Origin of the sequence: Cyanobium usitatum str. Tous, from assembly GCF_003011885.1 — a bacterium.
Taxonomy (GTDB): Bacteria; Cyanobacteriota; Cyanobacteriia; order PCC-6307; family Cyanobiaceae; genus Cyanobium_A; species Cyanobium_A usitatum.
Genome location: NZ_PXXO01000001.1, coordinates 53,360 through 163,257 on the forward strand (window position 1 = coordinate 53,360; position 109,898 = coordinate 163,257).

Genomic DNA, 109,898 nt, shown 5'->3' on the forward strand with positions numbered 1-109,898 from the left:
CGATCTGGGCGCAGGCTTGCTGCCTCGCGCAGGTAGGGGTGCAGCGGGGTCTGCTGCGGTTGTAGCCAGGCATGGGCCAGCAGTCGGATGCAGCGAGGCAGATCGCCCGCTACTTCCATTTGCTGGCAATCGAGCAAAGCCACCTGGTCCCAGCCTGGCTGGCGCCTGGCGATGGCCGCCGGAAAACAGGCATCCAGATCCCGGGTTACGGAAAAGGTCACCGACAACAGCTGCTCTCCCTGGAGTCCATTGCGCTCCATAAGGGCATCCACAAGCTCCTTGACACAGGCCTGAATCGCCTCGGTGCTGTTCGCCTCGGCGGTGGTTGCCCCGCGTAGGGCCCGCAGCACAAAACCAGCATTCATGGCCTGTAGAGCCACAGGGGTTGACCGCTCCAGGCCAGTTCCAGGCTGAAGCTCTCGATCAGCTGGCGCAGTTGGCTGCGGCCTGGCAGTACACCGCCAAAGCGTTTAGGCGGGCTGCCAAAGGTGGTTGGGCGGGTTTTCTCAGGGTCGAGGCCAGCCAGCTCAGCGGCCAGTCGCCTGGCCGTCTCCTCATCACCGAGCACATCTACTAAACCCAGCTCCAGGGCTTGGGCGCCGCTGAACACCCGGCCATCGGCGAAGCCGCGCACCGTCTCTTGGTTAAGCCCCCTTCCCGTTGCTACGGCCTCCACAAACTGGTGGTAGCTCGAATCAATCAAGCTCTGCAGCAGCTTGCGTTCCCCTTCGCTGAGAGCGCGATCCGGCGAAAGAATGTCTTTGTAGAGGCCGCTCTTGACGGTTTCAAAGCTCACGCCCACCCTCTCCAGCAGTTTGGAGAGGTTGTTGCCCCGCAGAATCACGCCGATCGAGCCGGTGATAGTGCCTGGGTTGGACACAATTTTCTCGGCGGCAACTCCGATGTAGACCCCGCCTGAGGCGGAAATGTTGCCGAAGCTGGCCACCACCTTGCAGCCCTTTTCTCGCAGGCGCATTAGGGCGCTGTAGATCTCCTGGCTGTCGCCCACGGTGCCGCCGGGGCTATCAATGCGCAGCAGAAGAGCAGGGCACTCCCGTTGCTCCACCTGGCGCAGGGCCTTGAGCACCCGGCTGCGGGTCGGGCCGGCGATTGGTCCTTCGATGGCAATGCGCGCCAGGGTGCGACGGGTCTTGCGGCGCCAGGGCCAGGGCATTTGGGATAGGTGAAGTGGTTGGATCTTAAAAACAAAGCCTTCGCCGGCCAGGAAGCCCATGCCCCAGGCCCTGCGATGGCCCTTGATGTTGCTCCCTTTTGCGCTGTGGGGCACGGCGATGGCGGCGATGCGGCCCCTGCTGGAATCCGGCAGTCCCCTGCAGGTGGCAAGCCTGCGGCTGCTGCCAGCGGGGGTTCTGGTGCTGCTGGCCGCCCTGTTGCTGGGCCGCTCCCTGCGGGTGGCTGCCGTTGATTGGCCCTGGTTGCTGGCCTTTGCCCTGGTGGACGGCAGCATCTTCCAGGGGCTACTGGCCCGGGGCCTGGGCCAGACCGGAGCGGGCCTGGGTTCGGTACTCATTGATTCCCAGCCCCTGCTGGTGGCCCTGCTGGCCCGCAGTCTGTTTGGGGAGGCGATCAATCCGGTGGGCTGGGTGGGCCTGCTGCTGGGGTTGCTCGGCATCCTTTGCCTGGGTTTGCCGGCACCGGTGCTGCGCCACTGGTGGCTCGATGGTCCCGTCGCCCTTGGCGAACAGGCCTGGAGCCATGGGGAGCTGTGGATGCTGGCGGCGGCGGCGGCGATGGCCATCGGCACGGTGCTGAGTCGCTACGCCAGCCGCCAGAGCGATCCGGTGGCAATTACCGGCTGGCACCTTCTGCTTGGTGGCCTGCCGCTGCTGGGCGGGGTCGCCTGGGAGGGGGCCCTACTGCCCAGCTGGAGCCTGGGAGAATGGGGATTGATGGCTTACGCCACCGTGCTCGGCAGCGCCCTGGCCTACGGCCTCTTCTTCTGGTTTGCCAACAGTGGTGACCTCACGGGTTTCACCGCTCTCACCTTCTTAACTCCCGTCTTCGCCCTGCTCTGCGGGGTTTTGCTGCTTGATGAGCAGTTGCAGCCGCTGCAGTGGCTCGGGGCCCTGCTGGCCTTGGTGTCGGTGCTGTTGATCAACCGGCGCCAGCAGCTCTGGCGCGGCACCTCCCTGCTGGAGCAGCCGTGATGCGGATCCTGGTGGTGAGTACTCCGGTGGGAGCCCTGGGCAGTGGCCGCGGCGGCGGTGTGGAGCTGACGGCCTGTGCCCTGGTAGCGGGGTTGTTGGCGCGGGGCCACCGGGTGACGGTGCTGGCGGCCGAGGAGTCGGTGTTGCCCACCTCCTGCCTCGCCGCCGAACTTTGGACCTGTTGCGGCAGCTCCCAGACCAGCGCCCAGCACCAGCAGCGCAGTGCCGCGATCACGATGCCAGCCGACGGCCTGCTGCAGGCCTTCTGGCGGCGGGCGCTGTTGGAGGGGCCTGGGGCCGGCTTTGAGGCGGTGATCAACCTGGCCTACGACTGGCTGCCTCTCTGGTTGACCCCTCTAGCTCCCCTGCCCCTGTTTCACCTGGTGAGCATGGGTTCGGTGAGTGAGGCGATGGATTTGGCGATTGCCGAGCTGGCGGCTTGGGATCATCGGCGCCTCGCTTTTCATACCCGCGTGCAGGCGGAGGATTTTTGTTTGCCCCAGGCGCCGGTGGTGCTGGGCAATGGCTTTGACCTAGACGCCTACGGCTTCTGCGCCGAGCCTGAGCCGCTGCTCGGCTGGGCCGGCAGGGTGGCGCCGGAGAAGGGGCTGGAGGACGCGGCGGCGGCGGCGGCCCAGCTGGGGTTACCCCTAGCGGTGTGGGGTTTGGTGGAAGACCAGGCCTATGCAGCAGCTGTGGAGGCGTCGGTGCCGGCTGGCACCCTTCAGTGGCGTGGTTTCTTGCCCACCAATCAGCTGCAGCAGCAGCTCGGCCATTGCCAGGCCCTGCTGAATACCCCCAAGTGGAATGAGGCCTACGGCAACGTGGTGGTGGAGGCGCTGGCCTGCGGTGTGCCGGTGGTGGCCTATCGCCGCGGCGGCCCCGGCGAGTTGGTGCAGCACGGTCTCACTGGACTGCTGGTGGAGCCGGACGACGTGACGGCCCTGGCGGCGGCGGTGGCCCAGGTGGGCGCTATCGAGCGACGCGCCTGCCGGGCCTGGGTGGAGGCCAACGCCACGCGGGCGGTGCTGGCGGAGCGGGTGGAGGCGTGGTTGCTGGCGGGGCTGACCTGACCGAGATGGGGCATTCACGGCCATGCGGCAGGGGAACCGTTTGTGATCAGCTAGCCGCCGCCGAGATCGCCGAGCCCTGCTTGATGGCGGTTGGCAGGAACTGCCAGGTCCGGCTTGCCACCAGCGGTCGCACGTCGCTTCAGTACGTTGAATGCTTCGGCAAAACGCCCTCTGCCACAGCGCTTAACGCCAGATCTGCTAAGCGCTGAGCCGCCACCGGCCCCGCTGACCCGCCATCGCCTCGTCTTGCTCTGCACCCTGGCGATCGGCTTGCTGCTGTTCGTGTGGCAGCTCGGCAGCACGGGGTTAGTGGATGAAACACCGCCGCTGTTCGCCGCCTCGGCGCGGGCCATGGCTGAAACGGGCGACTGGCTGATTCCCCGCGTCAACGGCCTGCCCCGCTACGACAAGCCGCCGCTTGTGTATTGGTTGATGGGGGCCCTCTATGCCCTGCCGGGGCAGCAGGCCTGGAACCCCCTGGGCACCTGGGCGGCGCGGCTGCCCTCGGCCCTGGCCAGCGTGGCGCTGATGCTGGGCCTGGCCCACACCCTGCTGCGCTGGCCCCAGCGCTCCCGGGCCCCAGGGTCCACGGCGCTGGCGGCCGCCCTGGCCTACGGCCTTTCGCCCCTGGCGTTGGTGTGGGGCCGCATCGCCGTGAGTGATGCTCTACTGGCTGGGTGTCTGGGGTTCAGCCTGCTGCTGAGCTGGCGCTGCTATGCCGCAGGCGGGCGCCGCTGGTGGCAGGCCTGGCTGGTGCTGGGGCTGGCGGTGCTGGCCAAGGGGCCGGTGGCGGTGCTTTTGCTGGGGCTCACCCTTCTTTTATTTGGCTGGCTGCAGGCGGATCTGGGCGGGCTGTGGGCGCGGCTGCGGCCCCTGCCTGGGCTGGCACTCACCGCCCTGGTGGCGCTGCCCTGGTATGGCCTGGCGCTGCTGGTAGAGGGAGAGCCCTTCTGGCAGAGCTTTTTTGGTTATCACAATCTGCAGCGCTTCACCGCGGTGGTGAACAATCACCAGGCTCCCTGGTGGTTCTTCGTGCCCGTGCTGGTGATCGCCAGCTTGCCGGTCACGCCCTTGTTGCTGCTGGGGCTGGCCCAGGGCCTGGGGCGCCTGCGCTGGCGCTGGCTGCCGGCCGACCCGCTGGCGCCCGAGCTCTCCCTGCAGCGTTTCGCCGCCTGCTGGCTGCTGGCGGTGTTTCTGTTTTTCACTGCGGCCGCCACCAAGCTGCCCAGCTACTGGCTGCCGGCCACACCGGCGGCGGGCCTGCTGGTGGCCCTGGCTGCTCAGCGGTGCCGGCGCTGGGCCTGGGGGCTGAGCCTGCTGCTCACGGCGGTCCTGGCCGGGGGCTTCGCGGCAGGACCCCTTTGGCTGCCGCTGATTGAGGCCCCCGAGATGCCCAGCCTGGTGGCTGAGCTGTTGGCGGCGCCCTGGGTGCCCCTGGCCGCGGCCTTCTGGGCCCTAGCCCTGCTGCTGGGGGCCTGGGCGGGCTGGCGCAAGGACGCTCTTTCGGGCCTGCTGGCCCTGCAGCTGCCGCTGGCAGCGTTTGTGCCGGCGGTGTTGCTGCCGCTGGTGGAGTTGGGTGATCGGCTGCGGGCCGCCCCAGTGCGGGAGCTCGCGGCTGAGGCCCGCTCCGCCCGCCGGCCCAGCGAGCCGCTGGCGATGCTCGGCATGCTCAAACCCTCGCTGCACTACTACAGCCGCCGGGTGGTGATCTTCGAGGGTGATGAGCCCCAGCACCTGTTGAACCTGGCCGATCGCCTGCGGCATGAGAGCCGCCCAGGCCAACCCGCCAGCACGTCGGCGCAGCAGCCGAGTGTGTTGGTGGTGATTGATTCCGGCACCGCCGCCCAGCCCCACTGGCAGGGACTTAAACCCCAGCTATTGAGTCGCCGCGGTATCTATGCCCTCTGGCGCCTGGAGCGCAGTCGCCTGGAGCAGCGGGCGGCCCAGCTGCAGCGGCAGGGGGTGGCCGCCGACTGGCAGCTGCAGCGCCCCGAGCGCTACTGAGGCTGCGCGCCTTCTAAAGACTGGGTCAGCTGCTTTTGCCGGCAGAAACTGCAATGGCCCCAGCGGGCCATTTCACCGGCGGGGGCCGGGCTGGTGCAGCGGGGACAGCTAGCCATGCCGTGGACGTCCACCCGGCTGGGATGGACGCTCCACACCTCTTCCTCCTGCTGGCGGCCGGGGGCTACGGCGGCGCTGGGGTGGTGCTGCTCCAGGCGTATGTCTCGCACGGTGAAGCCGTTGGCGCGTAGGGCCCCCAGCAGTTGGTGGCGGTTGTATTGGAGCGCCTGCAGCCAGGGGCCAGGGGCGGCGCCCACGGTGAGCAGGCCGCTGTGCAGCCGCAGGGGCCGGCAGTGGGGTGCCAGCTGGGCGCCGGCGATGCGGGGCCAGGCCTGCCATAGGGCTGCCAGGTGTCCGCCCTGCTGCCAGCTTTGCTCCAATTCCCGCAGGCAGCTGGCCAGGGCGCTGGCGGGCTGCCGGGGTGGCGGCATCAGCAGGCTCAGATTGCCGAGTTGGCGGGTTTGCTGTCGGGGGGCCTTGGCCATGGCTTGACCCTATCGGCGGTGCGGCAATCCCGCTGGTGAATCAAGCCAAACCCTGGCTAACCTCAAGCCTTGCCCCTGCAGCCTCCGATGGGCTTCTTCGACCGCCTCAGCCGCCTGATCCGCGCCAACGCCAATGCGGCGGTAGGCGCGATGGAGGACCCTTCCAAGATTTTGGATCAATCGGTGGCCGACATGCAGTCGGACCTGATCAAGCTTCGCCAGGCGGTGGCTACTGCTATCGCTAGCCAAAAGCGCATCCAGAACCAGGCCGAGCAGGCCGATTCCCAGGCTAAAACGTGGTACGAGCGCGCTGAACTGGCCCTCAAGAAGGGTGAGGAAGACCTGGCCCGGGAAGCCCTAGGGCGCCGCAAAACCTGCCAAGACACCGCCACTGCCCTCAACACCCAGCTGCAGAGCCAGGCGGGTCAGGTGGACCAGCTCAAAAAGAGCTTGGTGTCACTTGAGAGCAGGATCGCCGAGGCCAAAACCAAAAAGGACATGCTCAAGGCCCGGGCCCAGGCGGCCCAGGCCCAGGAGCAGCTGCAGAGCGCCGTGGGCAGCCTCGGCACCAACAGCTCCATGGCCGCCTTTGAGCGCATGGAGGAAAAGGTGCAGACCCTGGAGGCTCGCAGCCAAGCCGCCGCTGAGCTGGCTGGAGCAGATCTGGAGAGTCAGTTTGCGGCCCTTGAAGGTGCCCCCGAGGTTGACGATGAATTGGCGGCTTTGAAAAATCGCCTCGCCGGTGGGACACCGGTATCCCTGCCCCTGGGAAGCTCAGCTGCTCCCCAGCTCGAGCCCGTAAAGGTGAGCGAGGTAGACCCGGAGCTCGAGGAGCTCAAGCGTTCGATCGACAAACTCTGAGCGGCTTGGCAGTTCGTCTCCGGCCGGCTGCCCCGCTTCATACAATCGCCGTACGCATACGTTTTTAAGGGCTGCTGTCGTGTCTGTCGCTCATCTCACCGATGCCAATTTCCAAGCTGAGGTGACCGATTGTTCTACCCCCGTGCTGGTGGATGTGTGGGCCGAATGGTGCGGTCCCTGCCGGCTGATGGCTCCAATGATGGAGTGGATGGCTGCTGAATATGCGGATCGCCTGGTGGTGGGCAAGCTCGAGGCAGACGCCAACCCAGTGATTCGCGATGGCTTGCAGATCCAGGGACTGCCCGCCCTGATCTTGTTCCGAGATGGCAAGGAACTGGCACGCCACGAGGGTGCCATGGCCAAACCGCAGCTTCAGGCTTTTGTGGATGCCCATATCTGAGCGCCTGTCGCGTCTTGGCAGCGGCGTTTTCGCTCGCAATGACCAGCGCAAATCGGCCTACGCATCTCGTGCCGCCAGCCGGGGTCTATCCCCACTCCTCGATCTCTCACTCGGCTCCACCGATCTGCAACCCCCCGAGGCGGCCATCGAGGCGATCGCTGCCCAGCTTGGTCAGCCCGCCAGCGCCTCCTACTGCCTTCACGCAGCGACCCTGCCCTTTCGCTTGGCAGTGGCCGATTGGGCCCAGCGTCGCTTTGGGGTGAAGGTGGATCCGGAGACGGAGGTGCTGTTGCTGGTGGGTTCCCAGGAGGGCACGGCCCACCTGCCCCTGGCGGTGCTCAACCCGGGTGATCGGGCCCTGCTGCTCGACCCCTGCTACCCCTCCCACCTGGGTGGCTTACACCTGGCTTCCGCTGAGCCGGTGTTGTTGCCGCTCGATCCCGAGGCGGGCTGGCGACCGGATTTTGATGCCCTCAGCGCAGAGCAGTGGGACGACTTGAAGTTGATGGTGCTCGGCTACCCCCACAACCCCACTGCCACTACGGGCCAGCAGCTCTGGCTGGATGAAGCGGCGGAAAGGGCCTTTCGCCATGGGCTTGTGCTGGCCCACGACAACCCTTACGTGGATCTGGCCCTCGATGGCGAGGCGCCGGCCCTGTTGCGAGCACCCCATTGGCGCGACTGCGGCATTGAGTTTTTCTCCTTTTCAAAGGGCTGGTGTTTGGGGGGCTACCGGCTGGCTTTCGCCATCGGTGCCGAGTGGTTGATCAGCGCCTTGCGCCAGCTCAAGGGGGTGGTGGATTTCAATCAGTCCCTGGCCCTGCAGGCCGGGGCGATTGCGGCGCTTGAGCAGGCTCCGAATTGGCCTGGTCAGTTGCGGCAGGAATACCGGCAGCGACGCGATCGCATGGCTGACGCCCTTGAAGCGGTGGGCTGGCCGGTGCGGCGGCCCTCAATGGCGCTTTATTTGTGGTTGGAGTTGCCGCCCCAGGCGCGCCAGCGCAGCTGGGGCAGCGAGGATTTTTGTGCAGCCCTGCTCGAGGCCACCGGTGTGGCCCTGACGCCTGGCAATGGCTTTGGCCCCGGAGGCGAGGGCTGGCTGCGCCTTGCCCTGGTGCATCCGGTAGCCGAGCTCGAGGCTGGTGCGGCCCGCATCGGTGCCTGGCTGGCCACCCTTTGAGCTGGCAGTTGCGCCGCCTGCCGGTGTGTGCGAGCACTGAAATCGAACTTGATCGCTGGCTGGAGCGGCGCCAGGCCGCAGGCTTGTCGCTGCAGAGGCTGGCGGTAACAGCTCGGCGCCAGCGTTTTGGCCACGGTCAGCAGGGGCGCCCCTGGTTGTCGCCGGCGGGCGGGATCTGGCTAAGTGCGGCCATTCCTTGGGCTGGGGCTTTGCCTGGAACGGCCTCCCTGGGCCTTGCGGTGGCGGTGGGGCTGGCCCAGCAGCTCGAGGCTCTGGGGCTTGTGGTGCAACTCAAGTGGCCCAACGATCTGCTCGTGGGGGATCGCAAAATTGCGGGGTTGCTGCCCCGGATGCGCTTGCGGGGCCAGCGGATCCGCGCTGCCCAGGTTGGGGTTGGACTCAATGGTTGCAACCGGGTGCCCCCTGGAGCCCTGTCGGTGGCAGAGGCCCTCGGCTGCCGGCAGGGCCACCCCCTGGCGCGGCCCGAGCGCTTGTTGCCCAGGGTGCTTGCCGGCCTGGAATGGGCTGCGGCCCATGCCCAGCAGCCTTGCCAGGTGCGCGCTGCCGCCGAGGCCCGGCTGTGGCGCCCTGGGGCGGGCTGGTTGCACGACGGTGAGCTTTGGCAGGTGCTGGGTCTGCATGCCGATGGCCGCCTGCGCCTCGGCCGGCAGGGGCGGGAGCTGGCCCTCCAGCGCCACTTCTGAGGCCGTTCCCTCGGCAAGGGCGCGGTTAGGCAGGATTTTTACAATGGCGCCTATGCGCCATCGCCAGCCACCGGGGCAACCCCCCCTCAATCCTGTTGCCCCAAGCCCCCTGCGCCGGGGCCGGGCCCTGGTGGCGATGCTGCCCCTTATGGCTGCCCCCCTGCTGGGAGTGGGCCTGGCCTGGGGGCAAAACCAGCTCAGTCCTGGCCTTGCCCCTTCGCCTGCTGCCGCTGGAGCCAACCCCCAGCCGGCAATCGAGATGCCGCCAGCGCCACCGCCCGTGCCCCTGGCCCAGCCGCTGCGTCCCGATCCGGCTGCCCTGCCGAGCCGGCCGCCGGCCCGTTTTGATGCCTCCCTCGATGAGCTGGTGCGTGATGGGGTGGTTAGTCCGGTGGAGCGGGCCCGGATTCGTTCGGGCTCCGGCACGACCCCCTTCAACGTGCCTGCCCACCAGCAGGCCTGCAGCAGCGGCGCTCTTTCCCAGCAGGAGTGCAGTAGTGGCTTGGTGGTGCGCTGGCGCGGCCGTACCAACAACGGCGCAAATGGCGGCGTAGCAGGCGCTGAATCTTTTGCCCGCTATGACGGCGAAGGTCGCGTACTGCCTCCGCTCACGGTGCCGGTTTCGGCCCTGCTGGCCGGCGCTGGCGGTAGCTTCCGCCTTGCTGATGTCTTTGGGGTCACGCCCCGCCCGGCTCCGATCGGTGGAAACGGCAACCGCAAGTTGCTGTTTCCTCTTATTGGTTCGGCGGTCACCAGCAGCAACTTCGGCTACCGGCTGCACCCGATCCTGGGCAGCTGGCTGATGCACGCGGGCCGCGATCTGGCGGCTCCAGAAGGCACGCCAGTGGTTTCAGCCCTGGGCGGCTTGGTGGTGAGCAGTGGCCTGGCGGGTGGCTATGGCCTGGCGGTTGAGGTCGAACACGACCGGCCGCGGCGCCGCACCCTCTACGGCCATCTAAGCGAGCTCTACGTCAAGGAGGGTGATCGGGTGCGCCAGGGCGAGGTAATCGGCCGGGTCGGCAGCACGGGCTTGAGCAGCGGACCCCATCTGCACTTCGAGCTGCGGCTGCCCGGCGACGGCGGCTGGGTGGCGGTTGATCCTGGTGATCTTGACCCGGGCAAGGGGGCCGCCGGCAGCGATGCCATCGCCCTGTTGATGGGGCAGCTATTGGAAAGATTGGAGCGGCCCCGCTCCCTTAGCTGAGGATCCGTCAGCCCAGAATCCGGCCGTCGCGGAAGTGCACGATTTTCTCGGCCCGGGCAGCCACGTCGTCTTCGTGGGTCACCATCACCACGGTCATGCCACCGCGATGCAGGGCATCGAAGATGTCGAGTACTTCGGCGGTGGTTTGGGAATCCAGGGCCCCGGTCGGCTCGTCGGCCAGCAGCAGGGCGGGCTGGTTGATGATCGCCCTGGCTATGGCTACCCGCTGCTGCTGGCCGCCCGAGAGCTGATTGGGCTTGTTATTTAGCCGCTGACCCAGCCCCACCCGCTCGAGGGCGGCCTGGGCCCGTTGGCGCCGCTCAGCCGCAGGCACCCCCGCGTAAACCATCGGCAGGATCACATTGTCGAGGGCGCTCAACTGGGGCAGCAGATGGAACTGCTGAAACACAAAGCCCAGGTCGCGGTTGCGCAAATCAGCGAGCTGGTCATCGCTGAGGTCTTCCACCGGGGTGTTGTTGAGCCGGTAGCTGCCACTGGACGGGCGGTCGAGGCAGCCGAGAATATTCATGGCCGTGCTTTTGCCGGAGCCGGACGCTCCCATCACGGCTAAGTAATCCCCTCTATTGACGGTGAGATTCACACCATCGAGAGCCTTAACGGCCATCTCGCCGCTGCCATAAACCTTGGCTACGCCCTGAAGTTGGGCAACTGGATCCCCCATCAAATCGCTGCCCTGTTCTTAATTAATGAACCGTGTTCAACCAATGGCCTGAACAAGCATCGGCGTGCCGGTAACTGCCTGGCTGGCCCAGGTGAACAGAGGGTTGGAGAGAATGCCACCCACGGCGGTGACAATCACGCAGCCCACCAGGGCGGTGCGCAGGGCGGGCAGGCCAGCCACAGACCAATTGATGGCAGGGTATGCCTTCACCACATCTGAGGCTTCCTGGGGCTCTTTTACCACCATCATCTTGATAACCGAGATGTAGTAGTAGATAGATACCACCGAGGTGACCAGACCCACCACTACCAGCAGGTATTGGTGATCGGCCCAGCCGGCAAAAAATAAATAAATCTTGCCGAAGAAGCCCAGCATCGGCGGTATCCCACCTAGGGAAAGCAGGCAGAGGCTTAAGCCCAGGGTGATCAGCGGATCCTTTTGATAAAGGCCGGCGTAATCAGCGATGCGGTCGGAGCCGGTGCGCAGCGAGAACAGGATGATGCAGGCGAAGGCGCCCAGATTCATGAACAGGTAGGCCGCCATGTAGAGCACCATCGCGGCGAAGCCGTCTTCGGTGCCGCACACCAGGCCGATCATCACGAAGCCAGCCTGGCCGATGGAGCTGTAGGCCAGCATCCGTTTCATCGAGGTTTGGGCCAGGGCCACCACGTTGCCCAGCACCATGCTGAGCACCGCAAGCACGGTGAAGAGCAGCTTCCACTGGGCATCAAAGCTCTCGAAGCAGCCCACCAGGATGCGCAGGGCCAGGGCAAAGCCGGCGGCCTTGGAGCCCACCGAAAGGAAAGCCACCACCGGCGTTGGCGAACCCTCGTAAACGTCGGGGGTCCACTGGTGGAAGGGCACCGCGGCGATCTTGAAGGCCACCGTGGCCAGCACGAAAACCAGGGCTAGAGCCGTAACGGGCGAGGCGCTGGTGCGCAGGGCCAGGGCTACGGCGTCGAGGCCGGTGGCGCCGCCGGTGAGGCCGTAAAGCAGGGAGGCGCCGTAGAGAAATACAGCCGCGGCGGCCGAACCCACCAGCAAATATTTCAGTGCTGCCTCGGAGCTGCGAGCATCGCGCTTCATGTATCCCGCCAGCAAGTAGCTAGATACAGACAGGGTTTCCAGCGACACGAAAATTGTCACCAGATCGGTGGCGCCACACAGGAACATGGCGCCGAGGGTGGCGGCCAGCAGGATGCCGGCGAATTCACCCACCGGCGTGCCGCTCTGCTCCACGTAGCGCCAGCTGAGCAGCAAGGAAATCAAGGTGGAGGCAGCCACCACGGCTCGGAAGGCAATCGCCAGGTTGTCCGCCAGGAAGGAGCCCACGAAGGCGGGCTGCAGGTCGGGGGTGTTCCACTGCAGGGCAAGCAGCACCAAGGCGCTGCCCAGGCCGGCATAACAAATCGGGGGCACCCAGCGGCTGGCCGCCTTCTCGCCAGCGAGATCCACCAGCAGGCAGGTGAGCAGCGCGATCAGCACCGCCGCCTCCGGGGCGATGGCGCCAGCGTTGAGCTGGAGATTTAATCCTCCCGTTCCGGCACCACTGCCGATCGCATCGGCCACGGAGGAGAGGGCGCCCAGCAGGAACATCAGCGAGGGGACCGCGAGGTGGGAGCTGTGATGTGGATGACTGTAGCTGCGCTTGGCTGTCAAATTGGGCGCTTGATGCGATAAAGAGGGAAGCGGTAAGGCGCTGGTCTGTGGGTCACACCCTGGTCATTGTTGAAAGTCCGACGAAGGCCCGCACCATCCGCGGCTTCCTTCCCAAGGACTTCAAGGTGGAAGCCTCGATGGGGCATGTCCGCGACTTGCCCAATAACGCCAGTGAGATTCCGGCGGCTCACAAAGGGGAGAAGTGGGCAAATCTTGGCGTCAACACCGCCGCCAACTTCGAGCCCCTCTACGTGGTGCCGAAGGACAAGAAAAAGGTGGTCAAGGAGCTAAAGGATGCCCTCAAGGGCGCCGACCAGCTGCTGCTGGCCACTGACGAAGATCGGGAGGGGGAATCGATCAGCTGGCACCTGCTGCAGCTGCTCAGCCCCAAGGTGCCGGTGAAGCGCATGGTGTTTCACGAGATCACCAAAGAGGCCATCAGTCGGGCTCTCGAGGACACCCGCGACCTCGATATGGAGCTGGTGCATGCCCAGGAAACCCGGCGCATTCTCGATCGGCTGGTGGGTTACACCCTTTCGCCGCTGCTGTGGAAAAAGGTGGCGTGGGGGCTGAGCGCCGGCCGGGTTCAGTCGGTGGCAGTGCGCCTGCTCGTGCAGCGCGAGCGGGCCCGCCGGGCTTTCCGCAGCGGCAGCTACTGGGACCTCAAGGCCCGGCTGGAGCAGGGCGAAGCTGGCTTTGAGGCCAAGCTCAGCCATCTCAAAGGGGAGCGGATCGCCGGAGGCTCCGACTTCGACGAGAGCACCGGCGCCCTTAAGGCCGGCAGCAAGGTGAGGCTGCTGAGCGAGGCGGAGGCCCGCCAGCTCCAGGTCCAGGTGCAGGCCAACCCATGGCAGGTGACCTCCGTAGAGGAGAAGCCCACGGTGCGAAAGCCCGTGCCGCCTTTCACCACCAGCACCCTCCAGCAGGAGTCCAACCGAAAGCTGCGGCTCTCGGCCCGGGAAACCATGCGCACGGCCCAGGGCCTCTACGAGCGCGGTTTCATCACCTACATGCGCACCGACTCGGTGCACCTCAGCGATCAGGCGATCAACGCCGCCCGCAGCTGCGTCAGCGAGAAGTACGGCAAGGACTACCTCAGCCCCAGCCCCCGCCAGTTTTCCACCAAGGCCCGCAACGCCCAGGAGGCCCACGAGGCGATTCGCCCAGCCGGTGAGGCGTTCCGCACCCCAAACGCCACAGGTCTAGATGGCAAGGATCTGGCCCTCTATGAGCTGATCTGGAAGCGCACCGTGGCCAGCCAGATGGCTGATGCCCGCCTCACCATGCTCGCCGTGGAACTGCAGGCCGATGGCGGCGCCCTGGGCCAAGCCCAGTTCCGGGCCTCGGGTAAGCGCATCGACTTCGCCGGTTTCTTTCGCGCCTACGTCGAGGGCAGCGACGATCCCGACGCGGCCCTTGAAGGTCAGGAGCTGTTGCTACCGGCCCTGAAGGTGGGCGACAGCCCCGCCTGCAAGGCGGTGGAGGCCCTCGGCCACCAAACCCAGCCCCCCGCTCGCTACAGCGAGGCGGCCCTGGTGAAGATGCTCGAGAAGGAGGGCATCGGTCGCCCCTCCACCTATGCCTCGATCATCGGCACGATCGTCGATCGCGGCTACGCCACCCTCGCCAACAACTCCCTCACCCCCAGCTTCACGGCTTTTGCCGTGACGGCCCTGCTGGAGGAGCACTTCCCGGATCTGGTGGACACCAGTTTCACGGCCCGGATGGAGAACACCCTCGATGAGATCTCCCACGGTCAGGTGCAGTGGCTGCCTTACCTGGAGAGCTTCTTTAAGGGCGAAAAGGGCCTGGAAACCCAGGTGCAGCAGCGGGAGGGCGATATCGACCCCGGTGTGTCCCGCACCGTTGAGCTGGAGGGCCTGCCCTGCGTGGTGCGCATCGGCCGCTTCGGCGCCTACCTGGAAACCAAGCGCGTAGCTGAAGACGGCACCGAGGAGCTGCTCAAGGCCACCCTGCCCCAGGAGATCACCCCTGCCGATCTCGATGCCGAAAAGGCGGAGCTGATCCTGAGGCAAAAGGCCGATGGGCCTGAGTCCCTTGGTGATGACCCGGAAAGCGGTGAGCAGGTGTACTTGCTGTTTGGCCAGTACGGGCCGTACGTGCAGCGGGGCCAGGTGAGTGACGAGAACCCCAAACCGAAGCGAGCTTCGCTGCCCAAAGGCGCCAAGCCCGAGGAACTGACCCTGGAGGATGCCATCGCCCTGTTGCGGCTACCCCGCCAACTCGGCGACCACCCGGAGGGCGGTCGGGTGGAGGCGGGTCTCGGTCGCTTTGGCCCCTACGTGGTGCACCACAAGGGCAAAGGCGAGAAGGACTACCGCTCCCTTAAGGCGGAGGACGACGTACTGGTGGTTGGCCTTGACCGAGCCTTGGAGCTGTTCGCCATGCCCAAGAAGGGCCGTGGCGGCCGCACGGCCCTCAAGGACATCGGTGTCCCCGAGGGCGCCGACGAGGCGATCCAACTGTTTGACGGTCCCTACGGCCTCTATGTCAAGCAGGGCAAGGTGAATGCTTCGCTGCCGGAGGGCACCACCGCCGATACCATCACCCTGGAGCAGGCGGTTGAGCTGCTGGCCGCTAAGGCCGCTACTGGCAAAGCTGCGGCCAGGAAGCCGGGAGCCAAAAAGCCAGCAGCCAAAAAACCGGCAGCTAAGGCTCCTGCGGCAAAGAAAGCTCCCGCCACCACCAAGACCGGCCGGCTGCGCGCCAGCGCGGTGCGGGTGATCAGGGCGGCGGACAGCTGATGGCAGGCGCCGGCCGCACCTATGGGTCGCTGCTATGCGCCCTAGCGCTGTCTGGCTGCAGTGGCACCCGCTTCGGCGACCAGCTGGCCCGCAGCTTTTCAGCGCCCCCGGCCCAGCCCGCTCAGCCGGTCTCTCCTGCCCCTAATCCAGCGACCGCCACTCCCGCCTCAAAAGCTGCTGCCCCCCCTACGGCTGCCCCCACTGCTGCCTCCCCCAAAAAGGTTGAGCCCAAGCCCGTGGAAGCCAAGGCGGCAGCCGTCAATCCCAGTAAGCCAGCCCCCTATCGCATCACGATCCAGCTGCCCTCCGCCGATCCCGCTGCCCCGGCGGAAGCGGTCACAGAAGCCTTGCGGGCGGCGGGGGTCAGTTTTGAGGTGGAGATGATTGAGCGGGTCGGAGCTGCTGCCACGCCGGCGGCTGCCCCCACGGTCACACCGGCGCCGGCACCGCGCTGATGTCGTCCCGGCGCCAACTCAACCGCGGCCAGGCCCGCCAGTTGATGGATACGGCCTATCTCGCCGCCGCCACCGCCCTGCTGTGGGTGGCGCTCTACTACCTGCCGGTGGGCAGCCCCCTTTTTCGGCTGGCCCTGCCCCTGCCCCTGGCCCTCTTGCAGTTGCGTCATGGCTGGCGCTGTGCCGTGGAGGGACTGGTTGTGACCGCCCTATTGCTGGTAGCCCTGATGGGTCCGATCCGGGGGCCGTTGGTGGTTTTCCCCTATGGCTTGCTGGCGCTGTGGCTGGGCTGGTGCTGGCGGGCCAGGGCCGGTTGGCGCTCCAGTTGGTGGCTGAGCTGGGGTGTTGGCAGCCTGATCAGTGCAGCTGGCTTCCTGGTGAGGGTGGCGGTGCTCTCCGTTTTGGTGGGCGAGAACCTTTGGGTGCTGATCACCACTGCGGCTGCTGGTTTATTGGAGAAGTTGGCTGGCTGGCTGGGAATGGCAGCATCGATCGAGCTGGCCCAGGTGCAGCTGGCTGCGCTGGCGTTGGTGTGGGTGCAGAACGTGATCGTGGTGCTGGCCCTGCATGCGGTTGCCTACTGGATCTTTCCGCGCCTGCATTCCCCCATCCCAGAGCCCCCAGATTCCCTTCGGGCCCTAGTGGCCCTTGACCCCCTCTGAGCGGCCTGATGGCCCCTGATCCCTGGACCCAGGCTCTGGAGCAGGGCTGGCGCCGCAGCCGCACTCTGCTGCTGCTCGCCGCCACCGATACGGCGGCGGTGCCTGGGATTTCCGCTGCCGGGGCCTCGCCCCAGGCCCGGCTGGGTACGGCGGCCGCCGATGCCGAATTGCTGCTGCTGGGCCCCGGTGGTCGCCGCTGCCATGCCCTGCCGCCCCTGCCGGCGGGGGTCAGCCCGGCCCTGATCAGCCATGTGGTGTTGAGTCAGCTGGGGCTGCTGGAGCGCACCCGGGTGCTCGATCTGGGCTGTGCGATCGCGGCGGCGGTGCCGCACCTGCGCCTGCCGGGGCTGGAGAGTGCCGGCCCGGCCCGCTGCCTCAGCACGGGCCAGGCCCTTGCCCCAGCCAGGGTGGCGGCCCTGGTGCAGCGCGGCAGTGCCTGGGGCAGGCGCTTGGATCCGGCCGAGCCGTTGCTGCTGGCCGAATGTGTGCCAGGAGGCACCACCACGGCCCTGGCGGTGCTCGAGGGCCTGGGGGTGGCAGCGGCGGGTCTAGTAAGCGGCAGCTTGCGCCAACCGGCCCATGGCCTGAAGGCGGCCCTCGTGGCTCAGGGTTTGGCTGCAGCGAGTTTTGAGGCGGCAGATCTGACGGGAGTTGCCCATCCCCTGAGCGTGTTGGCGGCGTTGGGGGATCCAATGCAGGCCTTCGCTGCTGGGCTGGTGGGGGCGGCGGCGGCCCGCGGTACGCCGGTGCTGCTGGCCGGTGGCAGCCAGATGGCGGCGGTGCTGGCCCTGGCCCTAGCCCTGGCTGAGCCAGGCCAGCGGCCAGCCCTGGCGGATCGCTTGGTGGTGGCCACCACCGCCTGGGTGGCCGAGGAAGCTGGCAGCAACCTGGCCCTGCTGCTGGAGCGCATAGGTGCTCGCTGGCAGGTGCGGCCGAGGCTGGAGGTGGCGGCCCTGCGCTTCCATGGCTGCAGCAGCGCCGCCCTACGCGACTACGAGCGCGGTTACGTCAAAGAGGGGGTGGGGGCCGGCGGCCTGGCCCTGCTCTGGCAGCTGGCGGGTCGGCAGCCAGGGGCCCTGGCTGAGGCCTGCGACGCAGCCTGCCGGCTGGAGCTCGGTGCCTAGGGTCGCTGCCATGGCATTCACTCCCGCTGTGCTCTCCCGTCGCCGGCTGCTGCAGCTAGGGGTGGGTGCTGGTGCTGGCCTGCTGGCCGCCTGCCGCTCCGCCGCTGGCCCCGAGCTGCTGCTGGCAGAAGCAGACCTGCCAGCCGCCTGGCTGAAGCAACTGCCCGCCCCCTGGCGGACACGCCAAGTAGCTGATGCCGCTGCTGTGCAAAAAGCCGTGCGTGAGCTAGGCCAAAGGCCGGCCCCTGGTTTGGTTGCGCTCAGTGACGGCTGGGCCAGTGGCCTGAGCCGGCAGCAACTTCAGTCCTTTGAGGCGCCGCGGCTCTGGGCTCGCCTGGCCGCCTTCAGTGCCCCGGTGGCCCGTCTTTATGCCCCGCGAGCTGCTGGGCAGCTGGCTTTCCCCTGGGCCTACAGCCCCTGGGTCATCGCCCTGCGCAGCCGCCCCGACCTGGCCGCCCGTCGCCAGGAGGGCTGGCAGTTGCTGCTTGATCCCAGCCTGCGCGGCCGGTTGGTGTTGCCCTCCAGCCCTCGCATCAGCCTGGAGATCATGGGCGGCGATTTTGAGCGGCTGGAGCGGTTGCGGGCCCAGGCCCTCGCCTACGACGACCGTGACGGCCTCAACCTGCTGCTCAGCGGTGATGCTGAGGCGGCGGTGCTGCCCCTGCAGCGCCTGATTCCCCTGCTACGCCGCGACCAGCGCCTGGCGGTGATCTGGCCCGACAGCGGCGCGCCCCTCAGCTGGCAACTGCTGCTGCGACCTGCCGTTGCTGCACAGTCAGCGCCACCACCCCTGGAGTGGCTCGGTGCAGTGCTAGAGCAGCCCCTACTGGAGCAACTGCTGGCCCGGGGCTTGGTGCCGCCCCTGCCCCAGGCCGATCTGGCGCCGGTGGCGCGGCGCTTTCCCGAGTCGATGGCGGCGTTGCTGCTGCCGGGAGATGCCCTCCTGGGCCGCTGCTGGAGCCTGCCGCCGCTCAGCCTGCCCGAGCAACTGGCCCAGCAAAACCTCTGGGATGCCGCCGCCCCCAGACCCTGATCCCAGGCACTTGGCTGTGGGGCTCTGTCGTCGCGGGGAACTGTCAGCTTTCTGTACAGCCTGTACAGATTGATGGACACCGCCCGCGTAACCCGTGATTCCACGGATTTCACCACTTACTCCCATGTCGACCTCCTTGCATCGCTGCTGTCGTGGCGGCGGCCATAGAGCAGCAGGCTCAGTGCAACCTTGTCCAGCTTCGAGACGTGATCTTGCTGCTGGAGGAGTACGGGGGAATGGTGTGAACGCAGCCATCCTGATTACGGCCCGGGCGCACCTGAATCAACACAGTTGAGGAATCTGTACAGCTTGTACAGGATTAGGAACCCATTGCAGCGATCGATCCCCAGCCAGGTCTATCTGTCAAGACAATGCCCCACCTAGCCCCACCCTCCTAGCCCTAGCCCCAAAGGCGGCGGCGGGGGGCGGCGCTCAGGCGCCGGTGGGTGTCGGCTAGCAGCTCGGGGATGGGTAGCTCGTGGGGGCAGCGGGGCAGGCAGGCCCCGCAGGCGCGGCAGGCCTCGGCGTTGAGCTCCTCCCACCAGTGGCCGGCACGGCCGATCAGGTTGTAGCGCTCCTGGGCAAAGGCCTCCATGCCGTGGCCCACGGCCAGGTTGCGCAGGCGCAGGAGTTCGGGGATCGGCACGCCGTTGGGGCAGGGCAAGCAGGCGCGGCACTGGCCGCAGCGCTCCGCCCCCAGGCGCTCGCGGCCGGCGACGTCCAGGCGCTGCAGGGCTGAGCGTTGCGCGGCACTCAGCCAGGGCGAGGGCCCGCCGATGGCAGCGGCCCAGGCCAGGTCTTCCGGCTGCTCAGCCCCCAGGCTCAAGGTGGAGATCCCCTGATCGAGCAGGAAGCGATAGGCCAGCTCCAGGGGGTGAAACGGGGCGCAGTCGGCAACCAGCTCGGCTGGTGGGTCGTAGAGGCGACCGCCCTTGTCGGCCGGGGAGATGGCAAGCACGCCGATTCCCTGGGCCAGGGCGGCGCGGGCGATGGGCAGCAGGGTCTGGTCAAAAAGGTGCACATGCAGGCTGCAGAACGTGAAGCTCCCCGAGCTCAGGGCGGCTTCGATCAGCTCGGGCGTGCCGTGGCTGCTGAAGCCCACCTGACCCACCAGTCCTTCATCTTTGGCCCAGGTCAGCAGGTCGGCGCCGGGCCCCTTAATCGCCCACTCCAGGTGCTCGGGGCGGTTGAGGCCATGCACGGCCAGGTTGGTGAGCTGGGCCACCCCAAGGCGCGCCAGGATTGAGCGCAGTTGCCCCTGGCCGGTGGACAGGTCGGGGCCGGGTAGCAGTTTGCTGGTGATGAGCCAGCCGTCTGAGGGTCCCAGGTTGTCCCATTGCAGGGCCGCCAGAGCCTGGCCCAGGAAGGTTTCGGCGGGCCCGTAGGCAGGGGCTGTTTCCAGGTGGTTGATGCCGGCGGCCAGGGCTGCCCTAAGCACCGCTTCCATCTGGGCGGGGCTGCCCAGGGCCCGCATCGTGCCCAAGCTGAAGGCCGACACCGCCGGACCAGCGCCGTAGGGGCGCCGCAGCCGGTTTTCAGGCTGTTGGTTCATCCCCAGGTTGGTCGGCTTTGGGGTGGGCCTGTTTGAGGTGGCGCACCAGGTCGGCAGGGCTGGTGCTGTCCAGGAAGCGGCGGAAATTGTCCTGCTCCTGGGCGTCGGCCTCCGCATCCACCGGGATGGAGGCATCAGCCACGACCTCTTCAAGCATCCAGATGCTGCTGCCGGTGCGCAGGGCTAGGGCGATGGCATCGCTAGGCCTGGCGTCTATCTCGATGCTTGAGGCAGCTGTTTGGTCGCCAGGAGCCCCAGCTTCCCCATCGCTAGCGGGGCTGAGTTTCAGCACGGCGCGGAAGGTGCTGTCTTCGATCGTGTGAATTACAACCCGGTCGAGCTGCAAACCCCCAGCGTCGATCAGGTCGGCCATCAGGTCGTGGCTGAGGGGGCGGGTCGGTGGTTCTTCGCTGAGTCCGGCCAAGATGTTTTGGGCTTGGGCCTGGTCGATCCAGATCGGCACCTGGCGCCGGCCCGATGGATCGCGTAGCAAAACGATCGGGCTGCGACTGGCCGCATCGAGTGCAATTCCGGCAACGCGCATTTCAACCATGGCTCAGCGCTGCCCTTTATCCGATTATGGCGAGGATTGTCGCACCGGGCTGGAAAGCAGATGTTTACCGGGCTGGTGCAGGCCACAGGCGTGATCCGCCGCTCTCCCCACGGGGTTCAACTGCAGTGGGCTGCTGCCCCTGGGGCTACTTGGACCCCTGCCAGCCTGGCCCTGGGCGACAGCGTGGCGGTGGATGGGGTTTGTCTCACCGTGGCTGGGCGACTGGCCGATGGCTTTCGCGCCGATGTCAGCGAGGAAACCTTGGGCCGCACCACCTTGGCCGCCAAGGCAGACCGGGGCGCCAGGGTGAATCTTGAGCCGGCCCTGCGCCTGGCCGACCGGCTTGGTGGCCACCTGGTGAGTGGCCATGTGGATGGGCTCGGGGTGGTGCGAGCCATCGCCCGCCAGGCCGCCTCCTGGCGCTTGGAGCTGGCCTGGCACAACCCCGCCTACGGCCGCTATGTCTGCGAAAAGGCCAGCGTGGCGGTGGATGGCATCAGCCTGACAGTGGCCGGCTGCGACCCCGATGGTGCCGGCTTCTGGATTGCCGTGATTCCCCACACCTGGGCCAGCACCACCCTGGCGCAGCTGGCGGTGGGGGATGGGGTCAACCTGGAGGCCGACCTACTGGCCAAATACACCGAGCGTTTGCTGGCTGCCACCGGTCCCAGCGGCGCGGCCGAGCCGATCAATGCCCCCTGGCTGGCTGATCACGGCTGGATCTGACGTCTGCGCTTTGCGTGACTACCGTCCAGGTGATGTTGCTGCCATAGCGATGGGCTCAGGTCTGTTTTCTGCCAAAGGCGAGGGATTGAAGGCCTTCACCCTGTTTGAGGGGGTGTTGATGCTGGTACTTGGGGTGCTGGCCCTGATCTTCCCGGTGCTGGCTTCCGCCTGGATCACCGTGATCGTGGCGGTGGGCTTTCTGGTGGGCGGCATCGTGGGTTGGGTAAGCAACCTGGCCCGCTCCAGCCAGTTGGGACGCTGGTATTGCTTTTCGCGGCTGGTGATTTCCACCCTCTTCATCGTGGTGGGCGCCTGGATGATTCAGCAGTTCCGCGGCGGTCCGCTCGAGGGCAGCCTGATGGTGGCCAGTCTGGCCTTTGCCATCGGCATCGTTTTCATCCTCGAAGGCGTGGTTTCGATGCTTGTGGCCCTCGGTCACACAAGGGTGAGTGGCTGGGGTTGGGGCTTGCTTAACGGCATCGTCACCCTGATCCTCGGCGTGCTGATCGTGACCATGCAGGCCTGGGGGCTGCTCTGGGTGATTGGGGTGCTGGTTGGAATCAGCTTCCTGTTCAGCGGTATTGACCTGCTCGCCTTCAGCGCCAGCTTCCACGGCGAAGACTGAGTAGGAGCGCCAGGGGAGAGGGGCCTAGGGATCTTGTGGTTCGAGGGGTAGCAGGCTGATCGAGCCGTTGTCTGGGTTGATCTCGATCCGAAATTCCTGGCCCGGCTCCAAACCCAGCTTGCGGGTGTAGGCGTGGCCGATCAGCAGGTTGCCGTTGCCATGCACCCGGGTGCGGAAATCAGCTTGTCGACCCTTGCCTTGGCCGCTGCTGGCGGTTCGGCTAACGCTGTTTGGTACCGGGTAGCCCTTGGCAGCCACCAAAGCTCGATAAAAACTTTTTTTCAGCACCCGTCCGCTCGGACCCACGTAGCCGCAGCCCCGGGCGATTTCGTCCTCTGGGCGGTTGCTCAGGGCGCGGGCCCGATCAAGAAGGGCTTTGCCTTCCAGCATGTCCGCGGGGCTGTCGCCGTTCCTGGCCGCCATGTGAAAGGCCTGCGCTGGGCAGATATATCAACTAATTGTGCCCGGTACGCAAGGAAATCGCCATCCGTGCCAGCGGTTGACGACTTGGAGCCTCAGAGCAGATACAGGATTCCGTAGAGCACAACCCAGATGCCATCAACGAAATGCCAATAGAGCTCAGCCGCTTCTAGGCCGAAGTGGTCACTGGCGCTGATGCGTCCCCCCTGGCGAGTTTGCAGAGCAACGATGGCGATACAGATCACGCCAAGAGTCACGTGTAGGCCGTGGAAGCCTGTTAAGGCGTAGAAGGTGCTGGCAAAAAGGTTGTCGGTGAGGCTGAAGGGCAGGTTGAAATACTCGACCATCTGACCCGCCAGGAAAATCGCGCCCAGGCCACCAGTGATTGCCAGCCAGAGGCGGCTGGCCCCCAGCTGTCCGGCCCGGCATTCCTTGCCGGCGCGGTGAAAGGTGAAGCTGCTGATGATCAAAACCACCGTGTTGATGGTGGGTAGCAGCAATTCGAGCTCATAGATCCCCCCTTCCGGCAGCGGATTCACGGCCCGGAAAGTGAGATAGGCGGCAAAAAAACCGGCGAAGGTCATGCCATCTGCCACTAAGAAGGTGGCCAGGCCAAATAGGCGGAAATCTCCGTGGCCCTCACCAGCTGGGCTGTGGCCAGCCTCAATGGTGACGGAATCCTGTAGGGGTGTGGTGCTGGTCACGCTTTTGTCTCCTGGTGCTGGCCGTAGCCGTAGGGCTCGGTAACTAGTGGTGCCTCGCCGTGCCAGTTTTCAACCGGTGGCGGCGAACTGGTGAGCCACTCAGATGTAAGGGCATTCCAAGGGTTGTCACCAGCCTCTTTGCCGTTTATGGCCGTAACCACGACGTTGATAAGCAGTGGCAGGGTGCTGATGGCCATCAACAGGGCGCCCACGCTGCTCACCTGGTTAAGGGTGGTGAAGGCGGGGTCGTATTCGGCAACCCGACGAGGCATGCCATTTAAGCCGAGCCAGTGCTGGGGGGCGAAGCAGAGATTGAAACCAACAAAAGTGAGCAGAAAGTGGAGCCTCCCCAGGTCCTCGTTGAGCAGGCGACCGGTGAACTTCGGATACCAGTGATACAAAGATCCGAAAATAACAAACACCGTGCCCCCGTAAACAATGTAGTGGAAGTGACCCACCACGAAATAGGTGTCGTGAACGTGAATATCAAAAGGCACTTGGGCCAGAGCTACGCCAGTGATGCCGCCGAATACAAAATTAACGATGAAGGCGCATGAGAACAACATCGCCGAATTAAGGGCAATCTTGCCGCCCCACAAAGTCGCCAACCAGTTGAAGAATTTGATGCCGGTTGGGACTGCGATAAAGGAGGTGGCAATCGTGAAAAACAGGCGCATCCAGGGGGGTGTGCCGCTGGTGAACATGTGGTGAGCCCAAACAATTAGGCCAAGGAAAACGATCGCCATGATCGAATACACCATCGTGGTGTAACCAAAAAGAGGTTTGCGGGCGTGGATAGGCAGTATTTCGCTGACGAGACCAAAGGCTGGCAGCACCATGATATATACAGCCGGGTGGGAATAAAACCAAAAAAGGTGTTGATAAACCACTACGTTTCCACCCATGGTTGGATTGAAAAATCCGGTGTGGGCAATGATGTCGAAACTGAGCAGAATTAAAGTCCCTGCCAGTACTGGCGTCGACAGCACAACTAAAACACTGGTGCCCAGCATCGCCCAGCAATACATGGGCAGCATCATCAGCTTCAGACCAGGACGCCGCAGCTTCAGAATGGTGGCAATGAAGTTGATGCCGCCAAAAATCGAACTGCCACCAAGCAGAAGTACGCTCAATATCCACACCACTTGGCCTGCCGCTGGGGTGGTGAGGCTTAGGGGTGGATAGGCGGTCCAGCCGGATTGGGCAGCCGCTCCAGCAATAAAATAACTACTTATAAGAAGAATGCCCGCAGGGGGTATCAGCCAGAAGGCCACGGCGTTGAGACGGGGGAAAGCCATGTCTCTGGCGCCCACATAAAAGGGAATCAGATAATTGCCGAAGGCGCCATTTACGACTGGCACGATCCAAAGAAAGATCATGACCGTGCCATGCAGGGTGAGCACCTCGTTGTAGGTCTCACGGCTGACGAAATCGGAGATTGGACTGATCAGTTCCGTGCGAATAACCCCAGCTAGGGCACCGCCGATCAAATAGAAGATGAAGCCACAAACCAAATATTGCAGCCCAATCACCTTGTGATCGAGGCTGAAACTGAAGTAGCGCAGCCAGCCCTGGGGTTGCAGGTTGCCGTCGAAATCGCTTGGGTTGGCGAGAGTCATGGCGGGTCCTCAGGTGGTGGTGCGGTTGGGGGTGTTCTGCTGCAACCAGTTGTCGTAGGCATCGGGCTCGTGCACTACCACGTTGGAGCGCATGCCGCCGTGGTATGGCCCGCAGAGCTCGGCGCAGATGATCGGATAGGTGCCAGCCCTAGTGGCGGTAAAGGAGAGCACGGTTGGCTGGCCTGGAATTACGTCCTGCTTGAGACGGAACTGGGGCACCCAGAAGGCATGGATTACGTCACGGGCTTCCATGCGCAACTCAACTTGTTGACCGGTGGGCACATGCAGTTCGCCGCTGGTTATATCTGAGCCTGGATAGTGAAAAATGAAGGCAAATTGCATAGCGGTTACCTCAACAGGTAAAACCGGACCAGCTGGTGCTGCGTCCATGCCGGCTACGCCAATACCACCCCAAACCCGGCCAGCCGTATCCCCTTCCTTAACACTTACTTGCTGCATGGCCCCGTGATCCATAGCCATGTGATCGTTGAGCGTGGCCATACCGCCCATCCGCTCATAAATGTCGTAGCTGTATAGACCGACAAACAAAACAACCACCGCGGGGATTGCTGTCCAAACAATCTCCAGGGGCAGATTTCCCTCTATTGCCAGCCCATCACTGAGATCGCCGCTGCGGCGCCTAAATCGAAACAGGCTGTAAACCAGCAGGATCACGATGCCGAGAAACAGCACTGTGCCAATGCTGAACAAAACCTTAAATAGATCGTCGTAGGTGGATGCATTGCTGCTGGCGCCGAGCGGCAGCATGTTGACGTTGTAGCCAACCCAAAGCCCTGTCAGCACAAGGGCTGTGGTGGCCGTGAGCACAGCTAGGACGGTGCGAATTGGCACGGTGCTGTTTGAGCTTCCAATCAGCCTATGGGCACTGGCTGCGATGTGTGGGGCGATCTTTGCCTTAGTTGGCAAATCAACGCTTCAGCCTCTGGCAAGCAGGGCTGATGTTTTCACTTCGTGATCTGGGCAATTAGGAGTCGCTCGTTTTGAACAATTTGGTTAGCTTTTCTGGACTTCGGGATGGTCGTTTCCGTGACGACAAATCTCCAATCACCTCTAACCCCAAGCGTTCGCAGCAGACCAGACCCTGCTCTGATCCAGAAGCTCGCCCTACTTGCTTCCCATCTAGTGGTGGCCTTGGTTGCCTTGGTTGGCATCGGCGGTGCCACCAGGGTGATGGAGGCTGGTCTGGCCTGTCCTGACTGGCCCCTTTGCTATGGCCGTCTCCTGCCAGGTCGTCAGATGAATCTGCAGGTGTTTCTGGAGTGGTTTCACCGCCTTGACGCTTTCGTGGTGGGAGTGGCCCTGCTGGTTCTTACGGCAGCGAGTTTTTTCTGGCGGCGACGGTTGCCCGCTTGGTTGCCCTGGCTGGCTGCTGGAACACTTTTTTTAGTGCTGGTTCAAGGCGGCCTGGGTGCTCTCACCGTCACCCAGCTTCTGGCGGCGCCATTGGTTACTGCCCATCTCGCAACGGCTTTATTGCTGGTTGCGCTCACAAGTGGCCTCTACCAGCGCCTGGCAATGGCGAATAGGGCTTCGATCAGCCCTCCCCTTTGGTGGCAACTGTTGGCGAGCTTGGCCCTGGTGCTGGTGTTCGCCCAGTGCCTGCTGGGTGGAACCATGGCCAGCCAATGGGCGCCAGATCAGTGTTTTAGTGCCGGCAATGGCTGCCGCTGGCTGCTTGCTCACCGCCAGCTCGCCATGCCAGCAAGCCTTGCCGTGCTGGCTTTAGCAGCAGCAACCCTGCTGTTGCCCCCAGGTCAGGGTCAACTGCCCGGCCTCGCCCAGGGAGCGGCCGTTTTGGTGCTGGCCCAGGTGAGCCTGGGCATTTGGACCTTGAAGCTCCAGCTGCAGGCGCCCCTGGTGACGATCGGCCACCAACTGCTGGCAGCCCTGCTGGTCGCTCTGCTGGCAGCGGTGCTTGCCCGCTCCCTTGGCAACTCAGGCCAGACCTTGCCCATGTCTCAAACGTCTTCCGAGGTGGCTCATGGTTAGTGCAACGATCACAGCTCCAATCGCCGTTGCCCCGGCGATTCGCCCCTCGGTGAAATTGCCGGCCTGGCTTGAAGTGGCCAAGCCCCGGCTCATACCGCTGCTCCTCGCCACCACCCTCGGTGGCATGGCACTCAGCAGTGGCGATGCACCCGCCGCCAGCACAATCATCTGCACCCTGGTGGGGGGCAGCCTGGCCTCGGCTGCAGCCGGAGTGCTCAATTGCCTTTGGGAACAGGATCTCGATGGGCGCATGCAGCGCACTAGCCGCCGGGCCCTGCCCTCTGGCCGTCTGGCCCAGCGCCAGGCCTTTGCCCTAGCCATTGGCCTCACCATCCTGTCGGTGGCAGTGCTGGTTGTGGGCGTTAATCCGCTCGCTGCCAGCCTTTCCCTGTTGGGGCTCTGCAGCTATGTGCTGCTCTACACAGCCCTGCTCAAGCCGCGCACCAGTCAGAACATCGTGGTCGGCGGGGTGGCCGGGGCTATTCCACCCTTGGTGGGAGCTGCCGCTGCCACCGGCTCCCTTGGCTGGGCTTCCTGGTGGTTGTTTTCCCTGGTGATGTTGTGGACGCCAGCCCACTTCTGGGCCCTTGCCCTGCTGCTCAAGGACGATTACCGCTCCGTGGGCATCCCGATGCTTCCGGTGGTCAAGGGAGTGGCGGTCACGACTCGGGCCATCAGCCATTACGCCTGGGCCACTGTTGGCTTGAGCCTGCTTGGGATCGTGGCGCTGCCAACGGGTGGCTTGCTTTACGGCTTGATGGTGCTGCCCTTCAACGCCCGCCTGCTGCAGCTGAGCTCCCAGCTACGCAGCCAGCCTGACGAACCCCAACGGGCCAAGGCCATGTTCCGCTGGTCGATTTTCTATTTATTCGGCATTTGTGCGTTGCTTTTGTTGGCCCGCCTACCGCAGGCAGCCCTGCTGGGCCCCCAACTGTTCAACGTCCCCTTTGCTGCCTTGCCTACATTGGTCGGCTGATTGGAGCGGCTTGAGTCGGTGATCGAACTGCAGCAGCTCTGCAAGCGCTACGGGGGCAAAAAGGCGGCAACTGCCGTCGTTGCCCTCGATAACCTTTCCCTGCAAGTGCCGGCCGGCAGCCTCTATGGCCTGCTTGGTCCTAACGGTGCCGGTAAGACGACCGCCTTGCGAATCCTTTGCACCCTGCTGGCCCCTGACAGCGGCAGCGTGCGGGTAGGCGGCGTTGATGCCCTGGCCGAGCCCCGGGCGGTGCGTCGCTTGTTGGGCTACGTGGCCCAGGAGGTGGCAATCGACAAGATCCTCACCGGCCGCGAACTGCTGCAGCTGCAGGGTGATCTTTATCACCTGGCCCCAGCTGCCCGGAACCGGCGCATGGATGAGCTGATCGAGCTGCTCGGCATGACCGACTGGATTGATCGGCGTTGCGGGAGCTACTCAGGCGGGATGCGTCGCCGGCTCGATCTGGCCGCTGGCCTGCTGCACAGTCCCCAAGTGCTGGTGCTCGATGAGCCCACCGTCGGCCTTGATATCGAGAGTCGTGCTGCGATCTGGTCCGTCTTGCGTCAGCTGCGCGAAGGCGGCACAACCGTGCTGCTTAGCAGCCACTACTTAGAGGAGGTTGATGCCCTGGCTGACCATCTGGCGATCATCGAGGCTGGCAAGGTCATCGCCGAGGGCGCTCCTGCTGTGCTCAAGGCCGCCTTGGGTGGCGATCGGGTGACCTTGAGGGTGCGTGAATTCAGTGATGCCGACGAAGCTGAGCGGGTGCGCAGCCTGTTGCACGATTGCGCCGGGGTACGCCAGGTGGTGGTGAATCGGGCCCAGGGCTACTCCCTGAATCTGGTGATTGAGCACGACGGCGTTGTCGAGCAGCTGCGCCGCCAATTGGCGGCAGCCGACCTGCCGGTTTTTGCCCTCGCCCAGAGCCGCCCCAGCCTCGATGATGTCTATCTCCAGGCCACCGGCCGCACCCTGATGGACGCGGAGCTTGCGGTAGCCGGCAGCCGTGATCCCAAGGCTGAACGCAAAGCGAGCATGTGATGACCACAACCCTTCCAGTCCCCCAACCCGAGGCATCCGCCTTGGCTGAGATCAGTCAAGAAACCCTGGCCCTCACCCGCCGTTTGTTCGTACAGCTGCAGCGCCGGCCTTCCACCTTGGTGGCGGGGGTGCTGCAGCCCCTGATCTGGCTGGTGTTGTTTGGCGCCCTGTTTGCCAAGGCTCCGGCGGGCCTGCTGCCTGGCGGCATCAGCTACGGCCGCTTCCTTGGAGCAGGTGTGATCGTGTTCACGGCCTTCAGTGCGGCCCTGAACGCTGGCCTGCCATTGATGTTTGACCGCGAATTTGGCTTCCTCAACCGGTTGCTGGTGGCGCCGCTGCGCTCGCGCAGCTCGATCGTGTTCGCCTCGGTGCTCTACATCACCACCCTGAGCTTGGTGCAGAGCCTGGCGATCATGGGCACTGCCGCATTGCTGGGTTACGGCTGGCCTGGTGGAGCTGGGCTGCTGCTGGTATTGGTCACCTTGCTGTTGTTGGTTTTTGCAGTCACGGCCTTGAGCTTGGGGCTTGCTTTTGCGCTGCCAGGTCACATCGAGCTGATTGCGGTGATCTTTGTGGCCAACCTGCCACTGCTGTTTGCCAGCACCGCTTTGGCTCCGTTGTCGTTCATGCCGGCCTGGCTGGGCTGGCTAGCGGCCCTTAATCCCCTTACCTTCGCGATAGAACCGATTCGTGCCGCCTATGCGGGACAGGTCTCTCTCACCGCAGTGGTGCTGGAGGCCCCCTACGGCCAGCTCAGCAGCGCCACCTGCCTAGGGGTGCTCGCCTTACTGGCCGCTGGGTTGTTCCTGCTGATTCGGCCGCTTTTGGATCGCAAGCTCACCTAGTAGGTCCTTTCGTGACGCAGCCCTCCAGATTCCCCCCGTCCGACCGTCCCGACTTAGGGGACCGTTTGCTGGCGGCGGTTGCAGAACGGGATCAGGCCATGGCCCAGCGTCTGGTGCAGCAGTGGGCGCACCGCAGGGGGCTAGCGGCCCTCGAATCCCTGATCTCCGGCCCACTTTGCGTGGGCCAAGGAGTAGGGGCGGCTGAGTGGCTGCGCTCCCAGGCTGGCCTGGTGTCCAACCCTGAGCTCGAGCTTGGGACTGGCATATCGATGGTGCAACCAGATCTTCAGCCCACCGTGCAACGGCCTGTGCTGGCCCTTGTGCAGGATGCCCTGGCTCCGGCAGCGCGCAATGCCGCTCCTGCGCCCTTTGCCCACGCTTCCCTGCGGGCCTGGCTGCCGGATGCTGAAGAGCTCGATGACTTTCACCTTCCCCTGGCCAGCTGAGTGAAGCCCTCCGGTTTGATTGTGTCGGTGCAGGCCCCCGAGGGATCTCCGATGCGCGATCCCGATGTGATCGCCGCCATGGCAGATGCCAGTTTGCGCAATGGCGCCTCTGGGGTGCGTCTGGAAAGCCCAGAGCACATCGGCGCTGTTCGTCAGCGCTGCCCAAAGGCCCTGATCGTGGGCCTATGGAAGCGCAGCTACCCAGACAGCTCGGTATACATCACCCCCGGGTGGGAGGAGATTCGTGCTGTTTGGGCTGCTGGTGCCGATGTGGTGGCGATTGATGCCACCGAGCGCTATCGCCCCGGGGGTGAAAATTTGGAGGGTCTGATCGCCCGCGCCCAGCGGGAGCTTGGTGCTGTGCTGATGGCGGACGTGGACAGCGTTGCCAATGGTCTGCGTGCCGCCGAGCTGGGTTGCAGCTGGGTCGGCACGACCCTTTATGGCTACACAGAATCAACCTCAGGCCAGAAGCCACCAGCCTGGGATCTATTGCCCCTGCTGCGGCAGCAATTACCCAACGAGGTGAGCCTGATCTGCGAGGGCGGCATATCAAGCCCCCAGCAGGCCCGCCAAGCCCTCGACCTCGGCGCAGATGCCGTGGTTGTGGGCACGGCAATCACCGGGGTCGATTTGCAGGTTGCTGCCTATGTACGGGATGTGCTGGCCGGCTGAGCAGCCTGGGATCACATCATCCCGGGCATGCCCATTCCACCCATACCGCCCATGCCACCCATACCGCCCATGTCGCCGCCGGGGGCTGCTTCGGGTTCGGGCTTATCGGCGATCACAACCTCGGTGGTGATCAGCATTGAGGCGATCGAGACCGCGTCTTGAAGGGCTAGGCGCACCACCTTGGCCGCATCGAGAATGCCAGCGGCCAGGAGGTCTTCGTAGACGCCGGTTAGGGCGTTGTAGCCCTTGCCCAGCCGCAGGATCTCAGCTGCCACCACGGCGCCATCGGCGCCCGAGTTGTGGGCGATCTGGCGCACGGGCTCGGCTAAGGCCCGCTTGACGATCTCGACGCCGGTGCGCTCATCGCCCTGGCAGCTAGCCGCCAGGCTGTTGAGCCCTTCGGCCAGCTCCAACAGGGTGCAGCCGCCACCAGCAATGATTCCCTCCTCCACCGCAGCGCGGGTGGCGTTGAGGGCGTCTTCGATGCGCAGCTTGCGGTTCTTGAGCTCGGTTTCGGTGGGAGCACCCACCTTGATCACGGCAACCCCTCCGGCCAGTTTGGCGATCCGCTCCTGGAGCTTTTCGCGGTCGTAATCGGAGTCGGTGTTGTCGAGCTCGCGCTTGATTGAGGCCACCCGATCAGCAACGACTGCCTGGTGCTCACCGCTGGCCACGATCGTGGTGCTGTCCTTGGTGATGGTGATGCGGCGGGCCTGACCGAGCTCGGCTAGGCCGGTCTTGTCCAGGGTCATGGCCTGGTCTTCGCTCACGACCGTGGCGCCGGTGAGTACGGCGATGTCGCCAAGCATGGCCTTGCGGCGATCCCCGAAGCCAGGGGCCCGCACTGCTGCAACCTGCAATACGCCGCGGTTTTTGTTAACCACCAGGGTGGCGAGAGCTTCGCCCTCCACCTCTTCCGCCAGGATCAGCAGGGGCCTGCCGCCCTTGGAAACCGCCTCCAGCACGGGCACCAGGTCAGTGATGGTGCTGATTTTGCGGTCGGTGATCAGGATCAGGGCATTTTCAAAGACGCATTCGCGCCTCTCCTGGTCGGTGACGAAGTAGGGGGAGCTGTAGCCACGGTCGAAGGCCATGCCCTCGGTGATCTCCAGTTCGGTGGCCAAGGAGGTGGACTCCTCAACGGTGATGACGCCGTCAGCGCTCACCTTGTCCATGGCCTCGGCGATCATCCGGCCGATCTCTTCGTCGTTGCCGGAGCTCACCTCGGCTACCTGGCGAATCGCTTCACCGGCGACGGGTTGGGCCCTCTCGGCGATGCCCGCCACGATCTGGGCTGTGGCCTGTTCCATGCCGCGGCGTAACACGACCGGGCTGGCGCCGGCCGCCACGTTTCTGAGGCCTTCGCGGACCAGTGCCTGGGCCAGCAGGGTGGCAGTGGTGGTGCCGTCGCCGGCGGTGTCCTTGGTCTTGCTGGCCACCTGCTGCATCAGCTTGGCGCCAACGTTTTCGAAGGGATCTTCGAGTTCGATCTCCCGGGCGATGGTGACGCCGTCATTAACGATCTCGGGCGCGCCGAATTTCTTTTCGAGCACCACGTTGCGGCCGCGGGGTCCGAGGGTGACCTTCACGGCGTTGGCCAGGGCGTTTACACCACGCTCAAGGGCGCCACGGGAGGCATCTGAAAAGCTGATCAGCTTGGCCATGAAAACGCTGGACACTCAGTGGAGCCAGGGTCCCACGGCGGACCGCAGCCAGGCCATCGGAGCGGGGTGGGGAAAGCCGAATCAAGCTGCTGCTTTGGGCTACTGATTCGCTCCAGGCTCGATAGGGTTCAGCAATGGAGGATTTGCTGCAAACAGCACTGGAGAGCGCGGACGAAGCCATTTCGCTGGATCCGGGCTCCACTGCTAACGCCATGGTGTTTGTGCTCGTGGCGGCGGCCGGAGTGTTGATGGCCTTGGTTTATGTGCCGGTGAGGCTGTTTTTGACAATCACCGCTCGCAGTCGCCGCCTGCGCCTGCTGCAGCGGATTCGCCGGCTGCGCGAGGAGTTGGCTCAGCCGCTCACAAGCTCTTGAACTGCCAAGTCTTGGACTATCAAGTCTTGACCTGCCAGGTCTTGAAATAGAAGTCTCAAGCTCTCATCGCATAACCATGCCGCCATCCACCTGCAGCACCTGGCCGGTGATGTAGGCGGCAGCCGGGTCGGCGGCCAGAAAGCGCACTGCACCTGCCACCTCGGCGGCGCTGCCCATCCTCCCCAGGGGAATCGCCGCCAGGATGGGTTCTTTGTCGAGTTCGGCGGTCATGTCGCTCTCGATGAAGCCTGGGGCAACGGCATTGACGGTGACCCCACGGGCGGCAAATTCAGCCGCATTGCTGCGGGTTAGGCCGATCACCCCTGCCTTGGCGGCGCTGTAGTTGGCCTGGCCTGGATTGCCCATCAGGGCCACCACTGAGGTGATGTTGATGATGCGGCCGCTGCGGGCCTTGAGCATGGCCCGGCTCACAGCGCGGGTGCAGAGAAACACGCCGGTGAGATTGAGGTTGATCACGTTCTGCCAGTCGGCGGTTTTCATCCGCATCAGCAGGCCGTCGCGGGTGATGCCGGCGTTGTTAACCAACACGTCGAGCCGGCCGCCCCTGGCGAGCACCGCTTTAACCATGGCCTCGACCTGCTCTTCATCGGCTACATCGGCCCGATGGCTCCAGGCTTCGCCCCCGGCAGCAGTGATCTCAGCCACGACCGCTTCGGCTGCATCCGGGGAGCTGGCGTAATTCACTACTACTTGGGCGCCGGCCCCTGCCAGCTCAAGGGCGATGGCGCGACCGATACCCCGGCTGGCACCGGTAACCAGCGCCACTTGGCCGGTCAGGGGGGCTGGGCTGGACATCACGGCACTCGACATCGCGGCACTGGGGTTTGTGGCGCTGATCGTATGGCCTGACTATCCCCCGAACCCCAATTATCCCAGTCCCAGGGCGGCGAGCACCTCGGCGTCGCCAAGTTGGCTGAGGTTGGCCGCGCTGCCGAGGCCCTGCACCCCAGCGCGGCTGGGCAGGCTGGCGGGATCCCGGCCCAGGGCCACCAGCGGCAGGCCGAGCAGCAGGGCCAATTCGATGGCTACGGGGTCGCTGGCTAGCACCACATCGGCACTGGCGATCTGGGCGGCGCGCTTACGCATATCTCCGGCCCCAGTGCCAGCTAGTGCAGGCACGGTCCGCAGGTTGGGCAGCTTGCTGAGGATCTGGGAGGGTAGGTCTTGCCATTGCTGGGCTGGCCAGTCGCCGCCAGCACCGGAGGGGGCTAGCAGCAGGGCCGGTCCATCGCCACTGGGTAGGGCCGCGCTGGCGGCCTCCAGGTCGCCCGGGGCGATCGGCAACCGGAAAGAATCAGCCTCGAGCCGCACCCCGATGGGCCGCAGGAAGGCTTCAAAGGCCTGGTTGGCCCAGCCGCCCTCGATGGGGGTGATCCGCTCGGTGGCGGAAAAGCCACTGCTGGCGACCCGGGTGGGGATGTGGCTCATCGACAGCATCAGATCCATCTGGCGGCTGGGCGCCAGGTTGAGGCTCACCTGAAAATCAGGCTCCCGCACCGAGCCCATCAAGTTGGCCCAATCGGCAAGGGTTGCCTGCTCGTAGGTGAAGGGCATGGCCCGTTCCACGGCTGGATGCATGGACCAAAGGGGAACCGCCGCTAATGGACAGACCACCTGGACGTCGGCATGGAGTTGGTCGGCGACGGCAGCAACGGCGGCAAAACTCTGCAGCTGCTGGCTGCTGCCGCCCGGAATCAGAAACAGGGCGCGCATCGCAAACGACACAGGTTCGGCGGCCTGATTGTATGGATCAGATTCGGATTGACCCGTCTCGCGGGAGTCGCTTGTGCATTTGCTGATCGCCGCAGCCGGCAGCGGACGCCGCATGGGGGCCACTGGCAACAAGCTGCTGTTGCCAGTGGCGGGGCGGTCGGTGCTGGCCTGGACCCTGGATGCGTCCCTCGCCTGCCCCGCCATTAGCTGGATCGGCATCGTGGGCCAGCCCGTTGATGCAGCCGCGATAGCGGCGATCGTGGCTGAAGCAAAGCCAGACCTGCCGGTGCAGTGGATTGAGGGTGGTGACACCCGTCAGGAGTCGGTGAGCCGGGGGCTGGCGGCCCTGCCGGCAGCTGCTGGTGGTGTGCTGATCCACGACGGGGCTCGCTGTCTTGTCGAGCCAGAACTGCTGGCCCGCTGTGCCGCTGCGGTGCAGCAAGGCGCAGCGGTGATCGCCGCCACCCCCGTAACCGACACGATCAAGCAGGTGGATGGAGCTGGCACCATCACGGCCACCCCAGATCGCAGCTGGTTGTGGGCAGCCCAAACTCCCCAGGGTTTTCCGGTGCAGCAGCTGCGGGCTGCCCATGCAACCGCCACGGAGCAGGGCTGGAGCGTCACCGACGATGCGGCCCTGTTTGAGCGGCTGGGTTTGGCGGTGCAGGTGTTGGAGGCGCCTGCCTCCAACATCAAGCTCACCACCCCTTTCGATCTCACCGTGGCAGCGGCGGTGCTTGCTTCGCGCTGCTGATCCGCAGCTGGCCGCTGCTGCCATCGAGCTCGGCCCAGGCACCTAGGGGTAGGGCCGCATTGCCGGCCACATGACCCATGGGCAAGTTGCTCACCACGGGGATGCCGAGATCGCTTGTGCGCTCGCGGAGCACCTGCTCGAGGCTGAAACGATCAGCTTCGGCTGGGTTTTCATCGCAGTCTGTGAACTGCCCCAGGCCGATGCCGGCCAGCTGCTGCAGCCCACCGCCCAGCCGCCAGTGGGTGAGCATGCGCTCGATTCGGTATGGCGCTTCGCCCACGTCTTCGAGCACCAAAATGGCGCCGCGCAGATCCGGCAGATACGGCGTACCCAGCAGGTGGGTGGCCACGGTGAGGTTGGCGGCTAGCAGGGGGCCTGCGGCGCTGCCGCCACACCAGCCCTCGCCCTGAAGGTCGCCCAGGGGTTCGCCAAACAACAGGCACCGCAGCCGCTCCTGGCTCCAGGCTGGTTCGGCGGCCAAGGTGGTGAGCAGCGGCCCATGGATGGCACCTCCCTGCCCCTGGGCTAGTTGGGCCCAGAGCAGGGAGGTGACGTCGGAGAAACCAAGCAGCCAGCGAGCTGGCAGGGCCAGGGGTGCTTCCAACAACCGGGCCGCTCCCCAGCCGCCCCGCACACAGGCCAGCAGTTCGGCGCCCCGCCTGGCGGCCGCTTCCAGGTCGCCGCGTCGCTCTTGGTCTTGGCCGGCCAGATAGCCCCACTGGCGCCCGTGCAGCGGCGTGCGCTCCACCTCCAGCCCCCAGCCCTCGAGCACGGCGATGCCCGCCTCCAGGCGCGCCAAGGCGTCTTCGCCCAGCAGGGCTGAGCTTGCGGCCACCAGCTGCACCCGATCCCCTGGCCGCAGCGGTGAGGGCTGACGTATGACCTGGCTCATGGCAGCTGCCCCAGCACCAGGGCGAGCAGCAGCAGCCCTCCCAGCTGCACCTGGCGGCTGAAGTGGCGGCCGTAGGCGGACCTTGGCAGGTTGGGGCGGCGCAGCAGGGCGGCTTCGCGCTGCATGCCGGCTGCTGCCAGCAGACCCAACGGCCAGCTGATCCAGCCGCATCCCTGCAGGCCGGCGGCTAGCCCCAGGGCCAGGGCGGCGAGGCCGTAGCTGATCGCCACCGCCAGGGGTGCCAGGCTGCCGAGGCTGAGGGCACTGCTGCGCACGCCGATGGCCCAGTCGTCATCCCGGTCGGCCATGGCGTAAACCGTGTCGAAGCCGAAGGTCCAAAGCAAGGTGGCCAGCCACACCAGGGCCAGGGGCCAGCCGCCGGCCAGGGAGCCGGTGGCAGCGGCCCAGGGGATCAGCACCGCAAAGCCCCAGCAGATGGCCAGCACCAGTTGGGGGTAACCAAACCAGCGTTTAGCCGAGGGGTAGAGCAGCACTGGCGGCAGGGCCGCGATTGCCAGCAGCAGGCAGAGGTTGCGGCTGGCGGCGGGCAACCCCCACATCAGCACCAGCAGCACTGCCAAGGCGACGACCAGGCTGAGCAGCAGCAGGCCTATCGCCTCGCCAACGCCAACGCGGCCATCGGCCAGGGGACGGCTTCGGGTGCGCTCCACCAAGGGGTCGATGCGGCGGTCCCAGAGGTCGTTGGCGATGCAGCCGGCCGCGCTCACCGCGAGTCCTCCCAGCACTATTAATCCCACCAACAGCGGCGCGGGTGGGGCGTTTGGGGTGAGCCAGAGGCTCCAGCCAGCTGGAATCAGCAGGATCAGGCGGCCACTGGGCTTGTGCCAGCGCACCAGCTCCAGCCAGGCCCCCAGACGGGTGCCGCGCGTCAAGTTGGCCATGCCCCCTTTTCGTCGTGCCGCACCCTAGGTGTGCCGGTGGGATGGGCCGTGGGTGGCAAAGTAGCGCCCCCAGTGGCAGTTGCTGAGCTAGATGGTTCAGGCCCCCAACCTTCAGCAGTCCGGTCGCCGCCGGGTGGCCGCTATTGACATCGGCACCAACTCGATTCACCTGCTGGTGGCAGAGGTGGATCCGGAGCTGAGCAGTTTCAGTGTGGTGGTGGCTGAGAAGGCCACCACCCGTCTTGGCGAAAGGGATCCCCATAGCGGCGACCTCAGTGCCGAGGCGATCGAGCGGGCTTTTCGCACCCTGCGCCACGATCGCGATCTGGCCCTTAGCCATGGGGTGGAGCAGATCGTCACGGCGGCCACCAGTGCCGTGCGGGAGGCCCCCAATGGCAGGGATTTCCTGGTGGCGCTGCAGGAGCAACTGGGCCTGGAGGTGGATCTGGTAAGCGGGCCCGAGGAGGCGCGACTGATCTACTTGGGTGTGCTTTCGGGCATGGCTTTCGGCGACCAGCCCCACTTGATTATTGATATCGGTGGAGGCTCCACCGAATTGGTGCTGGCCGATGGCCGGGACGGCCGCTCCTTCAGCAGCACCCGCATCGGCGCGGTGCGCCTGCAGCGGGAGTTTTGTCAGCAGGACCCCCTTCCGGTTGAACGTCGCTCCTTCCTGCAGGCCTATATCCAGGGCGCCCTCGACCCTGCCGTAGCTGAGGTGAAGGCAGCGCTGCGCCGGGGCGAACAGCCGCTGATGGTGGGTACCAGCGGCACAGCCATGGCCCTAGCGGCGTTGGCGGCTGCTGAAGATCCCAAGCCGCCGCTGAAGCTGCAGGGCTACAGGCTCAGCCGCGAGCGCATCGACCAGCTCACCGCCCGGCTCCTGGCTATGACGCCGGAGCAGCGCCGCGCCTTGCCCGCCATCAACGACCGTCGGGCCGAGATCATCGTGCCAGGAGCCCTGATTTTGCAGACGGCGATGGCGATGCTCGGCGTGCAGGAGCTGGTGGTTTGTGATCGGGCCCTGCGGGAGGGCCTAATCGTGGACTGGATGCTGCGCAACGGCCTGCTGGGAGATCGCTTTGCCTTCCAGAGCACTATTCGCCAGCGCACCGTGCTGCACCTGGCCCAGCGCTTTGGTGTCGATCGGGCCCGGGCCGATCGGGTGGCCGCCCATGCCCTCAGCCTCTACGACCAGTCGCGGGGGCTGCTGCACCACGACGAGGGGCCGGGCCGGGAGCTGCTCTGGGCCGCCGCCCAATTGCATACTTGTGGAAAGAGCATCAATATCTCCGCTTATCACAAGCACAGTTGGTATTTGATCCGCCACGGCGAGCTGCTGGGCTATTCCGAATCCGAGCACCTGATGGTGGCGGCGATTGGCCGCTATCACCGCCGCAGCCTGCCGAAGAAGCGCCATGAGTCGTGGCAGCTGATCGAAGACCGCGACCAGCGCCGCACCGTTACGTCGATGGCCTTGCTGTTGCGGTTGGCGGCGGCCCTAGATCGCCGGCCCGCTGCGGTGATTGCGACCCTGCAGGTGAGATCAAGGCAAAATGCTGTTTGTGTTGACCTGGAGCCCCTGGCGGCCGCCCCTGGTGAGCCAGCTCCGGATCTCAGCTTGGAGCGCTGGAGCCTGCGATCCTGCGCTGAAGTGGTGCAGGAATCCTGCGGCCTTGGTCTCAGGGTGCCGGAGCCCTGAAGCTGCGCCAACGCACCTGATCAATGGGTCCCAGGGGTTGAGGAGCACCGCCTCCCATCTGGGTGCGCACCAGGTCAGGACGCCCTGCCAGCACCTCAAGCCCTGATCCAAGGGGGAAGCTCCGCTCACCTGTGAAGGTGCCACGGAACAGGGTGGTGCCGGTTTTTGTTTTTATTTCGAGCCAGCTGGGCTGGCTGCTCGTCAGTTGCAGCTGATCGGGCTTGAGGCTTCCGCTTTCTCTCTTTCTGCTCCTGTCTGCGGGGGAAATCTCGCCCAGCAGCTGGGGCTGCGCTTGCGGCTGGGTTGGGCGGGCCTGGTGACGCTGCCACTGCTGCCAGCCCGCGGCGCCGGCGCCGCTGAGGGCGACCAGGATTGCTGCTGTGATGGCCAGTCGGCCGCTGGTTTGTGCCGGTCTGGTTGGGGCGCGCTGGGTGAGTTTGGCCACCTTGATCGGCTTGGCTTGAAACTGGCCGCTATCGCGCAGGGTTTGCAGGGGGCCATCGATGTTGATGGCCAGGCTGCTGGCGATTCTGCGGGCCTGGGCGATCACAAACACCGGTTCCGGCAATCGGCTGGCGTCGGCTTCTTCCAGGGCCTGAAGTTGTTCGACTCCCATGTTTAGACGGGCTGCCAGCACGGCTAGTTCGAGACCTTGGACCTCCCGGCCCTGCCGCAGCGTCTGCCCCAGGCAGCGCAGGGCCGATAAGGCCTCGGGGTTAGGAGAATCCGACACCAAAACAGCGAGCTCAGCAGATTTAGACATTCTGCTGGCAAACTTGATGCGGTCTAGCCGTTGACATGGGCGATACTGGATTCGAACCAGTGACCCCTTCCGTGTGAAGGAAGTGCGCTACCGCTGTGCTAATCGCCCGCACCTTCAGAGCTTAAAACACCACAGGCAGTCGATCGGTCACCATGGGCTAAGAGCCAGTCGCATTGCGTGAGCGCCAACCCCGAACGAGCCGATCCCAAGCCCGCAACGGCCCCTGTGGACTCGAGCCAGCCAGTGGATGGTGATCAGAAAGTGGACGTATTGATCGTGGGAGGCGGGGTGTGCGGTACGGCCCTGCTGTTCGAGCTGGCTCGCTACACCGATTTGGGCCGCATCCTGCTGGTGGAGCGCTACGACGCCCTAGCCAGGGTGAATTCCAAGGCCACCAACAACAGCCAGACGATTCACTGCGGCGACATCGAGACCAACTACACGCTCGAGAAGGCGGTGCGGGTGAAGCGCACCGCCGAGATGATCGTGAACTACGCCGAGCTGCTTGATCCAGCCAGCCGCGAGCTCTGTGTGTTTCGCACTCCAAAAATGGTGCTGGGGGTGGGCGAGCACGAGTGCACCTTCCTGCGGGAGCGCTTTGATCGCTTCTCACCCCACTTCCCGGCAATGGAGCTGCTCGAGAAGCCCCAGATCGCCGAGTGGGAGCCCCAGGTGGGACTGGTGCAGGGGGAGTTGCGCCCGGAGGAGCTGGTAGCGATCGGCATCCGCCGTACGTACACCGCCGTGGACTACGAGGAGCTATCAGCCTCGTTCGTGGCCCAGGCGGCGGCGGCGGTGGCTGGGACGCCGCGCCAGCTCACGGTGCAGCTAGGCACCAGCGTGGTCGCGATTACGCCTGAGGGCGATGGCTACCGGGTGGAACTGGAACCCACCCCCGGCTGCAGCTCCGGTTTGGCTGTTGATGGCGCCCCGGTTGCGCCCCACAGCGTGTGGGCCCGGCACGTGGTGGTGAATGCCGGAGCCCACAGCCTGCTGATGGCCCAGCGCATGGGCTACGGACTGGAGTATTCCTGCCTGCCGGTGGCTGGCAGCTTTTACTTCACGCCGGATTTGCTCCGGGGCAAGGTTTACACGGTGCAGAACGACAAGCTGCCCTTTGCCGCCATCCACGGCGACCCCGACGTGCGAGCCCCTGGCAAAACCCGTTTTGGCCCCACCGCCCTTTTGCTGCCCCTGCTGGAGCGCTACAAGCCAGCCTCGTTTTGGGAGTTTCTGAAGGTGCTGCGGCTCGATTGGGCAGTGCTGGCCGTGTTCTGGCAGCTCTTTCGCATCGCCGATATCCGCAATTACATCTTTAAAAATCTGCTGTTTGAGGTGCCCTGGCTGAGGCGGCGATTGTTTTTGGCAGATGCTCGCAAGATCGTGCCCGACATGCGCCTCGAGGATCTCAGCTTCGCTGAGGGCTATGGCGGCGTGCGCCCCCAGCTGATCGATAAGACCAACCGCAAGCTGATGCTCGGCGAGGCCAGCATCGCGGCCCGGCCCGGGCTTGTATTCAACGTCACCCCTTCCCCTGGGGGCACCTGCTGCCTGGGTAATGCCGCCCGGGACCTGGAGGCGATCGTCGAGCGACTGGGCTGTGGCTTCGATCGGCAGCGCTTGGCCCGGGAGCTTTATGGCGAGGCGGGCTGATGCCTTTTCAGCTAACGCCGCCGCGGAAGAGGTGATTGTGGCTAGCTGAGTAGAGGCGAGAACGGGCCTCAGCCGGCGCCGCCAGTGCAGGGCTAACCACGTAGAGGGTGGTGCGGATCAACTGCCGTTCCTGACTTACCCGGGCCATATCGGCCAGGGGAACCACCTTTATCCATTCATCAGGCCAGCTCACCCGGTAGCCAATGGCTACAGGAGTGTCGGCGGGGTAGTGGCGCAGCAGCTCGGTTTGCACCTCTTCGACGTGGCGAGCACTGAGGTAGAGGCAAAGGGAAGCGCGCAGGGCGGCCAGTCGCTCCAGTGCCTCCCGCGCTGGCACGCCGGTGCGTCCGCCAGCGCGGCTCAGCACGATCGTCTGCACCAGGCCAGGGATGGTGAGCTCGCTCTGCAGGGCCGATGCGGTGGCCTGGTAAGCACTCAAGCCGGGCACCACTTCCACGCCGATACCGGCATCGGCTAGGCGGCAAATTTGCTCGGCGATGGCGCCATATAGGCAAGGATCCCCATCGTGGAGCCGCACCACGGTTTTGCCGGCACGGGCCCGATCCAGCACCACCTCCATCACCTGCTCCAGCGTGAGGGTGCTGGTGCGCACCTGCTCACAGCCCTCTGGAGCCAGGGCTGCGATCTGGGGATTGATTAGGGAGTCGGTCCACACCAACACCTCCGCCTGCTCCACAAGGCGCGCGGCGCGCAGGGTGAGCAGGTCGGGTGCGCCGGGCCCGGCACCAACTATCCAGACAGGCTTTTGATTCAAGTGATTACTCCACTGGGGTCGGGCAGGGGGCGGTGGCGGCGGTAGAGCCACCAGAGGCCAACGCCGCCAAGGGCAATCAAAAGCAGGCTGACCAGCTGGGCCATACGCAGGCCACCATCACAGAAGGGCGGCTCGGAGAGCAGGCATAGGGGGTCGAGGCGCAGCCCTTCAATCCACACCCGGCCGCTGCTGTAGGCCATCAGATACACGCAGCTGAGTGCTCCAGGCAGCAGCTGAATGCGGCCGCGACTGGCGGCCCGAAATAGCGCCAGCAGTAGGGCGCACACCCCCAGATTCCAAAGGGATTCGTAGAGGAAGGTGGGGTGAAAGTAGAGCTGCTCAAAAAATTCAGCTGGGCGGCTGGCCGCGGGGATCTGCAGTTTCCAGGGAAGATCCGTAGGCAAGCCGAAGGCCTCGGAATTAAAGAAATTTCCCCAGCGGCCAATCGCCTGGCCTAGGGCCACGGCGGGCATCAGCACATCGAGTAGCTGCCAGAAGGGCTGCCGGCGCCAGCGGCAGAAAAGCATCGTGGCCAGGGAGCCGCCCAGCAGGGCGCCGTGGATGGCGATGCCTCCGCGCCAGATGCGGATCGCATCAAGCCAGTTGCCGGAATACTGGCGCCACTCGAGGGCGACGTAGTAAACGCGTGCCCCGATCACGGCTCCCAGCACCATCAGGGGCAGGAGATCGGCAATCAGGGATGGCTCAATGCCTCGAGCCCGGCCGAGCCTGGTGGCCAGGCTGAGGCCCAGCAACACGGCCACGGCGATGAGTAGGCCGTACCAGCGCAAGGCAAAGGGGCCCAGCTGGAAAACCAGGGGCCCCGGGGAGGTGAAGGTGGCAAGCACGCTGCTCAGATCAAGCCTTCAGCAGCCTGAACCTTTTCAACCTGGCGCTTTTTGAGTACCAGCAAGATCTGGGCCAGGGCGATTGCGGCAAAGAATGCCAGCAAACCGTAGATGCGCACAGGGTTTTGCAGCACAACCTCGGCATCAATCTGTCCGAACCCACCCACGTTGGGGTCGTTGGTGATAGGTGAACCGGCAACTACTGCATCACCAACCGCAGCCAGGATGGTGGGGCCAGCCGGCACGGTTTCAGTGGCTGTAGTGCCATCTGCGGCGGTGATCTCCACCAAGGAAGCGCCGTTATCACCGGCAGTGATTGCTGACACCGTGCCAGTTACGGGGGCGTTGAACACGCCGTTGTTGCTCTTTTCGCCGGTGGGATATACCTGGCCGCGGCCACGGTTACCGCCCACATGCAGCTGGTATTTGCCGAAGTGGATGCTGCTGTCGGTGGCAGGATCAGGAGAGAGAATCGGGAAAACGATCTCTTGGTGCTCATCACCGGAGATCGGGCCCACCAACAGGATGTTGGGTTGGTCGTCGGAATACTGGGTGTAATAAATGCCGGCAGTTTCCTCCTTCAGCTCCTCGCTGAGGCGGTCTTGCGGGGCAAGGGTGAAGCCATCTGGAAGCATCACCACAGCGCCGACATTCAGACCGGTGCGGCTGCCATCGCCGGCTACCTGCTGAACGCTGGCGTCGTAGGGGATTTCCACCACGGCCTTGAACACCGTGTCAGGGAAAATCGCCTGGGGCACTTCCACCCGGGTGGCCTTCTTGGCCAGGTGGCAGTTGGCGCAGACGATCTTGCCGGTGGCCTCCCGGGGGCTGGCGTAGTTCTGCTGGGCCCAGAAGGGATAGGCCCAGCTGGGACTGGCGCTGCCAAGCAGCACTACCAGGGAAAGGGCGGTGCCGATCAGGGAGCCGAGCAGCAGGGAAAGGGAACGACGCATCACGAGATCAGGCGACAGACAGGGAGAAGAAAAGCTGGATCGGGGTAATCAGGCCCACCAGGGCTTGTCGCCGGTGCGGAAGTCGGTTTCGCTCCACTGGCTAAGGAAAACGTTGTCGTTGTCTACAGACACGTGAGCCAGGGCCAAGGAGAGGGGCGCTGGACCGCGCACCACTTTGCCGGTGGCGTCGTACTGGGAGCCGTGGCAGGGGCACATGAACTTATTGGCACCGCTGTTCCAGGGCACTACGCAGCCAAGGTGAGTGCAGATGGCGTTGATGCCGTAGCTGCCGATGGCGTCATTGCCCTCAACGAGCAAGTAGGTGGGATCTCCCTTGAGGCCCTGCACCAGGCTGCGATCGCCCTCCTTGTGGCTGCTGAGCCAGCCGCTGGCAGTGACGCTGTTGCCGAGCTCGTCTTTAGCGGTGGTGCCGCCGCCGCCGCCTGCCGCCTTGGGGGGGATGAAATAACGAGCCACGGGATAGAGGGCACCCAGGGCCACACCGGTCACAGACCCGAAGGTCAGCAGGTTCATGAACTGCCGGCGGCCCATTCCGGGCACATCACCGTTGGAGGCGCTATTTGAAGCGCTCGCTGGCATCTGGGTCATGAAGACGCGCCGGGACAATGTGGCGCCCATTATGAACCTTGCCTGTGCGGCTCCGGGGCGGTGCAGCCGGCTCGCCCCTGGGCCTGCAACATGCTGTTGTGCAATCCGTCGCGTGAGCTTGGGCGTGCCCCTGCCCTCCAGTGCCCTCCCCCCACCCCCTGAGCCAGGTTCGCCCCTGTCTGCGCAAGAGGTTTGGGATCTGCTGCAAACCCGTTGGCAGGCTTCCTACGACCTGCAGCTGGTGCAGCGTCGCGGCCGGCTCTACCTACAGGTGATGTGGGCTTACTTAGAGCAGCAATCCTTTCCGCTCACGGAGGAGGGCTACCGCAGCAAGCTCGAGGAACTGGTGGGTCTGCTGAACGGCTTGGGGGTGGCTGATCAGGTGCGCAGCTGGCTGACCACCACCTCCGATAAGCCGAGGCAGGGAAAGGCCATGGGTCTGGCGTTGGAGATCCCGGCCGGCCGGGCCAGCGAATTTTTGCTCTAGGCGGGCCGCAGCCGTTCGGTGCAGGCCACCAGGCCAACGCCGACTAGGTAGAGGGCCGTGATCGCCCCGGAGAGCAGCAGCATCGTTACGGGGTCGGTGGAGGGGGTCAACACGGCCCCCGCCAGGGCACTTGCCAACACCACCCAGCGCCAGCCCGCCAGCATGGGCTGGGCCTTCACCAGGCCAAGGGCGCCGAGCAACAACTGCAGCACTGGCAGTTGAAATGCCAGCGCGGTGGCCACCATCAGCAGCAGCACGAAATCCAGGTAGCGCTCGATAGACCAACTCGGTTCGACCACGTCGGCGCCGTAGCTCACCAGGAAGCGCAGGGCTGCGGGCACCAGGGCCCACCAGGCGAAGGCCAGCCCCGCCGCAAACAACACCGCCGAGCCAGCTACCGCCGGGGCCACCAGCCGCCGCTCCCGCCGGGTAAGTCCGGGCAGTACGAACCCCAGACCCTCGTAGAGCACGTAGGGCAGGGCCAAGGTGAGCCCGGCGTAGCCCGCCACTTTGAACGACACAAACAAAAATTCGCCCGGGGCCAGCTGCAGAAAGCGGATGCCCTCCGCTGGCACTTCCAGCAGCCGCACCAATGGTTTAACGGCGACAAGGCACGCTGCTGCCGCCACCACTACCGCCAGCAGGCTGCGCAGCACGCGGCGTCGTAGCTCCTCGAGATGCTCCACCAGGCTCATCTCCACCTCGGCTGGAAATTCTCCAGGCCCCGATTCGGGGGCGGCGAGGCGCTTGGCTGAAATTTCGGGTTCGGCGCTCATCGTTTCTGCTCCATCAGCAGGCTAAGAGCCCGCTGAGGTTCTCCCCACAGCACGGAGCCGCCACGATGGCGCACGGTACCGGGCGCTGCACCAGGAATGCGTTGTAACTCCTCGGTGGGCACCATCACCACCGGCACCCGCCGGTTGCCCCGGCCCCTGCTGTAGTGAGAGGCCAGATCGGCTGCTGCCTGCAGATCCGCATCGCTGGCCAGTCGCTCCGAGCTTTTCAGCACCACATGGCTGCCCGGCAGCTCCTGGGCGTGGAACCAGAGATCGCCGCGGCGCGCCTGGCGAAAGGCGATCCATTCGTTTTGGCGGTGGTTGCGGCCAATTTGTACAGGCAAACCGGAAGGTGTGTGCAGCTCCAGGGGCTGGGGCACCCCCTCGATCACCCCAGCCCGCCGCCTCTGGCGACCTCCCGCTGGTTTGCGCTGGCCGCGCTCAGCCAGTAGGGCTTCGAGCTCGGCCACCAGGCTGCCCACCTGCTCGAGGCTGTCGGCCTGCTCTAGGTAAGTGAGGCTTGCTTCGAGGCTTGCTAACCGCTGCCTGTGCTGCTCCAGCCTGGGGGTGATCGCGGCCACCGAGCGCCGCCGCTTGCGGGCGGTTTTGTAGAGCTTCTGGGCCTCTTCAATGCACTGCCGGCTCGGCTGTAGCTGGCTGAGCAGGGCATCGGCGCGGCGCTGCAGAGCTTCCCCTTCAGGCACCGCATCCAGCAGGGCTTGCTGCTCGCTGGCCTGGCGGCTTTCGCGCTCGACTGTGGCCTGCAAGCGGTGCTGCAGCTGCTGGCGCTGCTGCACAAGCAGCTGGGCGCCGAGGTGCTCGCTGAAATAGGCGGCCATGCCTTGATTGATTGCCAGGGCTGGATTTGCGGCCGGGGTATCGCCGCTGGATCCAGCCCAGCAGCGGTAGCCGGCCGGTTCGAGCTGCCAGCTGAATCGCCCCATCTGCACGGCTTCAAGCCACTGGCGCCAGCCTTGCCACAACTGCTGCCATTGCTCCGGACTGATGCTGTCCACGGACAGTTCGCCCCAGCCGTAGGGCAGTAGCTGGCGCAGCAAGGCCGGACTAATGCCCTGGTATGCATCGCGCAGGGCCTGCTGCAGGGGCAGGGGCACTAGGCGCAGACGACGCTGCCAGCTTTCAAAGCTCTCCTCTAGCCGCGGTGGCTCGCCCGCCAGGGGCGGGGGCGGTTGGTAAGGGTCGCCGGTGCCGATTGGCCGTAGGCGTGATTGCTGGGGTTTCACCTGGCGGGCCAGGGCCACTACCTGGCGGTCGGCGTCGAGCAGCAGCAGGTTGCTGTGGCGGCCCATCAGCTCCACCACCAGCCAGCGCAGCACGGGCTCACCGGGACGCCTGGCGAAGCCGAGCTCCACCACCCGCTCCCAGCCCTGCTGCTGGATTTCTACGAGGGCCAGACCCCTGAGGCCGTGCTGCAGCTGCTGGGCCAGGGTGCTGCCATCCCCTTGGCGGGGTGGCGGCGGGATTGTGTGCAGCCGAGCCGCTTCCGCCTGCCAGCTGATCTCTAGCCAGTGGCTACCGCTGAGGCTGCGCAGGCCGATCTGCAGGGCCTGGGGGCTGGCCTGCTGGGCCTTCTCGAAGCGACTTGGCAGCAGTAGCGGCCGCCACTCGGCCAGCACCGCCCGCAGGGTCGTGACGTCTACTGCCTGCAGGCGGGAGGGGGACACGGCTTGGCAGGGGGACATGGAGGCTGGCTTCTACTGTGCAGGCCAGAGCTGTCGCCCGCCATGAGCGCCTTGCCCGGCCGTCTCACCTTGATCACCGGCCCTAGTGGAGTCGGCAAGGGCACCTTGGTGCAGCGACTGCTGCTACTTCATCCGGAGATCTGGCTATCGATCTCAGCCACCACCCGCGCCCCCCGCGCCGGTGAGCTGGATGGCCAGCACTACTTTTTCTTGACTCGCGACGCCTTTGAAGGCCAGGTGGCTGAGGGTGGTTTTCTGGAGTGGGCCGAATTTGCCGGCAACCTTTACGGCACCCCCCGCCAACCGGTGCAGGCCCAGCTAGCTGCAGGCAGGCCCGTGCTGCTTGAGATCGAGCTGGAGGGGGCACGCCAGGTGCGCCAGAGCTTTGCCGAGGCTTTCCAGATTTTTGTTGAGCCCCCCAGTTTTGAGGAGCTCGAGCGGCGTATCCGCGGTCGCGGCACCGACAGCGAGGAGGCGATTGGTCGGCGGCTGGAGCGGGCCAAGGTGGAGCTGGCTGCGGCGCCGGAATTTGACGCGGTGCTTGTCAACGGCGAACTGGAGCTGGCCCTAGCTGAGCTTGAGCAGCTGCTGGGCAAGGGCAGCTAGGCACGGGCAAAAAAAAGCGGCCCGGGTGGGCCGCGTCTGATCAGAATTGGCTAATTCAGAGGGGGATGATCAGAGGGGAAGGAACAGCAAGTCGGGGAAAAAATGGTTGAATTCGATAATTATTACAGCGGTAAGGCCAAACCAGATGGCAGCAAATACCGGAGCGGTGGTAAGGAACTTTTTCATGGTGAAAAATTAGAGAGGCATCTAGGACTGGCAGGGCTAAGAAACCCTTAGCGGGGCGAAACCGCTCAGCGAGGGGAAACCGTGACCTTGTCGTCGGGTTCGAGCAGCTTGCCGCTGGTGAGCTCGCCGAAGGCGGCCAGGGGCCAGGTGGCTGCTGCCAGGGTGCTCTTAAAAGCCAAGGGCAGATCGATCTGGATCTCCTTCATGGTGGCGTCTTTATCGCCGCGGATGGCGCGCAGGTAGTTGCGACCAGCCCAGCCAATGCAGCCAGCGATGTAGAGGAAGGCGATACCGGGGAGCATGAAATCACCGGCATGGTTCCAGCGACCATCCACGATCAGGTGGGGCAGGCCATCGGCACCGCATACGGACTGGCTGTACATCGCGAAGCGCGCCTTGGCCTGATCGGTTTTGGCGGTAGCAGCGCGCTGCTGGAAGCGGGCGCTCTCGGAGCAGGGGGTCAGCCCTGCCACGTCAGCCTTGGCCGCAGGGGCGAAGCCGAGCAACAGGAAGGCGGAGAGCAGAACCGCGAAGAGTCGGCGGGAGAAAAGACGGCGCATCGGACGCAAGGCCGCGGGGCAGGATGACACTTCTGGACAGTACGGGAGCTGTTGAAGTCCAATGCCATTGGTTCTGGCCCTCGAAACAAGTTGTGACGAGTCGGCGGCAGCGATTGTGCGTGATCAGACGGTGCTCGCCAGTGCCGTCGCCTCCCAGGTCGAAGAGCACGCCCGCTGGGGTGGCGTGGTGCCGGAAATCGCCTCGCGGCGCCACGTCGAGGCCCTGCCCCAGCTGATTGAGCAGGTGTGCCGCGACAGCGGCGTGACCATGGCCGAGCTCGATGGCATCGCCGCCACCGCCGCGCCGGGCCTGGTGGGGGCCCTGCTGGTGGCCTCGGTCACGGGCCGCACCCTGGCGAGGCTGCATGGCAAGCCCTTTGTGGCTGTTCATCACCTGGAAGGTCATCTCTGCTCGGTGCAGCTGGGCGAGCCCCTGCCCCCCGGTCCCTACCTGGTGCTGCTGGTCAGCGGCGGTCACACCGAGTTGCTGCGGGTTGACGGTCCAGGTCGCTATCTCCGCTTGGGCCGCAGCCACGACGATGCCGCCGGCGAAGCCTTCGACAAGGTCTCCCGCCTGCTCGGACTCGGATACCCGGGTGGTCCGGCGATTGAGGCGGCTGGGCAAAACGGCGACCCCCTTCGCTTTGCCTTGCCCAAGGGCCGGGTGTCGCGGCCGGAGGGCGGCTTTTATCCCTACGACTTCAGTTTCAGCGGCCTCAAGACAGCGATGCTGCGCCAGGTGCGCGCTTTGGAGGCTGAGCACCAGGCTGAGCACCAGGCGGGCGGCGAGCCGTTGCCGCTGGCTGATCTAGCGGCCAGCTTTGAGCAGGTGGTGGCTCAGGTGTTGGTGGAGCGCAGTTGCCGCTGCGCCCGTGAGCAGGGCCTGGGCACGTTGGTGCTGGTGGGTGGCGTGGCCGCTAATCGGCGGTTGCGGCAGCTTTTGGAGCAGCGCTGCGGGCTCGATGGCCTGGCTTGGCGGGTGGCTCCGCTGGCCTACTGCACCGATAACGCCGCCATGATCGGCGTGGCTGGGGCCCAGCGCCTGGCCGGCGGCCAGAGCAGCTGCTTTGACCTGGGCGTGGCTGCCCGGCTGCCCCTGGAGCAAGCCGGCTTGCTTTACGAATCACAACCGTGCTTTTAATCGTCGTATGGTGAAATCCTTACGGTATTGGTGCGGCCCGATGACCACCCTCAACCGCGAGCGCGAGCTGCAAGACGCCGTCGATATTGAGCAGGTGCCCGACGGTTTTGAGCCGGTGAGTGCCACTGAGCTCAATGCCTGGCGCCGCGGTTTCACGCCCCAAGCCGAGATTTGGAACGGCCGGCTGGCCATGGTGGGTCTTTCGGTGGGCTTATCGGTGCTGCTGGTGGCCCGCCTAGCGAGCCACTAAAAAACATTTGCAGCACTTACTCAAGTGCGACCGCGAAGCGCTTGAGCCAGCTCGTTGGGCTTGAGGCTTTGGGCTATCGCATCCTCTGGGGTAACCCGGTGGGCTTCTACCAACTGCTGCAACGACTGATTTGCGGTTTGCATGCCATCGAAAGTGCTGCGCTTCATGATCTCCTCGATCTCATCGAGTTCACCTCGCTGGATGTAGTCCTTGCAGGCGTCGGTATTGATCAAAATATCGTGATAAGCGGCCCGTTTACCGTCGGTTGTTTTAAGGAGTCCTTGGGCTATCACGCCAAGCAGTGATTCTGAAACCGCACGGCGAACACTGTCCTGTTCACTAGGGGGATACATGCCCAGCACCCGTTCTACGGTTTTGACGGCGGAGTTTGTGTGCAAGGTGCCAAATACCAAGTGGCCTGTCTGGGAGGCCTCGATGGCTGTGGCCAGGGTCTCTTGATCACGTATTTCCCCAATCAGGATTACATCGGGGTCCTCTCGAAGGGCTGCCCGCATGGCGTTGTGGAACACCTTGGTGTGCTGACCAACCTCCCGGTGTCGAATCAAAGATTGGCGACTTTCATGTACGAATTCGACCGGATCTTCGATGGTGAGAATATGGCGGCACATGTTGCGATTGATCCAGTCGATCATCGCGGCAAGGGTGGTGCTCTTGCCGGAGCCGGTGGGGCCCGTAACCAGGATCATTCCCTTGGGCCGGGCCGCCAGCTCCTTGAGCACTGGCGGCAGGTTGAGATCTTCCATGGTGGCGATCTTCTGGGGGATCAGCCGCAGCACCATCGCCGGACCCCGCAACGAATCCAACAGGTTGATGCGCACTCGCACAAAGGAAAAGGCGTGGGAGCCGTCGAATTCCTTGTCGCGTTGGAAGGCGTCGATTTCGACGGGGCTCAGCATCTCTCTCATCCAGCCGCTGAAGGTGCCCGCATCAGTCACGGGCCATCCGGTGCCAGCCATCTCCCCCCGGGCCCGGAAGCGGGGTTCCTCTCCAACTCCCAAGTGCACGTCTGAGTAGCCCCTCTCGTTGGCTATGCGCACGATGCCCTCGAGGCTGTCGGGCTGGCTGCCGTTATCTACCCGGGTGGGGGCAGTTCCAATGTCTGGGGTGGTGGCAGGGGGCGCCGCTGCTGGAGCTGGGGGTGCTGGGGCGGGGGGTGCTGCGGCTGGGGGGAAAGGTAACGGGGGAAAGGGAGAGGGAGGAAAGGGTGAAGTCGTCATCTGCGGTCACCGGTAGTTGCCCAGCTTCGCTGCTGCTGCGGCTTCTGTCAGCACCGGACCCTTTGCTGACGACCTTCGTAGGATCAATTGGTCTGCAGCGCTTCGGTGTCCAAGCCCCTTGTCACGATCGTGCTGGGCACCCGTCCGGAGGCCATCAAGCTGGCTCCGGTGATCCGGGCCTTTCAGCAGGCCGACGATTTCCGCACTCGGGTTGTGCTCACCGGCCAACACCGCGAAATGGTGAGCCAGGTGATGGGTCTGTTTGGCCTGACGGCCGACCACGACCTGGCCCTGATGGCCCCCAAGCAGACCCTCACCCACATCACCTGCGGCGCGCTGCAGGGGCTGAAGCAGGAATTTGGCGAGCATCGTCCCGATCTAGTGCTGGTGCAGGGCGACACCACCACCGCCTTTGCCTCGGCCCTGGCGGCCTTCTACGAGCAGATCCCGGTGGGCCATGTGGAGGCCGGGCTGCGCACCGACAACCTGCTCGATCCCTTCCCGGAGGAGGCCAACCGGCGCCTGATCTCCCAGCTGGCCCAGCTGCACTTCGCCCCCACGGCCCTCTCGGCTGCAAACTGCCGGGCCTCAGGGGTGGTGGGCACGGTGCTGACCACCGGAAACACGGTGATCGACGCCCTGCTGTTGATGGCCGAGCAGGCGCCTCCGTACACCTTGCCCGGCCTCGATTTTGAGAAGCAGAGGGTGATTCTGGCCACGGTGCACCGTCGTGAAAACTGGGGAGAGCGCCTACAGGAGATAGGCCGCGGCTTCCGTGAGTTGCTCGAGCGCTATCCCGATACCGCCCTGCTGCTGCCCTTGCATCGCAATCCCACCGTGCGAGAGCCCCTGCAAGCCCTGCTCGGCGACCACCCCCGCGCCTTCCTGGTGGAGCCCCTCGATTACGACCAGCTGGTTGCGGCGATGCGCGGAGCCACCCTGGTGCTGAGCGATTCTGGCGGTCTGCAGGAGGAGGCGCCATCGCTGGGTAAGCCGGTGTTGGTGCTGCGCCGCACCACGGAGCGCCCCGAGGCGGTGGAGGCGGGCACGGCCAAGCTGATCGGCACCGACAGCGCCGACATCGTGGCAGAGGCCAGCCGCCTGCTGGAAGATCCGGCGGCTTATGAGGCCATGGCCCGGGCCCACAATCCCTTTGGCGACGGCCAGGCTTCGGGGCGGATCGTGGATGCTGCCCGCACTTTCCTGGCTGGCTAGGGGCGTTTCTTGGCCCAGGGCGGCAAGTCGATGAACACCCGGGTGCCGCTTTTGAGCCCGGAGAGGATTTGGGTGTCCTTGCCGCTGCTGATGCCGAGCTCCACCGGCTGGAAGGTGGGCTGGTTTTTCTTGCCCACCAGCAGAACGCCCGGCCGCCCCGCCTCGGTGACGATCGCCACGGTGGGCACCAGGGTCTCGGCCTGCACCTGACCTGTCTGGAAGCCGACGTCGGCGGTCATGCCGATGCGCAGCTGGGGGGGGTCGCCAATCAAGCGGAGCACCACATCGAAGGAGGTGACGTTGTTGAGCTTCACGGCCCGGGGGGTGACGCGCTTGACCCGTGCTTCAAAGCTTTTATCGGGAAAGGCATCCACCCGTACCGTGGCGCTCTGACCCAGCTGCACACGGCCAATGTCGCTTTCCGGCACCTTGGCCACCACCTCCAGGCCCTGGGCTAGCTCCACAATCGAGGAGCTGGTGGCACCGGCGGTGGCCGAGGCGGTGGTGGTGGGTGTCACAAAGGCGCCAGGATCGGCGAAGCGCTGGGTCACCACCCCATCGAACGGTGCCCGCACCACCAAGTCGGCCTGCTCCACCTGGCGGGCGGTCAACCGCTGGCGGGCGGCCTGCTCGGCCGCCTGGTCCACCAGGAAGGTGCTGCGCACGCTGTTGAAGTCAGTGAGGCTGATGGCGTTCTGGCGGTAGAGGCTCTCGTTGCGCTCCAGCTCGCTGCGGCTGCGGGCCAGCTGGGCCTGGGCTGAGCGCAACTGGGCCCGCAGCTCGGCGAGCCGCTCGTCGAGGTCGCCTTGATCCATGCGAGCTAGGGCCTGGCCGCGGCCCACTGGATCCCCCTCCTCCACGTAGAGCTCCTCTATCACCCCCTGCCTTTTGGGGCTGACGTTCACGCGCTTTTCGGCCTCGAGTTCGCCGCTGGCACTCACCACCCCTGGCAGGTCGCCCGCAGCTGCAACAACTGTGTACGGCTCGAGATTGGCCCGGCTGGTGCCGCGCTGGCGCTGCACGAGGCCTATGCCAGCTACGAGCACAAGCCCTGCGGCGGCTGTGGCCCAAAGGCGCCGCCGCTGCCAGGGCCGGCGCGGCGAGCTGGAAATCACCGGCACTGAAGTGGGGGTGGAAATTGGGCTGTGGGCAGATACTTCTATTTTCGCTGCTGGCGCCTCGACCTGCGGCCCGTAGATTTCAGCCATGCTTAAAGCCGGAATCGTCGGTCTGCCAAACGTCGGCAAATCGACCCTGTTCAATGCCCTGGTCGCCAACGCCCAGGCCGAAGCCGCCAACTATCCCTTCTGCACGATTGAGCCGAATTCTGGTGTGGTCTCTGTGCCAGACCCCAGGCTCGATCAGCTGGCTGCACTCAGCTCCAGCAAGGAGATCATTGCCACCCGGGTGGAGTTTGTCGATATCGCCGGGCTGGTGAAGGGGGCCAGCCAGGGAGAGGGTCTTGGCAACAAGTTTCTGGCCAACATCCGCGAGGTGGACGCAATCGTCCACGTGGTGCGCTGCTTCGAAAACGACGACGTGATCCATGTGAGTGGCTCAGTGGGGCCGGCCCGCGATGCCGAGGTGATCAACCTCGAGCTGGGCCTGGCCGATCTCTCCCAGGTGGAGAAGCGTCGCGAGCGGCTCAAGAAGCAGGTGCGCACCAGCAAGGAGGCCCAGCTTGAAGATGCCGCCCTTGAGCGCATCCAGGTGGAGCTGGAGGCCGGTGGTGCCGCCCGCAATGTGGCCCTCAGCGATGAGGAGGCCCAGCTTCTCAAGCCCCTGGGGCTGCTCACGGCCAAGCCGATCATCTATGCCACCAACGTCAGCGAAGACGATCTGGCCAGCGGCAACGCCTACTGCGAGGAGGTGGCAGCGCTGGCCCTGAAGGAAGGGGCGGGTACGGTGCGCATCTCGGCCCAGGTGGAGGCTGAATTAATCGAACTGCCAGTTGAGGATCGCACCGAATTCCTGGCGGGTCTAGGGGTAGGGGAGGGCGGCCTGCAGAGCCTGATCCGCGCCACCTACGACCTGCTGGGGCTGCGCACTTATTTCACAACCGGCGAGAAGGAAACCCGCGCCTGGACCATCCAGGCCGGCATGACCGCCCCCCAGGCCGCTGGAGTGATTCACACCGACTTCGAGCGCGGCTTCATCCGCGCCCAGACCATCGGCTACAAGCAGCTGCTCGAGGCGGGCTCGCTGGTGGAAGCTCGCACCAAGGGCTGGCTGCGGGCTGAGGGCAAGGAATATGTGGTGGCTGAGGGCGACGTGATGGAGTTTTTGTTCAACGTGTGAGCTCGGGGGCATTTCACCGAGACTGAACCTGCTTAAGAATGGATCTGCTGAGAGATAAGCCATGACTACCCCCCAACCAACTAACCCTCAGCCGGAAGAAGCCGTGGACGTTGGCCATCCCCACGATTTTGACGTGCAGAAGGAGCTGCACCAGAAGATCCGCAACGATCCTGACTACGACGACTGGGAATATGGCACCGAGCCCCTGCCCCACGAGGCCTGGGTGGCTAAGCAGGCAACCGCTCGCGAAGAACCGCCGGCCTCGGCTTGAAGCACGGCCCCTCCTCTTAATTAGTACAGCTCGTACAACTTGCACAGCCTGTACAGATTTCGGACTGGGTTTCAGATTTCGGATTGGGCTTCAGATTTCGGACAGGTGTTTCAGCTCACCCCGTCCGATCCAAAATCCGCAGATGGCCTAGGCCTGAGCCGTTTCACCAGGTTGAGGCCAGCCAGGCATAGCAGGGTCATGCCGATCCAGAAGCCACCGGCGTGTCTTTGGGCATCGAGGGCTAAGCCGGCCAGCAGTGGCGCCCCTAGAGCGCTCAGGGCAAAACATTGGGAAAAAAGAGCCATGGCCAAGCCTTGGTGCTCCCTGGGGCTGAGCTCGATCACCGCTGCGGTGGCAATCGGCAGGAAAGCAGCTGCCCCTAGGGCCAGGGGCAGCTGGGCTAGCAGCACCAGCCAAAGCCCCTGGCTGCTCAGGGCTGAAAAGGCCAGCAGCACCGTGCCCATGGCAAAGCAGGCCAGGCTCAGCCCCAGCCCCTGCGCTATCGGCCGCTTGGCCAGGGCCTGACCCACCGGCCACTGGATCAGCACCAGCACGCCTAGCTGCAGACCAACCAGTAGAGCCCCCAGGCTTTCGGGCATGGCTGCCCGCTCCAGGCCTCCGCGCACCAGATCCAGGGGCAGGGCGCTCTGCATCAGTGCCGGTAGGGAGGTAGCCAGCAGGCTGATCGCTAGAAGAGGCAGTAGTGGCGGCAACCATTGGCGCCAGGGGGTGTGGTCGGCTGGATCGAAGCTGGCAGGGCTAGCCCGCTGCAGGGGCTGCTTTAGCAGCAGCAATACCACCAGCAGTAGGCAGATGATGTCGATCAGGTAGATGCCCCGCAGATGGCCGGCCGCCGCCAGCAGCGCCCCGAGCAGGGCTCCAGCCGCAATCCCAGCCGCATCGGCGCTGCGCACCAATGCATAGCCCCGGGCGGTGGGAATCGGGGCAGGCCCCATGCGGCAGCCCAGGGGCACCGCCAGCTCAACCGCCGGCCAGTAGAGCCCGGCAGCAATGCCGATCAGCAATTGCCCCTGCACGTAGCCCGGGAAGCTGGCCGTGCCAAACAGCCGCAGATCCCCCAGCAGGGCTGCTAGGGCGGCCAGTAGCACCGGTATCGAGCAGGCCAGCCCCCGATCCAGCAGCATGCCGCTCATGAAACGACCCGCCGTGCCCGCCAGCGCCGCCAGCGCCAAGCCCTGGGTCACCGACTGGGCACTGAAGGCCGCCTGGTGGAACACGATCGGCGTTAGGTACAGCACCCCACCGGCCCCAAACGAAGCCACCAGTCGCACTAGGGCCACCTGGCGCAGTGCCGCCGGAAACTGGCCCAGCCAACCGGACCGTGCCGGACTGGCGGACTGCGGCGGACTGGCGGTACCTGGCGGACTGGCGGAACGGAAGGGGCGCAAACGGGCCGTTAGCTAGGTGAGGGGAGTCTGGCGCCGCTTAGCGGCCCTGGCGCGAGAGAATAATCGTCCCCGCCTTTGGCCTTGGCTCGCCGCTCGTTGCGCCTTTGGTGTTGCTTTACCGGAGCTCTGGCCCTGGGCTGCATGCCGGCTTGGGCTGCCGAGGAGTTGGTGCTGCAACTCGATGGCCTGGCGCTGCCCATCGACCTGGCGGCCCTGGAGTCCTGGACTCGCCAGCCCGAGCAGGCAGGGAATGGCCTGCAAGCGTGGCTCAGGCTGCTGGATTCCCAGAGTCGCCGCGACCTGGTCCGCTTGCTGCAGGCGCCGCTGCTGCGGGATCGCAGCTTTGGGCTGCAGCTGCTCAACAGCTGGACCGGTGAGCAGATGCTTAAAGAAGCCGGCAGCCTGCTGACCACTGGCCCTGCTGACCGCAGCACGGCACCGCTGCTGCTCAGCAGCCTGCGTCAGTTGTTGGAGCGCCAGAGCAGCGTCTCCGCCCTGGAGCTGCTGCGGGCCCTGCCTGTGGCCAGCGTCACCCTGCGCCTCGATGGGGCGCTTCAGCTGGCTGGACAGTGGCGCAGCCAGCTGAAGCGGCAAAACACTGCTCTCCAGCGGTTGCGCCAGCTGCCTCTGCCCCGGCGTAGCTCCAGTCCTTTGGGGTTTACGAGCGCCGTGCGGGGCCAGCCCCAGCGCCTGCAGTTGCAGGTGCCCCATCGGGTGGCGCCCCTGCCTCTGGAGCTATGGCCTGCCCAGCAGGCTCGCCGTGGCCCTTGGCTACTGCTGATGCCGGGCCTGGGCGGCAGCGCCGACCAGCTCAGCTGGTTGGCGGCGGCTCTGGCCGACCGGGGTTGGCCCGTGTTGGTGGTGGTCCATCCCGGCAGCGACCAGCAGGCACTGCAGGCGTCGCTGCTTGGTGATGCCCCACCGCCCGGGGCCGAAACCCTGCCCCAGCGCCTGGCAGATCTGCAGGCCGTGCTTGAGGCCCAGCGGGAGGGTCAGCTGCCTGCTTTGGGTCCGGCGCCTGCGGGGGAGCAGGGAGTGGTGCTGGGGGGGCACTCGCTTGGTGGCCTGGCTGCGCTGATGGGGGCTGGCCTGGTGCCGGAGCGGGGACTGGGTCGCCGTTGTGAGCTGGCCCTGGTGTCCTTGCCGCTCACCAACCTGTCGCGGCTGCTCCAGTGCCAGCTGCCTCGGATCACCGGTGATGGCGACGCCAGCGCAGGCCCCTTGCGGTCCCAGGCCACGCCCTTGCTGGGAGTGGTTGCCTTTAATGGTTTCGGCAGCCTGCTTTGGCCCCACCGCGGCCTGCAAGACCTCAACGTGCCGGTGCTGCTGGTGGGCGGCAGTCTCGATCTGGTGACGCCTCCGGTGCAGGAGCAGCTGGCCGTGTTTGCTGGAGCCACCCATCCCCACAGCCGGCTGGTGCTGGTGGAAGGGGCCAGCCATTTCTCACCGGTGCGTATCGACAACCGGGGCGAAGCGTTGTTTCGACTCGGTGAGGAGCTGGTGGGCATCGAGCCCCTGAAGGTGCAGGCGCTGCTGCTCAACGTCACCAGCGAATTTCTGCAGGGCTTTGAGAATCCATTGCTGCTTTCCCCCCAGCGGCGCGAACAGGACGGCGTCCGGGCCTATGTGCTCGATCGCAACCAGGCTCGCCGCTGGCAGGGGTTGCTGCCGCCGGAGTGAGCTGAAGCTCAGAACTTGATGCGCGGATCGAGCACGGCCACCAGTAGATCCACCAGCACCGTCACCAGCACCACCAGGCCGGCCACCACCACCACGATGCCCTGCACCAGCGGGTAGTCGCGCTGGCCGATCGCTTCCTGCAGCCGGAAGGCGATGCCGGGCCAGGAGTAGGTGACCTCGATTAGCAGCGCTCCGCCGATCAGCGACGCCACGGTGATGCCCGTGATCGTGAGCACCGGCAGCAGGGCATTGGGCAGGGCATGGCGCAGCACCACCCGGGCTTCGCCCAGGCCGCGGCTGCGGGCTGCTTCCACGTAATCGGCGCCGAGGGTGCGGCGCAGATTGAGTCGCAGCGAGTTGGCGAAGATGCCGCTGAGCAATAGGCCCAGGGTGGCGGCTGGCAGCACCAGATGGCGCACACTCCCTAGCAGCAGCTGCCATTCGCCCGTGGCCAGGCCACTGCGCAGGCTGTCGAGCAGGTAGAAGCCGCTGCCCTCGGGCGGCAGCAAGGTGGGCGGGAAGCGCCCCCCCACCGGCAGCCAGCCCAGCCACACCGCAAACACCAACTGCACCACCATTGCGGCCCAGAAGGGCGGTAGGGCATAGGTGCCGATGCCGTAGAGCCGGCCGGCTAGATCGAGCTTCCCTTCCGGGCGGGCAATGCCGGAAAAGCCCACCGCTAGACCCACAACGGCAGCCAGCAGCAGGGCCACCACCCCCAGCTCCAGGGAGGCAGGCAGGCTTTGGCGAATTACTTCCGTCACCGGTTCCTGGTTGGTGAGCGAGGCGCCCAGGTCGCCATGCAGCAATTTGCCCAGGAAGCTGCCGTATTGGTGCAGCAATGGTTGATCCAAGCCCAGCTGGGCCCGCAGCGCAGCGCGGGCGCTTTCGGGAGCGCGGGTGCCGAGCAGGGCGTCGATCGGATCCCCAGGCGCAAGCCGCAGCAGCAGAAAAACCAGGCTGGCGATCAGCCACAACATCAATGGAGCCAGCGCCAGCCGGGCGGCCAGGTAGCGCAAAAGGGCCCGGCGGCGGCTCATGGTTTGGTGCTCCCTTGGGGGGTCTGCTTACGGGTCAATTCCTGTAGCAATAGGCGGCCGGAGCCATCGAAACGGGGCTGGCTGATGCTGGGCTGGGCCCAGGCCCGCGGGGCCACCAGCCACACCGGTAGGTAGGGGTTGGCGGCTGCCGTTTGGCGCTGGATGCTGCGCAACAGGGCGGCGCGGGCGGGGCCGGCTACGGAAGCACTGCGCTCCAGGTCTTGTTGCAGGCCGGGTTTGGCCCAGAAACTGCCACTGGCGGCGCTGGCCCCCTTGAGACAGCGCTCCCCTTGGGCTTCCTCACAGCCCAGCAAGGGCACCAGGTAGTTGTCGGCATCGGGAAAGTCGCCCATCCACTCCAGCAGGATTAGGGGGAAGGACCCTTCCCCCAGCTGGCGGTAGGCGGTGGTGGCCTCCATGCCGGTCACCTCGAGCTCAACGCAATCGCCCAGATCTTGCTGCAGCTGGGCCTGCCAGGTGAGGGCAAACATCCGATCGGCGGGGATGTTGGAGCGGAAGGTGAGCGGCAGGGCCAGGCGCTTGCCCTGGCAGTAACCGGCCTGGCGATAGAGCTGGCGGGCCTTGGCTGGGTTGTAGCTGGGCCAGGCCTGGGGGTCGGAGCCCTTGAGGCTGGGGGGTACCAGCTCGCGCAGGGGCGGCCGCAGGCCCAGGGTTACCCGGCGGCTGATGGTGTTGCGATCGAGGCTGTAGGCCACTGCTTGGCGTAGCCGGGGATCGTTGAGGGGCGGCTGGTCGGTGAGCATGGTGAGGTAGCCGATCTCCAATGCCGGACCGCTGCCCACCTGCAGGCTGCCAGCTGCAGCCTGGCGTTGCAAGGCGGCCTGCTGGTCGATTTCGAGGCTGGTCGAGAGCAGCACATCCACCTCGCCGCTCTGCAGGGCGCCGTAGAGGGCGGTGGAATTACTGAGCGACACCAGGTCGATACCGCCATTGGCGGGTTTGGCCCCCCAATACCCCGCAAACGGCTCTAAGCGTTGCTGCTGGCCTGTGAAGAAGCTGAGCCGGTAGGGCCCGGTGCCCACGAAGCGGTCGTTGAGGAAGCGATCGCGATGGTTTTTGTAGGCGCTGGGGGAGAGGGGCGTCAGGTTGACGGCGCTGAGCAGCTCGGCCAGGGGGCTGAAGGGGCGCTTGAGCGTCAGCTCGATTGTGTAGGGACCCACGGCCCGCGCGGCGCTTACCCGATCGCCCAGCAGGTAGCTGAGCTTGCCGATGGCTAGGAAGCGCTCCAGGCTGAACACCATGGCCGCGGCATTGAACGGCGTGCCGTCGTGAAAGCGCACGCCCTGGCGCAGCTGCACCTGGGCCTTGAGCCCGTCGGCACTCAGCTGGGGCAGCGCCACTGCCAGACGCGGCTCCAGCTGGCCAGCGGCATTGATCGCATAGAGCGGATCGCCGATCGCGCTCAGCAGCTGCATGGCGCCGAAGGTGTAGGCGCCGCCTGGATCAACCGTGTCGATGCGGTTTTTGCTGGCAACTACCAGCCGGTTGGCCGACGCCTCGTGCTTGGGCCGGCAGCCGGAGAGAGTCAGGCCAGCTGCCAGGCCGCTGGTCAGCAGGGCTGCTGCCAGGGTTTGGGTCAGCCGCGGAGCGCGGGGCAAGGGGCGGCCATCAAATCACCGCCATTCAAGACCGATGAGGCCAGGCAGGGCGCACCTGTTGCAGGGAAATTTCAAACACTTCCGATCCCTGGCGCGCCAGGGGCCAGCGGCGCAGCCAGCAGCGGTCGTGGTGGTCGTCGACGCCAATCACTTGGTAGAGCTGCTCATCGCTTTCAAGGTGCACGCAGGCGCCTTGGTGAAGGTTGACTGTGCTCGAGGCCTGGGCACTGGAGCAGGTGGGGCCGGTCATGGGGTTAAGGGCTAACTGATTGGTACTTGCTGGGCAGATGTTGCGGGGGACAGGGTCTAAACACTGTTCGTCTCGCTACAAACATCGGCCTGGGTGTGGGGATCTCGACAGGGCTTGCCTCAGTAGCTGGCCCCTCCAGATCAGACCCCGCTGGGGTCTTAATAATTAATTTCGATTTGTGATCCACTGTGGCCTGCTGCTGGCCCCATTGGCCAGTTGATGGCGATTTGGAGACCTGATGGAGTCAATCAGGCCCGCTGCTAAAGGGTGCGCAGGCAGGCGGCCACGGCCTGAACATCTGTCAGGGCCTCGATTGCGGCTAGGGCCTGGCGGAAGTTGGCTTCGCAAACCTCGTGGGTGATCACCACGATTTCGGCGCCGCCGGCGCTCTGGGTTTCGAACTGCACTATCGATTGAATCGACACCCCCGCTTCGCCAAAGCAGGTGCCGATAGCACCGATCACGCCGGCCCGATCGCTGGTGCGCAGCCGCAAGTAGTTGCGGTGGCTGGTTACGGCACTCTCGACCAGCTGGCAGTCGCGCCAGCTGCCGGCGGCCAGCAGGGGATCGAGGGGCGCCTGAGTGCCCCTACCGCCAGTGGCCTGGCGGATGCCGGCGATGTTGAGAATGTCGGCCACCACCGCCGATGCAGTGGGTCCGGCTCCAGCCCCGGGCCCGTAGAACATCACCTGGCCCACGGGGTCTCCCTCCACCAGGATCGCGTTGTTGACACCGTTCACCCCGGCCAGCGGATGGGCCTTGGGCAGCAGGGTGGGATGGACGCGCACATCGAGGAGCTGTTCGGCTTGCTCGCCAGGCATGGCTTGCTCACTTGGCATCGCCTGGGCCACGGCCAAAAGCTTCACCACATAGCCAAGCTGTTCGGCGTAGGCGATGTCGCGGGCATCGAGCTGGTCGATCCCCTCTGTTGGGATGGCCTCGCGGGGCACCGGACCGCCGTAGGCCAGGCCCGCCAAGATTGCGATCTTGTCGGCCGCATCTCCCCCCTGCACATCAGCGGCGGGGTCGGCTTCGGCGTAGCCAAGGCGCTGGGCGTCAGCTAGCACGTCTGGGTAGGCGGCTCCCTCTGCCGCCATGCGGCTGAGGATGTAGTTGGTGGTGCCGTTGATGATGCCGCTCACCCGCTGGATCCGGTTGGCTCCCAGGGACTGCTTCAGGGGCTCGATGATCGGGATGCCGCCACCTACGGCGGCTTCGATCAGCACGTACACCCCACTGCGGGCGGCGGCGGCGGCGATCTCCTCGCCATAGCGCGCAATTACGGCCTTGTTGGCGGTTACTACCGGTTTGCCGGCCGCAATCGCCCGCAGGATCAGGGAGCGGGCCGGCTCCAGGCCACCCATCACCTCCACCACGATCTCGACCGCCAGGTCGTCGACCACGGCTTCTGGGTCGGTGCTGAGCAGTTCGGCTGCCAATTCCACCGGCCGCGGCCGGTTTAGGTCGCGCACGGCCACCCGCCGCAATTCGAGTTCGCCCACCAGCGGGTGGCGGCCGGCTGGGGTCGCCAGGATGGCTGCCACACCAGCCCCCACCGTGCCGAGCCCGAGCAAGCCGATGCCGATGGTCATTCTTTGGGGGGTATCAATTTGTTGATCCTAGAAATCAACTGGCTTGGCCTAAGGACTGGGCTTGGGCCTGCATCAGCCGCAGGATGTTGAGAAAGCCGTTGGCCCTTGAGGGAGTCAGGCTGGCCTGCAGGCCGGTGGCGGCGATGAAGGCCGGATCGATGGCGGTGGCCTGCTGCGGCGTCAGCCCTTCGAGCCCTTCGATCAGCAGGGCCAGCAGTCCCTTGGTGATGGCTGCGTCGGAGTCACCGTGCCAGTGCAGGGCGCCATCGACTAACTCCGCCACCACAAATACCTGTGAAACGCAGCCCTTCACCTTGAAGGCGTCATTGCGAAATTCCTCGGGCAGGGGCTCGAGCTTTTTGGCCAGCCAAAGTACGTATTCGTAGCGGCGGCGGGGATCGCTGGTGCTGGCGAGGCGCTCCACCATGCGGTCGAGGGCCGGACTGCCACTGGGGGCAATGCTCATCAGCGCCGGCCGCCGCGGCGCCAGCTCAGGGCTCCTCCCAGGGCGCCTGCTGCGGCACTGAGGCCGAGCAGTGCCAGCCCTGTTCGGATTCCTTGCCCTGTTCGGATTCCATGCCCTGGTCGGGAGCTGTTGAAGCCAGTTGAAAGCGCCGGTGCTGCCCCTGGTAGCTCGAGATAGTCGCGGTGGCCTGGGCCGCGGTCTACTTGCAGCTCCCAGGCGGAGGTTGCATTGCTAGGTAGCTGGAAGCGGAGTTGGCCGCTGGCATCGGTGCGACCTACTTCGATCGGTTCACCGTTGGGAGGCACCAGCCGCACCACCGCATCATCGGCGGGTTCCCCGTTGCCGAAACGGCTGTCGAGCACCAGTTGATCGGTGAGGCTGCTCAGGCGCTCCAGGCTGCTTTCAATCGCGTGGCTATGGGCCGGGGCGGCGCTGGCAAGCAGCAGCAGGGCCGGAATTACACGCAGATTCATGGCTGAATCAGGAAGCTTGCCAACGACTATCGCTGCTTTTGCCGGCCTGCACCATCCGCACCATCGAGCTCACCATCATCGAGAGGGCGTCGTGGCTTTGGCCGCGCTCCTGAAGTTCGGCAGCCAAGACCCTTTCTGGGACCGAGGCGTAGCTGCAGGGAGCAGTAAAAGCTTTGAGATCCAAGGCGTGGCCTGTTCTATGAGCTGATCCTGGCAAATAGCTGCTCGGAGTGCGTCCCGTGTAAAGGCATTGTCAAGAAGGGTGCCCTCAAGAAGGGTGCCCGCAAGAAGAGTGCCCGAGGCCGTCTTCATCGATCCAGCCCTGCAGGGGCACATCCCAGGGGTCGCGGGGCAGCTGCTCAACGCGGCAGCCCCGAGGTAGCACCGCCAGGGCCGGCACCTGGGCCCAGGTGGGGTCGGCCCGCAGCCGGTCGTACCAGCCGCCGCCGTAGCCCAGGCGGATTCCTGTGGCATCGCAGGCCAGGGCCGGAATCAACAGCAGGCCCAGCTGCGCCGCGGCCAGCGCGCCCTCGTCAGGCGCTGCGGCTCGTGCCGCTGGGGCGGGGATGCTGCAGCCATCGGGCTCTAGGACGTCGCTGCTCCGCCAGGGGCGGTACACCAGTCGGGCCGCCGGATCGCCGGGGGCGGCGGTGATGGCCGGCAGGGCCAGCTGGTTGGGCAGTAGGGCCTGCAGCGAGCGCAGGTCGACTTCGCCGGCCAGGGGCCAGTAGAGCCCCAGGTGGCGGCCGGGGGGCAGCAGAGCAGGACAGTGCCGCCTGGCCTGGGCCTCGATGGCGGGCTGGGCCTCCGGCAGCAGGGCCAGGCGCCTGGCCCGGAACTGCTGACGCAGGCTCGCTTTGGCGCTCATCGCTGAAACCAGCCGGTGAGGGCCGCGGCGAGGGCGTCGGCGGCGTCATCGGGACGGGGTGGGGTGTCGAGGTTGAGCTCCCGCATCACCGCCTCGAGCACGTCGTCCTTCTGGGCGTGGCCATGGCCGGTGAGGGCCAGCTTGATCTGCATCGGCGGAAACTCAACCACCGGCACCTTGAACCGCGCCAGGGTCATCATCAGCACGCCGCGGGCCTGAACCACCGAGATCGTGGTGCTGGAGCGGTAGAAGAAAAACTTTTCCACCACCGCCAGCTGGGGCTGCCAGGTGCGGATCAGCACCCTCAGGTCGCGGGCGATCTCCACCATCCGCTCCCCTTCGCTGCGTCCAGGATCGGTGCGGATGATGCCGCAGTCGAGCAGGTGCTGGGCGCCGCCGCGGTGCTCCTCCACCTCAATCATCCCGTAGCCGACGCGGGCCAGGCCGGGATCGATGCCGAGGATCCGCATGGTTCAGCGCAGCATCGGCGGCAGGGCCTTGGCTGGAACTGCCCGCAACAATTCGAGCTCCGCCCGTAGCGCCGGATCCTGCCGGAAGGCTCGCCACTGGGGACTGGCGATGATCTGCAGGGCGGCGTCGGCCCCAAGGCGCTGGCCTGCCTCCACATCGGAGGGGTAATGCACGCCGCACAGCACCCGGTTGGCTCCACCCTGGCGGCCTACGTGATGCAGGCGCTCGCGACGCTCGGGAAGTAGGTCAGCGAGCAGCTCGGCTGTGCTGCGGAACCACACGGCGTGCCCAGAGGGAAAGGAGCCGGTGTTCTCCCGTGGCAGACAGGGCTCCAGCCCAGGGTGGGCGATGTAGGGACGGATGCGGCCCTGTTGTTGCTTGATTCCCCGATAGGCGCTGTTCACCGGCGCCATGAACGCGTGAAGGCCGGCGCTGAGCATTGGCGTGGCCTTGCCGAGCTCAGTGCCCACAGCGCTGCTGAAGACATTGAGGTCGCGGTCTAGTAGCAGCCAGGTGGTGGCCACGATCTCCGGGCTTCGGAAGCGCTGCAGCCACTCCAGGATCGCCAGATCAGCGGCTTCCGCGGCGCTGCCGGGCGCTGGAGGGAGGCCAGCGATTGCGGCCAGTCGGCGCTGGTCGAGTTTGAGCTCAGCTGCTGCCGGTTCGGCCTGGGCGGCCAGGCATGTTTGCTGCAGGGCTAGGGCGGCCAGCAGACCAGCTACCCACTGAGATCGCCGCAGGGTGGTGGAACGGTGTGGGGCACAGGTGGACATGGCGGTGATCGTTGTAAAAAATTGGGGGGAGGCAATATCTGAATCTGAGGATCTGAGGATCTGAGGATCTGATGATCTGATGATCTGATGATCTGATGATCTGAGGACTTCAGGGCCGGCGATGGTCAGCTCCGCGGTTGCCGACCAGGCTCCAGGAGTGGTTCACAGCGCTGCTGGCCATCGAGCAGCTGGGCCTGGCTGTAGGTCCGCACCTCGGGTTGCATTAGGGACGGCCGGTAGCGGAGCACAACCAGCTGGTCGAAGTCGTCGTCGGCGATCGGCGCCATCGCTGGCCAGCCCAGGCCTGCGGCGAGCTGGGGCAGGCGACGGTGTTCCCAGAACAGCATCACCCTGCCGCCGGCAACACTTGGATCGGTGAGAATTTGGCGACCTGAGCGGAAAGAATCCTCGCGGGAGGCGAGGTCGATGGCGATGTCTACGCCGGTAGCAACCGCTAGAGGCACGGCCGTCTGGTAACTGCGGGCGTTCTTGCCGGAAATGGGATCGAGATAGAAGCTACGGATCTGGCTGGGGCGCCCAAAACATTGCGGCAGTAGCGAGGCCAGCGCATTAGCGCGCTCGAATCCCTGCGCCGACAGGTTGTAATTGGACCCCCCAGGACCTTTGTGGCCATGCCGCATCAGCACCACCAGCTCGGGCGTGGCCCGAGCGGAGGGGGCCAGTGGCATCAGTCCGAGACAGGCGCTGCAAAGCATCCCCCAGCCGATGCAGTCAGCCGATGAGGCCATGGGGTGCTTCACCCCACCAACGCCAGCTCGAAGGCGCTGCGATCGCTGCTGTCGGAGCGCTCGAACACCTTGCAGAACACCTTCACCACCCGGTCGCCGGAGTCGATCGTTTCCAGCGGGTCTTTGCGCAGGCGATGGCGCAGGCAGCAGGCCATGACGCGAGCCACGTCTTCTTCGCCCACTTCGGTGCGACCCTCGAAGGCGGCCAGGGCCCGGGCGGCTCGGTTGGTGACGATGTCGCCGCGCAGGCCATCCACATCCAGCTCGCCGCACACCGCCGAGATGCGAATGCGTAGGTCGGCGTCGATTGCAACTTGATTCAGCAGCTTCTGCGCCGCAATCACACGGTCCTGCAGGGCGTCCTGGGTGGTTTGTACGGCGTTGTTGAAGCCGTCTGGATCGCTGTCGAAGGCGGTGCGCTGATCCACCACCTGCACCCGCAGCCCTGGATCGCGCACGGTGCGCACCTCCACGCTCATGCCGAAGCGATCGAGCAGCTGGGGCCGCAGCTCCCCCTCCTCGGGGTTGCCGGAGCCGATCAGCACGAAGCGGGCCGGGTGGCGCACGCTCACGCCTTCGCGCTCCACCGTGTTCCAGCCGGAGGCGGCTGAATCCAGCAGCACGTCCACCAGGTGGTCGTCGAGCAGGTTCACCTCATCCACGTAGAGCAGGCCGCGGTTGGCCTTGGCCAGTAGGCCGGGCTCAAAGGCCCGCACGCCTTCACTCAGAGCCTTTTCGATGTCGATCGTGCCGCAGAGGCGATCTTCCGTGGCGCCTAGGGGTAGGTCTACCATCGGCACCTGGCGGGGCTCCACCGGTAGCTCCTCACCCTGCTCGGCGCGGGCACGCACCTCCGTGCTCTGCAGATCTGGGTCGAAGGGGGAGCTGTTGTACGGGTCGCCCGCCACCACATCGATTTCGGGCAGCAGGTCGGCCAGGGCCCGGATGGTGGTCGATTTGCCGGTGCCCCGGTCGCCCATGATCATCACGCCGCCAATGCGCGGATCGATCACGTTGAGCAGCAGGGCCAGCTTCATCTCCTCCTGCCCGACGATCGCGGTGAAGGGGAAGACCCTGCGCTTGCGAGCTGGCGTCACGGACGGCTGGTTGGAGTTGATTCGGATTGTTTCACAGCTGGGTTCATAGCTGGATCTGGAAGCGGCAACAGGCTGAGCACCTGGGGCGGGGTGGCATCGGCCGGATAGATCAGCCGCACCTGCAGCTGGCGGCTGGCCCCTGGAGCCAGGCTGATGGTGCCAAAGGCGGGGCTGGGTTCACCAGCACGCTGCACCAGATGGAAGCTGCGCCGGCCAACGGGCCTGCTGCCCGCGCTGGCGCCATCAAGGCCCGTCACCTCCACCGTGCCGCGGAACATCACCGGCCGGCTGCCACTAGCGATGCCGCCAATGCTTTTGAAGCGCAGGCCACCCATGGCGGCATCGCCTTTGAGCGGCGATTCCAGGGCCAGCTGCAGGGTCACCGGCTTGGGCGTGTCGTTGCGCAAGGGGATGCTGAGGTCGTATTCGACGCCGTAGTTGCCGTGGGCGGCCCAGGCCGTGCCGGGGTAAAAGGCCTGCAGCTCGGCGGTTTGCACCTGGCCGGTGCCCAGGGTGCCGCGCTCCAGGCTGCTGATCGGCCAGGAGATCGGCGCCCGGCTCACGCTCAACCAGTTTTTGCCCGGATCGCTGAGGCGGCTGCGCCAAACGCTGCCCACCTGCACCCCACTCACCCGCGAATACACCATGCCCCCCTTGCTGCCGCGGGGGGTGGGGCTGTGCTCCCGGGGGCTGAGATCCCCCTCCAGCAGGGCGGCCCAGCTGGAGGGGGCCGGCGGCTGATTGCCGCTGCCGAAGGCCGCCAGGGTGGCCAGGCTCACGGGGCCCGAGCTCTCCAGCCGCAGCTGCAGGTTGCGGCCGTTGAGCAGGGGATCGAGGCCCCGCACCGGCAGGGGCAGCACGATCAGGGTGGTGGGAGCGCCTGGGGTCAGGGTCCAGCTGGCGGGCAGCTCGGGGCTGCGCTGGCGGGCCAGCAATTCGGTGGCCACCCGGCTGCCGGGGCCAGCCCACACCGGCGTAGTGCCCTGAACCATCAGGGCTGGCAGGGGCAGGAAGGGGGCGCCGGCCTGGCCGGGATCTACCGCCTGAGAAAGGGCCGTTGAGCCAGCCAGCAGCTTCAGGGTTACGGGGCCGGGGCCGCGGGGAGCGGCCAGCACCGCCAGCCACAGGGTGGAGTCGGGGCTCTCCGGCTTGCCCGCATACACGTGATGGCTGAACAGATCAAAGCGGCCGTTTAGCGCCACATCCAGGTGGGCTGCAGGCACGCCTCGGCCGGCGCCGGGGAAAGTGGAGAGCAGGATCCCGGGCGCGCGAATCAGCTCGGGGTTGTTGTCGTTTACCAGCAGCAGCCGATCCAGACCGCCGCTCAAGGGCGCCACGGTCTGGGGGCGCAGCACGGGGGCGGGCTGGGCCAAGCCGGCGGGGGCAGCCAGGCTGGTTAGCAGCAGCAGGGGCAGCCAGCTGGCATGGAGCAGGCGAGGACGGTTCATTTGCGGCCTACCAGGGTTTTTGATACTTCAGCTGCCATGGCGCGGATCAGATCGGTGGAGCGGGGGTCATTGAACGGACCTTTAACCATGAAGGCCGCCACGGCGCGCTGGCCGTTGGGGAGCTGGATCAGGGCCGCATCGGCGTAGGCAATGCCGATATCACCGGTTTTGTTGTAGACGGTGATGCCGAAACTGAGCAGCTCGCTGTCGGGGTCGGCGGCATCTTTACCAAGTCCCTGGAGTAAGCCCAGGGGAATCAGGGTGTTGGTGCGGGAGCTGCCCATGATTTCCCTAAACAGGTCCCGAGCCCGGGGACTCAGGCTTTCGCCGATATCCACCATGGCGATCGACTTGGCCAGGTCGCGGCTGCTGGTGGTGTTGGTGCCTTCGAGATCGGGCAGCCAGTTGTTGACTGCCGTTGAAGGCAGGCCCATGGCGGTGAAACGCTCATTGAGCGTCGTTTTGCCGCCTAGACGCTTGATCAGCAGGTTGGTGGCGCTGTTGTCGCTCACCCGGATCATTTCGGTGGCCGCTTCAAAAAACGGGAAGCGGGTGCCCACCGGTTTGTTGGCCATCCAGCCGGCTCCGCCGCCCATCACCTCTTTGGTGAGGGGCAGGGGCTCGTTCCAGCGCAACTTGCCGTTGTCGAGGTCTTCCAGGCCTGCCAGCAGGATCGGCGTTTTGATTGAGCTGGCGGCCGGCAGGGGTAGGTCGGGCTGCAGCTGGGCAAAGCGGCCGTCGTCGAGCACCAGCAGGAAGGCGCTGGCGGTGAGGCCTTTCTGGGCTGCTGCCAGCTCGCTCCAGCGCTTGCTCACCGCTGCCAGCTCCGTGCGGGCTTCGAACTGCCCCGGATCGAGGCCCTTGCTATTGCGGGCTGCGCCGAGGTCGAGGCTGGGGGCCTTGCTGGCGCCTTGGGCCAGGCGGGGGGCCAGCAGCTTGAGGCTGGTGCCGGTGACCACGCCCAGACCAATTCCCATCACCACCAGGCGCAACACCAACCGAAAGGGGCCTCCCCAGCGGTTCTTGGGGCTACGGGGCTGACGGCCAGTGGTCACGGGCCACTCCAACGAAGTGACCTGAAGTTAAGGGGTCTGGCCAGGGTTGCTCCCGCGCTCACTGGCCCAGCGCAGCTGGCGCACCATGCCGCGCACCAGGGCCACCTCTTCAGTGGAGATTTGGGCCCGCTGTAGCAGCCCCCGCAGCTTGGCCATGCGGGCGTGGGCAGTGTGGGGATGGAGGAAACCCACGTCGAGCAGCAGGGCCTCGGCATCGCCGAGCATCGCTTCGAGGGCCTGGCGGTCGCTTGGCTCCGGCAGGGCGCCAACCTCAGGGCTGCTGCCCAGGCTGCTTTCTAAGCAATGCCAGCTATGCAGCACTAGGGCTGCAGCGTGGGAGAGGTTGAGGGAGGCATAGGCGTCGCCGCTGCCCAGGGTGAGCAGCTGGCCAGCCTGGAGCAGCTCGTCGTTGCTGAGGCCCCGATCCTCCCGGCCGAACACCAGGGCGCAGGGCCCCCTGGCCTGGGCCAGCCAGAGCAGGGCCGGCTCCGGTGCTTGCAGGGGTAGGGGCTCGCCGGAGCGCCGGCCGCTGGTGGCCACCACCCGGCAGCAGTCGGCCAGGGCGGCGCTGAGACTGGGGAACAGGCGGGCCTGCTCCAGCAGCCGGCCGCCATGTACGGCCATGCGCCGGGCCTCCTCGCCGAGGTGGTCGCAGCGAGGGGCCACTAGGCGCAGCTCACCTACGTCGAAGTTGGCGCAGAGGCGAGCAACGCTGCCGACGTTGAGCGGCCCGGAGGGTTCCACCAGCACTACGGCCAGCTGGGCGGCGCCGCTCACACAAGACCGTTCAGATAGGCCAGCAGGTCCGCCATGGCCTGGGGTTCCGGTTGGAAGCGGGGCATCGGCGGCGTGCGGCCACTCACCACCTGCTGGATCAACTGGCGGGAGCTCTTGCGGGCGGCGACCCCGTGGAGATTGGGGCCCACCAGCCCTTGGGCGGCGATGCCGTGGCAGCCGGCGCAATTGAGCCGAAACAGCCGGCCGCCCTTCTCGCTGGAGCCGCTGAGCTCAAGGGTCTGACGGCTATAGGGATCGGCCTGGGCTGCAGGCAGCACCAGCAACACCGCCACGATGCAGGCCGCGGCCGCCATGCCCACCAGGGCAGCGATCAGGCCGCGGCGCCCTTTTGCGGCATCTGGGTTTAGGGGTTGGCCGGTCACAGTTGGTGCGGGGCGCTCGCGATAAGGGGGATGGGCGTGGAACAATTGTGCCTTGAACGCCTTGTCAGTGCTCCCATGATCGAACCCCTGCTCTGCGGCATCGTGCTCGGTCTGATCCCCGTGACCCTGGCTGGTTTGTTTGTAGCCGCCTGGAACCAGTATCGCCGTGGCACCCTGCTCGACTGAGCTTCAGTCGACACTTCGATCGGTGCTGCAGTGGACTTGGTCCAGTAGCAGCAAGCTGGTGCTGCCGTAGCGCCGTTCATCGAGCTTGCTCCACCCGGCTGGAATCGCTGGCAGCTTGGAGCTGGCGCATTCCCAGATCAAGGTGCCGCCTGGCTTGAGCCAGCCTCCTGCCAGTACAGCACTGGCTATCTGGGCATAAAGGTCTGCGGCGTAGGGGGGGTCGGCATAGATCAAATCAAAGGCTGCATGTTGATTTGGCTCCGCAAGCCAACGCCCCACCTCGCGGCAGTGCACCGCCCAGGCGGTCGCTTGGCGGCCGGCGTCACCCAGCCCCTGATGCACCGCTTCGAGATTGGTGCGGGTCACGGCGGCGATGCGGCGGTCTTGCTCGATTGCCACAACTCGGTTAGCACCCCGATGCAGGGCTTCGCAGGCCATAGCGCCGCTGCCGCTGCATAGATCCAGCCAGGCGCAGCCGGGCAGCTCGGCTGCCAGCAGGTTCATTACCGCCAGCCGCACCCGGGAGCTGGTGGGGCGGGCGATGCTGCCCGGCGGACTCTGTAGCCGCCGGCCCCCGCTAATCCGCAGGCTCATAAGGCAGCGAGCCAGGCCAGCCAGCGGCGCAGGATTGCTTCGCCGTGGGGGCCTGATTTTTCCGGGTGAAACTGGCAGGCGCCAATGGCGCCCTGCCAGACAGCGGCGGTGACAGCGGTGTCGGCGAAGCGCACCAGGGCGGTGCTGCAGGCCGGATCACTGGGCTCGGCGGCGTAGGAGTGCACGAAATACACCCAGCTCTCCGGGCTGCCGGCCGGTAGCAGGGGACTGGGGTTTGCTGGCACCAGGGGCTCCCAGCCCATGTGCGGAATCGGGTGGCCAGGCCGGCGGGGCAGGGCCCGCACCCGCCCCTTAAGCAGGCCCAGGCCTTCGGCTTCGCCCTCGTCACTGGCCTCAAACAGCAGCTGCAGCCCCAGGCAAATGCCCAGCAGGGGCCGGCCGGCATCGCACCAGGTCGTGATCGCCTCTGCCAGACCACCCTGGCGCAGGCGCTCCATCGCCGGATCAAAGGCTCCGACCCCTGGCAGCACCAGGGCCTTGCAGCCCTCCATTTCGGCGCCGCATTGAACGGTCTGGACCGTTGCGCCAAGCCGTTCGAAAGCCCGCTGCACAGAGTGCAGATTGCCCATGCCGTAATCGATCAAGCCGAGGCGACTCATGGGGCCGAAGAACTTGGTTGGCGGCGGCCGGGCTCCGTAAGCAGCTGCTCTGGAGGCACCTCTAGCCCGTTGAGTGTGTCGAGCAGCTGGTAGAGCCGGCCGATGCGGCGGCGATTGAAGTGGAAATTCAGGCAGGGGCGCAGCAGGCCGGCATCGTCGACGGTCTCGCTCGCCTGGATAACACCCTCATCCACCAGATCATCGAACTGCAGGTTGAGGGCAGATAGCTGAACTGGCTGCAGGGCGCAGTTGAGCAGCAGCTCGATGCGGTTGTCGCCCAGCCTGGCGGAGTGAAAAAGGCGATAGAAGCGGCTGATGTGGGCCACTGCCTCCTCGGCACTGTGGGCCTCCCTCAATATGTCGCCGTCTTCGGGGGAGATCAGGCCGCTGGCGGCCAACCCCTGGCTGACATCGCGCTGCCAGCCGCTCCAGAAGGGGTTGCCGGGGGGAGCAAGCAGCACCAGGGGAATCGGTGGGGTGCGGCCGGTTTGGATCAAGGTGAGCGATTCGAATAGCTCGTCGAGGGTGCCGAAGCCGCCTGGCATCACCACCAGGGCATCGCTCTCACGCAAAAAGAAAAGTTTGCGGGTGAAGAAATAGCGGAAGTGGAGCAGCCGGCCATCGCAGCTGCTCACAAAGCGGTTGGCGTGCTGCTCAAACGGCAGGTCCACGTTGAGGCCGATGCTGGCCTCACAGCCGGCACCGCTGTTGGCGGCCTCCATAATGCCGCCGCCGGCGCCGGTCATTACGTCAAATCCAGCGGCCACCGCATAGCGGGCCAGCTCTTCGGCCAACGCGTAGCTGGGGTCGCTTTGCACCGTACGAGCTGAACCGAAGACGGTGATCTTGCGGGTGTTGCGGCGGGGACGAAAGACCTCAAGGGCCTCACTGATGTCGGCTAGGGCGCCACTGATAAGCCGCCATTCATCCAGGCCACGCTCGTGGCGACCCACCTGCAGCAGGGAAACCAGGGAGCGCTCGATCAGATGCCGCTGGGGGTGGTTTTCGAGCTCATGGGCCAGAACCTGCAAAGGGCTCTGGCCGAAATGGGATGGGTCGCTCAGGACTAGATGCTCAACTGCGCTCAGAGGTACTTGGAAATTGTGGACGACAGGGTTGTTTTAGGCACGGCACCAACCACCGTGTCGACCTTCTGGCCCCCCTTGAAGATCATCAGGGTGGGGATGCTGCGGATGCCGTACTGGCTGGCGACGTTGGGATTTTCGTCGGTGTTTAGCTTGAACACTTTGATCTTGCCTTCGAATTCGGTGGCGATTTCGTCGACGATTGGCGCCACCATGCGGCAAGGGCCGCACCAGGGGGCCCAGAAGTCGATCAGCACGGGCAAATCACTTTTGAGCACGTCTTGCTCAAAGGAGGCATCAGTGACAGCAGCGGCGCTGGACATCCTTGCAGGATCAGGGTTTGGCGAATCTAGCAAGGTTGTTTAAGGCCTACCCACGACCGTTGCAGGTCGTGATCCGGTGAGCCTGGGAGGGAGAAGACAAAAGGCCCGGACGCGCCGGGCTGGAGGGTGTGAGGAGTGTGAGAGCCGAAGCTCGCACCTACTGAGGCTAACGCTGCAGTCTGTCCCGCCTGTAGAAACAACCGCCCTTGCTTATTTGCCCATGCCTAGCTGCTGGGCTTTTTGGTAGACCTTGCCTTCAGTGAGCAGGGAGGGGGCGACCACCACCTCCACTTTCTGCATGTCTTTGATGGTGCGGGCGCCGAGGGTGCCCATCGAGGTGCGAATGCAGCCCAGCAGGTTCTGGGTGCCGTCATCGAGACCGGCCGGACCCCGCAGAATTTTTTCCAGGCTGCCGGTGGTGCCAACTTTGATGCGGGTGCCGCGGGGCAGCACCGGGCTAGGGGTGGCCATACCCCAGTGGAAGCCCCGGCCGGGGGCCTCGCTGGCGCGGGCAATGGGGGAGCCGATCATCACGGCGTCGGCGCCGCAGGCCAGGCACTTGCAGATGTCACCGCCGTTGACGATGCCGCCATCGGCCACGATCGGCACGTAGCGGCCGCTCTCGGTGAAATATTCGTCGCGGGCGGCGGCACAGTCGGAAACTGAGGTGGCTTGGGGAATGCCTATACCCAGCACACCGCGGCTGGTGCAGGCAGCACCTGGGCCGATGCCCACCATCACGCCGGCGGCGCCGGCCCGCATCAACTTCAGTGCCACCTCATAGGTGACGCAATTGCCAATGATCACGGGCACCCCGAAGGTGCGGCAAAGGTGCTCAAGATCGAGGCTCTCCTGGCCCTCAGGGCCGATGTGCTCGGTGCTGACCACCGTTGCCTGCACGAAGAAAAGGTCGGCGCCGGCTTCGGCGATGGCCTTGCCGAATCGCAGGGCGGCCACTGGAGTGGCGCTCACCGCCGCGATGCCGCCCTGCTGCTTGATCTCGGCAATCCGCTGACGGATCAGGTCTTCCCGCACCGGCTGGCTGTAGAGCTCCTGCATCAGGGGCACGAAGTCCTCCTTGCCCACCGCTGCGATGCGGTCGAGGATGGGATTGGGGTCGTCGTAGCGGCACTGGACGCCCTCCAGGTTCAAAACGCCTAGGGCTCCCTGTTTGCTCAGTTCCACCGCCATGGCCACATCGACCACCCCGTCCATGGCACTGGCGATGATCGGAATCTCGCGACTGATGCCGCCGAGGCTCCAACTGCTGTCCGTGATAGCTGGATCAACCGTGCGGCCACCCGGCACCAGGGCGATCTCGTCGATGCCGTAGGCACGACGCACAGTGCGGAAGCGACCGAGCTGAATGTCCACCTGGAGCCAACTAATTCGGGACAAGCTATCAACCAGCCGCCCGCAGGCCGCGGAGCAAGGTGGGATCAGGCCTTGCCGCGGAAGGCTTTCCAGCTTTGGCTCAGACCGCCCAGCAGCCGTTCGCGCTCGCTGCTGCGCAGCAGTTTGGGAATGCCGTAGCGCACCGCCCACACCACCCCAGCTAGCTCGAGCAGGCCGGGCACCAGGGGCAAGCTGTCGAGGGCACCCAGCACGGCGCTGTAGACCCGCAGCACCAGCAGCAGGCCCACAAGGCCAGCAAGGATGGTGACCGGTTTGCGGGCCTGGGCCCACAGGTTGTTGAGCTCGTTTTGATCGAGCCACTGGCGCAGCTTGCCCAGCAGCAGTTCCCACTCACCACCTTCGCCGCTTTGGGGCTCGGCTTCGTCACTGAACGACTTGGAGCCTGCGCTGGGACTGGCTTCAATTACCAGGGTGGCGGCAATGCTGGGTTCGGGGGGCGCCGCCTCTGGAGCGGGCTGTTCAACAACCTGTTCAACGACCTGCTCAACAATCTGTTCCACTGGCTGTTCGACTGGCTGTTGAACAGCCCCGTCGGGGCTGGTGTCGGGGTTGGTGTCGGGGTTGGTGATGGTGTCGTCGGCCATGGCGGGCGGCGCGGCGGGGATAGGAATGTGGCGGGAGCTTAGGTGCGGTTGGCCAAGACTCCAAGCCCTGGGACTCCAAGCCCTAGGCCTCAATCGGCAGCAGGCTGGGGCGGCTGCTCAGTGGCACAACCGGTAAGCGCAGGGGGAAGCTGCCGTCGATCAGGGCTGCTATCAGGGCCTCGCAGGCGGCGGCGGCCAGCCGCGGGCTGTGGGAGGGCGCACAGGCCACCGAGCGTCCTGCCACCTGGATCGTGCCGCTGAGCAGCTCGGCGTAGGTCACCGAGCCCAGGCTGGGTTTGATCCGCCGCGGCACCGACAGGTCGAGCACGGGCGCCTCGAGCTCCTGGGGGCCAGCGGCGGCCTGGCGGGCTACCTCGGCATTGATCAGGGGCACCGGCGCCGCAATCGCAATCAGTAGGGCGCTGCCATGGCCCTCAAAAAAACAAGGGCGCACCCACTCGGGTCGCAGTCCGTGCAAATCCACGCTCACGGCGGCGGCCGCGCCGGGGGTGCGGGCGTGGCCGCTGGCCTGGCGCCGGCAACCGGGCTGGTGGCCGCTGCCAGCCCCTATCACCCAGCCGATGGCGCCGCCCACCAGCACCGGTGAGCCAGGCCCCAGCAGCGACAACCCCGGCATGGTGAGGCCGATGCTGCCGGCGCCGCCGCAGGAATAGAGGGCGTTGGCGGCTGGACCCAGCAGGGTGCCGTAGGGGCTGGGGCAGGGCCCTTCCGCCTGGCTGAGGGCAACTACGCCGTTTTCACTGATGGCCCGATGCAGCAGCAGCCGGCCAGCGCCGATCTGCTCCAGCCCCAGCTCCGTGTGCAGCTCCCGGCGCGGGTGCAGGGCGGTGGCCTCGCCGCTGGCGTTGAAGGGCAGGGCCCGGCCCTGCAGCAGGGCTCCGAGCAGTTGGGCGCCGCCCATCGCATCGCCTAGGCCGCCTCCGATCGGCAGCACCAGCTCGCCGCTGCCGCAGCCCGCTAGCCCCGCCACTCCGGCCAGCTGGCCGTCGCGCAGGCGGATCGGTGGATCCGTGGGGCCGAGGCTTAGGAGCAGGCTGGCCTGGTCGCTGAAGCCCGCATCGGCTGCCACCACCACATCAGTGCTGGCGTAGGCCTCGGCCAGCCCGGCTTGCAGCACCAGGCTGCGAAATTCGGCGGCGGCGCGCACCTGCAGCTGGCCCCGTTGCTGCTTGAGCCTTAGCTCCGCCTCCTGGCGTGGCGGGAATGGATCGGATTTGGGCATTCCCCCTGGGCTTCAGATAAACTGACCATTGCTAAAGACGGTCATCCATGGCGGACCCCAGCGGACCCGGTGCTGACATACCGGGGGAGTCCGGCGGCAACGGTGATTCGCGAATCATCCTGACCGATCTGCGCAACGAGATGTCGCGCTCCTATTTGGAGTATGCGATGAGCGTGATCGTGGGTCGGGCCCTGCCCGATGCCCGCGATGGCCTCAAGCCGGTGCACCGGCGCATCCTTTACGCCATGTATGAGCTGGGTCTCACCAGCGATCGGCCCTACAGGAAATGCGCCCGTGTGGTCGGTGAGGTCCTTGGTAAGTACCACCCCCACGGCGATACGGCCGTCTACGACGCCCTGGTGCGGATGGCCCAGGACTTCAACATGCGCATGCCCCTGGTCAATGGGCATGGCAACTTCGGCTCGGTGGACGGCGACCCCCCGGCCGCCATGCGTTACACCGAATCACGGCTGCAGGCGCTGACCACCGACAGCCTGCTCGACGACATCGAAGCCGAAACGGTCGATTTCGCCGACAACTTTGACGGCTCCCAGCAGGAGCCCACCGTGATGCCGGCGCGGATTCCGCAGCTGCTGCTCAACGGCTCCACCGGCATCGCCGTGGGCATGGCGACCAACATCCCACCCCACAACCTCACTGAGCTGATCGACGGCACGCTGGCGCTGATCGCCAACCCCGACATCGACGATCTGCAGTTGATGGCGATCATCCCGGGGCCCGACTTCCCCACGGGAGGCCAGATCTTGGGTCGCCGCGGTATTCGTGACACCTACACCAGCGGCCGCGGTTCAGTGACGATGCGGGGCGTCGCCTCGATTGAAACGCTGGAGGTGAAGGGCCGCCCCGATCGCGATGCGGTGATCATCACCGAATTGCCCTTCCAAACCAACAAGGCCTCGCTGATTGAGCGGATCGCCGAGCTAGTCAACGACAAGAAGCTGGAGGGGATCTCTGATATCCGTGATGAATCCGACCGCGATGGCATGCGGATCGTTATCGAATTGCGCCGTGATGCCTACCCCCAGGTGGTGCTGAACAACCTGTTCAAGCTCACGCCGCTGCAAAACAACTTCAGCGCCTACATGCTGGCGTTGGTGAAGTCGGAGCCGGTGCTGCTCACCCTGCGCAAGATGCTGCAGGTGTTTCTCGACTTCCGCATCGAGACTATCGAGCGCCGCACCCGCTACTTCCTGCGCAAAGCCGAGGAGCGCGACCACATTTTGCTGGGCCTGCTGCTGGCCCTAGACCAACTCGATCCGATCATTGCCCTGATCCGGGCTGCTTCCGATGCGGCCACGGCCCGCTTGCAGCTGCAGGAGCGCCATGGCCTCAGTGAGATCCAGGCAGATGCCATCCTGCAGATGCAGCTGCGGCGTTTGACGGCCCTCGAGGCCGACAAGATCCGCCTTGAGCATGAGGATTTAGTCGCCAAGATTGCCGACTACAAAGACATCCTGGCCAATCGCGAGCGCGTACTCACGATTATCACCGAAGAGCTCGGTGCGATCCGCACTCGTTACCACTCCCCCCGCCGCACTGAGATTCTCGATCTCGAGGGCGGCCTCGAAGACATCGACCTGATCGCTAATGAGCGTTCGGTGGTGTTGCTTACCGAGAACGGCTACCTGAAGCGGATGCCGGTGAGCGAATTCGAGGCCACCAGCCGCGGCACCCGCGGCAAGGCCGGCACCAAGACCCAGGGCGAGGAGGCGGTGCGGCTGTTCATCAGCTGCAACGACCACGACAACCTGCTGCTGTTCTCCGATCGCGGCGTTGTTTACACCGTGCCGGCCTATCGGGTGCCGATCTGCAGCCGCGCTGCCAAGGGCACGCCGATTGTGCAGATGTTGCCGATTCCCCGCGAGGAGCAGATCACCTCGCTGCTGGCGGTGAGCGAATTCACCGATGACGGTGTGCTGGTGATGCTTACCAGTGGCGGCACGATTAAGCGCACCCGTCTATCGGCCTTTGCCAACATCCGCTCCAATGGCTTGATCGCCATCGATCTGGTGGAGGGGGATGCCCTCACCTGGGTGCGCTTGGCCCTGCCCGGCGACAGCATCCTGATCGGCTCGCGCAACGGCATGACCATCCACTTCCGTCTCAACGACGAGGAGTTGCGGCCCCTGGGCCGCACCGCCCGCGGCGTGCGGGCCATGAACCTGCGCCCCGGCGACCAGCTGGTGAGCATGGATGTGCTGCCCGCTGAGCTCGCCGATCGGGTGGCGAGCTCGGCCAGCGCCGAAGACGATGAAAGTGAGGAGGTGGCGCCGAGCGAGGGTCCTTGGGTGCTGGTGGCCAGTGCCAGCGGCCTGGGTAAGCGGGTGCCGGTGGATCAGTTCCGCCTGCAGAAGCGCGCCGGCATGGGCCTGCGGGCGATCAAGTTCCGCAATAAGAGTGATGTGCTGGTGGGCCTCAAGGTGCTCGGGGCTGGCGAGGAGCTGCTGCTGGTGAGCGAGAAGGGGGTGATTGTTCGCACCCAGGCCGATGCGGTGCCGCAGCAGTCGCGGGCGGCTACGGGCGTACGCTTGCAGAAGCTTGATGCCCGCGATCGACTCAGCGAAGTGGTGCTGGTGCCACCGGCTGCTGAGGAGGAGGAGTCTGCAATTGTTGAAGAGGCTTTATTAACAGAAGAGGCTGCATTAATAGAAGAGGATTTAGTAGAAGAGGATTTACTGACAGAAGATTCAGTAGAAGAGGAGAACCCAAGCACTGAGGCCTGATTCGGTGGCTGCCGCTTCGGACCCAGGGTCTGTTGCAGTGGGCTTGATTGATGTGCTGGTGGTGGGCGCAGGCCCGGCGGCCCTGGCCATCGCCGCTGAGCTGGCGGAGCAGGGGCTGGCGGTGGCAGTGCTGGCGGCGACTGATCCTCGCGAACTCTGGCCCAACACCTACGGGATCTGGGGAGACGAGGTGGATGCCCTCGGCCTGGGCCACCTGCTGGAGCACCGCTGGAGCGACACCTGCAGTTACTTCGGCTCCGGCAGCAGCGACCCTGCCGATCCAGCCGACAGCCCCACGCGCCACGGCCGCGACTACGGCCTGTTCGACAAAACGCGCTTGCAGAAGTTCTGGCTGGAGCGTTGTGAGGCCGCCGGCGTGCAGTGGCTGCGCGGGCAGGCACAGGAGCTGAGCCATGGGAGTGGCCGCAGCCAGGTGCGCTATGCCCCTGCTCGTGCTGCCGATCTTGCGGTGATCGAGGCGCGGCTGGTGGTGGATGCCAGCGGCCACAAGGCGGTGTTTGTGCAGCGGCCTGAGCGGGGGCCGGTGGCGGGCCAGGCTGCCTACGGCGTGGTGGGACGCTTCACGGCGCCGCCGGTGCAGTCGGGGCAATTCGTGCTGATGGATTATCGCGCCGATCACCTCAGCGAAGCGGAGCGGCAGGAGCCCCCTACTTTTCTCTACGCGATGGATCTGGGGCAGGGAAGGTTTTTTGTGGAGGAGACCTCCCTGGCCCTGGCGCCGCCGGTGCCCTACGCCAAGCTCAAGCAGCGCCTCGAGCGGCGGTTGGCCCATCGCGGTGTGGCGATCGAGCAGGTGGAGCACGAGGAGTTTTGCCTGTTTCCGATGAACCTGCCGCTACCGGATTTGGATCAGCCCGTGCTGGCCTTTGGTGGGGCTGCGGCGATGGTGCATCCGGCCTCCGGCTACATGTTGGGGGCGCTGCTGCGCCGGGCGCCGGTGCTGGCGGCGGCGGTGGCGGCGCGGCTGCGGGCTGAACCGGCCGCCGACTCGCTGCAGCTGGCCGCAGCTGGCTGGCAGGCGCTCTGGCCCCCGGAGCTACGCCGTAAACACGCCCTCTACCAATTTGGGCTGGAGAAATTGATGCGCTTCTCGGAGCCCCAGCTGCGCAGTCACTTCACCAGCTTCTTTTCCCTGCCCAGCGCCCAGTGGTATGGCTTTTTGACCAATACGCTCAGCCTGGGCGAGCTGTTGGCGGCGATGGTTGCCCTATTTGCCACGGCACCCTGGAGCGTCCGTTGGGGCCTGATGGGCATGCGGGGCCGGGAGTTGCAGCTGGGCCTTCGCATGCTGGCCCCCTAGCTTTGTGCCTAAGACTGAACCGGCGCCGGCAGCCAATCGGCCGCATTGAGCAGGGGGAATAGGCCGTCTTCGATGGCTATCGCTTTGAGCCATTTGGCGGGTAGCTCGGTGCCGTTGTCGATCGCATCCAGCAGGCGCCAGAAGCGATCCAGGTGGCGCTCGATCCTTTCTTTGGCCAGTCCGGTGGTGGTGCCCGCCCTCAGGATGAAGCTCCAATCAGAGCTTTGGGCCAGCAGCAGCTCCCGGCCCGCCTGGGTGAGCAGGTCGCGCTGGGCTGGGCTGCCAACGCCGCGCTGCACCCGAGCCACCATGGCCTGGGAGGCCCGCTGCCACTCGGCCACCACCCAGGCGTTGGTCTCGTTGAGCCAGTAGTCGTGATAGCCCCCCTGGCCCCAGCTGCTGGGGGAGGGGCGGCACACCTGCAGGGGGTCGCTGCCGCCGAGGGCCTCCCGCAGGGTCACCAGCCGCACGCCGGCCCCATCGGCCTGGCGGAATAGGGCCGCCAGAAACTGGGGCCCCTCAAACCACCAGTGGCCAAACAATTCGGCGTCAAATGGAGCCACCAGTAGGGGCCGGCGCTCCATCGAGCGGGCCAGGCTGCCTAGCTCCTCGGCTCGGCCCTGCAGGTAGGTGGCGGCATGCTCCTCGATTCGCTCGGCCGCAACTGCGGGTTCGTAGGGCTGTTTCTGGTCGAGGGGGCAGCCCTGGGCCGTGACCCGATGCAGCTTCAGGCCGAGGGGCCGGCGGCTGGCGATGGCATGGCTGGCTAGTTCGCTATCGGGCAGATCCCAGCCCAGGTCGCGGTGGAATTCCCGGTAGGCGCCATCGCCGGGGTAGCCCTCGCGGGCGCTCCACACCGGCAGGGTGGCGCTGCTGTCGCGGCCGAAGAAGGCGGCCCCGGCCGGTGAGCAGATCGGAGCGAATACGCCATAGCGGGGGCGGGGCAGGGCGTGCAGCAGCCCGTGGGCATCGAGCACCGAGTAGCGCAGACCGCAGCCCACCAGCTGCTGGTCGAGGCCTTCGTAGTAGGCGCATTCCGGCAGCCAGATGCCCAGGGGCCGCTCACCCAGCAGGCGCTCGTGCTCGCGCACTGCGGTGACCAGCTGGGCCCGCACCGCCTCCGGCACCTGGCGCAGCAGGGGCAGGTAGCCGTGGGTGGCACCGCAGGTGATCAGATCCAGCACCCCCTGTTGCTGCAGCCTGCGGAAGCGTGGGATCAGTTGCCCTTTGATCTGACGCCACTGGCTCACCACCGCTTCCAGTTGAGCTGCTAGGTGGCTGGCGGCTGGGCCTTGGGCTTGCGGGGCTTGCAGCAGCAGCTCCTGGCGAACGGCGATCCAGGCCAGGAAGCGGCCATTGAGCTGGGGATCGGCCAGCAGGGAAAGCAGGGTGGGCGAGAGGCCGAGGGTGAGCCGGGGGCGCTGGCGCCGGTCAGCGGCGGCGGCCTCCAGCACGGCCACTAGCGGCAGGTAGCACTCCTGGAGCGCCTGGAAATACCAATCTTCTTCCAGCGAACCGGGCTCGCTGGAGCGCACGTAGGGAAGATGGGCGTGGAGGACTAGGGCCAGATCGCCTGCGGCCATAACCATCCTGCGATTGCGGCACTCTAGGCGTAGTGCCCGCATACAATGGGCTATCTCATAGTCATTCCGCCTAGAGGGGCTCCCCTATGGCCCGCGATCCCGGCCGCGTATTGATCTTCGATACCACCTTGCGCGATGGCGAGCAGTCGCCTGGCGCCAGCTTGAACCTCGAGGAGAAGCTGGCGATCGCCCAGCAGCTGGCCCGGCTGGGGGTGGACATCATCGAGGCCGGCTTCCCCTTTGCCAGCCCCGGCGACTTCAACGCCGTGCAGCGCATTGCCGAAACCGTGGGCACCCCCGATGGGCCGGTGATCTGCGGCCTGGCTCGGGCCGCTGCCGGCGACATCAAGGCCTGCGCTGAGGCGGTGGCGCCCGCTGCTAGGCGGCGCATCCACACCTTTATTGCTACCAGCGACATCCATCTCGAGCACAAGCTGCGCAAGAGCCGCGCTGAGGTGCTGGCGATCACCGCCGAGATGGTGGCCTACGCCCGCTCGCTGGTGGACGATGTGGAATTCTCTTGCGAAGACGCCGGCCGCAGCGATCCGGAGTTCATGCATCAGGTGATCGAGGCGGCGATCAGCGCCGGTGCCACCACGATCAACATCCCAGACACCGTTGGCTACGCCACCCCGGCGGAATTCGGCGAGCTGATCGCCGGTATCAATGCCCAGGTGCCCAACATCGACCAGGCGGTGATCTCGGTGCACGGCCACAACGACCTGGGCCTGGCGGTGGCCAACTTCCTCGAGGCGGTGAAAAACGGCGCCCGCCAGCTGGAGTGCACGATCAACGGCATCGGCGAGCGGGCTGGCAATGCCTCGCTCGAGGAGCTGGTGATGGCCCTGCACGTGCGGCGCAGCTACTTCAACCCCTTCCTGGGGCGGCCAGCCGAGAGCACCGAACCGCTCACGGGCGTGCGCACCGAGGAGATCACCAAGACCTCGCGGCTGGTGAGCAACCTCACCGGCATGGCGGTGCAGCCCAATAAGGCGATCGTGGGCGCCAATGCTTTTGCCCATGAATCGGGCATCCACCAAGACGGCGTGCTCAAAAACCGCCTCACCTACGAAATCATTGATGCCCGCACGGTTGGTTTGGCCGACAACCGCATCTCCCTTGGCAAGCTGAGCGGCCGCAGCGCCTTCCGGGCCCGGCTCGAGGAGCTGGGCTACACGCTCGAGCGGGAGGACCTCGACGATGCCTTCGCCCGCTTCAAGGAGCTGGCGGATCGCAAGCGGGAAATCAGCGACCGCGATTTAGAGGCGATCGTGAGCGAGCAGGTGCAGCAGCAGGATGGCGGCAGCTTCACCCTCAAGAGCGTGCAGGTGAGCTGTGGCACTGGCTTGCAGCCCACCGCCACCGTCACCCTGGTGACTGCAGATGGCGCCGAGCTCAGCGAGGCGGCGATCGGCACCGGGCCGGTGGATGCGGTGTGTCAGGCGCTCAATCGGCTGGCCCAGGTGCCCAATGAGCTGGTCGAATTTTCGGTGAAATCGGTGACCGAAGGCATCGATGCCATGGGCGATGTGACGATCCGGCTGCGCCACGAGGGTGTGCTCTATTCGGGCCACTCAGCCGACACTGACATCGTGGTGGCCGCCGCCCAGGCCTTCGTGAACGCCCTCAATAGGCTGGTGGCCGGTGGGCGTCACCAGCCGCTGCACCCCCAGAAGGCGCCACTGCCCGTAGTGGGCGACCTGCCCTTGGCCGACCGGCCGCGGGTTTAGGCAGCTGGGTGGGTGTGGCGTTTCAGCTTGGGATCACGCCCTGGGCCATGTGTTGTTTTTATTGATTAGCTAAGCCAAGACTAAGCTAAGCGCCAAAACACTTGCTCCCCGGCCCGGCCCGCCCCGCCCCGGCCCGCCCCACTGAGTCATCTGATTCCCTTCTGTCCCCCCGCCATGAGCCTGCCCCTCTCCGGACCGCGCCGCTCACGGCTCAGTGCCGCCGCCCAGCTGATTTTGCTGTTGCTGGTGGCCCTGGCGATGTTGGTGCCGCTGCTGTGGCTGGTGAGCACCTCGCTTAAGGGTCCGGCGGAGGACATTTTCACCAGCCCGCCAGCCCTCTGGCCCAGTCAGCCCAGCTTTGAGGCCTACAGGCGCCTTTTTGCCGACAATCCAATCGGCACCTACCTGCTCAACAGCACGATTGTGAGTGGCCTGGCGGTGCTGGCCAACGTGCTCTTCTGCTCGCTGGCGGCCTATCCCCTGGCCCGCATGAATTTTCGCGGCCGGGGCTTAGTGCTGGCCCTAGTGGTAGCAACGATTTTGATCCCCTTTCAGGTGGTGATGATTCCGCTCTACCTGCTGATGGTGCAGATCGGCCTACGCAACACCCTTTGGGCCCTGATCATTCCCCAGGCGGCCACCGCCTTTGGCATCTTCCTGCTGCGGCAGAGCTTCCTGGGGGTGCCGGTGGAGCTGGAGGAGGCGGCCCGTTGCGATGGCTGCACGCCGGTGGGGGAGTGGTGGAACGTGATGATTCCGGCGGCCCGGGCCGACCTGATCACCCTGGCGATGTTTGTGTTTATCGGCACCTGGAGCGATTTTCTCTGGCCCCTGGTGATCCTCGATGAACCCGAGCTCTACACCCTGCCCCTTGGGCTGCAGCAGTTGGCCAGCAGCTTTTCACTCGACTGGCGCCTGGTGGCAGCCGGAGCAGTGATTTCGATCCTGCCGGTGTTGGTGGTGTTTATCGGCCTGCAGCGCTACATCCTGCCCAGCGCCGCCGGCGATGCAGTCAAAGGTTGAAAACCAGTCCAAGGTTGAAAACCAGTGAAAAGATCCTCTGGTTGATCAGTTAGCAGTTGCAGGGGGGCGCACAGGCGGAAGAGGCGGCACTCCCAAAGGCAGCTCATCGGTTTTCGGGGGAGCCGCTTTGCTGGGGCGGGCTGCGCGCAACTTGCTGAGCTCGGCCCGCAGGTTGGCGGTTTCGCGGCTCAGCCCATCGATGCGGGTGCCGTTGCGCTCCACCGCCTGCAGCCGCTCCACCGTGGAGCGCAGCTGCTGTTCCAGGCCAGTGGTGCGATCAAGGGCCCGGCTGTTCTCCAACCCCTGCACCCGCTCCTGCAACTGGCGGATGGTGTCGTTCTGCTGGCGGGACTTAACCACGATCACCAAAAAGAGCACCACCAGCATTGCCGTGACGCCGGCCTGCAGCCAGGGCACCCAGGCGAGGGAAGCGCCGTTGGGGCTGGCTTCGGTGCTGATCGCGGCCTGGTCAGGGGCTGGGGTCATCAGGCAAGCTGCCGAGGATGCTTCGATCCTGCCGGCAAGCAGGACTTTTGTCAGGGATGTGAACTCCTATGGGAGGTTGAATGTATTGGAAAAGGAGAACCGACTGTGCCGGTGGCTGGCCCAAAACTTAGGTCGCTGCCAAGGCCATTTCTGGTCATGTGGGCGGGCCAGCTGCTCTCAAACCTCGGCACTCAGGTGAGTCTTTACGGCTTGGGGCTGTGGCTGTTCCAGCAGCATGGCCAGTTGAGTGCCTTTGCTGCGGTGGCGGTTGTGGTGCAGTTGGCCAAGTTGGCATCCCTTTCGCTAATGGGCCGTCAACTGGATCGTTGGCCGCCGCGACGGGTGATGCTTGCCGCTAACGGCCTCGGCAGCACCTGCACTTTGGGCCTGGCCTTCACCTTGATGATGCGTCCAGCCACCCTGTCACCGGTGTTGCTTTGCATTGGGCTGGCAGCAGCAGCAGAGGCGGCTCTGGTGGTGACCTGGTCCAGCCAACTGGCCAGATTTGTGTCTACAGAGCAGCTGGGAGCGGCCAGCGGGCTCTTCGCTGGATCGGATGGAGCTGTGGTGATGGCAGCCCCCCTACTCGGCGCTGTGCTGGCGGCGACGGCCGGGTTGCCGGGTGTACTCGTCACTGACAGCCTTACGTCACTTATTGCTGCGGCCTGCACGCTTCTGGTGGCCTGGCCGCAGTCGTTGTCAGCCCCACTCACTAAGGCTGCTGGTCATGAGGCTTCCTATCAGCTAGGGGTGCGCCATGCCTTGAGCAGGTTGTGGAGCAATCGGCGCTGGCGCCCCCTGTTGCAGATCAACAGCGTGGTGGTAGGCGTGTTTGCTGCCATTGAGATCGCTTTCCCCGCCTGGGTGGTGGCGGCAAGCGGCTCCCAGCGTCTGATCCTGGCTCTGGCCCTGGCCGGATTGGGCTATGCCGGTGGGCTCTGGCTATGGGCCCGGGTGCCTCGCTGCCATTGGCTGGACTGGCTGCGCATCGTGTTGCTGCTCCAGGCGGTGCTGCTGACCGGGGCTGGGCTGGTGTGCTTTCAGCAGTGGCAGGGGGTGTGGTTTTTGGCCGTGGGCCTATTTGCTGCTGCGGTTCCGGTTGCTCTAGGCGCCCTCCAGAGTCTTTGGTTGTGCTGGGTGCCGTTGGCTTTACAGCCGCGGCTGTTTGTCGGCCGTTACGGCCTGGAGTGGATCTCCCGTCTAGTAGCTCTGCTGGGGATGAGTTTGCTGGCCGATAGGGTGATAGCCCCGCTGATCCGGGGGGGCTACTGGCCCGCTTGGCTGCTGGACGCCCTTGGCCGCGGCCCGGGGCGCCCGACGGCGATGGCGATCGGCCTGCTTGGCTGGGTTTTGCTGATTCCTCTTTGGCGGCTCTGGCGTCCCCTCGGGCGCCTTCACCTGGATGAAAATAAATAGTGATGAAAGTTCTGATTTATACATCCAGTGGCGGCACTGCTCACGACTCGGCCGCCGAGGCAATTCGGCAATGGCTGGAGCGTGAGCGCCCGAATATCGAAGTGCGTGTCGATCAGGTGTTGGAGCGCTCGAGTAGCACCTATCGAGGTGGCGTAGAGCTCTACAACTGGATCCAACGCCGACGCCCCTGGCTGCACCAGATCTACTGGCGGGCTATGGAACTGGAAGATCTGGTGAAGCCAGGCACCGTTCTATTCGGGCGCCAATACTTGATTCGTGAGCTTCAGGACTTCCGCCCGGATGTGCTGATCTCCACCCACCCTCACACCAATCGTGGCCATTTCGATTTGGCTAAAAGGGTTTTGGGTAACCAGCTTCGTTGCATCACTTGCTGCACTGAGCTCGACGGCGGTTTTGGCTTTAGCCGCAACTGGCTCAGTCGCAGAACCGACCTGTTCTGGGCCCTTACATACGAGGTGGTCAGGGAAGTGCGACGACGACGTCCAGGGGTTCCAGTGGAGCTGCTTGGGCCCCTCCTTTACCCGGACTATCACGATGGTGGGCCGGCGCCTGCTGCTGTTGAAGGCCTACCCCTGTTGGTGCTCGGCACCGGCTCAAATGGCGCAAATAACCACATCCCCCTGCTGGAGCAGCTACTGCCGTTTGCTGGTCAGCTGACGGTGGCGGCCCTATGCGGCCGACGACAGATTGTGCGGGAGGAAGTGCAGGCCTGGGTAGATCGGCACCCAGCGCTGGCCGTTCAGGTGCTCGACTATCAGGGACCGGATGCGATGGCTGATCTTTATCGTCGCGCCTGGGCCATGGTTAGCCGCCCAGGTGCCCGGACTGCCACTGAGGCTCTGTTTATGGGATGCCCACTGGTGTTCAACCATTACGGCACAACCATGCCTCAGGAATTGATAGCCCCCCGGTATTTTCATGCCCGAGAATTGGAGTCTGCCATTAGACGGCCTGTAGAGCTGTCATCCTTGGTGCACCAATGGCTGACCAATCCACCTGCGTATTTGGCCCTACGGCATCGCTATCAGCAGCACCTCCTGACGGCCGATCCGAGCACAATCCTCGAGCGCTTAGCCCTTGAGTAACGTTGGGATGCATCCGATAAACCCAATGCCAGAGCCGATTGCAATCGTGGGCATGGGATGCCGGCTTCCGGCGGGTATCAATTCACCTGAAAGTTTTTGGCGATTTCTAAGGGAAGGTCGTGAGGCGATCACAGAGGTGCCCCCCGACCGCTGGAACTTGGATCTCCACTACAACCCTGACCCTGGCCATCCGCTCACTCAGCATGTGCGCCACGGCGGTTTTGTAGAGGGCATCGATCAGTTCGATGCGGCCTTTTTCGGCATTACGCCCAGGGAAGCGGTCTGTATGGATCCCCAGCAGAGACTTTTGCTTGAAGTGGCTTGGCGGGCCCTCGAGGATGCAGGCAAGCCCCTCGAGCATGTGCGCGGCACGGCGGTGGGGGTGTTTATGGGCATATCCAGCGCCGACTACAGCTCCTTGCTTTGGGCTTCGCGGGAGCGCTTCGTTACTCCCGACAACGAGCCATTCGTGTTGCCAGGTAACACAGGCTGCATTGCTGCAAACCGGCTCTCCTATTTCTTTGATTTCAAGGGCCCTAGCTTCACTGTCGACACCGCTTGCTCCTCCTCCCTGGTGGCGGTGCACTTGGCCTGCGAAAGCATCTGGCGGGGCGAATCCGAGGCTGCCCTCGCCGGTGGTGTGCAGGCGTTGATACACCCCGGCATTCAGATGAGCTTTTGCAAGGCCGGCCTGCTGGCGCCGGATGGGCGTTGCAAGAGTTTTGATGCCAGTGCTGACGGATATGTGCGTTCGGAGGGAGCCGGGGCGGTGCTGCTCAAGCCCCTAGCCGCTGCCGAATCAGAAGGAGATTCGATCTACGCGGTGATCCATGGCTCAGCTGTCAATTCTGATGGCCGCAGCAATGGCATGGTTGCTCCCAATGCTCGGGCCCAGATCGCCTGCGTGCGCGCGGCCTTTGCCAAGGCAGGCATTGACCCATCGGCTACCCAGTACGTCGAGGCTCACGGTACGGGCACGCGCCAGGGAGATCCGATTGAACTTCGGGCTCTCGGCACCGTGCTTGGCGAAGGGCGTCCTGAGGGGGAGTCCTGTCGCGTGGGTTCGGTGAAAACCAACCTTGGCCACTCGGAAACCGCTGCTGGCATAACCGGATTGATCAAGGCGGCCCTTTGCGTAGCTAAGCGACAACTACCCCCCAGCTTGCATTGCCTCCGCCCAAATCCTTCCATTGATTTTGCCGGCCTAAAGTTACAGGTTCAGACCGAACTGGAGCCGTTCCCCCATCAGGATCGAGCCTTGGTGGTGGGGGTTAGTTCCTTCGGTTTCGGTGGAACCAATGCCCACGTCGTGCTGGCAGATGCTCCCCGCCAGAGCGCGCCTATTCGCTTTGGCGCGCGCATGCCGCTGCAGCTAATCACCCTCTCGGCTCGCACCCCTGAGGCTCTCAACAGGATTGCCTTCGAGCTAGTTCAGCAGTTGCAGGAGAAGCCCAACATAAAGCTCACCGATCTGGCTGCTTCCGCAAACCTAGGCCGCACTTGCTTTCGAAAGCGGGCGGTCTTTCTGGCTCGAGATAAGGATCATCTGGTGTCCCAGCTCCAATCCCTGGCAAGCGACCGACGTCCTCTTCCTGAAGGCGTCTACTGCTCTACCGCATCAAGACGCCTTGGCAAGCTGGCTTGGCTATTTACTGGACAGGGTTCTCAGGCCCTTGGCATGGGCCAAGAGCTGCTGGCCCATCCCACTTTTCTTGAGGCTTTTGAAAGGGTTGCGGTTCTGCTGGATCCACAGCTAGATAAACCCCTGCGCGAGTTTTTGACGCCCCGGGATGGGGATGAGGCCGAGGCTGCGGCCCTGCTTAATCAGACCGGAGTTACCCAGCCAGCTCTGTTTGCGGTGGGCTATGCCCTCAGCCAGCTCTGGCAAAGCTGGGGAGTGCGACCTGATCTGCTGATGGGTCACAGCATTGGCGAGGTCCTCGCCGCTCACTTGGCTGGTGTTTTTTCGCTGGAGGATGCCTGTCGCCTGGTGTCTGCTCGTGGCCGACTAATGCAGGCTTTGCCTACAGCGGGCGGGATGGTGGCTTTGCTGGCTCCGCTTGACCAGGTCCAAGCCTTGCTAGCGCGCCACCCAGAGTTGGTGGTGGCGGCTTACAACGGCCCGGTAAACACGGTGGTGGCTGGACCCAGCGCTGCCTTGCGGCAGCTGCTGGCGGATGCTGATGCAGTTGGCTGCAACGCGCGCCAGCTGTCTGTTTCCCATGCCTTTCATACCCGGGCAATGGCTCCGATGCTTGAGGCCTTCGAGCTCGAACTGCGCCAGCTCAGCTTTGCGCCCCCCAGTAAGCCGCTGGTGAGCAACCTCACTGGTTTGCTAGCTGGCGCGGAGATTGCCCAGCCGGACTACTGGTGTGACCAAATACTCAGCCCTGTGCAATTTGCCAAAGGTATTGACACCCTTGTCTCACAAGGTGCCCAGGTGTTTCTTGAGATCGGTGCTCGCCCCACGCTCATTGGCATGGCGCGTCAATGCACTCAGGATCAATCCCTCACTCACTGGCCTTCCCTGGAGCAGGGAAAGTCTGACTGGCAGGTGCTTTTTACGAGCCTCGGTGGCCTCTGGCGCGGTGGCTACGGCATTGACTGGGCCGGATTCCATCGCCCCTTCCCTGCCCTTCGCATCACCCTGCCCGGCTACCCCTTCGAGAGGCAGCGCCATTGGTGGAGCCGCGAGGGAGAGTCCCAAGCCCCAGGTGGCTTCTGGCTGAACCATTTGGGGATCACGGCTCTAAACAGCACGCCTCAAGCCCCTGTTTTCCAGCCTGGAGTGGATAGTTCATCTTCCAGTGGTTCGCGTTCTGCTGCTGAGAGGTTCACTCGGATCGATCTGCCTGGCGAAACGGAGGTGCACCAGACGCGTTTATGTAGTGAGGGAACCGACCTAAGCGACCACCGGATTCGCACTCAAGCGGTGTTTCCGGCCGCGGGGTTCATTTTGGCGGGACTGGCGTTACTGGACCAGGCCGAGCAGCCCCTGAAGCTGGGTTCGATGAAACTGGATCAGCCGCTGAAGTTGGTTGCTCCAGGTTCAGCGGCCTGGCTCCAGGGCCATTGGTGCACTGATGGACTGACTTTCTACAGCCGGCCCGATGCTGCCGTGCTCTCCCCCTGGCAGCGTCATGGCGAAATGTCCCTAGCTGGGGACTTGCCGGTAGAGCCGCCATTTGCCCTGTCGCCGGCGCCGGACTCGGTGCAGCAGGTGGAGCCTGATAGCTTCTACGAAACTTTGGCGCAGGTGGGTCTGGAGTACGGCCCTACTTATCGCGGCCTGCGGCAACTCAAGCTCGCGGAAGGTCAAGCCTGGGCTGAGCTGGAGCGACCGGAGAGGGGCCAGGACCGGGGGCTACTCGACAGTTGTTTCCAGGCTGTGGCTGTGCTCCTGGATCCAGCGGCCCGGGAAGGCCAGCTGCTTCTCCCCGTGGGGCTGGAGCAGCTTTGGCTGGCGGCCTTGCCCCTACCTGATCGTTTGCAATGTCAGGTGCGGCTTCAGCCGAGTCAGGAGCCGGCCTTCGTTCTCGCTGACCTAGTGCTCCATGAGGGCGGCGCTCCCTTGGGCTGGATTCGGGGCTTCAGGCTGCGGCGCCTGCCTAGGCAGGCTATGGAGTGGTTGTTTCCCCTGCCGGAAGTTAACCCTAAGCCAGGCGCGCAGAACTGGTTGCTGGAAACAAACTGGCAGGAGGCAACGAACTTCAATTCACAGCCGCTGTTAGGCCCCGCACCGCTGAGACTTGCTGAAGGCGAGGTGATCCCCCCAGGAGTAGGGCCGCTTTTGCTCTGGCCCGATCTCACTAAGCCTGCCTGTGAGTTGGAGGCGTTGGCAGCCCAAATGCTGCTTTGGGCCCAGCAGCTGGCAGCCGTCCCGCCCAGGCCTGTTTGGCTTGTGCTGCAGGGAGAGGGGCCTCTCGCTGCCGGCTTGGCAGCGTTTGGGCGTTCGGCTGCGCTTGAACAGCCCGCCCTGGGTTGGACAGTGCTTCTTATTCAAGAAGGCAGCCCGCCAGCTGCTGGCGATTGGTCAGCCCTGTTTGCGCTAGGTGAGCGCGAACCTTTGCTGGCCTGGCGTGATGGCAGGGCCTGGGTGCAGCGTCTTAAGCCCCTGGCCGATGCGCCCTTCCTCTTGGAAAGCGGTTCGTTGGGCAGCCTGGAGACGCTGCGGGCAGTGCCCCTGGAGAGGCGGTCGCCTGGCCCCGGGGAACTGGAACTGGCGGTGGAGGCCACGGGCCTCAATTTCCGCGATGTGTTGAACGCTCTGGGACTGCTGGTGGGCTACAGCCGTGAACTTGGCATGGATGCTGATGCCCGCATGCCCTATGGCGGCGAATGTGTGGGTCGGGTGGTGGCCGTTGGCCCTGGTGTGGATCCGGGGCTGGTGGGTGAGCGGCTGCTGGCCGCCTTGGCGGTGGGCAGTCTTGCTAGCCACGTTGTTTGCCGTGCCGCCCTTTGTGTGCCACTGCCACCGGCGCTAGATCCGGCCCTGGGGGCGAGCGTCAGCACGGCTTTCCTCACAGCTATCTACGGCCTCCAGACCCTGGCCCAGCTGCTCCCTGGCGACACTGTGCTGATCCATGCGGCCGCGGGGGGGGTTGGTCAGGCGGCCCTGCAGGTGGCCCGACGCTGCGGTGCGCGGGTGTTCGCTACCGCCAGTGCGGCTAAGCAGGCGGGTCTGCTGCAGCAGGGGGTTGAGGCTGTGTTTGATTCCCGCAGCCTCGACTTTGCCGAGCAGGTGCTGGCCGTCACCGGCGGTCGGGGAGTGGATGTGGTGCTCAACAGCCTGAAGGGTGACTGGGTGGAGGCAAGTTTTGCTGCTCTGGCTGACGGCGGCCGTTTTGTGGAGCTTGGCAAAATTGAGATTTGGAGTCGGGAGGAGGCACTCCGCCGCCGGCCCGATAGCAGTTACCTGCCCTTCGATCTGCTGGAGGTGGCCGCTGCCGACCCCGGCCTTGTGCGCGGCTTATTGCTGGAGCTGCTGGCCGATCTTGAGGCCGGCCACTACGCCCCCATCCCGCTGCAGGCGTTTCCGATCGAGCGCGGCGTGGAGGCTTTCCGGCTGATGGCCCAGGCCCGGCATGTGGGCAAGGTGGTGATCATCCAGCCGGAGCGTCCGGCGGCCTGGACGATCCGCCCAGAGGCTTGTTATTTAGTGACGGGGGCCTTCGGTGGGATCGGCCAGCAGCTCTGTATCTGGTTGGCTGAGCAAGGTGCTCGTTCCCTGGTGCTCTTAGGACGCAGACCCGACCCCATTTTGGTGGAGCGCTTGCAGGCCCAAGGGGTTGGCTGCGAAGTGATCGCCTTCGATCTGGCTGCAGATCCGGTAGAGCGGTTAGCCGAGGCTCTGCGGGGCCAACCTTTGGCTGGCCTATTCCATGCCGCCGGTCATTTGGATGACGGTCTTCTGGAGGGGCAGACCCCCGCCCGCCAGGCCGAGGTGATTGCGCCCAAATTGGCTGGCTGGCAGCGGCTGGAGTTGGCCTGCCGGCTGGCCAACTGCCAGCCCGAGTTTGGTGTGGCCTTTTCATCGATGGCCGCTTTGCTCGGATCCCCCGGGCAAACCAGCTATGCCACGGCAAATGGCGCTCTCGATGGCTTGGCTGCAGCTGCAAACGACTGGCCTCTGCTCTCGGTGCAGTGGGGGCCTTGGGGCGGTGCCGGCATGGCAGAGGGGCTTGAGCGCCGCTTTGCCGCCCTGGGGGTTGGCCTGCTTCCACCTCCCCAGGCATTTGGGGCCTTGGGATTGCTGTTGGAGCGGGGCAGGTCTGGTTGCGTAGCCGTGCTCAACAATGACTGGCCCAAGCTGGCAGCCCAGCTAGGTAACCGTCAGGCGTCCATGCTGCAACCGCTGCTTGATGTTGACGGCCGCGGCGGTCAAGGGGGCGAGGGTGAGATCCTGCGCCGCCAGCTCGCCGAGGCCGACTCTGACCAGCGCTCGGCGCTGGTGGTTGCGCTGCTGCAACAGCGCTTGGCGATTGTGATGGGGCTGGAGGATGGGCGCAGTCTTGATTCCGGTGATTCCCTGTTCCACATCGGCCTTGATTCGCTCATGGCTGTGGAGCTGGCTGCAGGGATCCAGCGGGACCTGGGGGTGAAGTTGGAGCTTGAATCCCTCGCTGGCGATCCCACGATCGAAGCTCTGGCGGCGGTATTGCTAGAGGCTCTGGTAGATCCCCAGGCTGGGGCAGAGCGGGTGTTGGATTTGGGCCGGGAAGCCCAGTTGGCATCTCACTGGAGCTTGCCAGCGGTCTCCACCACTAGCTCCTCAGCAGCAGCAGGCCCCAGGGAGGCGATTTTGGTTACGGGCGCTTCCGGCTTCCTGGGGGCTTACCTGCTGGCGGGCCAGCTGCAGCGCTGGGATCAAGTGCGGGTGCGGTGTCTGGTGCGGGCCAGCGATCCCTCCCAGGGGCTGACGCGGATTCGCGCCAACCTCGATCACTACGGACTCTGGCAGGACAGCTGGAGCGAACGTCTGGTAGCAGTGCCCGGCGATCTGGCCCAGCCCCGCTTCGGTCTCTCGGAGGATGGCTTTGCTGAGCTGGCTCAAGGCCTAGGGGGCATCCTGCACAACGGTGCCCAGCTCAGCCAGATGGCCCCCTACAGCCAACTGGAGGCGGCCAATGTGGGCGGCACCAAGACGGTGCTCGACCTGGCGGTGCATCCGGCCGCCGTCCGGGCCCTGCCTGTGCAGCTGATCTCCAGCGTGGCGGTCTTTGAGGCGGCCGCCTACCGCAACCGGGCGGTGCTGGAAAGTGACGACGTGTCGGAGTGGCGCGGCATCCATGTGGGCTACTCCCAAACCAAATGGGTGAGTGAGCGGCTGGTTCTGGCCGCTGGGGCTGCCGGGTTGCCGGTCACGGTGTATCGCCCGCCGCTAATTGGTGGCCATTCCCAGACAGGCGCTTGGCACCAGGACGACCTGCTGCACCGGCTGCTGCGGGGTTGCCTAGCTCTGGGTATGGCGCCCGATCTGCCATGGGAGCTGGATCTGGTGCCGGTGGACTACGTGGCCGATGCGGTTACGGCTCTGGCCTGGACGGCGGAAGCGGTGGGCCGCAACGTGCACTTGCAACACCCCCAGCCGATGCTGCTCGCCGATCTGCTTGGCAACCTGATCGAGCGGGGGGCACCGCTGGAGCTGGTGTCGATGGAGCGCTGGCTGGAGGCGATCGATGCTGATCCGGCCAACCCCCTGCACGGCATTCGCGCCTTCTTCGTGCGGCGCTGGGGCGACGAGCAGCTCACCTACCCCGAGCTCAATCAGGCCGGGGTGCGGGCCCGGCCCAGCTGCCTGGCCACCGTGGCGTCCCTGGCGGCCCATGGCGTGCGCTGCCCGGGCTTCGAGGAACTGATCGGCCCCTATGCCCGCAGCCTGATCACCGGAGCCGCAGCTCTGTGATTATTTCTCTGTGATCAGTTCTCAGTGATCAGTTCTCAGTGATCAGTTTCCAGTGATCAATTGCCTGTGATCGCAGCGCTTCTAGCCGGCGCCCTGCTGGCCACCCTCGGCTTGCAGCTGCTGCTCACGCTCGCCTTCGCGGTGGTGGTGCGGCGGCGGCTGCGGCGGCTCCCCGGCCTGGCCCAGCCAGCGCCGGCGGCCGAAGTGGTGTTGTGCCTGCGGGGAGCCGACCCCAGCCTGGCTGATGCTCTCATGGCTCTGGCGGGGCAGACCTACCCGGGCCCCTGGCGACTGTTGGTGGTGGTCGATTCCCGCCAGGATCCGGCCTGGCCCATGGCCCAGCAAACGATCGCCCGGCTGGAGGCGGCGGGCCAGGCTGGCTGGCAGGCGGCCCGGCTCACCCCCCTGGCGGCACGGCCGGCCCAGGGTTCGCTCAAAAGCGCCTCGCTGCGCCAGGCCTTCGGCGAGCTGGATGCCGCCACCGAGCTGGTGGCCCTGGTGGATGCCGATGCGGTGGTGGCGCCCGGTTGGCTGGCGGCCCTGGCGGCGGGCTGCGGCCCGGATGGCGTCGGGGCGGTGTCTGGCAACCGTTGGTATGCCCCGGAGCAGGGCAGTGGCCCCGGGCTGGTGCGGGCGATCTGGAATGGCGGCGCCCTGGTGCTGATGACCCTGCTGGGCATCCCCTGGGGGGGATCGCTGGCGGTGCGCCGCCAGCTGATCGAGCCGAGCGGCTGGCGGGAGCTGCTGGCTACCAGCCTCTGCGAGGACACCGCCCTGTCCGCCCCGCTGGCCCGCTGCGGTTGGCGCTACCAGTTTCGGCCGGAGCTGATCGCCCTCGACCGCGACGACGGCATCGCCCTGCGGCCGCTGCGGCGCTGGATCAGCCGCCAGCTGTTGACGGCGCGGCTGCACCACTCGGCCTGGCCCCTGGTGGCCCTGCACGGCCTGGGCAGCGCCCTGCTGGTGCTTGTGGCGTTGCTGTCGTTGCTAGCGGCGTTGCTTGTGGGACGGCTGGCCGAAGCGGGCCTGCTGCTGGCGGCGCTGATCGGCTACGAGCTGGGTTGTGTGGCGCTGCTGCTGCTGATCGAAGCGGTGGCCGCCCGTGCCCTGCAGCCCCTGGGTGGCCGCCTGCCTCCTCCGAATCTCGCCCATGCTTGGCGGTTGCTGCGCTGGTTGCCTCTCACCCAGTGGGTCTATGGGCTGGCAACCCTGCGGGCGGCCTTGGCCCGGCGGGTGGAGTGGCGCGGGGTCCACTACCGCGTGCGGGGCCGCGGCGTGGAGTGGCTGGAGGGTTAGCCCTGGCGCGGCTTTAGCCCTTCAGCATGAGCTTGGCGAGGATCTGCATCGACTGGCGCAGGTTGGCTTCGGTGAGGTCGTAATACGAGCCGATCAGGAAGCCGGGAATCTCGGGCACCACCTCGATCTGGTGTTTCACGATCACGCCGCCCTTGACGGGGGTGATCGTCCAGGTGCCCTGCAGCTTCTTGATGCGGTCGCCGCTGATCAGCTCATAGCTCATCTGGCTGGGGGCCGTTTCCTGCACACGCAGCAGCGCCTTGATGCGCTGGCCGAAGGTATAGGGGGCTTGGTAGATCTGGGCTAGCTCCAGGCTGCGGCCCGAGCGGCTCACCACCTTGGCCTGTTGGATGTCCGGCATGACACCGGCCATCGACTCGTAGTTGGTGAGTACGTTCCAGGCCTTCTGGGCCGACACCGGCACCTGCACCGAGGCGGTGTAGCGCCCCTGCTTGCCCTGCAGGTTGACGCGGCCAGGGGCGGGGCTGGCGGCGGCCAGCCGCACGGGTGCCGGAGGCACGGCAGCGGCAGCCGGTAGGACCGCCCCTGGCAGCGCCTGTAAGGTGGCAACAAGCGCCAGCGTGCCGGGGAGATTGCGTCGTTGCAGCAGGCGGAAGACCAGCACGGTGTCCAGGCGGATCACTTCATTGTCGATCAGTACCAACCGCGGCGTCGTGTCTATTTCTTCAGCGGTTTTGATCCCCGCGGCGCCAGCTTCTATTACCGCCTGTTCAGCGAGCAGGTGCGCCAGCTCAAGCGCCGCAGCGGCCGGCGGCTGCAGGTGGGCCACCGTCGCGGCCAGCAGGTCGACCGGTTGCTGAGCCGCTGGCAGGTGCGCGAGGACGGCGCCTTGGGCCTTGATTTCTGTTTCCTCCACTGGGATGACATCGCCCGGGCCCATTGGCCCCGGAGCCCGCTGCGGATGCTGGCGGCGGTGCTCTCCTTCGCTGGCTGGTATGTGGGCCAGGCCGGCGTGCTGCGCATCGCCCGAATGTCGGGGCGGGTGGCGCTGTGTGGCCTCTACCCGGTGCTGTTCACCGCCGGTTCGCTGATCGCCACCGCGGCGGTCACAGCTGTGCTGCTCTGGCCCCTGCAGCTGCTGGGCATCGGTGGCTGGCTGCTTGGAGCGATCGGAGCCCTGCTGGTGCTGGGTCAGCTGATGCTGGCCTGGCGTCTGGCTAACCAGGTAGGTGTGGTTTGGCTGTTCCGCTCGATCCGCTTCACCCACCGGCTCGGCCAGGCCCGCGATGGCGATCTGCGGGGGCGGGTGGCCGAGCTGGCCGAGCGGATCCTCAGCCTCGAGCAGCAGGACCCGGCAGACCAAGTGTGGCTAACAGGCCACAGCAGCGGCTCGTTTGTGATGACGATGCTGGCGGCCGAGTTGCGGCGCCAGGGCGCCGACCAGCAGCTGGCCGGGCGGCTGCGGTTGCTCAGCCTGGGCCAGAACCTGGCCAACCTGGCGGTGCACGGCAAGGCCCGCGGCTTCCACGCCGACCTGGCCTTGCTGGCCCAGGAGCCGCGGCTGCCTTGGCTCGACATCACCTCCCGCGACGACTACCTCTGCTTTGCGGCGGTGGATCCCTACCAGAGCTGTGGGGTGCACCGCCCGGGGGCTGGGTCCTATCCGGAGCTGCGGCTGATCCCGCTGGCCCAGCGCCAGGGGCTCACCAGCCTTGGGGAGCTGCTCAGCCACCAGTTTGATCTGCACTTCGAATATTTGCGCACGGCGCCGCCGGAGCGCAGCGGCGGCTTCGACCTGATCGAGGAGTTGCTGGCGCCATGACCAATCCCCCCACCTCGCCGGAGGCGAAAGAACCGATTTATCCGCTGCCAGAGCCCTACACACCGAATTTTCTGCGCCGCATCCGACGCGGCCTGTATTCCTGGTTTGGCCTGCTGAACGAATGGGACTTCCGCATCCCTGTGGGGGCGCTGCGGTTTATGGGGCTGAACCTGCTGCTGGTGAATGACCCGGCGGCGGTGCGCCAGGTGATGGTGAGCGAGGTGGAGGCCTTCCCCAAGCACCCCTACACCTTGTGGATCCTGGAGCCGCTTATCGGCCGGGCGATCTTCTCGGTGAACGGTGAGGAGTGGGCCCAGCAGCGGCGGCTGGTGGACCAGGCCTTCCAGGTAGCCCAGCTGCAGCGGGTGTTGCCCCAGATGGAGGGGGCCGTGGAAGCCCTGATGGAGCGGCTGGAGGCCCAGGTGGATGGCTGCACGGGTGATGGCGGCTCCATTGATGGCTGCCCCGTTGATGCAGACGCCGAGATGACGCTGGTGACGGCCGATGTGATCGTGCGCACGATCCTGTCGCGGCCGCTGGAGGGGGCCGAGGCTGAGGCGATCTTTGCGGCGTTTGCCCGCTACCAGAAACGGGCGGGCCGGGCCCTGATGCTGCGCTTTCTGCGGTTGCCGCGCCGCCGGCTGCAGGGCTACCTGGCCACCCATGCCGCCCCGATCCGCGCCTGGATCGCCGCCGCCATCGAGGCCCGACTCGACACCGGTGACGACAGCTCAGAGCGCTCTAGCCCTCAAGACCTGCTGCAGGCCCTGATCGAGGCCCGCGATCCCCAGAGCGGCGCCCGCTTCAGCCGTGATGGTCTGGTGGATCAGGTGTGCTTCCTGTTTCTGGCGGGCCACGAAACCTCCGCCAGTTCCCTGGGGATGGCGGTGTATTTGCTGGGCTGTTTCCCCGAGGTGCAGCAGCGCCTGCGCGCTGAGGTGCTGCAGGCGCTTGGCTCCCGGGCCGGCGCGCCGGATCGGACGCTGGGCTTTGATGATCTGCGCCAGCTCTCTTACGGGGCCGCGATTTTCAACGAAACCCTGCGGCTATACCCGCCGGTGAGCTTCTTTATCCGCGAGTCTCAGGCCAACACCGAGCTGGCAGGTAGCCGCTGCCCGATGCGCGCCCTTGTGACGCTGTCTCCCTGGGTAGTCCAGCGCCACGAGCAGCACTGGAGCGATCCCAACGCCTTTAGGCCCGAGCGCTTCCTGAGTGATGCCAATGCAGACGATCGGCGTTGGGCCCGTGATGCTTTTCTGCCCTACGGCCTGGGGCCGCGCAAGTGCCCGGGGGCGGCGTTTGCCCAGCAGGAGGCCCTGCTGGTGCTGGCGGAGCTGGTGCGCCGCTTTGAGGTGCTGCCGGATCCGGAGCACGAGCCGGAGCTGGTGGCGCGGCTCACCCTGCGCTCTCGCAATGGCATCCGGGTGCGCCTGCTGCGCCTCAGAAGCTGAAGCCGAGCCGGGCCCCGACGCGCACTTGGTCGTTGCCGAGTAGCTGGCCGAGGTCGTAGAGGCCGGCGGCGTTCGACACGTAGACGTCCACGATGGTGGAAGGCGAAGCCAGCCAGCGCAGGGCCAGGCTGCCGTTGGTGCCATTGCCGCCGCCCAGATCGGTGGCCACCAGATTCAATTCGGGGATCAGCTGGAAGCGCTTGCCCAGCTGGAGGTTGGCCCCCAGGCCCACGCCCCAGCTGGTGCCGGCGCCATTCCAGGCCAGTTTCGGGTTGAGGTTGAAGGCCAGGGTGGGGGTGGCCTCCCAGGTGTTCATGGTTTCAAAGAACAGGTAGCCCTGCTTGCTGCTGGCGTCTTCGTTGCGGCCGAGGCTGATGCGGCCGGCGGCCCAAACCGGCAGGGATTTGCTGGGCCGGAACACCATCGCCTTGCCACCGAAGCGCAGGTTGAGGCCGCCATCGCTGGCGAAGGTGTTCACGAAGCTGTTGCGGGGCTCGATGCCGTTGAACATGCCGGCCGCCAGCTGGAACTGGAAGTCGTTGGACACCGAATAGCCGCTGCCGGCGAAGAGGTTGCCGCGGCTATCCCCGTTTAGCCATATTTGCGTGGTGCCGTTGGCGGGGGTGAGGGCGGTGTTGACGAACAGGCCACCGAGGGCCAGGGAGGCCTGGCGGGCCGTGTAGCGGGGGCTGGGGGAGTCGGGGGCGCCGGGCGTCCAGGCAAAGCGGGCGCTGAGCATGGGCTCGTTGGGCGCGCTGGGCAGGGCCAGGATGGCGGTGGCCGGGCTGAGGCCAAAGCCATTTGTGACGCTAGCCTCCAGACCAATGCGGGGGTTGACGGCGATGCGGGTGCCGAGGCTCAGGATCGGCACGCGTGAATACACCAGATCGCCATCGAAGGCGTTGTTGCCCGGGCCCAGGGGCACCATGGCCGAGCCAAACAGCTGCACCTGGTTGCCGATGCGGTAGTTGGCGCCCACCCCGAGGCTGACGTTGGTGCCGTAAAAATCACCGGCGCCGCCCTGGTCGGCCCCCTGACTGCCAGGCAAAAAGCTCACCGCCGGCACAAAGGAGAGCTGCAGGTTGCGGTTGGCCTGCCAGGAGAGCGGCAGGGAGAGGGCACCCACCCAGTTGCGGGTGAACACCTTCTGGCCGGAGTTGTTGAAGATGTTGGCTGTGCCGGCGTCATCGCAGCTCACAGGGCCGCCGCAGCCGCTGCCCACGGTGAAGAGCTCCAGGGCCCCCTCGGCGGCAAGTTGCCACTTGTTGCTACCGGCCAGGCGGGCGCGGAGGCTGCCGCCGTAGATGGTCCAGAGGTTGGCGGGCTGGGAGGGCCGGCTGGGGATCGGCGTGAAGAGGGGGTCGTCGGCGTAGGTGTAGTAGCCGCTGAGCATCAGGTTGCGGTTCACCACTAGGTCGGCGCGGAAGCCGTAGTTCTGGTTGCCGGAGCCCCCGGCGGCGCCGCCATCGCCCGGGCTCACCTGCTGGAAGTTCACCTGGTCGCCGCCCTCGGGGGGGAGCACGGCGGTGGGCAGCTGACCCAGGCGCAGCAGGGTTGGGTAGTCGTCCCAGGTGGGGATCAGCTCGGCCAGGCGGGCCTCCGCTTCGGCGTAGCTGGCGGGCGGCAGCTGGGTGGCGGTCTCAGCAGCAGCTGGGGCGCCTGGTTGCACTACCACCCAGCTGGGCTGGGCAGTGGTGGTGGTGGGGCCTTCATCGACGGGGGTCCACACCACGGCAGGCCCACCCGTTTCGAGGCTGGTGGCAGGGCCGGCAGGATCCAGCGGTACAAACTGCACCGCTGCCGGTGGGGCACCGGTTGCAGGCGGCAGGGGCTGCCACAGTACCGGTTGGGCGCCTGCGGCGGCAGTCAGCCCGAAACCGATCAGGGCGGCCGCTGCAGGGGTCATCCGACGCCGATCAGGCCGCATCGACTTCGAAATTGGGCTCTGCCTCGGGGGTGGGCTCGGGCAAAACCAGCAAAAGGCCCGCCACGGGGTGGCCCTGGAGCTGGAGATCCTGCTGCAGCTTGCGCAAACCGCGGCGGCTGGCGGCACCCGGTGCCGTGATTAGCAACTGCACCTGGCAGCGGCCAGCAACGGCAAGATCTGTAGTGAGTAGCACCTGGGCGGCTGGATCCTGCTGCTGCAGGGCGGCCTGGAGGGCCTTGGCGATGGCTGGGCCCTCGGGGATGGCGCCCACGGGCACCAGGGCCACCTGGGGCGCCCCGGCCAGGGGCCCCTGGGCCAGCAGGGTGAGGCTGGGATCGGAGGAGTTGCGGAGCTCCGCCAGCAGGGGGTAGGGCAGCAGGCCACGCAGCTCATCGCTGGCAAACACCAGATCGGTGCGGCGATCCACCACCAGGGCGGCGCCGCTACCGAGCACCAGGCCAGCCAGCAGGCCCAGGGCCAGGTTGCGGGCCGGGCGTGGGGCCACGGGTTTGTCGAGCAGGGTGGGGGTGGAAATCAACTCCCACGGGTCGGTCTGGCGGGCCTTCTCCAACTGGAATTTGGCGCGGTTGTTCTCCAACTCCACCAGGGTGGCCTCTAGGCGCAGGGCCTTCTGGGTGAGCTCGCGGTGGCGGAGCACAACCGCCTTCGGCCTTTCCAGAGACTGGAGATTCGCCTGGTTGAGGATGATCTCCCCTTCCAGCAGGGCAATGGTCTGCTGGTTGATGTACAGGATCAGGCTCTGGCGTTCGCGCTCCAGCCGCTGCACGATCGGGTCGTTGGGCCGCAGGCGGGAGCGCTTTTCGGCCAGCTCGGTCTCCACCAGGGTGAGTTGGTCGAAGCTGGAGCCCTTGTCGGTGCGGGCGGCGGTTTCGGAAGCGATGTAGAGCACCTGGGCACCAGCCTTGCGGGCCTGGCTGATCTGCACCTCCAGGGCATTGAGGCGTTGTTGCAGGGCCGTGCGACGCGCCTCCAGGTTGGCGCCCCCTTCGATGTCGATGCTGCGGCCCTCCTGCTCGGGATCAACACCACCAGCCGCCTTGAGGCTGCCGCTGAGCGGCAGGCCATCGGCCACCGACAGAGAGTGGTCGGCGGCATAGCTCTGGGCCGCCCGGGTGGCGGCTTCCGAACGGGGCCTGAGCTGGGCGATCTGGGCGTCCAGGTAGGCCTCGAGCTGGCGGATCTCGCGGCTGCGGGAGCGGCCTGAATAGGTCTGGTAGGCCTGGGAAATACGGCGGCTGATTGGCAGCACCAGGGCCTGGTCCGTGTCGCGGAAGCGCACGGTGAGCACGGAGGTGCCCTTTTCCGGTTCCACCTCCACGGCACCCTTCACCCAGGTGTCAAAGCGCCAGTCGGCGGTGTCGCTGACGGGTTTGCTGGCCTTCACCGCGGTGTAGATCGGCAGCAGCACCGAGGGGCTTTCGAGGATCTTCACCTCGGTGGCCTGCTGGTCGGCCCCGCCGCTACCGGCACCGGCACCCAGGAGGCTGGCCAAGCCGGCGTTCTGGCTCAGAAGGGCGGCGGCCAGGCCCGAGCCCTTGCTTTGCTCGTTGGAGAGCACGATCTGAAATTCGGCCTCCCAGGTGGGTTTGGTGAAGGCGGTGCTCTGGGCCGCCAGCAGGCCACCGGCCACCATGCCGCCCAGCAGCACGGGCCAGCGGCGGCGGAGTGCTGCCGCCAGCTGACCGAGGTCGATTTCATCGTCGGCGGGAACGGGGAGGGCTCGAGACTCGGTCACTACTGGAGAATGCTGTAGAGGGAATACACCGAGAGGAAGGGGCCAGTTACTTCGTTCAGCACCACCACACCGGCGGAGAGCAGGGAGTCGTTGACTCGCACCACATCACCCGCCATCAGCACCGGATTGTTGGGTGAGCCGGCCGGGGCGCCGGGGGAATAGCCAAACTGGCGGTGATCGGTGCTGCCATCGCGGTAGAAGCGCACGAATTCCACCCGGCCGCGCAGCAGCATCGGCCCTCCGGCCGCCACCAGGGCCTGGTTGAGGCTGGAGCCCTGGGGCAACACCACCGCTCCCGGAGATTTGACGCGGCCGCTCACGAACACTTCAAACTGGTAAGGAGAGAGGTTGGTTTCGGCGGCCCTCAGGATCTGCTCACGCAGCACCACGGAGGATTTGGCCACCACCACGGTGTCGCCATCGAGCAGGCGAATGTTCTGGGATTCATCGCCTTGGGTGATCAGGGAGAGGAAATCGAGGTTGGCCCGCACCTTGCCGCCACCGCTGCCGAGGGGCTGGCGCCGGGTGACGCTCACCTCCTGCAGGTTGGAGAAGGGGGTCACCCCGCCGCCGGCCCGCAGGGCATCAAACACGGTGGGAAGCTGCAGCGGCCGGTTGCTGACCTGGGGGGCCACCAGGGGGTTGGCCTCGGCCACCTGGGCGGTTAAGCGGCCGCTGCGGCTGGCCTGGGGCAGGCGGGTGAAGCCGCCGGAGGCCTCCGGCAGGGCCTGCTCACCGGAAAGGTAGTAGTAGCCAGGGCGAGCCACCTCACCACCCACATACACCCGCACGGGCCGGAACACCACGGGGTTCACGAACACCTGGGGATCGCGCACGTAGGCGCGGAACTGCTCGGTGAGAAACCAGCTGAGCTCGGGCACCGTGAGCCCCTCCACATAGAGGGAACGCAACCGGGGCAGGTAGAGGGTGCCGTCGGGCCCGATGGTGAAGACGCCGGAATATTCGGGGATGTCGAGCAGCTCCACCTGGAGGCTGTCGCCGGGGCCCAGGATGTAGCTCCCAGCCACCACCGGAGCCGGTGCAGGCGGCTTGGGTGAGGCGCTCGGTGCTGGCGCCGGAGCCGCCCGCAAAGGCTCCGGGGCGCCGGCAACGCTGGATGCCGCCAGCAGCCCGGCACCCAGGCCCCCCGCAAGCTGGAGAAGCGTTGATCGCAACCGCGCGTTTTGGTTCATTGGGATTGAACTTACCCGCCTGCTCCCGCCAAGCAGGGGGTAGCAGACGATTTTCGCGGCGGCTGGAAGCCGCCCGGGTATAGCCATGAGATAGTCGACTCGATCTGGCGAGATGGTTGAGCCCAGCTCCCGTCCCCGGTTGTTGTTCGGGGAGTTGGTGTGCGCTGGTAACTGACATGTTTCTGCGATTTCCTTGGCTGATTTCACGCAGGCGGTTGTTGATCGCGGTGCTGATCGACAGTGCCCTGTTTTCCCTGCTGTATTCCCTGGCCTTTCATGGCCGATTTGACAGCTGGCCGGGCTTTTCCCTTCCCCTCACCTGGTTGCTGGAGGTGTGGTTGCTGGCCAGTTATGTGCTGGGCCGGTATCACAGCCACCGCGAATCAAGCTGGGCCCGCGCAGTCGACCAACTGAGCCGCAGCCTGGCCGCGCTGCTGCTCTGCATTGGCCTGTATCTGGCCTATTACTGGCTCACGGCTACGGCATTCGGCGCTGAAGACTCGCGTGGGTTTCTGCTACCGGTGCTACTGGGCTTTGCGGCGCTGAGCTCCCTGTCCCAGGCCGTGCTGGCGGCAATAGTGCAGGGAGGTCAAAAGGCGACACACCAGTGGTTGCTGCTGGGGTCTCCCGATTTGGCCTCCGAACTACAGCGCCAGCTGGCCTGGAGCCGGCTGCGTGTGGACGTGGGCCATTGCGACTCCCCATCACTGGTCAACAGTGCTTCTTCAGCCTCCGGGGTGGTGGTAGCTAACTTCCAAGCTCTCGATTCTCACCAGCTCCAGCAACTCTTGCTGCTTCAAAATGGTGGGCTGCCCGTGCTCAGCCTGCTGGGGTGGTCGGAGAGGGTGTTGCAGCGGTTTCCGCCGGAGTTGCTGAATCCGGCCGATCTGTTGCGCGGCGACTTCACCATTCCCCAGGGATCGATCCAGTTGCGGCTCAAGCGCCTTGGAGATGTGCTGTTGAGTGCCGTGCTGCTGGTGCTGGCTTTGCCCTTGCTCGGGCTGGCTTGCCTGCTGATCTGGCTGGAGGATAGGGGCCCGGTGCTCTATTCCCAGTTGCGCAGCGGCCTGGGTGGCAACCCCTATCGGGTGTGGAAGCTGCGCAGCATGCGGGTGGATGCGGAGCGCCATGGAGCCCAGTGGGTGGGCCAGCGGGATTCCCGCATCACCCGCATTGGCAGGGTGCTGCGGCTCACCCGCATCGATGAGCTGCCCCAGTTGTTGGCGGTGCTCACCGGCGAGATGAGCCTGATCGGCCCGCGGCCCGAGCGCCCCGAATTCGAAGCCGAGCTCGAGCGCCAGATCCCCCACTACCGCCTGCGCCATTGGATGCGGCCTGGCCTGAGCGGCTGGGCCCAGGTGAACTACCCCTACGGAGCCTCTGTTGAAGATGCGGCCAACAAGCTCAGCTACGACCTCTATTACCTGCGCAACTTCTCCTTCTGGCTGGATCTGCTGATCCTGTTCAAAACCATGCGGCTGGTGTTCAACGCCCAAGGGGCTATCCCTCAGACCCTGTGATGCATCTTTGATGACCACTTCTCAGCCCCACAACAGCAAAACCGCCCTGATCACCGGCATTACCGGGCAAGACGGCAGTTATTTAGCGGAGCTGCTGCTGGAGAAGGGCTACGCGGTGCACGGCATCAAGCGCCGCGCCAGCAGCTTCAACACCAGCCGGATCGATCATCTGTATCAGGACCCCCATGAGAGCGACCCGCGGCTGGTGCTGCACTACGGGGATCTGACGGACAGCACAAACCTGATCCGGATCATCCAGCAGGTGCAGCCCGACTAGATCTACAACCTCGGCGCCCAGAGCCATGTGGCGGTGAGCTTCGAGGCGCCGTAATACACGGCTAACAGCGATGCGCTTGGCACCCTGCGCATCCTCGAGGCGGTGCGGATGCTGGGGTTGACCCAGAAAACCCGGATCTACCAATCCAGCACCTCCGAGCTCTACGGCCTGGTGCAAGAGATCCCCCAGAAAGAAACCACGCCCTTTTATCCCCGCTCGCCCTACGGGGTGGCCAAGCTCTACGCCTACTGGATCACGGTGAATTACCGCGAGGCCTACGGCATGTATGCCTGCAACGGCATCTTGTTCAACCACGAATCACCGCGGCGCGGCGAAACGTTTGTGACGCGCAAGATCACCCGCGGCCTGGCCCGCATCAATGAGGGATTGGAGGAGTGCCTCTACATGGGCAACCTTGATTCACTGCGCGACTGGGGCCACGCCCGCGACTATGTGGAGATGCAGTGGCGGATGCTGCAGCAGGAGGGCCCCCCGGAAGACTTCGTGATTGCCACGGGTCGTCAGGAATCGGTGCGCCGCTGCATTGAGCTCGCGGCTGCCGAGCTGGGCTGGGGATCGATCGAGTGGCAGGGAACCGGCACCAGCGAGGTGGGCCGCCGCAGCAGCGGCGAGGTGGTGGTGCGGATCGACCCGCGCTACTTCCGCCCGGCGGAGGTGGAAACCCTGCTCGGCGATCCCAGTAAGGCCCACGAAAAGCTGGGCTGGACGCCCACCACCACCCTTGAGGAACTGGTGGCCGAGATGGTGGCTGCGGATCGCGAAGAGGCCCGCAAGGAAGCGATTCTGCGGCTCAAGGGCTTCAAGGTGGTGGGGTCGATGGAGAACCCGCCCACCAATCCTTCTGCCGTAGCGGCCGCTGGAGAGAAGGGCTGATGGTGCTACCAGAGAAGCCTGCAGGGGAACGCCTGAAGCGCTTGATCCACGGTCACCAGGGTGAGCCTGGCCAGCTCAGCCTGGGCGGCCAGCAGACGATCAAAGGGGTCGCGATGGGGCATGGGGTATCTGCCTGCATGCAGACCCTGTTGCAGGGTGATCGGCAACAGCTGGAACCCTTGGGCTGCAAGCAACCCGGGCAGATCATCGAGCAATTCCCTGGCCGCTGGCAGCTTGCCCAGGCGCACCTTGGTGGCGATCTCCCAACCGGAGGCGGCGCTCACATATACCGAATTGGCGGGATCGCTGATGGCGGCGTTGGCGGCAGGCGAGAGACGATCCGGCTCAGCCAGCCACCACAGGAGAGCATGGGTATCGAGCAACAGCTGCGTCATCACGGGCAAGGTCAGAGGAGAGGCTTCTCCAAGGCAGCAAGCTCCTCCTCCGGGAGAGGTTCCAGAAGCAGCTCCGGTGCTGGCAGCGTGATGCTGCCAGCCAGGACTCCGGCCTGGCGGCGTGGGCGAGGCTGCTCGAGAGGTACCAAGCGCGCCCAGGGCTTGCCTCCTTTGGCCACAAGGATCGTTTCGCCGGCGTGGGCGGCATCGATTAAGCGTGAAAAGTGGGTTTTGGCCTCATGCACATTCACAACACGTTCAACCGTCTGGGGGCGCCCGGGTTCAGTCATGGGGTGCGGATCCATCGGAAACCAACTTAGTCCACTTGTGGACCAAGCGGGAGGCATCGGCTGATGGATTGCCTGATCAACCCAGCAGACCGCATCTTCGTGGCCGGCCACCGCGGCATGGCGGGCAGCGCCATCTGCCGGGCGCTGCAGAGCTCGGGCTACAGCAACCTGCTTACGGCCAGCCGCGCAGAGCTTGATCTGGAAGATGGCCCGGCCGTGCAGCGCTGGTTCGCCGAGCACCATTCCACGGTGGTGGTGCTGGCGGCGGCAAAGGTGGGCGGGATCCAGGCCAACAACAGCTACCCGGCTGATTTCCTGCTCGATAACCTCAAGATCCAAACCAACGTGATCGAAACGGCCTGGAGCTCAGGCGTGCGACGCCTGCTGTTTCTGGGCAGCAGCTGCATCTACCCCAAGTTTGCCGAGCATCCGATCCGCGAGGAAGCATTGCTCACCGGGCCGCTGGAGCCCACGAATGAGTGGTACGCGATCGCCAAGATCACCGGCATCAAGCTGTGTGAGGCGCTGGGCCGGCAGCACGGCTTTGATGCCATCAGTCTGATGCCCACCAATCTGTATGGGCCGGGAGACAACTACCAACCCACCAACAGCCACGTGCTGCCGGCCCTAATACGGCGCTTTCATGAGGCGGCCGAAGCCAACGCCCCGAGCGTGACCTGTGGGGGCACGGGCACGCCGCTGCGGGAATTTCTGCATGTGGATGACCTAGGGAATCTCTGGACAAACGGGGTTTGAGCAGCGGCAGTGAGCAGGAAAGAGTGCCTTTGGCCGTGAATTGCCTCTGAGGCCGTTTTCTGAGGACTTTTGGTCTCCTGTTCAGCCACTTTGGGCTGGTTTTGGAGGCTGAATCAAGGTGTTCAGACACACCAAGCCCCTGGTCATACTGTCGTAAGTAAATGTCGTCGGGCCTGGAACAGGTTCGACAGCGCTGTCATCACATTGATCTTGCAGCGATTTTTGACGAGGCCGCGCAGGCGGGTCTTCTGAAAGCCGAACTGCTGCTTGATCACCCGGAAAG

105 protein-coding genes, 1 tRNA gene and 2 pseudogenes (2 of these 108 running past the window's edge) are annotated in these 109,898 nt (G+C 65.5%); 47 read left to right on the forward strand and 61 right to left on the reverse strand.

The window, feature by feature from the left end; translation table 11 throughout:
* A protein-coding gene (gene aroH / locus C7K55_RS00315) for a chorismate mutase (RefSeq protein ID WP_106501426.1) crosses the window boundary here: on the reverse strand, positions 1–365 show its 5' portion. It extends 13 nt beyond the left edge of the window; the window shows 365 of its 378 coding nt (coding positions 1–365); the start codon lies at positions 363–365; its stop codon lies beyond the left edge, outside the window.
* A complete protein-coding gene (gene sppA / locus C7K55_RS00320; protein WP_106501686.1) occupies positions 362–1,174 on the reverse strand; it encodes a signal peptide peptidase SppA in 813 nt (270 codons plus the stop codon). The genes aroH and sppA overlap by 4 nt, the downstream gene beginning before the upstream one ends.
* A 58-nt stretch (positions 1,175–1,232) precedes the next feature.
* On the opposite strand from sppA, the gene C7K55_RS00325 reads away from it, so the two are divergent.
* The 3 genes from C7K55_RS00325 (at position 1,233) to C7K55_RS00335 (ending at position 5,245) form a co-directional block, all read left to right on the forward strand.
* Positions 1,233–2,168: a DMT family transporter gene (locus C7K55_RS00325; protein WP_106501427.1), complete on the forward strand. Its 936-nt coding sequence runs from the start codon at positions 1,233–1,235 to the stop codon at positions 2,166–2,168.
* The gene (locus C7K55_RS00330) at positions 2,168–3,241 is read left to right on the forward strand and encodes a glycosyltransferase (RefSeq protein ID WP_106501428.1); all 1,074 of its coding nucleotides are present in this window, start codon (positions 2,168–2,170) and stop codon (positions 3,239–3,241) included. Before C7K55_RS00325 ends, C7K55_RS00330 begins: the two co-directional genes overlap by 1 nt.
* Before the next feature lie 246 nt (positions 3,242–3,487).
* Complete coding sequence (locus C7K55_RS00335; RefSeq protein WP_241518061.1) at positions 3,488–5,245, forward strand: ArnT family glycosyltransferase; 1,758 nt, start codon at positions 3,488–3,490, stop codon at positions 5,243–5,245.
* On the opposite strand, the gene C7K55_RS00340 is transcribed toward C7K55_RS00335, so the two are convergent.
* Positions 5,239–5,787 carry a DciA family protein gene (locus C7K55_RS00340; protein WP_106501429.1) on the reverse strand — a complete coding sequence of 183 codons (549 nt, stop codon included), beginning with the start codon at positions 5,785–5,787 and terminating at the stop codon, positions 5,239–5,241. The two genes, C7K55_RS00335 and C7K55_RS00340, sit on opposite strands and share 7 nt — an antisense overlap.
* Before the next feature lie 87 nt (positions 5,788–5,874).
* Between C7K55_RS00340 and C7K55_RS00345 the strand changes: the two genes are divergently transcribed.
* From C7K55_RS00345 to C7K55_RS00365, 5 genes are all read left to right on the forward strand, one after another.
* On the forward strand, positions 5,875–6,648 hold the full coding sequence (locus tag C7K55_RS00345; RefSeq protein ID WP_106501688.1) for a PspA/IM30 family protein: 774 nt from the start codon (positions 5,875–5,877) through the stop codon (positions 6,646–6,648).
* Between the two features lie 79 nt (positions 6,649–6,727).
* Complete coding sequence (locus C7K55_RS00350; RefSeq protein ID WP_106501430.1) at positions 6,728–7,048, forward strand: thioredoxin family protein; 321 nt, start codon at positions 6,728–6,730, stop codon at positions 7,046–7,048.
* Positions 7,035–8,228 (forward strand): aminotransferase class I/II-fold pyridoxal phosphate-dependent enzyme, encoded by a 1,194-nt coding sequence (locus C7K55_RS00355; RefSeq protein WP_106501431.1) that lies wholly within the window; start codon positions 7,035–7,037, stop codon positions 8,226–8,228. The genes C7K55_RS00350 and C7K55_RS00355 overlap by 14 nt, the downstream gene beginning before the upstream one ends.
* Positions 8,225–8,932 carry a biotin--[acetyl-CoA-carboxylase] ligase gene (locus tag C7K55_RS00360; protein ID WP_241518062.1) on the forward strand — a complete coding sequence of 236 codons (708 nt, stop codon included), beginning with the start codon at positions 8,225–8,227 and terminating at the stop codon, positions 8,930–8,932. Before C7K55_RS00355 ends, C7K55_RS00360 begins: the two co-directional genes overlap by 4 nt.
* A gap of 43 nt (positions 8,933–8,975) precedes the next feature.
* Entirely contained in the window at positions 8,976–10,136 is a 1,161-nt protein-coding gene (locus C7K55_RS00365; protein ID WP_241518063.1) for a M23 family metallopeptidase, read from the forward strand.
* Positions 10,137–10,143: 7 nt separating this feature from the next.
* Here the strand turns inward: C7K55_RS00365 and C7K55_RS00370 are convergent, their stop codons facing one another.
* Positions 10,144–10,818 (reverse strand): ABC transporter ATP-binding protein, encoded by a 675-nt coding sequence (locus tag C7K55_RS00370; protein ID WP_106501432.1) that lies wholly within the window; start codon positions 10,816–10,818, stop codon positions 10,144–10,146.
* Positions 10,819–10,854: 36 nt separating this feature from the next.
* Positions 10,855–12,414 (reverse strand): NAD(P)H-quinone oxidoreductase subunit N, encoded by a 1,560-nt coding sequence (locus C7K55_RS00375; protein WP_106501433.1) that lies wholly within the window; start codon positions 12,412–12,414, stop codon positions 10,855–10,857.
* Between the two features lie 110 nt (positions 12,415–12,524).
* Here C7K55_RS00375 and topA point away from each other — a divergent pair, with 110 nt between their 5' ends.
* The 5 genes from topA to C7K55_RS00400 are packed head-to-tail and all read left to right on the forward strand — an operon-like array spanning position 12,525 to position 18,516.
* On the forward strand, positions 12,525–15,242 hold the full coding sequence (topA, locus tag C7K55_RS00380; RefSeq protein ID WP_106501434.1) for a type I DNA topoisomerase: 2,718 nt from the start codon (positions 12,525–12,527) through the stop codon (positions 15,240–15,242).
* Complete coding sequence (locus C7K55_RS00385) at positions 15,242–15,697, forward strand: hypothetical protein (RefSeq protein ID WP_106501435.1); 456 nt, start codon at positions 15,242–15,244, stop codon at positions 15,695–15,697. Before topA ends, C7K55_RS00385 begins: the two co-directional genes overlap by 1 nt.
* Complete coding sequence (locus C7K55_RS00390) at positions 15,697–16,359, forward strand: DUF2232 domain-containing protein (RefSeq protein WP_106501436.1); 663 nt, start codon at positions 15,697–15,699, stop codon at positions 16,357–16,359. The genes C7K55_RS00385 and C7K55_RS00390 overlap by 1 nt, the downstream gene beginning before the upstream one ends.
* Positions 16,360–16,367: 8 nt before the next feature.
* Positions 16,368–17,483: a nicotinate-nucleotide--dimethylbenzimidazole phosphoribosyltransferase gene (locus C7K55_RS00395; protein WP_106501437.1), complete on the forward strand. Its 1,116-nt coding sequence runs from the start codon at positions 16,368–16,370 to the stop codon at positions 17,481–17,483.
* 10 nt (positions 17,484–17,493) lie between these two features.
* Entirely contained in the window at positions 17,494–18,516 is a 1,023-nt protein-coding gene (locus tag C7K55_RS00400; RefSeq protein WP_106501438.1) for a type 2 periplasmic-binding domain-containing protein, read from the forward strand.
* Positions 18,517–18,916: 400 nt separating this feature from the next.
* On the opposite strand, the gene C7K55_RS00405 is transcribed toward C7K55_RS00400, so the two are convergent.
* Complete coding sequence (locus C7K55_RS00405) at positions 18,917–19,990, reverse strand: aldo/keto reductase (protein WP_106501691.1); 1,074 nt, start codon at positions 19,988–19,990, stop codon at positions 18,917–18,919.
* Between the two features lie 61 nt (positions 19,991–20,051).
* Positions 20,052–20,621 (reverse strand): bifunctional nuclease family protein, encoded by a 570-nt coding sequence (locus tag C7K55_RS00410; protein ID WP_106501439.1) that lies wholly within the window; start codon positions 20,619–20,621, stop codon positions 20,052–20,054.
* Between the two features lie 60 nt (positions 20,622–20,681).
* Between C7K55_RS00410 and C7K55_RS00415 the strand changes: the two genes are divergently transcribed.
* Together C7K55_RS00415 and C7K55_RS00420 are read left to right on the forward strand one after the other, a co-directional pair.
* On the forward strand, positions 20,682–21,347 hold the full coding sequence (locus C7K55_RS00415) for a riboflavin synthase (protein ID WP_106501440.1): 666 nt from the start codon (positions 20,682–20,684) through the stop codon (positions 21,345–21,347).
* Positions 21,348–21,396: 49 nt separating this feature from the next.
* On the forward strand, positions 21,397–21,972 hold the full coding sequence (locus C7K55_RS00420) for an HdeD family acid-resistance protein (RefSeq protein WP_106501692.1): 576 nt from the start codon (positions 21,397–21,399) through the stop codon (positions 21,970–21,972).
* 24 nt (positions 21,973–21,996) lie between these two features.
* Here the strand turns inward: C7K55_RS00420 and C7K55_RS00425 are convergent, their stop codons facing one another.
* The 4 genes from C7K55_RS00425 to C7K55_RS00440 all read right to left on the reverse strand — a co-directional run bounded on the left by C7K55_RS00425 (position 21,997) and on the right by C7K55_RS00440 (position 25,567).
* On the reverse strand, positions 21,997–22,362 hold the full coding sequence (locus tag C7K55_RS00425) for an AbrB family transcriptional regulator (RefSeq protein WP_106501693.1): 366 nt from the start codon (positions 22,360–22,362) through the stop codon (positions 21,997–21,999).
* A 125-nt stretch (positions 22,363–22,487) separates the two neighbouring features.
* Positions 22,488–23,096, reverse strand: coding sequence for a cytochrome c oxidase subunit 3 (locus tag C7K55_RS00430; RefSeq protein WP_106501441.1), 609 nt, complete (start codon positions 23,094–23,096; stop codon positions 22,488–22,490).
* Positions 23,093–24,715 carry a cytochrome c oxidase subunit I gene (gene ctaD / locus C7K55_RS00435; protein WP_106501442.1) on the reverse strand — a complete coding sequence of 541 codons (1,623 nt, stop codon included), beginning with the start codon at positions 24,713–24,715 and terminating at the stop codon, positions 23,093–23,095. The genes C7K55_RS00430 and ctaD overlap by 4 nt, the downstream gene beginning before the upstream one ends.
* A gap of 9 nt (positions 24,716–24,724) precedes the next feature.
* Positions 24,725–25,567, reverse strand: a complete 843-nt coding sequence (locus tag C7K55_RS00440; protein WP_396094774.1) for a cytochrome c oxidase subunit II — start codon at positions 25,565–25,567, stop codon at positions 24,725–24,727.
* Between the two features lie 195 nt (positions 25,568–25,762).
* On the opposite strand from C7K55_RS00440, the gene C7K55_RS00445 reads away from it, so the two are divergent.
* The 6 genes from C7K55_RS00445 (at position 25,763) to C7K55_RS00470 (ending at position 30,708) form a co-directional block, all read left to right on the forward strand.
* Complete coding sequence (locus tag C7K55_RS00445; protein WP_241518064.1) at positions 25,763–26,725, forward strand: COX15/CtaA family protein; 963 nt, start codon at positions 25,763–25,765, stop codon at positions 26,723–26,725.
* Positions 26,718–27,701, forward strand: a complete 984-nt coding sequence (locus C7K55_RS00450) for a heme o synthase (protein ID WP_106501444.1) — start codon at positions 26,718–26,720, stop codon at positions 27,699–27,701. Before C7K55_RS00445 ends, C7K55_RS00450 begins: the two co-directional genes overlap by 8 nt.
* 18 nt (positions 27,702–27,719) lie before the next feature.
* Positions 27,720–28,742 carry an ABC transporter ATP-binding protein gene (locus tag C7K55_RS00455; protein WP_193486072.1) on the forward strand — a complete coding sequence of 341 codons (1,023 nt, stop codon included), beginning with the start codon at positions 27,720–27,722 and terminating at the stop codon, positions 28,740–28,742.
* The gene (locus C7K55_RS00460; protein ID WP_106501446.1) at positions 28,742–29,587 is read left to right on the forward strand and encodes an ABC transporter permease; all 846 of its coding nucleotides are present in this window, start codon (positions 28,742–28,744) and stop codon (positions 29,585–29,587) included. Before C7K55_RS00455 ends, C7K55_RS00460 begins: the two co-directional genes overlap by 1 nt.
* Before the next feature lie 98 nt (positions 29,588–29,685).
* Positions 29,686–30,033 (forward strand): hypothetical protein, encoded by a 348-nt coding sequence (locus C7K55_RS00465; protein ID WP_127431950.1) that lies wholly within the window; start codon positions 29,686–29,688, stop codon positions 30,031–30,033.
* The gene (locus tag C7K55_RS00470) at positions 30,034–30,708 is read left to right on the forward strand and encodes an N-acetylmannosamine-6-phosphate 2-epimerase (protein WP_254969476.1); all 675 of its coding nucleotides are present in this window, start codon (positions 30,034–30,036) and stop codon (positions 30,706–30,708) included.
* A gap of 11 nt (positions 30,709–30,719) precedes the next feature.
* Here C7K55_RS00470 and groL read toward each other — a convergent pair whose 3' ends face one another.
* Positions 30,720–32,372: a chaperonin GroEL gene (groL, locus tag C7K55_RS00475; RefSeq protein ID WP_106501448.1), complete on the reverse strand. Its 1,653-nt coding sequence runs from the start codon at positions 32,370–32,372 to the stop codon at positions 30,720–30,722.
* 134 nt (positions 32,373–32,506) lie between these two features.
* Between groL and C7K55_RS13655 the strand changes: the two genes are divergently transcribed.
* The gene (locus C7K55_RS13655; protein WP_106501449.1) at positions 32,507–32,746 is read left to right on the forward strand and encodes a hypothetical protein; all 240 of its coding nucleotides are present in this window, start codon (positions 32,507–32,509) and stop codon (positions 32,744–32,746) included.
* Positions 32,747–32,809: 63 nt separating this feature from the next.
* Here C7K55_RS13655 and fabG read toward each other — a convergent pair whose 3' ends face one another.
* Together fabG and C7K55_RS00490 are read right to left on the reverse strand one after the other, a co-directional pair.
* The gene (gene fabG / locus C7K55_RS00485) at positions 32,810–33,562 is read right to left on the reverse strand and encodes a 3-oxoacyl-[acyl-carrier-protein] reductase (RefSeq protein WP_106501696.1); all 753 of its coding nucleotides are present in this window, start codon (positions 33,560–33,562) and stop codon (positions 32,810–32,812) included.
* A 72-nt stretch (positions 33,563–33,634) separates the two neighbouring features.
* Positions 33,635–34,480 (reverse strand): ADP-heptose--LPS heptosyltransferase, encoded by an 846-nt coding sequence (locus C7K55_RS00490; RefSeq protein WP_106501450.1) that lies wholly within the window; start codon positions 34,478–34,480, stop codon positions 33,635–33,637.
* 73 nt (positions 34,481–34,553) lie between these two features.
* On the opposite strand from C7K55_RS00490, the gene ispD reads away from it, so the two are divergent.
* Positions 34,554–35,234, forward strand: a complete 681-nt coding sequence (gene ispD, locus C7K55_RS00495; RefSeq protein WP_106501451.1) for a 2-C-methyl-D-erythritol 4-phosphate cytidylyltransferase — start codon at positions 34,554–34,556, stop codon at positions 35,232–35,234.
* On the opposite strand, the gene C7K55_RS00500 is transcribed toward ispD, so the two are convergent.
* Both C7K55_RS00500 and C7K55_RS00505 read right to left on the reverse strand, forming a co-directional pair.
* Positions 35,197–36,126, reverse strand: a complete 930-nt coding sequence (locus C7K55_RS00500) for a S66 peptidase family protein (protein ID WP_106501452.1) — start codon at positions 36,124–36,126, stop codon at positions 35,197–35,199. The two genes, ispD and C7K55_RS00500, sit on opposite strands and share 38 nt — an antisense overlap.
* Positions 36,123–37,028, reverse strand: a complete 906-nt coding sequence (locus C7K55_RS00505) for a 4-hydroxybenzoate polyprenyltransferase (RefSeq protein ID WP_106501453.1) — start codon at positions 37,026–37,028, stop codon at positions 36,123–36,125. The genes C7K55_RS00500 and C7K55_RS00505 overlap by 4 nt, the downstream gene beginning before the upstream one ends.
* Before the next feature lie 91 nt (positions 37,029–37,119).
* Here C7K55_RS00505 and C7K55_RS00510 point away from each other — a divergent pair, with 91 nt between their 5' ends.
* A complete protein-coding gene (locus C7K55_RS00510; protein WP_106501454.1) occupies positions 37,120–38,730 on the forward strand; it encodes a Ppx/GppA phosphatase family protein in 1,611 nt (536 codons plus the stop codon).
* Here C7K55_RS00510 and C7K55_RS00515 read toward each other — a convergent pair.
* Complete coding sequence (locus C7K55_RS00515) at positions 38,711–39,463, reverse strand: helix-turn-helix domain-containing protein (protein WP_206603450.1); 753 nt, start codon at positions 39,461–39,463, stop codon at positions 38,711–38,713. The genes C7K55_RS00510 and C7K55_RS00515 overlap by 20 nt on opposite strands.
* Before the next feature lie 66 nt (positions 39,464–39,529).
* Positions 39,530–39,601 (reverse strand) — tRNA-Val (locus tag C7K55_RS00520).
* Positions 39,602–39,670: 69 nt separating this feature from the next.
* Here C7K55_RS00520 and C7K55_RS00525 point away from each other — a divergent pair.
* Positions 39,671–41,146 (forward strand): FAD-dependent oxidoreductase, encoded by a 1,476-nt coding sequence (locus tag C7K55_RS00525; protein ID WP_241518065.1) that lies wholly within the window; start codon positions 39,671–39,673, stop codon positions 41,144–41,146.
* 7 nt (positions 41,147–41,153) lie between these two features.
* Here the strand turns inward: C7K55_RS00525 and cobM are convergent, their stop codons facing one another.
* Genes cobM through petC form a run of 4 tightly spaced genes read right to left on the reverse strand, consistent with a single transcriptional unit; the run spans position 41,154 to position 44,331 of the window.
* Positions 41,154–41,921, reverse strand: a complete 768-nt coding sequence (gene cobM / locus C7K55_RS00530; RefSeq protein WP_106501456.1) for a precorrin-4 C(11)-methyltransferase — start codon at positions 41,919–41,921, stop codon at positions 41,154–41,156.
* Entirely contained in the window at positions 41,918–42,778 is an 861-nt protein-coding gene (lgt, locus tag C7K55_RS00535; RefSeq protein ID WP_106501457.1) for a prolipoprotein diacylglyceryl transferase, read from the reverse strand. The genes cobM and lgt overlap by 4 nt, the downstream gene beginning before the upstream one ends.
* Positions 42,775–43,722: a cytochrome f gene (petA, locus tag C7K55_RS00540; RefSeq protein ID WP_106501458.1), complete on the reverse strand. Its 948-nt coding sequence runs from the start codon at positions 43,720–43,722 to the stop codon at positions 42,775–42,777. The genes lgt and petA overlap by 4 nt, the downstream gene beginning before the upstream one ends.
* A 48-nt stretch (positions 43,723–43,770) precedes the next feature.
* Complete coding sequence (gene petC, locus C7K55_RS00545) at positions 43,771–44,331, reverse strand: cytochrome b6-f complex iron-sulfur subunit (RefSeq protein WP_106501698.1); 561 nt, start codon at positions 44,329–44,331, stop codon at positions 43,771–43,773.
* 130 nt (positions 44,332–44,461) lie between these two features.
* On the opposite strand from petC, the gene C7K55_RS00550 reads away from it, so the two are divergent.
* Positions 44,462–44,818, forward strand: a complete 357-nt coding sequence (locus tag C7K55_RS00550; RefSeq protein ID WP_261351148.1) for a DUF3067 family protein — start codon at positions 44,462–44,464, stop codon at positions 44,816–44,818.
* Here the strand turns inward: C7K55_RS00550 and tatC are convergent.
* On the reverse strand, positions 44,815–45,594 hold the full coding sequence (gene tatC, locus C7K55_RS00555; RefSeq protein ID WP_106501460.1) for a twin-arginine translocase subunit TatC: 780 nt from the start codon (positions 45,592–45,594) through the stop codon (positions 44,815–44,817). The genes C7K55_RS00550 and tatC overlap by 4 nt on opposite strands.
* Positions 45,591–47,279 carry an Rqc2 family fibronectin-binding protein gene (locus C7K55_RS00560; protein ID WP_315856757.1) on the reverse strand — a complete coding sequence of 563 codons (1,689 nt, stop codon included), beginning with the start codon at positions 47,277–47,279 and terminating at the stop codon, positions 45,591–45,593. The genes tatC and C7K55_RS00560 overlap by 4 nt, the downstream gene beginning before the upstream one ends.
* Before the next feature lie 60 nt (positions 47,280–47,339).
* Between C7K55_RS00560 and gmk the strand changes: the two genes are divergently transcribed.
* Positions 47,340–47,903, forward strand: coding sequence for a guanylate kinase (gene gmk / locus C7K55_RS00565; protein WP_106501462.1), 564 nt, complete (start codon positions 47,340–47,342; stop codon positions 47,901–47,903).
* A 69-nt stretch (positions 47,904–47,972) separates the two neighbouring features.
* On the opposite strand, the gene C7K55_RS00570 is transcribed toward gmk, so the two are convergent.
* Complete coding sequence (locus tag C7K55_RS00570; protein ID WP_106501463.1) at positions 47,973–48,089, reverse strand: Photosystem I reaction center subunit IX; 117 nt, start codon at positions 48,087–48,089, stop codon at positions 47,973–47,975.
* 65 nt (positions 48,090–48,154) lie between these two features.
* Positions 48,155–48,649 (reverse strand): Photosystem I reaction center subunit III, encoded by a 495-nt coding sequence (locus C7K55_RS00575; RefSeq protein WP_106501464.1) that lies wholly within the window; start codon positions 48,647–48,649, stop codon positions 48,155–48,157.
* Positions 48,650–48,710: 61 nt separating this feature from the next.
* Between C7K55_RS00575 and tsaD the strand changes: the two genes are divergently transcribed.
* Positions 48,711–49,790: a tRNA (adenosine(37)-N6)-threonylcarbamoyltransferase complex transferase subunit TsaD gene (gene tsaD / locus C7K55_RS00580; RefSeq protein WP_106501465.1), complete on the forward strand. Its 1,080-nt coding sequence runs from the start codon at positions 48,711–48,713 to the stop codon at positions 49,788–49,790.
* A 40-nt stretch (positions 49,791–49,830) separates the two neighbouring features.
* Positions 49,831–50,040 carry a chlorophyll a-b binding domain-containing protein gene (locus tag C7K55_RS00585; protein WP_117434953.1) on the forward strand — a complete coding sequence of 70 codons (210 nt, stop codon included), beginning with the start codon at positions 49,831–49,833 and terminating at the stop codon, positions 50,038–50,040.
* Between the two features lie 20 nt (positions 50,041–50,060).
* On the opposite strand, the gene C7K55_RS00590 is transcribed toward C7K55_RS00585, so the two are convergent.
* A complete protein-coding gene (locus C7K55_RS00590) occupies positions 50,061–51,278 on the reverse strand; it encodes a type IV pilus twitching motility protein PilT (RefSeq protein WP_106501466.1) in 1,218 nt (405 codons plus the stop codon).
* Between the two features lie 105 nt (positions 51,279–51,383).
* Here C7K55_RS00590 and wecB point away from each other — a divergent pair, with 105 nt between their 5' ends.
* Positions 51,384–52,493, forward strand: coding sequence for a non-hydrolyzing UDP-N-acetylglucosamine 2-epimerase (wecB, locus tag C7K55_RS00595; protein ID WP_106501467.1), 1,110 nt, complete (start codon positions 51,384–51,386; stop codon positions 52,491–52,493).
* On the opposite strand, the gene C7K55_RS00600 is transcribed toward wecB, so the two are convergent.
* Positions 52,490–53,701: an efflux RND transporter periplasmic adaptor subunit gene (locus C7K55_RS00600; protein WP_106501468.1), complete on the reverse strand. Its 1,212-nt coding sequence runs from the start codon at positions 53,699–53,701 to the stop codon at positions 52,490–52,492. The genes wecB and C7K55_RS00600 overlap by 4 nt on opposite strands.
* On the opposite strand from C7K55_RS00600, the gene ychF reads away from it, so the two are divergent.
* Positions 53,700–54,791 carry a redox-regulated ATPase YchF gene (ychF, locus tag C7K55_RS00605; protein WP_106501469.1) on the forward strand — a complete coding sequence of 364 codons (1,092 nt, stop codon included), beginning with the start codon at positions 53,700–53,702 and terminating at the stop codon, positions 54,789–54,791. The genes C7K55_RS00600 and ychF overlap by 2 nt on opposite strands.
* A 61-nt stretch (positions 54,792–54,852) precedes the next feature.
* A complete protein-coding gene (locus tag C7K55_RS00610; RefSeq protein WP_106501470.1) occupies positions 54,853–55,062 on the forward strand; it encodes a hypothetical protein in 210 nt (69 codons plus the stop codon).
* Between the two features lie 110 nt (positions 55,063–55,172).
* Here the strand turns inward: C7K55_RS00610 and C7K55_RS00615 are convergent, their stop codons facing one another.
* On the reverse strand, positions 55,173–56,471 hold the full coding sequence (locus tag C7K55_RS00615; RefSeq protein WP_241518067.1) for an MFS transporter: 1,299 nt from the start codon (positions 56,469–56,471) through the stop codon (positions 55,173–55,175).
* Between the two features lie 81 nt (positions 56,472–56,552).
* Here C7K55_RS00615 and C7K55_RS00620 point away from each other — a divergent pair, with 81 nt between their 5' ends.
* Positions 56,553–58,151, forward strand: a complete 1,599-nt coding sequence (locus C7K55_RS00620; RefSeq protein WP_241518068.1) for an alpha/beta hydrolase — start codon at positions 56,553–56,555, stop codon at positions 58,149–58,151.
* An 8-nt stretch (positions 58,152–58,159) separates the two neighbouring features.
* On the opposite strand, the gene C7K55_RS00625 is transcribed toward C7K55_RS00620, so the two are convergent.
* The 16 genes from C7K55_RS00625 to C7K55_RS00695 all read right to left on the reverse strand — a co-directional run bounded on the left by C7K55_RS00625 (position 58,160) and on the right by C7K55_RS00695 (position 71,143).
* On the reverse strand, positions 58,160–59,191 hold the full coding sequence (locus C7K55_RS00625; RefSeq protein ID WP_106501472.1) for an ABC transporter permease: 1,032 nt from the start codon (positions 59,189–59,191) through the stop codon (positions 58,160–58,162).
* Complete coding sequence (locus C7K55_RS00630) at positions 59,188–60,810, reverse strand: ABC transporter substrate-binding protein (RefSeq protein WP_241518069.1); 1,623 nt, start codon at positions 60,808–60,810, stop codon at positions 59,188–59,190. Before C7K55_RS00630 ends, C7K55_RS00625 begins: the two co-directional genes overlap by 4 nt.
* 25 nt (positions 60,811–60,835) lie before the next feature.
* A complete protein-coding gene (locus C7K55_RS00635; protein ID WP_106501473.1) occupies positions 60,836–61,060 on the reverse strand; it encodes a hypothetical protein in 225 nt (74 codons plus the stop codon).
* A gap of 260 nt (positions 61,061–61,320) precedes the next feature.
* Entirely contained in the window at positions 61,321–62,652 is a 1,332-nt protein-coding gene (locus C7K55_RS00640) for a homoserine dehydrogenase (RefSeq protein WP_106501474.1), read from the reverse strand.
* Between the two features lie 34 nt (positions 62,653–62,686).
* On the reverse strand, positions 62,687–63,118 hold the full coding sequence (locus tag C7K55_RS00645; protein WP_106501475.1) for a SufE family protein: 432 nt from the start codon (positions 63,116–63,118) through the stop codon (positions 62,687–62,689).
* On the reverse strand, positions 63,118–63,591 hold the full coding sequence (locus C7K55_RS00650; protein ID WP_106501476.1) for a hypothetical protein: 474 nt from the start codon (positions 63,589–63,591) through the stop codon (positions 63,118–63,120). Before C7K55_RS00650 ends, C7K55_RS00645 begins: the two co-directional genes overlap by 1 nt.
* A 7-nt stretch (positions 63,592–63,598) precedes the next feature.
* Positions 63,599–63,775 carry a hypothetical protein gene (locus tag C7K55_RS13660; protein ID WP_193486089.1) on the reverse strand — a complete coding sequence of 59 codons (177 nt, stop codon included), beginning with the start codon at positions 63,773–63,775 and terminating at the stop codon, positions 63,599–63,601.
* Positions 63,776–63,859: 84 nt separating this feature from the next.
* Positions 63,860–64,459, reverse strand: a complete 600-nt coding sequence (locus C7K55_RS00655) for a 5-formyltetrahydrofolate cyclo-ligase (protein WP_106501477.1) — start codon at positions 64,457–64,459, stop codon at positions 63,860–63,862.
* Positions 64,456–64,929 (reverse strand): crossover junction endodeoxyribonuclease RuvC, encoded by a 474-nt coding sequence (gene ruvC, locus C7K55_RS00660; RefSeq protein ID WP_106501478.1) that lies wholly within the window; start codon positions 64,927–64,929, stop codon positions 64,456–64,458. The genes C7K55_RS00655 and ruvC overlap by 4 nt, the downstream gene beginning before the upstream one ends.
* Positions 64,930–64,932: 3 nt before the next feature.
* A complete protein-coding gene (locus C7K55_RS00665) occupies positions 64,933–65,703 on the reverse strand; it encodes a phosphatase PAP2 family protein (protein ID WP_106501479.1) in 771 nt (256 codons plus the stop codon).
* A gap of 125 nt (positions 65,704–65,828) precedes the next feature.
* Complete coding sequence (locus tag C7K55_RS00670; protein ID WP_106501480.1) at positions 65,829–66,452, reverse strand: histidine phosphatase family protein; 624 nt, start codon at positions 66,450–66,452, stop codon at positions 65,829–65,831.
* An 8-nt stretch (positions 66,453–66,460) separates the two neighbouring features.
* Positions 66,461–67,549 carry a magnesium chelatase ATPase subunit I gene (gene bchI, locus C7K55_RS00675; RefSeq protein ID WP_106501481.1) on the reverse strand — a complete coding sequence of 363 codons (1,089 nt, stop codon included), beginning with the start codon at positions 67,547–67,549 and terminating at the stop codon, positions 66,461–66,463.
* Positions 67,546–68,997 (reverse strand): DUF3370 domain-containing protein, encoded by a 1,452-nt coding sequence (locus C7K55_RS00680; RefSeq protein ID WP_106501482.1) that lies wholly within the window; start codon positions 68,995–68,997, stop codon positions 67,546–67,548. The genes bchI and C7K55_RS00680 overlap by 4 nt, the downstream gene beginning before the upstream one ends.
* Entirely contained in the window at positions 68,994–69,974 is a 981-nt protein-coding gene (locus C7K55_RS00685; RefSeq protein ID WP_106501702.1) for a serine hydrolase, read from the reverse strand. Before C7K55_RS00685 ends, C7K55_RS00680 begins: the two co-directional genes overlap by 4 nt.
* A 105-nt stretch (positions 69,975–70,079) precedes the next feature.
* On the reverse strand, positions 70,080–70,829 hold the full coding sequence (locus C7K55_RS00690) for an RNA methyltransferase (RefSeq protein WP_241518070.1): 750 nt from the start codon (positions 70,827–70,829) through the stop codon (positions 70,080–70,082).
* The gene (locus C7K55_RS00695) at positions 70,826–71,143 is read right to left on the reverse strand and encodes a c-type cytochrome (RefSeq protein ID WP_106501704.1); all 318 of its coding nucleotides are present in this window, start codon (positions 71,141–71,143) and stop codon (positions 70,826–70,828) included. Before C7K55_RS00695 ends, C7K55_RS00690 begins: the two co-directional genes overlap by 4 nt.
* 144 nt (positions 71,144–71,287) lie before the next feature.
* Here C7K55_RS00695 and petG point away from each other — a divergent pair, with 144 nt between their 5' ends.
* Positions 71,288–71,398, forward strand: coding sequence for a cytochrome b6-f complex subunit V (gene petG / locus C7K55_RS00700; protein WP_094559756.1), 111 nt, complete (start codon positions 71,288–71,290; stop codon positions 71,396–71,398).
* Positions 71,399–71,401: 3 nt separating this feature from the next.
* Here petG and rsmD read toward each other — a convergent pair whose 3' ends face one another.
* The 7 genes from rsmD to C7K55_RS00735 form a co-directional block, all read right to left on the reverse strand.
* On the reverse strand, positions 71,402–71,992 hold the full coding sequence (gene rsmD, locus C7K55_RS00705; RefSeq protein ID WP_106501483.1) for a 16S rRNA (guanine(966)-N(2))-methyltransferase RsmD: 591 nt from the start codon (positions 71,990–71,992) through the stop codon (positions 71,402–71,404).
* The gene (gene hisH, locus C7K55_RS00710) at positions 71,989–72,612 is read right to left on the reverse strand and encodes an imidazole glycerol phosphate synthase subunit HisH (RefSeq protein ID WP_106501484.1); all 624 of its coding nucleotides are present in this window, start codon (positions 72,610–72,612) and stop codon (positions 71,989–71,991) included. The genes rsmD and hisH overlap by 4 nt, the downstream gene beginning before the upstream one ends.
* On the reverse strand, positions 72,609–73,643 hold the full coding sequence (locus C7K55_RS00715) for an LOG family protein (protein WP_241518071.1): 1,035 nt from the start codon (positions 73,641–73,643) through the stop codon (positions 72,609–72,611). Before C7K55_RS00715 ends, hisH begins: the two co-directional genes overlap by 4 nt.
* Positions 73,644–73,696: 53 nt before the next feature.
* On the reverse strand, positions 73,697–74,020 hold the full coding sequence (gene trxA, locus C7K55_RS00720) for a thioredoxin (protein WP_106501486.1): 324 nt from the start codon (positions 74,018–74,020) through the stop codon (positions 73,697–73,699).
* Positions 74,021–74,230: 210 nt separating this feature from the next.
* Entirely contained in the window at positions 74,231–75,394 is a 1,164-nt protein-coding gene (locus tag C7K55_RS00725) for a GuaB3 family IMP dehydrogenase-related protein (RefSeq protein WP_106501487.1), read from the reverse strand.
* Positions 75,395–75,459: 65 nt separating this feature from the next.
* Positions 75,460–76,020: a CAAD domain-containing protein gene (locus C7K55_RS00730; RefSeq protein WP_106501488.1), complete on the reverse strand. Its 561-nt coding sequence runs from the start codon at positions 76,018–76,020 to the stop codon at positions 75,460–75,462.
* 82 nt (positions 76,021–76,102) lie between these two features.
* Positions 76,103–77,263, reverse strand: a complete 1,161-nt coding sequence (locus tag C7K55_RS00735) for a homocysteine biosynthesis protein (RefSeq protein ID WP_106501489.1) — start codon at positions 77,261–77,263, stop codon at positions 76,103–76,105.
* Between the two features lie 47 nt (positions 77,264–77,310).
* Between C7K55_RS00735 and gyrA the strand changes: the two genes are divergently transcribed.
* Together gyrA and crtL are read left to right on the forward strand one after the other, a co-directional pair.
* Positions 77,311–80,007 carry a DNA gyrase subunit A gene (gene gyrA, locus C7K55_RS00740; RefSeq protein WP_106501490.1) on the forward strand — a complete coding sequence of 899 codons (2,697 nt, stop codon included), beginning with the start codon at positions 77,311–77,313 and terminating at the stop codon, positions 80,005–80,007.
* A gap of 43 nt (positions 80,008–80,050) precedes the next feature.
* Positions 80,051–81,328 carry a lycopene beta cyclase gene (gene crtL / locus C7K55_RS00745; RefSeq protein ID WP_106501705.1) on the forward strand — a complete coding sequence of 426 codons (1,278 nt, stop codon included), beginning with the start codon at positions 80,051–80,053 and terminating at the stop codon, positions 81,326–81,328.
* 8 nt (positions 81,329–81,336) lie between these two features.
* On the opposite strand, the gene C7K55_RS00750 is transcribed toward crtL, so the two are convergent.
* The gene (locus C7K55_RS00750; protein ID WP_106501491.1) at positions 81,337–82,911 is read right to left on the reverse strand and encodes a glycoside hydrolase family 57 protein; all 1,575 of its coding nucleotides are present in this window, start codon (positions 82,909–82,911) and stop codon (positions 81,337–81,339) included.
* An 86-nt stretch (positions 82,912–82,997) separates the two neighbouring features.
* Between C7K55_RS00750 and C7K55_RS00755 the strand changes: the two genes are divergently transcribed.
* Both C7K55_RS00755 and C7K55_RS00760 read left to right on the forward strand, forming a co-directional pair.
* On the forward strand, positions 82,998–84,641 hold the full coding sequence (locus C7K55_RS00755) for a 2-isopropylmalate synthase (RefSeq protein ID WP_106501492.1): 1,644 nt from the start codon (positions 82,998–83,000) through the stop codon (positions 84,639–84,641).
* A gap of 174 nt (positions 84,642–84,815) precedes the next feature.
* The gene (locus C7K55_RS00760) at positions 84,816–85,664 is read left to right on the forward strand and encodes a carbohydrate ABC transporter permease (protein WP_106501493.1); all 849 of its coding nucleotides are present in this window, start codon (positions 84,816–84,818) and stop codon (positions 85,662–85,664) included.
* Between the two features lie 45 nt (positions 85,665–85,709).
* Here the strand turns inward: C7K55_RS00760 and C7K55_RS00765 are convergent, their stop codons facing one another.
* Positions 85,710–86,150, reverse strand: coding sequence for a hypothetical protein (locus C7K55_RS00765; RefSeq protein WP_106501494.1), 441 nt, complete (start codon positions 86,148–86,150; stop codon positions 85,710–85,712).
* A gap of 156 nt (positions 86,151–86,306) precedes the next feature.
* On the opposite strand from C7K55_RS00765, the gene C7K55_RS00770 reads away from it, so the two are divergent.
* The 4 genes from C7K55_RS00770 (at position 86,307) to C7K55_RS00785 (ending at position 97,373) form a co-directional block, all read left to right on the forward strand.
* A complete protein-coding gene (locus tag C7K55_RS00770; RefSeq protein WP_106501495.1) occupies positions 86,307–87,566 on the forward strand; it encodes an MFS transporter in 1,260 nt (419 codons plus the stop codon).
* 2 nt (positions 87,567–87,568) lie between these two features.
* A complete protein-coding gene (locus C7K55_RS00775) occupies positions 87,569–88,672 on the forward strand; it encodes an MGDG synthase family glycosyltransferase (RefSeq protein WP_106501496.1) in 1,104 nt (367 codons plus the stop codon).
* 25 nt (positions 88,673–88,697) lie between these two features.
* On the forward strand, positions 88,698–96,077 hold the full coding sequence (locus C7K55_RS00780; RefSeq protein WP_161956095.1) for a type I polyketide synthase: 7,380 nt from the start codon (positions 88,698–88,700) through the stop codon (positions 96,075–96,077).
* A 66-nt stretch (positions 96,078–96,143) separates the two neighbouring features.
* Positions 96,144–97,373 carry a glycosyltransferase family 2 protein gene (locus tag C7K55_RS00785; RefSeq protein WP_161956096.1) on the forward strand — a complete coding sequence of 410 codons (1,230 nt, stop codon included), beginning with the start codon at positions 96,144–96,146 and terminating at the stop codon, positions 97,371–97,373.
* A gap of 13 nt (positions 97,374–97,386) precedes the next feature.
* On the opposite strand, the gene C7K55_RS00790 is transcribed toward C7K55_RS00785, so the two are convergent.
* Entirely contained in the window at positions 97,387–97,998 is a 612-nt protein-coding gene (locus C7K55_RS00790) for an SRPBCC family protein (RefSeq protein ID WP_161956097.1), read from the reverse strand.
* Here C7K55_RS00790 and C7K55_RS00795 point away from each other — a divergent pair.
* The gene (locus tag C7K55_RS00795) at positions 97,975–99,156 is read left to right on the forward strand and encodes an alpha/beta hydrolase family protein (RefSeq protein ID WP_161956098.1); all 1,182 of its coding nucleotides are present in this window, start codon (positions 97,975–97,977) and stop codon (positions 99,154–99,156) included. The genes C7K55_RS00790 and C7K55_RS00795 overlap by 24 nt on opposite strands.
* Positions 99,153–100,607: a cytochrome P450 gene (locus tag C7K55_RS00800; protein ID WP_106501501.1), complete on the forward strand. Its 1,455-nt coding sequence runs from the start codon at positions 99,153–99,155 to the stop codon at positions 100,605–100,607. The genes C7K55_RS00795 and C7K55_RS00800 overlap by 4 nt, the downstream gene beginning before the upstream one ends.
* Here C7K55_RS00800 and C7K55_RS00805 read toward each other — a convergent pair.
* From C7K55_RS00805 to C7K55_RS00815, 3 genes are read right to left on the reverse strand one after another with little or no spacing between them, the layout of a single operon-like run.
* Positions 100,597–102,513 (reverse strand): hypothetical protein, encoded by a 1,917-nt coding sequence (locus C7K55_RS00805; RefSeq protein ID WP_106501502.1) that lies wholly within the window; start codon positions 102,511–102,513, stop codon positions 100,597–100,599. The two genes, C7K55_RS00800 and C7K55_RS00805, sit on opposite strands and share 11 nt — an antisense overlap.
* 10 nt (positions 102,514–102,523) lie before the next feature.
* Positions 102,524–104,290 (reverse strand): GumC family protein, encoded by a 1,767-nt coding sequence (locus C7K55_RS00810; protein ID WP_106501503.1) that lies wholly within the window; start codon positions 104,288–104,290, stop codon positions 102,524–102,526.
* Positions 104,290–105,465 carry a polysaccharide biosynthesis/export family protein gene (locus C7K55_RS00815; protein ID WP_241518072.1) on the reverse strand — a complete coding sequence of 392 codons (1,176 nt, stop codon included), beginning with the start codon at positions 105,463–105,465 and terminating at the stop codon, positions 104,290–104,292. The genes C7K55_RS00810 and C7K55_RS00815 overlap by 1 nt, the downstream gene beginning before the upstream one ends.
* Positions 105,466–105,659: 194 nt before the next feature.
* On the opposite strand from C7K55_RS00815, the gene C7K55_RS00820 reads away from it, so the two are divergent.
* Both C7K55_RS00820 and gmd read left to right on the forward strand, forming a co-directional pair.
* The gene (locus tag C7K55_RS00820) at positions 105,660–107,003 is read left to right on the forward strand and encodes an exopolysaccharide biosynthesis polyprenyl glycosylphosphotransferase (protein ID WP_106501505.1); all 1,344 of its coding nucleotides are present in this window, start codon (positions 105,660–105,662) and stop codon (positions 107,001–107,003) included.
* A 10-nt stretch (positions 107,004–107,013) separates the two neighbouring features.
* A pseudogene (gene gmd / locus C7K55_RS00825) lies at positions 107,014–108,174 on the forward strand (GDP-mannose 4,6-dehydratase).
* A 5-nt stretch (positions 108,175–108,179) separates the two neighbouring features.
* Here the strand turns inward: gmd and C7K55_RS00830 are convergent.
* Positions 108,180–108,569 (reverse strand): type II toxin-antitoxin system VapC family toxin, encoded by a 390-nt coding sequence (locus C7K55_RS00830; protein ID WP_106501706.1) that lies wholly within the window; start codon positions 108,567–108,569, stop codon positions 108,180–108,182.
* Positions 108,570–108,580: 11 nt separating this feature from the next.
* Positions 108,581–108,859 (reverse strand): type II toxin-antitoxin system Phd/YefM family antitoxin, encoded by a 279-nt coding sequence (locus C7K55_RS00835; RefSeq protein ID WP_106501506.1) that lies wholly within the window; start codon positions 108,857–108,859, stop codon positions 108,581–108,583.
* Between the two features lie 63 nt (positions 108,860–108,922).
* Here C7K55_RS00835 and C7K55_RS00840 point away from each other — a divergent pair.
* Positions 108,923–109,591: pseudogene (locus C7K55_RS00840) on the forward strand (GDP-L-fucose synthase family protein); the annotation flags it as partial.
* A 167-nt stretch (positions 109,592–109,758) separates the two neighbouring features.
* Here C7K55_RS00840 and C7K55_RS00845 read toward each other — a convergent pair.
* The gene (locus C7K55_RS00845) for an IS5 family transposase (protein WP_241518073.1) occupies positions 109,759–109,898 on the reverse strand (it continues 842 nt past the right edge of the window). Within the gene, positions 109,759–109,898 belong to an annotated coding region that runs on past the window's edge; the region does not span the whole gene.

Excerpts from the sequence above, each read along its gene's own strand:
- sppA (WP_106501686.1), bottom strand. The coding sequence starts at position 1,174 with ATGCCCTGGCCCTGGCGCCGCAAGACCCGTCGCACCCTGGCGCGCATT.
- C7K55_RS00325 (WP_106501427.1), top strand. The coding sequence starts at position 1,233 with ATGCCCCAGGCCCTGCGATGGCCCTTGATGTTGCTCCCTTTTGCGCTG.
- C7K55_RS00330 (WP_106501428.1), top strand. The coding sequence starts at position 2,168 with ATGCGGATCCTGGTGGTGAGTACTCCGGTGGGAGCCCTGGGCAGTGGC.
- C7K55_RS00340 (WP_106501429.1), bottom strand. The coding sequence starts at position 5,787 with ATGGCCAAGGCCCCCCGACAGCAAACCCGCCAACTCGGCAATCTGAGC.
- C7K55_RS00345 (WP_106501688.1), top strand. The coding sequence starts at position 5,875 with ATGGGCTTCTTCGACCGCCTCAGCCGCCTGATCCGCGCCAACGCCAAT.
- C7K55_RS00355 (WP_106501431.1), top strand. The coding sequence starts at position 7,035 with ATGCCCATATCTGAGCGCCTGTCGCGTCTTGGCAGCGGCGTTTTCGCT.
- C7K55_RS00365 (WP_241518063.1), top strand. The coding sequence starts at position 8,976 with ATGGCGCCTATGCGCCATCGCCAGCCACCGGGGCAACCCCCCCTCAAT.
- C7K55_RS00370 (WP_106501432.1), bottom strand. The coding sequence starts at position 10,818 with ATGGGGGATCCAGTTGCCCAACTTCAGGGCGTAGCCAAGGTTTATGGC.
- C7K55_RS00375 (WP_106501433.1), bottom strand. The coding sequence starts at position 12,414 with ATGTTCCTGCTGGGCGCCCTCTCCTCCGTGGCCGATGCGATCGGCAGT.
- C7K55_RS00385 (WP_106501435.1), top strand. The coding sequence starts at position 15,242 with ATGGCAGGCGCCGGCCGCACCTATGGGTCGCTGCTATGCGCCCTAGCG.
- C7K55_RS00390 (WP_106501436.1), top strand. The coding sequence starts at position 15,697 with ATGTCGTCCCGGCGCCAACTCAACCGCGGCCAGGCCCGCCAGTTGATG.
- C7K55_RS00395 (WP_106501437.1), top strand. The coding sequence starts at position 16,368 with ATGGCCCCTGATCCCTGGACCCAGGCTCTGGAGCAGGGCTGGCGCCGC.
- C7K55_RS00400 (WP_106501438.1), top strand. The coding sequence starts at position 17,494 with ATGGCATTCACTCCCGCTGTGCTCTCCCGTCGCCGGCTGCTGCAGCTA.
- C7K55_RS00405 (WP_106501691.1), bottom strand. The coding sequence starts at position 19,990 with ATGCGGGCCCTGGGCAGCCCCGCCCAGATGGAAGCGGTGCTTAGGGCA.
- C7K55_RS00410 (WP_106501439.1), bottom strand. The coding sequence starts at position 20,621 with ATGGTTGAAATGCGCGTTGCCGGAATTGCACTCGATGCGGCCAGTCGC.
- C7K55_RS00415 (WP_106501440.1), top strand. The coding sequence starts at position 20,682 with ATGTTTACCGGGCTGGTGCAGGCCACAGGCGTGATCCGCCGCTCTCCC.
- C7K55_RS00420 (WP_106501692.1), top strand. The coding sequence starts at position 21,397 with ATGGGCTCAGGTCTGTTTTCTGCCAAAGGCGAGGGATTGAAGGCCTTC.
- C7K55_RS00425 (WP_106501693.1), bottom strand. The coding sequence starts at position 22,362 with ATGCTGGAAGGCAAAGCCCTTCTTGATCGGGCCCGCGCCCTGAGCAAC.
- ctaD (WP_106501442.1), bottom strand. The coding sequence starts at position 24,715 with ATGACTCTCGCCAACCCAAGCGATTTCGACGGCAACCTGCAACCCCAG.
- C7K55_RS00450 (WP_106501444.1), top strand. The coding sequence starts at position 26,718 with ATGGTTAGTGCAACGATCACAGCTCCAATCGCCGTTGCCCCGGCGATT.
- C7K55_RS00460 (WP_106501446.1), top strand. The coding sequence starts at position 28,742 with ATGACCACAACCCTTCCAGTCCCCCAACCCGAGGCATCCGCCTTGGCT.
- C7K55_RS00465 (WP_127431950.1), top strand. The coding sequence starts at position 29,686 with ATGGCCCAGCGTCTGGTGCAGCAGTGGGCGCACCGCAGGGGGCTAGCG.
- groL (WP_106501448.1), bottom strand. The coding sequence starts at position 32,372 with ATGGCCAAGCTGATCAGCTTTTCAGATGCCTCCCGTGGCGCCCTTGAG.
- C7K55_RS13655 (WP_106501449.1), top strand. The coding sequence starts at position 32,507 with ATGGAGGATTTGCTGCAAACAGCACTGGAGAGCGCGGACGAAGCCATT.
- fabG (WP_106501696.1), bottom strand. The coding sequence starts at position 33,562 with ATGTCCAGCCCAGCCCCCCTGACCGGCCAAGTGGCGCTGGTTACCGGT.
- C7K55_RS00490 (WP_106501450.1), bottom strand. The coding sequence starts at position 34,480 with ATGCGCGCCCTGTTTCTGATTCCGGGCGGCAGCAGCCAGCAGCTGCAG.
- C7K55_RS00500 (WP_106501452.1), bottom strand. The coding sequence starts at position 36,126 with ATGAGCCAGGTCATACGTCAGCCCTCACCGCTGCGGCCAGGGGATCGG.
- C7K55_RS00505 (WP_106501453.1), bottom strand. The coding sequence starts at position 37,028 with ATGGCCAACTTGACGCGCGGCACCCGTCTGGGGGCCTGGCTGGAGCTG.
- C7K55_RS00510 (WP_106501454.1), top strand. The coding sequence starts at position 37,120 with ATGGTTCAGGCCCCCAACCTTCAGCAGTCCGGTCGCCGCCGGGTGGCC.
- petA (WP_106501458.1), bottom strand. The coding sequence starts at position 43,722 with ATGCGTCGTTCCCTTTCCCTGCTGCTCGGCTCCCTGATCGGCACCGCC.
- petC (WP_106501698.1), bottom strand. The coding sequence starts at position 44,331 with ATGACCCAGATGCCAGCGAGCGCTTCAAATAGCGCCTCCAACGGTGAT.
- tatC (WP_106501460.1), bottom strand. The coding sequence starts at position 45,594 with ATGAGCGCCGAACCCGAAATTTCAGCCAAGCGCCTCGCCGCCCCCGAA.
- gmk (WP_106501462.1), top strand. The coding sequence starts at position 47,340 with ATGAGCGCCTTGCCCGGCCGTCTCACCTTGATCACCGGCCCTAGTGGA.
- C7K55_RS00570 (WP_106501463.1), bottom strand. The coding sequence starts at position 48,089 with ATGAAAAAGTTCCTTACCACCGCTCCGGTATTTGCTGCCATCTGGTTT.
- C7K55_RS00575 (WP_106501464.1), bottom strand. The coding sequence starts at position 48,649 with ATGCGCCGTCTTTTCTCCCGCCGACTCTTCGCGGTTCTGCTCTCCGCC.
- tsaD (WP_106501465.1), top strand. The coding sequence starts at position 48,711 with ATGCCATTGGTTCTGGCCCTCGAAACAAGTTGTGACGAGTCGGCGGCA.
- C7K55_RS00585 (WP_117434953.1), top strand. The coding sequence starts at position 49,831 with ATGACCACCCTCAACCGCGAGCGCGAGCTGCAAGACGCCGTCGATATT.
- C7K55_RS00590 (WP_106501466.1), bottom strand. The coding sequence starts at position 51,278 with ATGACGACTTCACCCTTTCCTCCCTCTCCCTTTCCCCCGTTACCTTTC.
- ychF (WP_106501469.1), top strand. The coding sequence starts at position 53,700 with ATGCTTAAAGCCGGAATCGTCGGTCTGCCAAACGTCGGCAAATCGACC.
- C7K55_RS00600 (WP_106501468.1), bottom strand. The coding sequence starts at position 53,701 with ATGGCTGAAATCTACGGGCCGCAGGTCGAGGCGCCAGCAGCGAAAATA.
- C7K55_RS00610 (WP_106501470.1), top strand. The coding sequence starts at position 54,853 with ATGACTACCCCCCAACCAACTAACCCTCAGCCGGAAGAAGCCGTGGAC.
- C7K55_RS00625 (WP_106501472.1), bottom strand. The coding sequence starts at position 59,191 with ATGAGCCGCCGCCGGGCCCTTTTGCGCTACCTGGCCGCCCGGCTGGCG.
- C7K55_RS00635 (WP_106501473.1), bottom strand. The coding sequence starts at position 61,060 with ATGACCGGCCCCACCTGCTCCAGTGCCCAGGCCTCGAGCACAGTCAAC.
- C7K55_RS00640 (WP_106501474.1), bottom strand. The coding sequence starts at position 62,652 with ATGACCATCGGCATCGGCTTGCTCGGGCTCGGCACGGTGGGGGCTGGT.
- C7K55_RS00645 (WP_106501475.1), bottom strand. The coding sequence starts at position 63,118 with ATGAGCATTGCCCCCAGTGGCAGTCCGGCCCTCGACCGCATGGTGGAG.
- C7K55_RS00650 (WP_106501476.1), bottom strand. The coding sequence starts at position 63,591 with ATGAATCTGCGTGTAATTCCGGCCCTGCTGCTGCTTGCCAGCGCCGCC.
- C7K55_RS00655 (WP_106501477.1), bottom strand. The coding sequence starts at position 64,459 with ATGAGCGCCAAAGCGAGCCTGCGTCAGCAGTTCCGGGCCAGGCGCCTG.
- ruvC (WP_106501478.1), bottom strand. The coding sequence starts at position 64,929 with ATGCGGATCCTCGGCATCGATCCCGGCCTGGCCCGCGTCGGCTACGGG.
- C7K55_RS00665 (WP_106501479.1), bottom strand. The coding sequence starts at position 65,703 with ATGTCCACCTGTGCCCCACACCGTTCCACCACCCTGCGGCGATCTCAG.
- C7K55_RS00670 (WP_106501480.1), bottom strand. The coding sequence starts at position 66,452 with ATGGCCTCATCGGCTGACTGCATCGGCTGGGGGATGCTTTGCAGCGCC.
- C7K55_RS00680 (WP_106501482.1), bottom strand. The coding sequence starts at position 68,997 with ATGAACCGTCCTCGCCTGCTCCATGCCAGCTGGCTGCCCCTGCTGCTG.
- C7K55_RS00685 (WP_106501702.1), bottom strand. The coding sequence starts at position 69,974 with ATGGGAATTGGTCTGGGCGTGGTCACCGGCACCAGCCTCAAGCTGCTG.
- C7K55_RS00695 (WP_106501704.1), bottom strand. The coding sequence starts at position 71,143 with ATGGCGGCCGCGGCCTGCATCGTGGCGGTGTTGCTGGTGCTGCCTGCA.
- petG (WP_094559756.1), top strand. The coding sequence starts at position 71,288 with ATGATCGAACCCCTGCTCTGCGGCATCGTGCTCGGTCTGATCCCCGTG.
- rsmD (WP_106501483.1), bottom strand. The coding sequence starts at position 71,992 with ATGAGCCTGCGGATTAGCGGGGGCCGGCGGCTACAGAGTCCGCCGGGC.
- hisH (WP_106501484.1), bottom strand. The coding sequence starts at position 72,612 with ATGAGTCGCCTCGGCTTGATCGATTACGGCATGGGCAATCTGCACTCT.
- trxA (WP_106501486.1), bottom strand. The coding sequence starts at position 74,020 with ATGTCCAGCGCCGCTGCTGTCACTGATGCCTCCTTTGAGCAAGACGTG.
- C7K55_RS00730 (WP_106501488.1), bottom strand. The coding sequence starts at position 76,020 with ATGGCCGACGACACCATCACCAACCCCGACACCAACCCCGACACCAGC.
- C7K55_RS00735 (WP_106501489.1), bottom strand. The coding sequence starts at position 77,263 with ATGCCCAAATCCGATCCATTCCCGCCACGCCAGGAGGCGGAGCTAAGG.
- gyrA (WP_106501490.1), top strand. The coding sequence starts at position 77,311 with ATGGCGGACCCCAGCGGACCCGGTGCTGACATACCGGGGGAGTCCGGC.
- C7K55_RS00750 (WP_106501491.1), bottom strand. The coding sequence starts at position 82,911 with ATGGCCGCAGGCGATCTGGCCCTAGTCCTCCACGCCCATCTTCCCTAC.
- C7K55_RS00755 (WP_106501492.1), top strand. The coding sequence starts at position 82,998 with ATGGCCCGCGATCCCGGCCGCGTATTGATCTTCGATACCACCTTGCGC.
- C7K55_RS00760 (WP_106501493.1), top strand. The coding sequence starts at position 84,816 with ATGAGCCTGCCCCTCTCCGGACCGCGCCGCTCACGGCTCAGTGCCGCC.
- C7K55_RS00765 (WP_106501494.1), bottom strand. The coding sequence starts at position 86,150 with ATGACCCCAGCCCCTGACCAGGCCGCGATCAGCACCGAAGCCAGCCCC.
- C7K55_RS00770 (WP_106501495.1), top strand. The coding sequence starts at position 86,307 with ATGTGGGCGGGCCAGCTGCTCTCAAACCTCGGCACTCAGGTGAGTCTT.
- C7K55_RS00775 (WP_106501496.1), top strand. The coding sequence starts at position 87,569 with ATGAAAGTTCTGATTTATACATCCAGTGGCGGCACTGCTCACGACTCG.
- C7K55_RS00780 (WP_161956095.1), top strand. The coding sequence starts at position 88,698 with ATGCCAGAGCCGATTGCAATCGTGGGCATGGGATGCCGGCTTCCGGCG.
- C7K55_RS00800 (WP_106501501.1), top strand. The coding sequence starts at position 99,153 with ATGACCAATCCCCCCACCTCGCCGGAGGCGAAAGAACCGATTTATCCG.
- C7K55_RS00805 (WP_106501502.1), bottom strand. The coding sequence starts at position 102,513 with ATGACCCCTGCAGCGGCCGCCCTGATCGGTTTCGGGCTGACTGCCGCC.
- C7K55_RS00820 (WP_106501505.1), top strand. The coding sequence starts at position 105,660 with ATGTTTCTGCGATTTCCTTGGCTGATTTCACGCAGGCGGTTGTTGATC.
- C7K55_RS00830 (WP_106501706.1), bottom strand. The coding sequence starts at position 108,569 with ATGACGCAGCTGTTGCTCGATACCCATGCTCTCCTGTGGTGGCTGGCT.
- C7K55_RS00835 (WP_106501506.1), bottom strand. The coding sequence starts at position 108,859 with ATGACTGAACCCGGGCGCCCCCAGACGGTTGAACGTGTTGTGAATGTG.